General features: G+C 68.4%; 109 protein-coding genes, 1 tRNA gene and 2 pseudogenes (2 of these 112 running past the window's edge). 65 read left to right on the forward strand and 47 right to left on the reverse strand.

Annotated features, from left to right (window positions below; genetic code table 11):
- The 5 genes in view from ACTWPV_RS14380 to ACTWPV_RS14400 are tightly spaced (at most 25 nt apart) and all read left to right on the forward strand, a layout consistent with a single transcriptional unit that may run on beyond the window.
- Positions 1 to 352: the 3' portion of a S1C family serine protease gene (locus tag ACTWPV_RS14380; RefSeq protein ID WP_443152119.1), read on the forward strand. Its footprint begins 458 nt before the window's first position; the window shows 352 of its 810 coding nt (coding positions 459-810); the start codon falls outside the window, past its left edge; the stop codon is at positions 350 to 352.
- 25 nt (positions 353 to 377) lie between these two features.
- A complete protein-coding gene (locus ACTWPV_RS14385) occupies positions 378 to 1,367 on the forward strand; it encodes an AAA family ATPase (protein ID WP_443152120.1) in 990 nt (329 codons plus the stop codon).
- Positions 1,368 to 1,370: 3 nt separating this feature from the next.
- A complete protein-coding gene (locus ACTWPV_RS14390; RefSeq protein ID WP_443152121.1) occupies positions 1,371 to 2,255 on the forward strand; it encodes a DUF58 domain-containing protein in 885 nt (294 codons plus the stop codon).
- Positions 2,252 to 3,202, forward strand: coding sequence for a VWA domain-containing protein (locus tag ACTWPV_RS14395; RefSeq protein WP_443152122.1), 951 nt, complete (start codon positions 2,252 to 2,254; stop codon positions 3,200 to 3,202). Before ACTWPV_RS14390 ends, ACTWPV_RS14395 begins: the two co-directional genes overlap by 4 nt.
- The gene (locus tag ACTWPV_RS14400; protein WP_347645745.1) at positions 3,202 to 4,257 is read left to right on the forward strand and encodes a vWA domain-containing protein; all 1,056 of its coding nucleotides are present in this window, start codon (positions 3,202 to 3,204) and stop codon (positions 4,255 to 4,257) included. The genes ACTWPV_RS14395 and ACTWPV_RS14400 overlap by 1 nt, the downstream gene beginning before the upstream one ends.
- Before the next feature lie 7 nt (positions 4,258 to 4,264).
- Here ACTWPV_RS14400 and ACTWPV_RS14405 read toward each other — a convergent pair whose 3' ends face one another.
- Positions 4,265 to 4,645, reverse strand: a complete 381-nt coding sequence (locus ACTWPV_RS14405) for an RNA-binding S4 domain-containing protein (RefSeq protein WP_443152123.1) — start codon at positions 4,643 to 4,645, stop codon at positions 4,265 to 4,267.
- A 28-nt stretch (positions 4,646 to 4,673) separates the two neighbouring features.
- Positions 4,674 to 5,357 (reverse strand): DUF899 domain-containing protein, encoded by a 684-nt coding sequence (locus ACTWPV_RS14410; RefSeq protein WP_443152124.1) that lies wholly within the window; start codon positions 5,355 to 5,357, stop codon positions 4,674 to 4,676.
- A gap of 202 nt (positions 5,358 to 5,559) precedes the next feature.
- Here ACTWPV_RS14410 and ACTWPV_RS14415 point away from each other — a divergent pair, with 202 nt between their 5' ends.
- Both ACTWPV_RS14415 and ACTWPV_RS14420 read left to right on the forward strand, forming a co-directional pair.
- Entirely contained in the window at positions 5,560 to 6,978 is a 1,419-nt protein-coding gene (locus ACTWPV_RS14415; protein WP_443152125.1) for an FAD-dependent oxidoreductase, read from the forward strand.
- The gene (locus tag ACTWPV_RS14420; protein ID WP_443152126.1) at positions 6,975 to 8,306 is read left to right on the forward strand and encodes an MFS transporter; all 1,332 of its coding nucleotides are present in this window, start codon (positions 6,975 to 6,977) and stop codon (positions 8,304 to 8,306) included. Before ACTWPV_RS14415 ends, ACTWPV_RS14420 begins: the two co-directional genes overlap by 4 nt.
- On the opposite strand, the gene ACTWPV_RS14425 is transcribed toward ACTWPV_RS14420, so the two are convergent.
- Entirely contained in the window at positions 8,272 to 9,255 is a 984-nt protein-coding gene (locus ACTWPV_RS14425; protein ID WP_443152127.1) for a sugar-binding transcriptional regulator, read from the reverse strand. The genes ACTWPV_RS14420 and ACTWPV_RS14425 overlap by 35 nt on opposite strands.
- 112 nt (positions 9,256 to 9,367) lie before the next feature.
- On the opposite strand from ACTWPV_RS14425, the gene ACTWPV_RS14430 reads away from it, so the two are divergent.
- On the forward strand, positions 9,368 to 10,078 hold the full coding sequence (locus ACTWPV_RS14430; RefSeq protein ID WP_443152128.1) for a TetR/AcrR family transcriptional regulator: 711 nt from the start codon (positions 9,368 to 9,370) through the stop codon (positions 10,076 to 10,078).
- Positions 10,079 to 10,091: 13 nt separating this feature from the next.
- On the opposite strand, the gene ACTWPV_RS14435 is transcribed toward ACTWPV_RS14430, so the two are convergent.
- Both ACTWPV_RS14435 and ACTWPV_RS14440 read right to left on the reverse strand, forming a co-directional pair.
- The gene (locus ACTWPV_RS14435; protein WP_443152129.1) at positions 10,092 to 10,955 is read right to left on the reverse strand and encodes an NmrA family NAD(P)-binding protein; all 864 of its coding nucleotides are present in this window, start codon (positions 10,953 to 10,955) and stop codon (positions 10,092 to 10,094) included.
- 65 nt (positions 10,956 to 11,020) lie between these two features.
- On the reverse strand, positions 11,021 to 11,881 hold the full coding sequence (locus tag ACTWPV_RS14440) for a helix-turn-helix transcriptional regulator (protein WP_443152130.1): 861 nt from the start codon (positions 11,879 to 11,881) through the stop codon (positions 11,021 to 11,023).
- 178 nt (positions 11,882 to 12,059) lie between these two features.
- Here ACTWPV_RS14440 and ACTWPV_RS14445 point away from each other — a divergent pair, with 178 nt between their 5' ends.
- On the forward strand, positions 12,060 to 13,103 hold the full coding sequence (locus ACTWPV_RS14445; RefSeq protein WP_443152131.1) for an alcohol dehydrogenase: 1,044 nt from the start codon (positions 12,060 to 12,062) through the stop codon (positions 13,101 to 13,103).
- Positions 13,104 to 13,112: 9 nt separating this feature from the next.
- On the forward strand, positions 13,113 to 13,292 hold the full coding sequence (locus ACTWPV_RS14450) for a hypothetical protein (RefSeq protein ID WP_443152132.1): 180 nt from the start codon (positions 13,113 to 13,115) through the stop codon (positions 13,290 to 13,292).
- 106 nt (positions 13,293 to 13,398) lie between these two features.
- On the opposite strand, the gene ACTWPV_RS14455 is transcribed toward ACTWPV_RS14450, so the two are convergent.
- The 3 genes from ACTWPV_RS14455 to ACTWPV_RS14465 are packed head-to-tail and all read right to left on the reverse strand — an operon-like array spanning position 13,399 to position 15,355.
- Positions 13,399 to 14,160, reverse strand: a complete 762-nt coding sequence (locus ACTWPV_RS14455; RefSeq protein WP_443152133.1) for a dienelactone hydrolase family protein — start codon at positions 14,158 to 14,160, stop codon at positions 13,399 to 13,401.
- Between the two features lie 47 nt (positions 14,161 to 14,207).
- On the reverse strand, positions 14,208 to 14,981 hold the full coding sequence (locus ACTWPV_RS14460) for a hypothetical protein (RefSeq protein ID WP_443152134.1): 774 nt from the start codon (positions 14,979 to 14,981) through the stop codon (positions 14,208 to 14,210).
- Entirely contained in the window at positions 14,981 to 15,355 is a 375-nt protein-coding gene (locus tag ACTWPV_RS14465) for a peptidase inhibitor family I36 protein (RefSeq protein WP_443152135.1), read from the reverse strand. The genes ACTWPV_RS14460 and ACTWPV_RS14465 overlap by 1 nt, the downstream gene beginning before the upstream one ends.
- A gap of 302 nt (positions 15,356 to 15,657) precedes the next feature.
- Here ACTWPV_RS14465 and ACTWPV_RS14470 point away from each other — a divergent pair, with 302 nt between their 5' ends.
- Positions 15,658 to 16,491, forward strand: coding sequence for a helix-turn-helix transcriptional regulator (locus ACTWPV_RS14470; protein ID WP_443152136.1), 834 nt, complete (start codon positions 15,658 to 15,660; stop codon positions 16,489 to 16,491).
- Positions 16,492 to 16,511: 20 nt separating this feature from the next.
- Here the strand turns inward: ACTWPV_RS14470 and ACTWPV_RS14475 are convergent, their stop codons facing one another.
- From ACTWPV_RS14475 to ACTWPV_RS14485, 3 genes are all read right to left on the reverse strand, one after another.
- A complete protein-coding gene (locus ACTWPV_RS14475) occupies positions 16,512 to 17,474 on the reverse strand; it encodes a quinone oxidoreductase family protein (RefSeq protein WP_443152137.1) in 963 nt (320 codons plus the stop codon).
- A gap of 155 nt (positions 17,475 to 17,629) precedes the next feature.
- Positions 17,630 to 17,887 carry a hypothetical protein gene (locus ACTWPV_RS14480; RefSeq protein WP_443152138.1) on the reverse strand — a complete coding sequence of 86 codons (258 nt, stop codon included), beginning with the start codon at positions 17,885 to 17,887 and terminating at the stop codon, positions 17,630 to 17,632.
- A gap of 115 nt (positions 17,888 to 18,002) precedes the next feature.
- Complete coding sequence (locus tag ACTWPV_RS14485; protein ID WP_443152139.1) at positions 18,003 to 18,494, reverse strand: hypothetical protein; 492 nt, start codon at positions 18,492 to 18,494, stop codon at positions 18,003 to 18,005.
- Between the two features lie 219 nt (positions 18,495 to 18,713).
- Here ACTWPV_RS14485 and ACTWPV_RS14490 point away from each other — a divergent pair, with 219 nt between their 5' ends.
- A complete protein-coding gene (locus tag ACTWPV_RS14490) occupies positions 18,714 to 19,430 on the forward strand; it encodes a YqjF family protein (RefSeq protein WP_443152140.1) in 717 nt (238 codons plus the stop codon).
- On the opposite strand, the gene ACTWPV_RS14495 is transcribed toward ACTWPV_RS14490, so the two are convergent.
- Entirely contained in the window at positions 19,405 to 20,388 is a 984-nt protein-coding gene (locus tag ACTWPV_RS14495; RefSeq protein WP_443152141.1) for a helix-turn-helix domain-containing protein, read from the reverse strand. The genes ACTWPV_RS14490 and ACTWPV_RS14495 overlap by 26 nt on opposite strands.
- Before the next feature lie 101 nt (positions 20,389 to 20,489).
- Here ACTWPV_RS14495 and ACTWPV_RS14500 point away from each other — a divergent pair, with 101 nt between their 5' ends.
- Both ACTWPV_RS14500 and ACTWPV_RS14505 read left to right on the forward strand, forming a co-directional pair.
- Positions 20,490 to 21,524, forward strand: coding sequence for a saccharopine dehydrogenase family protein (locus ACTWPV_RS14500; RefSeq protein WP_443152142.1), 1,035 nt, complete (start codon positions 20,490 to 20,492; stop codon positions 21,522 to 21,524).
- Positions 21,525 to 21,657: 133 nt separating this feature from the next.
- The gene (locus ACTWPV_RS14505) at positions 21,658 to 22,083 is read left to right on the forward strand and encodes a hypothetical protein (protein WP_443152143.1); all 426 of its coding nucleotides are present in this window, start codon (positions 21,658 to 21,660) and stop codon (positions 22,081 to 22,083) included.
- A 61-nt stretch (positions 22,084 to 22,144) separates the two neighbouring features.
- Here the strand turns inward: ACTWPV_RS14505 and ACTWPV_RS14510 are convergent, their stop codons facing one another.
- The 3 genes from ACTWPV_RS14510 to ACTWPV_RS14520 all read right to left on the reverse strand — a co-directional run bounded on the left by ACTWPV_RS14510 (position 22,145) and on the right by ACTWPV_RS14520 (position 24,176).
- Complete coding sequence (locus tag ACTWPV_RS14510) at positions 22,145 to 22,774, reverse strand: hypothetical protein (RefSeq protein WP_443152144.1); 630 nt, start codon at positions 22,772 to 22,774, stop codon at positions 22,145 to 22,147.
- 52 nt (positions 22,775 to 22,826) lie between these two features.
- The gene (locus ACTWPV_RS14515) at positions 22,827 to 23,669 is read right to left on the reverse strand and encodes an NAD(P)H-binding protein (protein ID WP_443152145.1); all 843 of its coding nucleotides are present in this window, start codon (positions 23,667 to 23,669) and stop codon (positions 22,827 to 22,829) included.
- Positions 23,670 to 23,741: 72 nt separating this feature from the next.
- Positions 23,742 to 24,176, reverse strand: a complete 435-nt coding sequence (locus tag ACTWPV_RS14520) for a TIGR03618 family F420-dependent PPOX class oxidoreductase (RefSeq protein ID WP_443152146.1) — start codon at positions 24,174 to 24,176, stop codon at positions 23,742 to 23,744.
- 50 nt (positions 24,177 to 24,226) lie between these two features.
- Here ACTWPV_RS14520 and ACTWPV_RS14525 point away from each other — a divergent pair, with 50 nt between their 5' ends.
- Positions 24,227 to 24,583 carry a winged helix-turn-helix transcriptional regulator gene (locus ACTWPV_RS14525; RefSeq protein WP_347645775.1) on the forward strand — a complete coding sequence of 119 codons (357 nt, stop codon included), beginning with the start codon at positions 24,227 to 24,229 and terminating at the stop codon, positions 24,581 to 24,583.
- A 12-nt stretch (positions 24,584 to 24,595) separates the two neighbouring features.
- On the opposite strand, the gene ACTWPV_RS14530 is transcribed toward ACTWPV_RS14525, so the two are convergent.
- From ACTWPV_RS14530 to ACTWPV_RS14540, 3 genes are read right to left on the reverse strand one after another with little or no spacing between them, the layout of a single operon-like run.
- Entirely contained in the window at positions 24,596 to 25,051 is a 456-nt protein-coding gene (locus tag ACTWPV_RS14530) for a MarR family winged helix-turn-helix transcriptional regulator (RefSeq protein ID WP_347645776.1), read from the reverse strand.
- Positions 25,038 to 25,790, reverse strand: coding sequence for an alpha/beta fold hydrolase (locus ACTWPV_RS14535; RefSeq protein WP_443152147.1), 753 nt, complete (start codon positions 25,788 to 25,790; stop codon positions 25,038 to 25,040). Before ACTWPV_RS14535 ends, ACTWPV_RS14530 begins: the two co-directional genes overlap by 14 nt.
- A 57-nt stretch (positions 25,791 to 25,847) precedes the next feature.
- Complete coding sequence (locus tag ACTWPV_RS14540) at positions 25,848 to 28,679, reverse strand: BTAD domain-containing putative transcriptional regulator (RefSeq protein ID WP_443152447.1); 2,832 nt, start codon at positions 28,677 to 28,679, stop codon at positions 25,848 to 25,850.
- Between the two features lie 179 nt (positions 28,680 to 28,858).
- On the opposite strand from ACTWPV_RS14540, the gene ACTWPV_RS14545 reads away from it, so the two are divergent.
- The 5 genes from ACTWPV_RS14545 to ACTWPV_RS14565 all read left to right on the forward strand — a co-directional run bounded on the left by ACTWPV_RS14545 (position 28,859) and on the right by ACTWPV_RS14565 (position 32,441).
- Positions 28,859 to 29,008 carry a hypothetical protein gene (locus ACTWPV_RS14545; RefSeq protein ID WP_443152148.1) on the forward strand — a complete coding sequence of 50 codons (150 nt, stop codon included), beginning with the start codon at positions 28,859 to 28,861 and terminating at the stop codon, positions 29,006 to 29,008.
- A 69-nt stretch (positions 29,009 to 29,077) separates the two neighbouring features.
- Positions 29,078 to 30,934, forward strand: coding sequence for a RiPP maturation radical SAM C-methyltransferase (locus ACTWPV_RS14550; RefSeq protein ID WP_443152149.1), 1,857 nt, complete (start codon positions 29,078 to 29,080; stop codon positions 30,932 to 30,934).
- Positions 30,931 to 31,485, forward strand: coding sequence for a DUF5825 family protein (locus tag ACTWPV_RS14555; protein WP_347645780.1), 555 nt, complete (start codon positions 30,931 to 30,933; stop codon positions 31,483 to 31,485). Before ACTWPV_RS14550 ends, ACTWPV_RS14555 begins: the two co-directional genes overlap by 4 nt.
- A gap of 87 nt (positions 31,486 to 31,572) precedes the next feature.
- The gene (locus ACTWPV_RS14560) at positions 31,573 to 32,013 is read left to right on the forward strand and encodes a hypothetical protein (protein ID WP_443152150.1); all 441 of its coding nucleotides are present in this window, start codon (positions 31,573 to 31,575) and stop codon (positions 32,011 to 32,013) included.
- A gap of 104 nt (positions 32,014 to 32,117) precedes the next feature.
- Positions 32,118 to 32,441: a hypothetical protein gene (locus ACTWPV_RS14565; RefSeq protein ID WP_443152151.1), complete on the forward strand. Its 324-nt coding sequence runs from the start codon at positions 32,118 to 32,120 to the stop codon at positions 32,439 to 32,441.
- A 27-nt stretch (positions 32,442 to 32,468) separates the two neighbouring features.
- Here ACTWPV_RS14565 and ACTWPV_RS14570 read toward each other — a convergent pair whose 3' ends face one another.
- Together ACTWPV_RS14570 and ACTWPV_RS14575 are read right to left on the reverse strand one after the other, a co-directional pair.
- On the reverse strand, positions 32,469 to 33,530 hold the full coding sequence (locus tag ACTWPV_RS14570) for a Glu/Leu/Phe/Val dehydrogenase dimerization domain-containing protein (RefSeq protein ID WP_443152152.1): 1,062 nt from the start codon (positions 33,528 to 33,530) through the stop codon (positions 32,469 to 32,471).
- Between the two features lie 93 nt (positions 33,531 to 33,623).
- Positions 33,624 to 35,045: a protein kinase domain-containing protein gene (locus ACTWPV_RS14575; protein WP_443152153.1), complete on the reverse strand. Its 1,422-nt coding sequence runs from the start codon at positions 35,043 to 35,045 to the stop codon at positions 33,624 to 33,626.
- Between the two features lie 162 nt (positions 35,046 to 35,207).
- On the opposite strand from ACTWPV_RS14575, the gene ACTWPV_RS14580 reads away from it, so the two are divergent.
- The 4 genes from ACTWPV_RS14580 to ACTWPV_RS14595 all read left to right on the forward strand — a co-directional run bounded on the left by ACTWPV_RS14580 (position 35,208) and on the right by ACTWPV_RS14595 (position 37,895).
- Positions 35,208 to 35,597 (forward strand): hypothetical protein, encoded by a 390-nt coding sequence (locus ACTWPV_RS14580; protein ID WP_347645785.1) that lies wholly within the window; start codon positions 35,208 to 35,210, stop codon positions 35,595 to 35,597.
- A gap of 135 nt (positions 35,598 to 35,732) precedes the next feature.
- On the forward strand, positions 35,733 to 36,131 hold the full coding sequence (locus ACTWPV_RS14585) for a VOC family protein (protein WP_347645786.1): 399 nt from the start codon (positions 35,733 to 35,735) through the stop codon (positions 36,129 to 36,131).
- Positions 36,132 to 36,317: 186 nt separating this feature from the next.
- A complete protein-coding gene (locus ACTWPV_RS14590) occupies positions 36,318 to 37,112 on the forward strand; it encodes an oxidoreductase (RefSeq protein ID WP_443152154.1) in 795 nt (264 codons plus the stop codon).
- 60 nt (positions 37,113 to 37,172) lie between these two features.
- Entirely contained in the window at positions 37,173 to 37,895 is a 723-nt protein-coding gene (locus ACTWPV_RS14595; protein WP_443152155.1) for an SDR family NAD(P)-dependent oxidoreductase, read from the forward strand.
- 8 nt (positions 37,896 to 37,903) lie between these two features.
- Here ACTWPV_RS14595 and ACTWPV_RS14600 read toward each other — a convergent pair whose 3' ends face one another.
- Complete coding sequence (locus tag ACTWPV_RS14600) at positions 37,904 to 38,254, reverse strand: LysR family transcriptional regulator substrate-binding protein (RefSeq protein WP_443152448.1); 351 nt, start codon at positions 38,252 to 38,254, stop codon at positions 37,904 to 37,906.
- A complete protein-coding gene (locus tag ACTWPV_RS14605; protein WP_443152156.1) occupies positions 38,191 to 38,367 on the reverse strand; it encodes a hypothetical protein in 177 nt (58 codons plus the stop codon). Before ACTWPV_RS14605 ends, ACTWPV_RS14600 begins: the two co-directional genes overlap by 64 nt.
- A 159-nt stretch (positions 38,368 to 38,526) precedes the next feature.
- Here ACTWPV_RS14605 and ACTWPV_RS14610 point away from each other — a divergent pair, with 159 nt between their 5' ends.
- Positions 38,527 to 39,174, forward strand: a complete 648-nt coding sequence (locus ACTWPV_RS14610) for a hypothetical protein (RefSeq protein WP_443152157.1) — start codon at positions 38,527 to 38,529, stop codon at positions 39,172 to 39,174.
- A 140-nt stretch (positions 39,175 to 39,314) separates the two neighbouring features.
- Here the strand turns inward: ACTWPV_RS14610 and ACTWPV_RS14615 are convergent, their stop codons facing one another.
- From ACTWPV_RS14615 to ACTWPV_RS14640, 6 genes are all read right to left on the reverse strand, one after another.
- On the reverse strand, positions 39,315 to 40,088 hold the full coding sequence (locus tag ACTWPV_RS14615; protein WP_347645792.1) for a ZIP family metal transporter: 774 nt from the start codon (positions 40,086 to 40,088) through the stop codon (positions 39,315 to 39,317).
- A 100-nt stretch (positions 40,089 to 40,188) separates the two neighbouring features.
- The gene (locus tag ACTWPV_RS14620; protein ID WP_443152158.1) at positions 40,189 to 40,743 is read right to left on the reverse strand and encodes a dihydrofolate reductase family protein; all 555 of its coding nucleotides are present in this window, start codon (positions 40,741 to 40,743) and stop codon (positions 40,189 to 40,191) included.
- A 116-nt stretch (positions 40,744 to 40,859) separates the two neighbouring features.
- On the reverse strand, positions 40,860 to 41,483 hold the full coding sequence (gene prfH / locus ACTWPV_RS14625) for a peptide chain release factor H (RefSeq protein WP_443152159.1): 624 nt from the start codon (positions 41,481 to 41,483) through the stop codon (positions 40,860 to 40,862).
- A complete protein-coding gene (locus ACTWPV_RS14630) occupies positions 41,480 to 42,649 on the reverse strand; it encodes an RNA ligase RtcB family protein (RefSeq protein WP_347645795.1) in 1,170 nt (389 codons plus the stop codon). The genes prfH and ACTWPV_RS14630 overlap by 4 nt, the downstream gene beginning before the upstream one ends.
- 163 nt (positions 42,650 to 42,812) lie before the next feature.
- A complete protein-coding gene (locus tag ACTWPV_RS14635; protein WP_443152160.1) occupies positions 42,813 to 43,322 on the reverse strand; it encodes a GNAT family N-acetyltransferase in 510 nt (169 codons plus the stop codon).
- 704 nt (positions 43,323 to 44,026) lie between these two features.
- Positions 44,027 to 45,103 (reverse strand): Kelch repeat-containing protein, encoded by a 1,077-nt coding sequence (locus ACTWPV_RS14640; protein ID WP_443152161.1) that lies wholly within the window; start codon positions 45,101 to 45,103, stop codon positions 44,027 to 44,029.
- A gap of 286 nt (positions 45,104 to 45,389) precedes the next feature.
- Between ACTWPV_RS14640 and ACTWPV_RS14645 the strand changes: the two genes are divergently transcribed.
- From ACTWPV_RS14645 to ACTWPV_RS14655, 3 genes are all read left to right on the forward strand, one after another.
- On the forward strand, positions 45,390 to 46,286 hold the full coding sequence (locus ACTWPV_RS14645) for an MmyB family transcriptional regulator (protein WP_443152162.1): 897 nt from the start codon (positions 45,390 to 45,392) through the stop codon (positions 46,284 to 46,286).
- Positions 46,287 to 47,275: 989 nt separating this feature from the next.
- The gene (locus tag ACTWPV_RS14650; protein WP_443152163.1) at positions 47,276 to 47,767 is read left to right on the forward strand and encodes a hypothetical protein; all 492 of its coding nucleotides are present in this window, start codon (positions 47,276 to 47,278) and stop codon (positions 47,765 to 47,767) included.
- Positions 47,768 to 47,840: 73 nt separating this feature from the next.
- A complete protein-coding gene (locus ACTWPV_RS14655; RefSeq protein WP_443152164.1) occupies positions 47,841 to 51,314 on the forward strand; it encodes a WD40 repeat domain-containing serine/threonine protein kinase in 3,474 nt (1,157 codons plus the stop codon).
- 56 nt (positions 51,315 to 51,370) lie between these two features.
- Here ACTWPV_RS14655 and ACTWPV_RS14660 read toward each other — a convergent pair whose 3' ends face one another.
- Entirely contained in the window at positions 51,371 to 51,652 is a 282-nt protein-coding gene (locus ACTWPV_RS14660; protein ID WP_443152165.1) for a hypothetical protein, read from the reverse strand.
- Between the two features lie 263 nt (positions 51,653 to 51,915).
- Between ACTWPV_RS14660 and ACTWPV_RS14665 the strand changes: the two genes are divergently transcribed.
- Positions 51,916 to 52,377, forward strand: coding sequence for a hypothetical protein (locus ACTWPV_RS14665; RefSeq protein ID WP_443152166.1), 462 nt, complete (start codon positions 51,916 to 51,918; stop codon positions 52,375 to 52,377).
- 177 nt (positions 52,378 to 52,554) lie between these two features.
- Here the strand turns inward: ACTWPV_RS14665 and ACTWPV_RS14670 are convergent, their stop codons facing one another.
- Entirely contained in the window at positions 52,555 to 53,325 is a 771-nt protein-coding gene (locus ACTWPV_RS14670; RefSeq protein WP_443152167.1) for a FadR/GntR family transcriptional regulator, read from the reverse strand.
- Between the two features lie 167 nt (positions 53,326 to 53,492).
- Between ACTWPV_RS14670 and ACTWPV_RS14675 the strand changes: the two genes are divergently transcribed.
- Genes ACTWPV_RS14675 through ACTWPV_RS14720 form a run of 10 tightly spaced genes read left to right on the forward strand, consistent with a single transcriptional unit; the run spans position 53,493 to position 68,381 of the window.
- On the forward strand, positions 53,493 to 55,652 hold the full coding sequence (locus ACTWPV_RS14675; protein WP_443152168.1) for a dipeptide ABC transporter ATP-binding protein: 2,160 nt from the start codon (positions 53,493 to 53,495) through the stop codon (positions 55,650 to 55,652).
- Entirely contained in the window at positions 55,649 to 56,563 is a 915-nt protein-coding gene (locus ACTWPV_RS14680; protein ID WP_443152169.1) for an ABC transporter permease, read from the forward strand. Before ACTWPV_RS14675 ends, ACTWPV_RS14680 begins: the two co-directional genes overlap by 4 nt.
- Positions 56,564 to 57,511 (forward strand): ABC transporter permease, encoded by a 948-nt coding sequence (locus tag ACTWPV_RS14685; protein WP_443152170.1) that lies wholly within the window; start codon positions 56,564 to 56,566, stop codon positions 57,509 to 57,511.
- 35 nt (positions 57,512 to 57,546) lie between these two features.
- Positions 57,547 to 59,103 (forward strand): ABC transporter substrate-binding protein, encoded by a 1,557-nt coding sequence (locus tag ACTWPV_RS14690; RefSeq protein ID WP_443152171.1) that lies wholly within the window; start codon positions 57,547 to 57,549, stop codon positions 59,101 to 59,103.
- A gap of 30 nt (positions 59,104 to 59,133) precedes the next feature.
- Positions 59,134 to 60,066 carry a dihydrodipicolinate synthase family protein gene (locus ACTWPV_RS14695; RefSeq protein ID WP_347645808.1) on the forward strand — a complete coding sequence of 311 codons (933 nt, stop codon included), beginning with the start codon at positions 59,134 to 59,136 and terminating at the stop codon, positions 60,064 to 60,066.
- A complete protein-coding gene (locus ACTWPV_RS14700; RefSeq protein ID WP_347645809.1) occupies positions 60,066 to 61,517 on the forward strand; it encodes a sulfatase-like hydrolase/transferase in 1,452 nt (483 codons plus the stop codon). The genes ACTWPV_RS14695 and ACTWPV_RS14700 overlap by 1 nt, the downstream gene beginning before the upstream one ends.
- A gap of 49 nt (positions 61,518 to 61,566) precedes the next feature.
- Positions 61,567 to 63,588: a LamG-like jellyroll fold domain-containing protein gene (locus ACTWPV_RS14705; protein ID WP_443152172.1), complete on the forward strand. Its 2,022-nt coding sequence runs from the start codon at positions 61,567 to 61,569 to the stop codon at positions 63,586 to 63,588.
- The gene (locus ACTWPV_RS14710) at positions 63,585 to 63,998 is read left to right on the forward strand and encodes a discoidin domain-containing protein (RefSeq protein WP_443152173.1); all 414 of its coding nucleotides are present in this window, start codon (positions 63,585 to 63,587) and stop codon (positions 63,996 to 63,998) included. Before ACTWPV_RS14705 ends, ACTWPV_RS14710 begins: the two co-directional genes overlap by 4 nt.
- A 13-nt stretch (positions 63,999 to 64,011) precedes the next feature.
- Positions 64,012 to 66,204 carry a DUF6351 family protein gene (locus ACTWPV_RS14715; protein WP_443152174.1) on the forward strand — a complete coding sequence of 731 codons (2,193 nt, stop codon included), beginning with the start codon at positions 64,012 to 64,014 and terminating at the stop codon, positions 66,202 to 66,204.
- 41 nt (positions 66,205 to 66,245) lie between these two features.
- The gene (locus tag ACTWPV_RS14720) at positions 66,246 to 68,381 is read left to right on the forward strand and encodes a sialate O-acetylesterase (protein ID WP_443152175.1); all 2,136 of its coding nucleotides are present in this window, start codon (positions 66,246 to 66,248) and stop codon (positions 68,379 to 68,381) included.
- A 297-nt stretch (positions 68,382 to 68,678) separates the two neighbouring features.
- Here the strand turns inward: ACTWPV_RS14720 and ACTWPV_RS14725 are convergent, their stop codons facing one another.
- Complete coding sequence (locus tag ACTWPV_RS14725) at positions 68,679 to 69,428, reverse strand: SDR family NAD(P)-dependent oxidoreductase (protein WP_347645814.1); 750 nt, start codon at positions 69,426 to 69,428, stop codon at positions 68,679 to 68,681.
- Between the two features lie 126 nt (positions 69,429 to 69,554).
- Here ACTWPV_RS14725 and ACTWPV_RS14730 point away from each other — a divergent pair, with 126 nt between their 5' ends.
- The 10 genes and pseudogenes from ACTWPV_RS14730 to ACTWPV_RS14775 all read left to right on the forward strand — a co-directional run bounded on the left by ACTWPV_RS14730 (position 69,555) and on the right by ACTWPV_RS14775 (position 86,034).
- Positions 69,555 to 69,989, forward strand: coding sequence for an Rrf2 family transcriptional regulator (locus ACTWPV_RS14730; protein WP_443152176.1), 435 nt, complete (start codon positions 69,555 to 69,557; stop codon positions 69,987 to 69,989).
- Between the two features lie 277 nt (positions 69,990 to 70,266).
- A pseudogene (locus tag ACTWPV_RS14735) lies at positions 70,267 to 70,500 on the forward strand (transposase); the annotation flags it as partial.
- A 449-nt stretch (positions 70,501 to 70,949) separates the two neighbouring features.
- On the forward strand, positions 70,950 to 71,747 hold the full coding sequence (locus tag ACTWPV_RS14740; RefSeq protein ID WP_443152177.1) for an ISL3 family transposase: 798 nt from the start codon (positions 70,950 to 70,952) through the stop codon (positions 71,745 to 71,747).
- A 50-nt stretch (positions 71,748 to 71,797) separates the two neighbouring features.
- Positions 71,798 to 72,478 carry a transposase gene (locus ACTWPV_RS14745; protein WP_443152178.1) on the forward strand — a complete coding sequence of 227 codons (681 nt, stop codon included), beginning with the start codon at positions 71,798 to 71,800 and terminating at the stop codon, positions 72,476 to 72,478.
- Positions 72,479 to 72,814: 336 nt separating this feature from the next.
- Positions 72,815 to 78,568, forward strand: coding sequence for a DNRLRE domain-containing protein (locus tag ACTWPV_RS14750; protein ID WP_443152179.1), 5,754 nt, complete (start codon positions 72,815 to 72,817; stop codon positions 78,566 to 78,568).
- Positions 78,569 to 79,385: 817 nt separating this feature from the next.
- Positions 79,386 to 79,706 (forward strand): hypothetical protein, encoded by a 321-nt coding sequence (locus ACTWPV_RS14755; protein ID WP_443152180.1) that lies wholly within the window; start codon positions 79,386 to 79,388, stop codon positions 79,704 to 79,706.
- Between the two features lie 1,156 nt (positions 79,707 to 80,862).
- Positions 80,863 to 82,093 (forward strand): annotated as a pseudogene (locus ACTWPV_RS14760) (IS701 family transposase).
- 469 nt (positions 82,094 to 82,562) lie between these two features.
- On the forward strand, positions 82,563 to 83,414 hold the full coding sequence (locus ACTWPV_RS14765; protein WP_443152181.1) for a hypothetical protein: 852 nt from the start codon (positions 82,563 to 82,565) through the stop codon (positions 83,412 to 83,414).
- A gap of 130 nt (positions 83,415 to 83,544) precedes the next feature.
- A complete protein-coding gene (locus ACTWPV_RS14770) occupies positions 83,545 to 83,931 on the forward strand; it encodes a hypothetical protein (protein WP_443152182.1) in 387 nt (128 codons plus the stop codon).
- 240 nt (positions 83,932 to 84,171) lie between these two features.
- Positions 84,172 to 86,034 carry an Eco57I restriction-modification methylase domain-containing protein gene (locus ACTWPV_RS14775; RefSeq protein WP_443152183.1) on the forward strand — a complete coding sequence of 621 codons (1,863 nt, stop codon included), beginning with the start codon at positions 84,172 to 84,174 and terminating at the stop codon, positions 86,032 to 86,034.
- A 9-nt stretch (positions 86,035 to 86,043) separates the two neighbouring features.
- Here ACTWPV_RS14775 and ACTWPV_RS14780 read toward each other — a convergent pair whose 3' ends face one another.
- From ACTWPV_RS14780 to ACTWPV_RS14795, 4 genes are all read right to left on the reverse strand, one after another.
- The gene (locus tag ACTWPV_RS14780; protein WP_443152184.1) at positions 86,044 to 86,847 is read right to left on the reverse strand and encodes a protein NO VEIN domain-containing protein; all 804 of its coding nucleotides are present in this window, start codon (positions 86,845 to 86,847) and stop codon (positions 86,044 to 86,046) included.
- Positions 86,840 to 88,747, reverse strand: a complete 1,908-nt coding sequence (locus ACTWPV_RS14785; protein WP_443152185.1) for a DEAD/DEAH box helicase — start codon at positions 88,745 to 88,747, stop codon at positions 86,840 to 86,842. The genes ACTWPV_RS14780 and ACTWPV_RS14785 overlap by 8 nt, the downstream gene beginning before the upstream one ends.
- Before the next feature lie 11 nt (positions 88,748 to 88,758).
- The gene (locus ACTWPV_RS14790; protein ID WP_443152186.1) at positions 88,759 to 90,099 is read right to left on the reverse strand and encodes a hypothetical protein; all 1,341 of its coding nucleotides are present in this window, start codon (positions 90,097 to 90,099) and stop codon (positions 88,759 to 88,761) included.
- Positions 90,100 to 90,841: 742 nt separating this feature from the next.
- Positions 90,842 to 91,114: a GntR family transcriptional regulator gene (locus tag ACTWPV_RS14795; protein ID WP_443152187.1), complete on the reverse strand. Its 273-nt coding sequence runs from the start codon at positions 91,112 to 91,114 to the stop codon at positions 90,842 to 90,844.
- Positions 91,115 to 91,210: 96 nt separating this feature from the next.
- Between ACTWPV_RS14795 and ACTWPV_RS14800 the strand changes: the two genes are divergently transcribed.
- Positions 91,211 to 91,429, forward strand: coding sequence for a hypothetical protein (locus tag ACTWPV_RS14800; protein ID WP_138201842.1), 219 nt, complete (start codon positions 91,211 to 91,213; stop codon positions 91,427 to 91,429).
- Between the two features lie 41 nt (positions 91,430 to 91,470).
- Positions 91,471 to 91,722 carry a hypothetical protein gene (locus tag ACTWPV_RS14805; RefSeq protein ID WP_443152188.1) on the forward strand — a complete coding sequence of 84 codons (252 nt, stop codon included), beginning with the start codon at positions 91,471 to 91,473 and terminating at the stop codon, positions 91,720 to 91,722.
- Here the strand turns inward: ACTWPV_RS14805 and ACTWPV_RS14810 are convergent.
- From ACTWPV_RS14810 to ACTWPV_RS14820, 3 genes are all read right to left on the reverse strand, one after another.
- On the reverse strand, positions 91,703 to 92,275 hold the full coding sequence (locus ACTWPV_RS14810) for a guanylate kinase (protein WP_443152189.1): 573 nt from the start codon (positions 92,273 to 92,275) through the stop codon (positions 91,703 to 91,705). The genes ACTWPV_RS14805 and ACTWPV_RS14810 overlap by 20 nt on opposite strands.
- Positions 92,272 to 93,003, reverse strand: a complete 732-nt coding sequence (locus tag ACTWPV_RS14815; protein ID WP_443152190.1) for an AAA family ATPase — start codon at positions 93,001 to 93,003, stop codon at positions 92,272 to 92,274. Before ACTWPV_RS14815 ends, ACTWPV_RS14810 begins: the two co-directional genes overlap by 4 nt.
- Before the next feature lie 544 nt (positions 93,004 to 93,547).
- Entirely contained in the window at positions 93,548 to 93,913 is a 366-nt protein-coding gene (locus ACTWPV_RS14820) for a winged helix-turn-helix domain-containing protein (RefSeq protein ID WP_443152191.1), read from the reverse strand.
- A gap of 150 nt (positions 93,914 to 94,063) precedes the next feature.
- On the opposite strand from ACTWPV_RS14820, the gene ACTWPV_RS14825 reads away from it, so the two are divergent.
- From ACTWPV_RS14825 to ACTWPV_RS14870, 10 genes are all read left to right on the forward strand, one after another.
- Positions 94,064 to 94,393, forward strand: a complete 330-nt coding sequence (locus tag ACTWPV_RS14825) for an SCO3933 family regulatory protein (protein WP_443152192.1) — start codon at positions 94,064 to 94,066, stop codon at positions 94,391 to 94,393.
- Complete coding sequence (locus ACTWPV_RS14830; protein WP_443152193.1) at positions 94,386 to 95,720, forward strand: FtsK/SpoIIIE domain-containing protein; 1,335 nt, start codon at positions 94,386 to 94,388, stop codon at positions 95,718 to 95,720. Before ACTWPV_RS14825 ends, ACTWPV_RS14830 begins: the two co-directional genes overlap by 8 nt.
- A 21-nt stretch (positions 95,721 to 95,741) precedes the next feature.
- The gene (locus tag ACTWPV_RS14835) at positions 95,742 to 96,440 is read left to right on the forward strand and encodes a DUF2637 domain-containing protein (protein WP_443152194.1); all 699 of its coding nucleotides are present in this window, start codon (positions 95,742 to 95,744) and stop codon (positions 96,438 to 96,440) included.
- 11 nt (positions 96,441 to 96,451) lie between these two features.
- A complete protein-coding gene (locus ACTWPV_RS14840) occupies positions 96,452 to 96,778 on the forward strand; it encodes a hypothetical protein (protein ID WP_443152195.1) in 327 nt (108 codons plus the stop codon).
- Positions 96,779 to 96,791: 13 nt separating this feature from the next.
- The gene (locus ACTWPV_RS14845; protein WP_443152196.1) at positions 96,792 to 96,953 is read left to right on the forward strand and encodes a hypothetical protein; all 162 of its coding nucleotides are present in this window, start codon (positions 96,792 to 96,794) and stop codon (positions 96,951 to 96,953) included.
- 249 nt (positions 96,954 to 97,202) lie between these two features.
- Positions 97,203 to 98,534, forward strand: a complete 1,332-nt coding sequence (locus ACTWPV_RS14850; RefSeq protein ID WP_443152449.1) for a replication initiator — start codon at positions 97,203 to 97,205, stop codon at positions 98,532 to 98,534.
- The gene (locus ACTWPV_RS14855) at positions 98,531 to 98,722 is read left to right on the forward strand and encodes a helix-turn-helix transcriptional regulator (protein WP_132634771.1); all 192 of its coding nucleotides are present in this window, start codon (positions 98,531 to 98,533) and stop codon (positions 98,720 to 98,722) included. The genes ACTWPV_RS14850 and ACTWPV_RS14855 overlap by 4 nt, the downstream gene beginning before the upstream one ends.
- Positions 98,719 to 100,080, forward strand: a complete 1,362-nt coding sequence (locus tag ACTWPV_RS14860; RefSeq protein WP_443152197.1) for a tyrosine-type recombinase/integrase — start codon at positions 98,719 to 98,721, stop codon at positions 100,078 to 100,080. The genes ACTWPV_RS14855 and ACTWPV_RS14860 overlap by 4 nt, the downstream gene beginning before the upstream one ends.
- Positions 100,081 to 101,031: 951 nt before the next feature.
- Positions 101,032 to 102,792, forward strand: a complete 1,761-nt coding sequence (locus ACTWPV_RS14865; protein WP_443152198.1) for a hypothetical protein — start codon at positions 101,032 to 101,034, stop codon at positions 102,790 to 102,792.
- 2 nt (positions 102,793 to 102,794) lie between these two features.
- Complete coding sequence (locus tag ACTWPV_RS14870; protein ID WP_443152199.1) at positions 102,795 to 103,088, forward strand: hypothetical protein; 294 nt, start codon at positions 102,795 to 102,797, stop codon at positions 103,086 to 103,088.
- Positions 103,089 to 103,098: 10 nt separating this feature from the next.
- Here ACTWPV_RS14870 and ACTWPV_RS14875 read toward each other — a convergent pair whose 3' ends face one another.
- Positions 103,099 to 103,503 carry a hypothetical protein gene (locus tag ACTWPV_RS14875; RefSeq protein WP_443152200.1) on the reverse strand — a complete coding sequence of 135 codons (405 nt, stop codon included), beginning with the start codon at positions 103,501 to 103,503 and terminating at the stop codon, positions 103,099 to 103,101.
- A gap of 1,041 nt (positions 103,504 to 104,544) precedes the next feature.
- On the opposite strand from ACTWPV_RS14875, the gene ACTWPV_RS14880 reads away from it, so the two are divergent.
- Positions 104,545 to 105,000: a hypothetical protein gene (locus ACTWPV_RS14880; protein WP_443152201.1), complete on the forward strand. Its 456-nt coding sequence runs from the start codon at positions 104,545 to 104,547 to the stop codon at positions 104,998 to 105,000.
- Here the strand turns inward: ACTWPV_RS14880 and ACTWPV_RS14885 are convergent.
- Positions 104,969 to 105,673 carry an HAD family hydrolase gene (locus ACTWPV_RS14885; protein WP_443152202.1) on the reverse strand — a complete coding sequence of 235 codons (705 nt, stop codon included), beginning with the start codon at positions 105,671 to 105,673 and terminating at the stop codon, positions 104,969 to 104,971. The two genes, ACTWPV_RS14880 and ACTWPV_RS14885, sit on opposite strands and share 32 nt — an antisense overlap.
- Before the next feature lie 168 nt (positions 105,674 to 105,841).
- A tRNA-Arg gene (locus ACTWPV_RS14890) sits at positions 105,842 to 105,914 on the reverse strand.
- 150 nt (positions 105,915 to 106,064) lie between these two features.
- Between ACTWPV_RS14890 and ACTWPV_RS14895 the strand changes: the two genes are divergently transcribed.
- Together ACTWPV_RS14895 and ACTWPV_RS14900 are read left to right on the forward strand one after the other, a co-directional pair.
- The gene (locus ACTWPV_RS14895) at positions 106,065 to 106,544 is read left to right on the forward strand and encodes a hypothetical protein (RefSeq protein ID WP_443152203.1); all 480 of its coding nucleotides are present in this window, start codon (positions 106,065 to 106,067) and stop codon (positions 106,542 to 106,544) included.
- A 216-nt stretch (positions 106,545 to 106,760) separates the two neighbouring features.
- On the forward strand, positions 106,761 to 107,828 hold the full coding sequence (locus ACTWPV_RS14900; RefSeq protein WP_443152204.1) for a D-alanyl-D-alanine carboxypeptidase family protein: 1,068 nt from the start codon (positions 106,761 to 106,763) through the stop codon (positions 107,826 to 107,828).
- Here ACTWPV_RS14900 and mscL read toward each other — a convergent pair.
- The 6 genes from mscL to ACTWPV_RS14930 all read right to left on the reverse strand — a co-directional run bounded on the left by mscL (position 107,825) and on the right by ACTWPV_RS14930 (position 112,397).
- Positions 107,825 to 108,223, reverse strand: coding sequence for a large conductance mechanosensitive channel protein MscL (gene mscL, locus ACTWPV_RS14905; protein ID WP_443152205.1), 399 nt, complete (start codon positions 108,221 to 108,223; stop codon positions 107,825 to 107,827). The two genes, ACTWPV_RS14900 and mscL, sit on opposite strands and share 4 nt — an antisense overlap.
- A gap of 23 nt (positions 108,224 to 108,246) precedes the next feature.
- On the reverse strand, positions 108,247 to 108,837 hold the full coding sequence (locus tag ACTWPV_RS14910; RefSeq protein ID WP_443152206.1) for an RcpC/CpaB family pilus assembly protein: 591 nt from the start codon (positions 108,835 to 108,837) through the stop codon (positions 108,247 to 108,249).
- On the reverse strand, positions 108,834 to 109,640 hold the full coding sequence (locus ACTWPV_RS14915; RefSeq protein ID WP_347645846.1) for an S-methyl-5'-thioadenosine phosphorylase: 807 nt from the start codon (positions 109,638 to 109,640) through the stop codon (positions 108,834 to 108,836). Before ACTWPV_RS14915 ends, ACTWPV_RS14910 begins: the two co-directional genes overlap by 4 nt.
- A gap of 267 nt (positions 109,641 to 109,907) precedes the next feature.
- The gene (locus ACTWPV_RS14920) at positions 109,908 to 110,231 is read right to left on the reverse strand and encodes an FmdB family zinc ribbon protein (protein WP_347645847.1); all 324 of its coding nucleotides are present in this window, start codon (positions 110,229 to 110,231) and stop codon (positions 109,908 to 109,910) included.
- 67 nt (positions 110,232 to 110,298) lie between these two features.
- A complete protein-coding gene (locus ACTWPV_RS14925) occupies positions 110,299 to 111,804 on the reverse strand; it encodes a potassium/proton antiporter (protein ID WP_443152207.1) in 1,506 nt (501 codons plus the stop codon).
- A 23-nt stretch (positions 111,805 to 111,827) separates the two neighbouring features.
- Entirely contained in the window at positions 111,828 to 112,397 is a 570-nt protein-coding gene (locus tag ACTWPV_RS14930; protein WP_443152208.1) for a 5-formyltetrahydrofolate cyclo-ligase, read from the reverse strand.
- Positions 112,398 to 112,421: 24 nt separating this feature from the next.
- On the opposite strand from ACTWPV_RS14930, the gene galU reads away from it, so the two are divergent.
- Positions 112,422 to 112,555, forward strand: the 5' portion of a protein-coding gene (gene galU / locus ACTWPV_RS14935; RefSeq protein WP_347645850.1) for a UTP--glucose-1-phosphate uridylyltransferase GalU. 769 nt of this gene lie beyond the right edge of the window; 134 of the gene's 903 nt are visible here — the first part of the coding sequence; the start codon lies at positions 112,422 to 112,424; its stop codon lies beyond the right edge, outside the window.

Genomic DNA, 112,555 nt, shown 5'->3' on the forward strand with positions numbered 1-112,555 from the left:
GACGCTCGGCGGGGGCGTGGCCGTGGGCGCGCCCGTCGTGGCGATCGGCAACCCGCTGGGCCTCACGTACAGCGTCTCCACCGGCGTCGTGTCGGGCCTCAACCGCAGCGCCACCCGGAACGCGGAGGAGGGCGACCTGAGCGGGCTCATCCAGTTCGACGCAGCCGTCAACCCGGGCAGCTCCGGCGGCCCGCTCCTCGACGCGCGCGGCCTGGTCATCGGGATCGTCGTCTCGATCGCCGACCCGGGAGGCGACGAGGCGTTCGCCGGCATCGCGTTCGCGGTGCCGATCGGCGTGGCCCTGGGCGGCACCGAAGGCGACGGCCCGCCGGGCGACGGGCCCCAGATCTGACCGAAGCCTCATGACAAGGAAGCCCATGACCTCGACCAAGCCCTCCTCGTCGGCCCACCCGCTCGAACACGTGCTGTTCGAGGTCAAACGGACGATCGTCGGGCAGGACGTCCTGCTGGAGCGCATGGCCGTCGCGCTGGTCGCCGACGGTCACCTGCTCGTCGAGGGCGTGCCGGGCCTGGCCAAGACGCTCGCGGTGCGGTCGCTGGCCGCGGCGATCGCCGGGAGTTTCCAGCGCGTCCAGTTCACCCCCGACCTGGTGCCCGCCGACCTCGTGGGCACGCGGGTCTACCACCAGCACTCAGGGGAGTTCAAGACCGAACTCGGCCCGGTGTTCGCCAACCTGCTGCTGGCCGACGAGATCAACCGCGCCCCCGCCAAGGTGCAGAGCGCCCTGCTGGAGGTGATGCAGGAACACCAGGTCACGATCGGCCGCGAGACCTTCCGGGTGCCCGAGCCGTTCCTCGTCATGGCGACGGAGAACCCGATCGAGTCGGAGGGCACGTACCCGCTGCCCGAAGCGCAGGTCGACCGGTTCATGATGAAGGTGGTCGTCGACTATCCGACGCAGGCCGAAGAGCAGGCGATCGTCGACCGGGCGCTGCGCCCGCCGGAGCCGCCGCAGGCGACGGTGACGGCCGACGACCTGGTCGCGATGCGGGCCCGCGCCCAGGAGGTGTACGTCGATCCGTCCATCGTCGACTACGCGGTCCGGCTGGTCTCCGTGACCCGTTCCCCCGCGACCGCCGGGCTCGGCGAGCTGGAACGGTACGTCACCTACGGGGCCAGCCCGCGGGCGTCCATCGCCCTCGTCACGGGCGCCCGGGCGCTGGCGTTCCTGCGCGGCCGCGACTACGTCCTGCCGCACGACCTGGCAGAGCTCGCGCTCGACGTGCTGCGCCACCGCCTCGTCCTGTCGTACGAGGCCCTCGCGGACGACGTGGACGCCGACACGATCATCACCAGGGTGCTCGGCGCCGTCCGGACCCCCGACGTCGTCCTGCAGAACCGCTGAGCCATGGCCACCGCCCCCGACAGGCTCCTGCTCCGCCTGGAGTGGAAGGTCGTCCGCAGGCTCGACGGCCGGCTCCAGGGCGCCCACCGCACCACGTACCGCGGCTCCGGGATCGACTTCACCGGGCTGCGCGCCTACGCCGACGGCGACGACGCCCGGCACATCGACTGGAACGTGACCGCGCGGCTGGACGAGCCACACGTACGCGTGTTCACCGAGGACCGCGAGCTGACGGTGTGGCTCGTGCTCGACCGGTCGGCGTCGATGGCGGCGGGCCGGCCGGGACGCGGCAAGCACGACGTGCTCGCCGAGCTCGCGCTCGTCCTGACCCGGCTGTTCGGCCGGGGCGGCAACCGCGTCGGCGCCCTGCTGTTCGACACCGGGATGGTGCGCGTCGTGCCGCCGGGCACCTCCCGGCGGCACGCGCTGCGGATCGGTGCCGAGCTGGAACGCACCTCAGGGACCCGCGGCGGCAGCACCACCGACCTGGCCGAGATGCTCGACGCGGCCGGACGGCTCGCCCGCCGCCGCGCCCTCGTCGTCGTGCTGTCGGACTTCATCGGCGACGGCGACTGGGAACGCTCGCTCCAGCGCCTGGCCCGCCGGCACGAGGTGGTCGCCCTGCGGATCGTCGACACCGCCGACGACGTGCTGCCAGAAGCCGGGCTGATCGTGGTCGAGGACGCCGAGACGGGCGAGCAGCTCGTCGTCGACTCCGCCGACCCGCTGCTGCGCGTACGGTTCCGCGAGGCCGTGGACGACCGCGACGCCCGGCTCGCGGCGGGCATGCGCCGGGCCGGGGTGCCCGTGCACCGTGTCGACACCGACCGCGATCTGGCCGAGGCGCTCGTCGAGGTCGTCGCCCGGACCCGGGAGCGGTCGACATGACCCTGTCCTCCCCGCTGCTGCTGGTCACCGGGCTGCTCGTGACGGCGGCGCTCGCCTGGGCCGCCGTCGTCTCGGCGCGCCGGCGTGCGGCGGCCCTCGCCGCGGCAGGGGTCGCCGTGACGGGCGGCCGGCGGGCGTACCTCGGAGCCGGGTTGACGATCGCCGGCGTCGGCGTGCTCGCGATCGCCACCGCAGGACCGGCGGCCATGGTGCCGGTGCCGCGGACCGCGGGCACCGTCGTCCTCGCCATCGACGTCTCCAACAGCATGGGCGCCGGCGACGTCGCGCCCAACCGGCTGGCGGCCGCGCAGCGGGCGGCCCGCGCGTTCGTGGCGGCGCAGCCCGACAGCGTCGACATCGGCGTCGTCGCGTTCGAACGGGGCGCGCTCACCACCGCACGGCCCGACGCCGACCACTCCGTCGCGCTCAAGGCCATCGACCGGCTGAGACTCACCGGCGGCACCTCGCTGGGCACGGCCATCACGGCGGCGCTGTCGGCGATCACCGGCAGGCAGGTGGCCGTCGGCCGCGACGGCGAGACGCCCGACATCGGCTACTGGCCGTCGGCGACGATCGTGATGTTCTCCGACGGCCAGAACCAGGGCGGCGACGTCGAACGGGCCGCCGAAGTGGCCCAGCGGGCGGGCGTGCACATCCACACCGTCGGGGTCGGGACCGCGGCCGGGGCGACGGTGAAGGTCGACGGTTACCACCTGCAGACCTCGCTGGAGGAGGAACCCCTCACCGTGATCGCGCATACCACCGGCGGCGCCTACCATCCCGCCTCCGACACAGCGCGGCTCGACGGGATCGCCGACACGATCGATCTTCGGCTCACCGTCTCCGACGAGCCGCTGCCCCTCGCCGGCGGGCTGATCGGGCTCGCCCTCGTGCTGCTCACCGCGGGAGCGGCGCTCACGGTGCTCCGGTCAGGACGGGTGATCTGATGATGTTCTCGTGGCCGTGGGCGCTGCTGTCCGTACTGATCATCCCGCTGATCTTCGCCATTCGCTGGTGGGCGCGGCGACGCCGGCGGCGGGCCGCCGTGCGGGTCACCTCGATCGCGCTCGTCCGCAGCGCCCTGCCCGGCCGTACCCGCTGGACGCGGAAGATTCCGGCGGCGCTGTTCGTCGCCGGGCTCGTGCTGCTCGTGGTCGGCGCCGCGCGGCCGCAGGCGTCGGTGCCGGTGCCGCAGACGTCGGCGACGATCCTGCTCGCGCTCGACACCTCAGGGTCCATGTGCTCCACGGACGTCGACCCCAACCGCATCACCGCCGCGAAGAAGGCCGCCGCGGAGTTCATCGAGTCGCAGCGGGGCGGGCCGCGCATCGGCCTGGTCACCTTCGCCGGCAGCGCGGGCCTGCTCGTGCCGCCGACCGACGACACGGAATCGCTGGTGGAGGCGCTCGACGGCCTCACCGTGGGCCGCGGCACCGCGATCGGGCAGGCCATGCTGACCTCGATCGACGCGATCGCGGAGGTCGACCCGTCGGTCGCCCCCACCGGAGCGAGCCCGCCCGGCGGCGGGTCCGGCTACGCCGGCGCCGCGATCGTCGTGCTCACCGACGGCGCCAACACCCAGGGCGTCGACCCGCAGACCGCCGCCCAGGAGGCGGCGCTGCGCCGCGTCCGCGTCTTCCCCATCGGCTTCGGCAGCACCGACCCGGCCCCGATGGTCTGCGAGAACTCGCAGTTCGACGGCCGCGGCTGGGGCAGCTGGGGTGGCTTCGGCGGGCGCGGCGGATTCGACAGGGGCCGCAACATCCGCATGATCGACGAACCCGCGCTCAGGCGGATCGCCGAGACCACCGGCGGCACCTACCACCGCGCCGAGAACGCCGACCAGCTCCAGGACGCCCTCGACGCCCTGCCCGGCACCTTCACCGTCGTCACCCAGCGGGTCGACACGGCCGCCGCCTTCGCCGCCGGCGGCGCCGTGCTCGTCACCGCGGCCCTGTCCCTCTCCCTCTGGTGGAACCGCCCCCGCCCCCTGACCCGCTGACCCGGTTTCACTCCCGGCGGCCGAGGAGCTTCTCGATGCTGCGGCGCTCGCGTTTGGTGGGGCGGCCCGCGCCACGAGCGCGTACGGCCACCGTCACGGTCTCCTCGCGGGGAGGCGGCGGAGGGCTCTTGTCGACGTAGCACTCGGCTGCCACGGGGGCGCCGACGCGCTTGGTGATGATCCGGGAGACGACCACGATGCGTTCGCGCCCCTCGTGCCGCAGCCGGATCTCGTCACCGACCCGCACGGCGTGCGCGGGCTTGACCCGCACCCCGTTGACCCGGACGTGACCGCCCCGGCAGGCGTCGGACGCGATCGAGCGCGTCCTGGTCAGCCGCACGGACCAGATCCAGCTGTCCACCCGGGCACTCACCTGCTCGCCTGCCATCCCGACACTCTACTGAGTGCGCGCGGTCTCAGGCGGGGCCGTAGCGGGCGGCGATGTCCTGGGAGCTGGGCCAGCCGCTGTAGGTGGGCGACTGGGGCCAGCCGTCGGGCGAGTCCTGCCACTCCTCCTGCCGCCCGTACGGCAGCACGTCGATCAGCGCGAACGTGTGGGTGAGCTGCTCGATGCCCCGGCCGCTGGTGTGCCAGGTGCGGTAGACGGTGTCGCCGTCGCGCAGGAACACGTTGAGGGCGAAGCCTTCGCCTGGCCCCGCTCCGACGTCGGCGCCGAACGGGCTGTTGGCGGTGGAGTACCAGGGCATCGCGTTGCCGACCCGCCGCTTGTAGGCGAGGGCTTCGTCGATGGGGCCCTGGGTGACGACGACGAACCGGGCATCGTAGCTGTCCAGGAACTCCGTACGGGTGAACTGCGAGGAGAAGCCCGTGCAGCCGGCGCACTGCCATTCCTCGCCCGGGAACCACATGTGGTTGTAGACGATCAGCTGCCGCTTGCCGTCGAAGACGTCCGCCAGCCGGAGCGGTCCGTCCTCTCCTTCGAGGACGTAGCCGGGCATCTCCACCATGGGCAGGCGGCGGCGCTGGGCGGCGATGGCGTCGAGTTCCCTGGTCGCGGCCTTCTCCCGGGCACGCAGCGCGTCGAGCTCTCGCTGCCAGGTGCCGGCGTCGACGACGGGTGGGAGCGCGTTGGTTTTCATGGTCCCTCACTTCGTGGGCATGGTTGTCCGTTTCAGGGATAGACCTGCCCCGGGCGCGGAACTCATCGCCGGACGGGGGCAATCAGCTGTGCAGCATGCGTGCAAAACGTGCGTTGTGCACGTTCGTGCAGATCCGTTGACCATCCGTTCAAGCGCAGGTCACAGTGGCGCGACACCCCGAGCACCGGAACAAGGAGTGCCTGTGACCACCCTCCACTACACGCGCCACATCCCGATCAGCGATCCCACCGACGTCCTCGTCGTGGGTGGCGGGCCCGCGGGCCTCGCGGCCGCGATCGCGGCCGCGCGGGCCGGAGCGTCCGTACGGATCGTCGAACGGTTCGGCTTCCTCGGCGGCAACCTGACCGCCGGGCTGGTCGGCCCGTGCATGACGTCGTTCTCGCTGGACGGGAGCACGCAGCTGATCCGCGGCGTCTTCGACGAGTTCGTCCGCAGGATGGAGGCCGCCGGTGGAGCGGTCCACCCCTCGCGCACCAGGGCGGGCAGCCAGTATTCCGGGTTCATGGTGTTCGGGCACGAAGCCGTCACGCCGTTCGACCCCGAGGTCGCCAAGCAGGTGGCGATGGAGATGTGCCTGGAGGCCGGGGTCGAGCTGCTGCTGCACAGCTTCGTCGCCGACACCGTGGTGGCGGACGGGCGGGTCACCGGCGTCGTCGTCGCGAACAAGAGCGGCCTGGCCGTGGTGCCCGCCACGGTCACCGTGGACTGCTCGGGCGACGGCGACGTCGCGGCACGCGGGGGCGCCGCCTACGCGTACGGGCGGGAGGGGGACGGCGAGGTGCAGCCGATGACGGTGTTCTTCCGGGTGTCGAACGTCGACGACGCCAAGGTCCAGGCCTACCAGGACGCGCACCCTGACGAGCTGTTCCCCTTCCAGGGCGTCGTCGAACGCGCCCGGCGGGAGGGCCGGTTCCCGATCCCGCGCCGCGGGGTCCAGATGTTCAAGACGCTGGAGCCGGGCGTCTGGCGGGTCAACACGACGAGGGTGCTCGGCATGAACGGCACCGACGTCGGCGACCTGACCCGCGCCGAGGTGCTCGGCCGGCGGCAGGTGAGGCAGCTGATGGCGTTCTTCCACGAGAACCTGCCAGGCCTGGAGCAGGCCAAGCTGCTCGACACCGCCGCCACGGTCGGCGTGCGCGAGAGCAGACGTATCGTGGGGGAATACGTCCTGACTTTGGAGGATCTCGTCGACGGGAGGCATTTCGACGACGTCATCGCCGTGGCCGGCTACCCGGTCGACATCCACAGCCCGGTCAGCGGCGACGGGCCGTTCGAGGACGGCATCCCGCCGACCGCCAACATCTACGAGATCCCGTTCCGCAGCCTGCTCCCGGCGGAGCTCGACGGCGTGCTCGTGGCCGGCCGGTGCATCTCCGCGACCCACGAGGCGCTGGCCGCGGTGCGCGTGATGCCGCCGTCGTTCGCGATGGGCGAGGCCGCCGGGCTCGGCGCGGCGATGGCGGTCGCCGCCGGCGTCGCGCCGCGGCGGGTCGACGTGCCGGAGCTCCAGCAGCGGCTGCTCGACCAGGGCGCCTACCTCGGCCCGCGCGCCGAGCGGCTCCCGGCCGCGAGCGGCCGGTCGGGAGGCGGGCGATGATCCGCCGGGTGGTCTCCGCGAGCACGATCGGGACCGCGCTCGAATGGTACGACTTCATGTTGTACGGCACCGCCGCCGCGCTCGTGTTCGGCAAGGTGTTCTTCCCCGAAGGCGACCCGCTCGCGGCGACGCTGGCCTCGCTCGGCACGTTCGCGGTCGGCTTCTTCGCCCGTCCCATCGGCGGCCTGCTCTTCGGCCACCTCGGCGACCGTCACGGACGCCGGTTCGTGCTCGTCGTGACGTTGACGGTGATGGCCGTCTCCTCGACGGCGATCGGCCTGATCCCCGACTACGGTTCGATCGGCGTCGCCGCCCCGGTGCTGCTGGTCCTGCTGCGGGTGACGCAGGGGCTCGGCGCCGGCGCCGAGTACGCGGGCGGCGCGCTGATGGCCGCCGAGCACGCGCCTCCGGGCCGTCGCGGGCTGTTCGCCGCGATCCCGCCCACGGGCAACGCGCTCGGCGTCATCCTCGCCGCCCTGGTGTTCACCCCGTTCACGTGGCTGCCCGAGGACGCGTTCCTCAGCTGGGGCTGGCGCGTGCCGTTCCTCGTCAGCATCCTGATCCTGCCCGTCGGCCTCTACATCAGGTCACGGGTCGACGAGACGCCGGCGTTCACGGAGACCGTCGAGGCCGGCGACCGGAGCAGAGCGCCCCTCGTCGCGGTGTTGCGGGAGGCGCCGGGCTCGCTGCTGAAGAGCTTCCTGGTCAGCGTCGGGCCGAACGTCGCGACGTACATACCGAGCGTCTACGCGCTGTCGTACGTGACCGAGAACGTCGGCCTGGCGGCGGCGGTCGCCACCGGCGGCCTGCTCGTGGCCAACACGATCAAGCTCGTCACCCTGCCGCTGTCCGGCGCGCTGTCCGACCGGTTCGGGCGCAAGCCGGTGTTCATCGCCGGGGCCACGCTGTGCTCTGTCGCCGCGTTCCCGTTCTTCTGGTTGCTCGACACCGGGAACACGATGCTGGTCTGGCTCGCCATGGTCGTCGTGCTGACGTTCGCGAACGACCTGATGCTGGGCTCGCAGGCGTCGATGTTGCCGGAGCAGTTCCCGACCAGGATGCGGTTCACCGGAGTGGCGGCGGGCCGGGAGCTGGCCGCCGCCGCGGCGGGCGGCACCCTGCCGTTCATCGCGGCCTTCCTGACCGCGCGCACGCAGGGCACGTGGGCGATCTCAGCGCTGATGGTCGTCATGTGCGCCATCGCGATCGCCGGCGCGCTCGGGGTCAGGGACGGCCGCAGCATGCCCTTCCACGGCAGGGACGAGGAGGCGGGCGACGGCACGCCGGCCGCCGTCAGGCATACCGCTCCAACAGAACGTGGGCGGTGATCTCGTCGACGACGAGCTCGGTGACGTAACCGCCGGTGAGGGCCGCGTGCAGGGCGTCGACCTTGTGGTCGCCCGACACCGCGCAGATGCGGTGCTTCACCTGGCGGAACTGGTCGAGGTCGGGTCCGCTCGTCCTGGCGTTGAACCTGACGTCGTCGTGTGACCCGTCAGGCCGGTAGAACGAGGTGGCGATGTCGCCCACGGCGCCGTCCTCCGCGAGCGAGGCGAAGTCGGCCTCGTCGAGGAAATAGCCGCTCAGGTAGGGGCTGCTGGGCATCCCGCCGGTCACGGTGCCCAGGCTGAACAGCGCCGCGTCGGCGCTCTGCTGCAGCTCGACGACCCAGCGCACGCTCCGCTCGCGCAGCAGCAGCTCCTTGGTGTGCGGCGAGTCGAAGAACAGCGGCACGGGAAACTGCTGGACGTAGGCGCCGAACGCCGCCCCGAACGCGGACAACATGGCGCCCGCGTAGTGAGTGCCCGTCGTCCGGGCGTTGCCGAGACCGTTCAGCTGCACGATCTGGCAGTTGGTGGTCTCCTTGGGCACCAGGCAGCGGCTGATCGCGTTGACCATCGTGCCCCACGAAACGGCGATGATCATGTCGGAGTCGAAGACCGAGGTGAGCAGCCGGGCCGTGTGGACGGCGCACCGTTCGAGCCGCTCCACCGTCGACGCGGTCGTGGGCACCGGCACCACGTGCGCCTGCACGTCATAGCGGCCGGTGAGCTCCGCCTCGCTCCGCGTCGACCGGGTGCGGGGCGGCATCACGCGGATCTCGACCAGGCCCACGTCGCGCGCGTAGGCGAGCAACCTGGACACGGTCGAGCGTGACGCGCCGAGCTCCCTGGCGATCGTGTCCATCGTCACGCCGTGCAGGTAGTACTTTCGCGCCGCCCACAGCGCGTCCTCCACGCGGTGGTCGACCGACGGGCGTTCACCTTCGACGGACATACGGCCTTCCTACAGGGGCAGGCCGCCGGTCGGCAAACGTCGCTCCAGGTGGGAGGGCGCACGCCGAGCAGCGCTGAACCATCGATACTTTCCGAGCGGTATCGTTGCCCCCATGTCGAGGAGCTCCCCGCCGGAGGGGCGAGAGCTGACCCGCCAGCGGGTGGTCGAGGCGGCGGCCGGCCTCCTGGCCCGCGAGGGGCGCGAGGCGGTCACCACCCGCGCGGTCGCGGCGGCGGCCGGCGTGCAGCCCCCCGCGATCTACCGCCACTTCGCCGACATGGACGGCCTGCTCGACGCGGTGGCCGAGCACGGCTACGCCAGGTTCGTCGAGGACAAGCGGGCCATCCCCGCCCCCGACGACCCGGTCGAGGACCTGCGGGCGGGCTGGGACCTCGCCGTCGAGTTCGGGCTCACCAACCCGGCGCTCTACGCCATGATGTACGGCGAACCCCGGCGCGGCAGCGACTCGCCCGCGCACAGGGCCGGCATGGAGCTGCTCCTCGGGCGCATCCGCCGCATCGCCGCCGCGGGCAGGCTCCGCGTCGACGAGGCGCTGGCCGCCGCCGTCATCCACGCCACCGCCCGCGGGGCCGTGCTCACCTGGCTGTCGCTGCCCGAGGACCGGCGCGACCGGGCCCTGCTGACCGCCATGCGCGAGTCCATGGTCACCGCCGTCACCACGGAGAAGCCGGCCGTACGCGACCCGGGCCCCGCAGGCGCGGCCCGGGCGCTGCGCGCCGCGCTGCCGCAGCAGAGCACGCTCAGCGAGGCGGAGCAGCACCTCCTCTGCGAGTGGCTCGACCGCCTGGCGGCCGGCGGGTAGGTCCCCGTGCCGCTCAGGCGCCCGGCAGGTGCTTGCGCACGACGGAGCTCAGCGGGGTGGGTTCGTGGCCCAGCAGGCCGGCCAGGGCCGGGTCGACGGTGGCGAACTCGCCGGCGCGGGCGGCGACGAAGATGTCGATCAGATGGCCCGCGTACTCGTCGGGCACGCCGTGCTCCGTCAGCTGCCGCCGGAACGCGTCGTCGGGTGCGACGGCCCTGGTGACGGCGCGGCCGGACACGTCCCCGGCGATGCCGGCGATGTCGTCGAAGGTGAGCGCCCGCGCCGCGGTGAGCGGGGGAGTGGGGCCGTCGATGCGGCCCTCGTCGGCCAGCACGGCGGCGGCCGCGTCGGCGAGGTCCTCGTGGGCGGTCCAGCTGACCGGCCCGTCGGCGGGGAGCACGATCTGGTCGGAGCGCATGGCCTGGCTGAGGAACCGCACCGCGCTGGCGGCGTAGAAGCCGTTGCGCAGCGAGGTGAACGGCACGCCGCACGCGCGCAGTGCCTCCTCGGTCGCGGCGTGGTCGCGGCAGGCCTGGAAGCGCGAGGAGGCGCCGGCGGCCATGTGGCTGGTGTAGAGGACGCGGCGGGCGCCCGCCGCGACGGCCGCGCCGATTGCGGCGCGGTGCCCTCGTACGGCCTCGTCGCCCAACGCGTCGATCGAGACGATCAGCACCTGGGTGGCGCCCTCGAAGGCGTGGGCGAGGCTGCCAGGGTCGGCGAAGTCGCCGTGCCGCACGCGTACGCCCTGGTCGGCGAAGGCTCGGGCCTTGCCGGGGTCGCGGACGCTGACACCGACCTGGGCGGCGGGGACGCGGGTGAGCAGCCGCTCGACGATCTGGCGCCCGAGCAGTCCGGTGGCGCCGGTCACGATGATCATGTCGCACTCCAGTGATCCGTTCCGATGGAAACGGATAAAGCTTATCACTGGTAATATCGATGGAATCAATAGTTCGTATCGCTGATATCGGCAGGGGTGGACAAGCTGCTCAGCAGGCGAAGCGCGTCGGCGGTGGCGGAGCCGGGCTCGACGTTGTAGACGCACAACGTCTGGTCGGGATCACCGGGAGGCTGGAAGGACTCGTACGAGAAGCAGAGCTCCCCGACCGTTGGGTGGTAGTAGCGCTTGGTGCCGTAGGTGCGGCGCAGGACACGGTGGTCGTTCCACCAGGTGGTGAACTCGGGGCAGCGCAGGGTGAGCTCGCCCACGAGATCGGCCAGCCGCCGGTCGTTCGGATAGCGGCCCGCCTCGAAACGCAGCATGGCGACGGTCTCGGCGGCGATCTGCGCCCAGTCACCCACGCGGTCGCGGGCGACCGGATCGAGCAGGTAGTAGCGGGCGAGATTGCGCTGCGTGGCCGGCAGAGCCTCGAAGTCGGTCAGCACCTCGCGCGCCAGCCGGTTCGCGGCCAGGATGTCGGTACGCCGCCCGGCCACGAACGCGGGCACGTGCTCCAGCGTCTGCAGCATGAGATACAGGCCCGGCCGCACCCGCTGCGGAGCCGACGGCGCGCGGCGCGCGGACGCGGGCCGCGCCAGCAGGTCGACGAGGTGCTCGCGTTCGGCCGGGTCCAGCCGCAGGGCGCGCGCGAGAGCCTCGACGACCTCCGGGGACGGCGTACCGGCTCGGCCCTGTTCGAGCCGGGTGTAATACTCGGTGCTCATCCCGGCGAGGCGGGCGACCTCGTCGCGGCGCAGCCCCGGCACCCGCCGGGCACGACCGTCCTCCGGCAACCCCGCCCGCTCGGGGCTGATCCCGGCGCGCCGGGAGCGCAGGAAGCCGGCCAGTTCGCTCCTTCTGTCCATAGCACCATTGTCCTTTCGCGGCCCGGAGAACATCCGCGCCCGGGTGGCCCTGTCCGTACCTGCCTCCCGGGTACCAGCCCGCTCAGGGCCTGGTCAGAGCCGTCTCCGAGGGCTGCCGCGTGGTGTGCTGGGTATGGGCCCGATGGGGTCCGGTCCAGCCTTTCCGAAGGGGTTCATCATGTCCACGGAGACTTACGCCAAGCCGCTGACCGTACGAGCCGCCCAGGTCACCGAACCCGGCGGCGGGTTCAGCGTGGTCGAGCGCGAGCTGCCCGAGCCGCAGCCGGGCCACGTACGGCTCACGGTCGAGGCCTGCGGCGTCTGCCGGTCCGACGCGGGGTTCGTCAACGCGGGCTTCCCCAACGTGACCTTCCCGCTGGTGACCGGGCACGAGATCGCCGGACGCGTCGAAGCGCTCGGCGACGGCGTCGACAACTGGAACGTCGGCGACCGGGTGGCCGTCGGCTGGTTCGGCGGCAACTGCGGCACCTGCCCGGCCTGCCGCCGGGGCGACTTCATCCACTGCGTCCGCATGCAGGTCCCCGGCTGGGCGTACCCGGGCGGCTACGCCGAGGCCGTGGTCGTACCCGTGTCCGCGCTGGCCCGCATTCCCGACGAGCTGGGCGCCGCCGAAGCCGCCCCCATGGGCTGCGCAGGCGTGACCACGTTCAACGCGCTGCGCCACAGCGCGGCAGGGCCAGGCGACCTCGTCGCCGTACTCGGCCTGGGCGGGCTCGGCCACCTCGGCGTGCAGTTCGCCAGCAAGCTCGGATTCGAGACCGTGGCCGTCGCGCGGGGCGCCTCCAAGGCCGAGGCGGCCAAGAACTTCGGCGCCCACCACTACATCGACAGCAACGCCGGCGATGTCGCCGGGCAACTGCAGGCCCTGGGCGGGGCGAAGGTCGTGCTCGCCACCGCGGCCAGCTCCGAGGCCATGAGCGCCGTCATCGACGGGCTCGGCGACAACGGCGAACTCATCGTGCTCGGCGCCACCCCCGAACCCATCCAGGTCAGCCCGTTCCAGCTCATCTCATCCAGCAGAACCATCCACGGCCACCCGTCCGGCACGGCCCGCGACGTCGAGGAAACCCTGCACTTCGCCGCCCTGACCGGCGTCCGCGCCATGATCGAAACCCGCCCTCTGGACGACGTCGCGGCCGCCTACGACCGCATGATGTCCGGCGAGGCCCGCTACCGCATGGTCCTCACCACCGGCAAGTAACCCGGTCCTGTGGGGGAGCGGCAAGCCGACTACGAGGACCTGTTGCGCGCCCGCCGGGAACTCGAAGCCGGCCGCCTGGGTGAGGCGATCACCAGCCGCAACCGCGGCGAACGCGAGATGATGACGTACGACAGCAAGGAAGCCCTGTACGCCGACCTTGACCTCCCAGCCCCCGGCGAGCGGCTCTGATCACGTCTCGATCCGGGTGCTGGAGATCAACACCTGAAAGGCAGCGGGAACGTCCTGAGGGACGTGCGAGCCGGATGGCCGGTACGGGCGGAGCGCTGCGTCAGCCTTACCTGGTGAACGGGTAGCGGCGAGGGTACTGGCGATCGGCGACGTGCCGGTCGAAGAAGGACAGGGTTCGCTGCCAGGCGTCGTCCGCCGCCGGGCGTACGAGACCGTGACGGAGCGGGAACAGCGCGAGGCTCGCGATCGGGTGGTGGCCGTCGGTCATGAAAGAGTGACCGGCCTCGGGGTAGATCGTGACATCGTGGTCGACGCCGAGTGCCCGCAGGTGCTCTCGCAACCGTTCGCCGTGTGAGCGGAAGCCCCTGTCACGGCCGCCGTAGGAGGCCACGACCGGGCAGATCGAGGCCAGTTCCTCCTTGCGGCGTGGCACCGCGCCGTAGTTCACCGCCGCCGCCCGCACGCCGGGTGGCGCGCCGGCTGCGTAGGCCAGGGCGAAGCCCGCGCCCATGCAGAACCCGATCACGCCGAGCCTGCCGCCGTCGACCTCTTCGCGGCCCGCCAGCCATCGCCGGGCCGCGTCGATGTCGGCGGTGGGCCCGTCGAGCCGTCCCGTCGCGAGCTGGTGCATGACCCGGGCCAGGCACCTGACTGTGGAGCCGTGGCTGTAGAGGTCGGGCAGGACCGCCACGTACCCGTGTTCGCCGAACCGTTCTGCCACCTCCAGCATGTCCGGTTCGACGCCGTAGATCTCGTGCACGACCACGACTCCTGGCCATCCTTGCGCGGGTGCGGCCCCTTCCGGCATCGCCACCGCCGCTGCCAGTGAACTGCCGTCCGCCAGCGGGATGCGCACGTTCTGCGTCATGGGACTCCTGTGATCGAATGAGGCTTCGGACGAGGTGACGTTCCCGCTCACGTTCGTACCTTCTCGCTCCTGCGGGCCGTGAGCTGCTCGGCGTTGCGCAACAGGCGGTCCCGGGCCTGCTTCAACGCGGTGAGCTTCGCCGGAAAGCGGTCGACCAGCTCCTTCTGGAACCGGGTCTCGGCCGCGGACCTGACGGTGACGTAGCCGGTGGTCCGCTTGCACCGGACGTCGCTGACCGCGGCCGCGCGTTCCCTGGGGGAACTCGCGGCGGAGTCGAGCCGCCACGCCGGATCCTGCAAGGCCGCGAGCGGGTCGGGGTAGGTGAATCCATGCGTTCTCATGCACCTGCTCCACGCCCGGGTCACCGTCACGACGGCCGGGTCGCTCTCGGAACGCACGACCGACTGGGCGTTCAGCGCCGACAGCCACGCGAAATCCGCTTCCGGGACCCCGCCCCACAGCCGCTCTTCTGCCTCGTGCGCGCACGCATGGTCGGCTGCGGGGGTCGACGACGGGCGCACGAGCGGGCCGGGCACGTGGTAGCCGTGGCGTTCGGCATCGCCGACGTCCGTGATGCCGTACCGGCGCATGTTCCGCTCCAGCCGCACGCCGTGAGCCGGTGTCGAGCGTCGGCCCGCGGCCTCCGCGTCCTGCGCGGCTTCCGCACAGGAGTCTCGTGCGGCCTGTATCGCCACCGCGTCAGACGGGGTCAGCAGGTAGCCGTCGAAGGGCAGGGCGAAGCCCGGCGTTGGGGCGCTGCGCGAGAGAACCATCAAGGCGAGCGCGCCCAGAACGACGCCGGGCCACCGCTTGACCGCCACTAGCAATTGAACCTGACCGAGCTGGCCCGGTTGTCGCCGATCCCTTCGCGGCTGAGATTCGGCCGCTCCTGCCCCTTGAGGATGAACGTCGTGGCCGCGCCCGAATAGCCGGGATGCTGGTAGAGGGTGACCACGCAGTTGGTGTAGTTCTTGACCGAGCTGGCCTCGTTGTCCATTCCGTCGCTGGTGGCCCTGCCCTCGCGGTCGAGCCAGACGTTGTTCCGGAAATCCTGGTCGGAGGCGTAGAAGTTTCTCCAGTGATCGGTGTTCCCGGTGTTGTAGTTCGTGTTCTCATACAGGCAGAACGCCGTGTTCGCGCAGCTTCCGCCGGGACCGGCGCTGGCCGGCGCCGGGCCCGTCACAGCGAGGGTCACCGTCGCGGCGGCGGCTCCCAGGATTACCCTGCTCCAGTTCCGAAGTGACACGTTTCCCCCAAGGTTGGCATGCGTAGGTGCTTCGCGATCGTCAATGCGGCGGCTGGCTCGATGCGTCGAGGGCGGCGGCCTGGACGGTCCCACCGGACAGCGTGCCGACGGTGATCAGCCCTCATTCTCTGAGGAGGATCGGGAGAAGTCGTTGACTCTGGGTCCACGCGCATTGGCGTTCGGTCGCGGGTCCGCCCGAATGGGGTTCGCGTGCGCGGATCGGCACCGGCCCGGTCGATTATGGTGAGGCCGTGGTTTCCCTCCAGCATCGCCGTGAGCAGCTCAAAGAGTTCCTGCGTGCCAAGCGGGAGGCGCTCTCGCCGGCCGCGGTCGGCTTTCCCGAGGGTGGGCGCCGCCGTACTCCCGGGCTGCGCAGGGAAGAGGTGGCCGTGCTCGCCGGGGTCGGGGTGTCCTGGTACACCTGGCTGGAGCAGGGGCGTGACATCAAGGTCTCGGACGCCGTGCTGGACGCGGTCGCTCGGGCGTTGCAGCTCGAGGAAGCCGAGCGGCGCCACCTTTACGTTCTGGCCGGGTTGAACCCGCCGGAGCCTGGCGGGCGGCCGGGCGCGCCGGCGAGCGGGCAACTGCGCGCGGTGCTGGATGCCTGGATGCCCAATCCGGCACACGTGCTCGACCGGCACTACAACCTGGTGGCGGCGAACGACGCGTCCAGGTGGATCTTCGGATTCGACGACGACGTGGAGAACTGCATGGTCGCCTTCTTCACGCACGCCACCTACCGCAGCCGGTTCGCCGAATGGCACGAGTTCGCGCCGGACATGGTGGCCGACTTCCGCGCCGCCGCGGCACGTTATCCGGACGATCCGGCGTTCGGGCGGATTGCCGGGGAGCTGTCGGCGGCGAGCCCGGAGTTCGCCGAGCTCTGGGCACGTGCGGATGTCGGCTCCAGATCCCAGGGGATCAAGGCGATCAGCCACCCCGAGGCCGGTGACCTCACCTTCGAGTACAGCCTGTTCCGGCTGCCGGATCGCGCGGACCTCAACGTGGTGCTGCACACCCCTCACCCGGACACCGGCACCAAGGAGAAGGTGGAGCGCCTGTCGCTGTCAGCCAGGACCAGCTGACGCGGCCGCGACGGGAAGGCTCAGCCGCGCTCGACCTCGAGGACAAGCTTTCCTGTGGTGCCGCCGGACTCGATTCGCCGGTGCGCCTCCGCAGCCTGCTCCAGCGGCAGCGACTCGGTCCGTACCCTCAGTTCCCCGTTCGCGCCCGCGGTCACCGCCCGGTGCAACGCCCGACCCGCCTCCTCGGGGAAGGCGGCGGAGAAGGCGGCGAGGTTGAACCCGGCGACCGTCTTGTTGGCGAACCACAGTTCGTTGGCCGAGACCCCGTCGTCCTCGGCACCGGACGCGTTGCCCATCACCACCAGCCGGCCCATGGGCGCCAGCAGGTCCAATCCGGTACGGCGTGCCGTGCCGCCGATCATGTCGACGACGACGTCGAACCGGCCTGCCCCGGCCACCTCCTCGCGCAGGACGACCTCGTCGTACCCGAACTCCTTGGCCAGCCGGATCTTGGCGGGGGTGCCGACGGCGCCCACCACGCGGCCCGCGCCGAGCAGCCGCGCGGCCTGGCCGAGCTGGCTGCCCACACCTCCGGCTGCGGCGTGGACGAGTACGCTCTCGCCCGGTTCGAGGCGGGCGACCCGGTCGAGTACGAGAAACGCCGTGGTGCTGTTGGACGGCAGCGCGGCCGCGAGCTCGAGCCCGAGGTCGCATCCGTCCAGTGGGACCACCAGGTCGGCGGAGGTGGTCACCACCTCGGCGTAGCCGCCGCCGTCGACGATCGTCAGCGCCGCGACCGGCTGTCCCGGACGCAACCCTCGGATGCCGGGGCCGAGGGCTCGGATGTGGCCGGACACCTCGATGCCAGGGACGAACGGGAGCGGGACATCCACCACACCCCGCCGGTAGAGGATCTCGGCGAAGTTGGCACCGGCGTAGGCCACGTCGATGGAGACCTGCCCCGGCCCGGGCTCGGGGACCTCGATCTCGTCGAGACGGAGGACGTCGGCGGCGCCGAATTCGGGAATCGTGATTGCCTTCATGCCGTCCATCGTGCGGGGACGACTGCGAACCGGGCAGTGTCAGCTCATCCTGGGTGTGTCACCACCAGCATGGGTCAACGTCCGCGCTGCCCGGCGAGGGGGTCCTCGTCCCGTGCCCATTCGGCCTCACCCGCATCACTCAACCGGGCTGTCGGTCATGCGATGCTGCTGCGACACGCGTCCGGCGCGCGACGGCACAGGAGGGGAAGCCTGCTTGTCGCGTCCAGCACCACGCGATCCCCTAGTGGCTCGTCGAGTCTGATGACGTCGCGGCCTGACTGGCCGGTGCCCGCGCACAGACCGGTGCCGTGATCGGGAACGTCGAGCCCCAGAACCACCACATCGGGCGCTTCACTGACTCGCAGTCTGACCTCGAGCGGCTTGCGGGTGCAGGACCCGTACTCGTAGTTCACCAGCAGCGTGCGTTCGTCGAGAACTTCGAAGTCTGAGACATCCTGGTCGCCTGAACGGTGGTTGCCGACTGCGCTTTCGACGGTGCCGGCTGCGTCCCGGTCGACCGCGACGTAGTCAATCGGGGCCGGGCAGGTCCGAAAAGTACAGTCGCCACGCGGGCACGGTTGCCATCCCTCGGACGGTGTTGAGCCGCATGGTGGTGAAGGTCGCTCCAGTCAGGTGGTACGCCTCGTCGTCAGGGAAGGAGTACGCCTCAGGCCAGGGGGATAGAGCCATCAGCGCTTCCCGCGGCCCGATCACGGGGGCCCGCATCACGGACCCGTCGTCCCAGCGGATCTGCGCTTCGGCCGGAGGAGCGGGGAGCTGGCGGGCCACAACCCAGCCGTACTCTTCGTCGTGCTGGATCTTCCTGAGCACCTGCGGCGGGATCACGCTCAGTTCGTCGATCGGGACGAAACCCTTGTGCCAGATCTCGTCGGCACCGCTGGTCCGCCAGGTCCAGACGGCTTGTGCGGCGTGGTCTTCGAACGCGCGCGGTCCGATCAGAAGACGGCCGCCGCTGAGGAGCAGCACCACCGCCAGGAGAGTCGTGATCAAGCGCAGCATGTGGCGATCTTGACAGGAGGTCGCCTCCGATGCCTACGGCTTCGGACGACCAAGAGCAACAACCCAAGGTTTCGCCAGGTCATCAACCATATCGAGGATGCTCTGGACCGGAGCAAGGATGTCAACACCTTCCCGCCGTTCCGCATCGGAGACACGACTGCCGGCGCGGGCCTGATCCTGTGCCGGATTGCCGGTACGGGCGGAGGGCAGGGGGGCGAGATGCGTGCTCCACCCTCGCCCCGCGTCAGCCGGCCCGTGATGTACCACCGCTGGTCCCGGATGACGTTCATCCACTGGCGCTACCGGCCGGAGCAGGTGCAGGCGCTCCTGTCGGCGCAGCTCGAGGTCGAGACGTTCGACGGGGCGGCGTGGGTGGGGCTCACGCCGTTCCTCATGCGCGGGGTCCGGGTGCCGGGTGTTCCCGCGTTGCCGTGGTTGTCCACGTTTCCGGAGACGAACGTGCGGACCTATGTGCGTGACGCGCGGGGACGTACGGGCGTCTGGTTCTTCTCGCTGGACGCCGGACGCCTGTCGGCCGCGCTCGGCGGGCGGATCGGCTACTGGCTGCCCTACTTCTGGTCTGACATGTCGGTGGACGTCAAGAACGGGCACACGCGTTACCTGTGCCGCCGGCGCTACCCCGGGCCGGCGGGCGCGCGGTGTGACGCGGAGGTGGAGACCGGTCTGCCTCTGGCGGAGCGGGAGCGCGACGAGCTCGCGTACTTTCTGACCGCCCGCTTCCGGCTGTTCAGCCTCGTGGGCGGCCGGTTGGCGGCGGCACGGGTGGAGCACCCGCCGTGGCCGCTGCACCACGCCTCCCTGCACGGCCTGGATCAGGACCTGGTGCAGGCCGCCGGGCTGCCCGCCCCTGAAGGGCGGCCCGCTCTCCACGCCTCTCCGGGGGTGCCGGTCAGGGTGGGGATGTGGAGCTGGTGAGCGCGGGGGCCGGCGCGCGGAACGTGCGGCGGTAGGCGTCGGGCGGTACGCCGAGCGCGCGCTGGAAGTGGCGGCGCAGGGTCGTCGAGGTGCCCATGCCAGCGGCCGAGGCGATGGTTTCGACGCTGTCGTCCGTGGTCTCCAGCAGTTCCTGCGCGCGGCGGATGCGCTGCATCAGCAGCCACTGCAGCGGGGTGGTGCCGGTCGCCGAGCGGAAGTGGCGGGTCAGGTGGCGCGAGCTCATGTTCGCCTGGCGGGCCAGGTCTCCCACGGTGAGGGGCTGGTCGAGCCGCCGCAGCACCCAGGGGAACAGCGCGGCCAGGGGGTGGCCGTCCTGGTCGGGCACCGGCGTGGTGACGAACTGGGCCTGGCCGCCGGCCCGGTGGGGCGGCACGACGAGGCGGCGGGCGACCACGTTGGCGATCGCCGAGCCGTGGTCGCGGCGGACCAGGTGCAGGCACAGGTCCATCGCGGCGGCCTTGCCGGCGGAGGTGAGCACGCTGCCGTTGTCGACGTAGAGCACGTCCGGGTCGACCTCCACCCGGGGATGGCGCGCGGCCAGCTGCTCGGCGTGGGCCCAGTGCGTGGTCGCGCGCAGCCCGTCCAGCAGGCCGGCGGCGGCGAGCACGAACGCCCCCGTGCACAGGGAGACCACCCGCGCGCCCGCCTCGTGGGCCGCGCGCACCGCTTCGACCAGGTCGGCCGGCGGGTCCTCGCCGGCGTCCGCCAGGGCGGGAACGATCACCGTGGCGGAGCGGGCCAGCTCGTCGAGCCCGCTGTCCGGCTCCAGCAGGAACCGGCCGGCCCGTACGGCGTGCCTGCCGCACACCCTGAGGTCGTACCAGGGACCGGGGAGGGCGGCCGGGGCGGAGCCGAACACCTCGCAGGCCAGGGCCAGCTCGAAGTGGAGCATCCCGTCGGTGGCGGCGACCGCGACGGAGCGCGGGTCAGAGGTCATGTCGGGAATTGTACGGGTCATGTCGTTCCGGACACTGGTCCCCGACTGGCCGGCAGGGCCAGGATTCGGAGGCGGATCACTTCGAGCACGTGGGAGCGGGCATGGGATCGGGTCGGAACGTGGCGGTGTACGGCGCCTACGGGCACACCGGGCGGTTCGTCGTCGCGGAGTTGCGCGAGCGCGGGCACGTACCGCTGCTCCTCGGCCGCGACCGGGACAAGCTGCTGGCGATGGGTCAGCCGTCCCTGACGCGGCAGGCGCCGGTCGGCGACCCGGGCTCGCTCGACCGCGCGCTGGGCGGCGCGGACATCGTGATCAACTGCGCCGGACCCTTCGCCTCGACCGCCGCCCCGCTGGTCGAGGCGGCGTTGCGGGCCGGCATCCCCTATGTCGACGTCGCGGCCGAGATCGAGGCGAACGCCGACACGTTCGCGCACTTCGCGCAGCCCGCCCGCGACGCCGGCACCATGGTGGTCCCGGCGATGGCCTTCTACGGCGGCCTCGGCGACCTGCTGGTCACAACCGCGATGGGCGACTGGACGGCGGCGGACGAGGTGCACGTCGCCTACGGCCTGAGCAGCTGGCACCCCACCGCGGGAACGCTCGCCGCCGGCGTGGTCTCGGCGGAACGGCGGGGTGGCCGCCGGGTCCGCTACACGGGCGGGCGGCTGGAGCACCACGACGACGCGCTGCCGACCCTGGAATGGCGGTTCCCGGCTCCGCTCGGCCCCCAGAACGTCATCGGGGACTTCACCATGGCCGACGTCGTCACCGTCCCCAGCCACCTGGCCGTCCCGGACGTCCGTACCTACATGACCGCCAGGGCGGCCGCGGACCTGTTCGCTCCCGACGCCTCGCCGCCGGCCGCCGTCGACGAGCGCGGCCGCTCCGCGCAGACCTTCCTCGTCGACGTCGTCGTCCGCTCCGGCGGCGCGGAACGCCGCGCGGCCGCCGCCGGTCAGGACATCTACGCCATCACCGCGCCGCTCGCGGTGGAGGCCGCCGACCGCATCCTCACCGGCCGGACCAGGACCACCGGCGTCGCCTCCGCGGGGGCGGCCTTCGACGCCCCCGACTTCCTGCGCGCCCTGACCCCGCACCTGTCGCTGCAGGTGCCGCAAGGCTCACCCGCCTGACCGGGCGGTGCATGCCCGGGATCCGGACCGTTCCCGGTGGTCCATTCCGCTCGTGACGTGGCTGCATCTGTGATGCGCGTCAGCGGCATTCGTGGTCTCATATCGTGAGCATTGATCGATTGAAGGGATTTCCGTGCGCACACGCAAGCTGGCGACCCTCCTGACCGGCGCGACCATCGCCGCCTCCGCGACGATGGTGGCGGCCGCCGCCCCGGCAGGCGCGGCCGGACCCTGCGGTAGCAGCTACACCCGGGTCGGCGTCTACGCCATTCACCACAAGGTAGACGGCAGCCGCACGGGCACGCTGGAGGTGCACTACAGCTCCAGCACGGGCAAGAACTGCGCCCTGACCTACGGCTACGGCAAGTACGCCAACACCAAGAGCTGGAAGGGCGTCATCATCTCGCGGGGCGACGGCAGCGGGAAGGACTCGGACGCCGGCGAGTTCACGCACTATGCGGGCCCGGTGTACGTCTCCGCGCCCAACCAGTGCATTGACGTCGAGGGGATCGTCCCGGACTGGAACTCGCGCAAGCTCAACAACGTGCACTGCGGCTGAACCCATCGCGACGGACGTGCGGGCGGACCTGCCACGTTCGTACGTGGCAGGTCCGCCGGCCTTACCGGTGACCGCCCGGGGCGAGCGAGCCGAGTTCGGCTGCCCGCCGCAGATCCTTCGGGCGGCCGATGGCGCGGCGCATCCGGATCAGATCGTCCAGGCAGGCGTAGCGGACGACCAGGCCGTCCGGGCCGGTCGCGGTGATCGCGCGGTCGAGGAAGTCCCGGACGCGAAGGCCGCCCCAGGGGAGCGCCGGGGTGCAGCAGTCGCCGCCGGCTCCAGGCGAGGTGAACTGCACCTTGGGGTGGAGGAAGGACTCCGGCCGCGTCGGTACGGGGCCGCCCGCTTCGTCGGAAAGCCGGGCCCCGACAGAGATGAAGGCGGCCGCCAAGGCGGGGGCGTGAGCCGGGACGCCGTCCCAGAGCAGGTCCAGATCGCCGGTCAGTTCGGTGGATCCGTGCATGATGCCGGCGACCTGCCCGATCACCACGACGTGGACGCCGTGGTGGTGGAGGGCTTCGAGCAGCGGGAAGGGGTCGAACCCGAGGGCGCCGTCCGTGCCGATCGTGCCGACGTCGTCGTCGGCGTCCTGGTGGCCGAGGCCGGTGCCCGCCCGGCCCAGGGCCAGCTCGCGGGTGCGGTGGGCGGCGGTGCGGAGTCGTTCCAGCGGTTCGTCGATCACCTGGCTCATGCAACACCCGGCCGCGCTCACGGCGCACGTGGATTTTCGCCGTGCCGCTCGTTCACGACCACACGCCGGTTCGTGCGGTGCCGCGCGCCCAGTCGGTGAAGTCGCGCGGTCTCCGGCCGAGCACCTCCCGCACGCCGTCGGAGAGGTACTCGGAGCGGTGGTTGCGGATCACCGCGAACAGGTCGCGCAGGGCCTCGGCCTCGGCCCGGGACGCGCCGTACCCGACCAGCTCGGCGACGTGCTCCGCGGGTTCGAGAGCGACGTACCGGATCTGCCGGCCGGTCGCGGCGGAGAGCTCGGCCGCGACCTCGGCCAGGGTGAGGGTACGCGGACCCGACAGCGAGTACGTCTGGCCCGCGTGCTTCTCGTCCAGCAGCGCGGTCACCGTCACGTCGGCGATGTCCTCGGTGTCGATCCACGGCTCGGCGCCGTCGCCGGCCGGCAACCGGAGCTCGCCGGCCACCACCTGCCCGTGCATGAAGTCCTCGCTGAGGTTCTGCATGAACCAGGCGGGCCGGACGATGGTCCAGGCGGCGCCGCTGTCCTTGACGGCGCTCTCCAGGTCGAGCTGGGCGTCGTAGACCGCGAAGTCGCGGCCGGGCCCGCCGACGCCGCGGCCGGACAGCACCACCACCCGGCGCAGGCCGTTCGCCGCCGCCTGCTGGACGAACCGTCCGGCCTGCGCGAGACCCGGCGGATCGACCGGCGGGGCCAGGTAGGCCGTGTCCATGCCGGCCGCCGCCGGGGTCCAGGTGCTCTCGTCGTACCAGTCGAACCGCTGCTCGCTCGATCGCGAGGCGAGCCGGATCGGGACGCCGCGCGCCCGCAGCCGCTTGGCGACGTGGCGGCCGGTCTTGCCCGCGCCGCCCAGGATGAGGATCGGTGTCGTTGTCATGATTCGAGTTCACCGCGAAAGGATGAGACGAACCATGGTCGAGAAGCGCATTTCCATGTGCGAGCGTCTCAGCTATGGCGCCCAGGGGCCGACGCCGGACACGAGTTCCACCTGGATCCGGCCGATGAGCGCCGTCGTGGACTCGCGGTTCGCGAAGGGGTAGCCGGTGCCGAGGTAGCGCCGGGCCTGCCGGTCCATGAAGGCAGCGAAGCGCTCGGGGATGCCGGGGCCTTCGAAGGTCACGGTGCCGCGGACGATCAGGTGCTGCCGCAGGCCGTGCTCCGAATCCCGGTCGTCCTCGATCAGCACCGTGACGCGCGGGTCGCGCCGCAGGTTGCGGACCTTGACACGATGTTGCTCGACGCCGAACACCAGGTGATCGCCGTCCTTGGAGATCCACATGAGGCTGACCTGGGGCGATCCGTCAGCATTTATGGTGACAAATGTGGCACACCGGTCGGCTTCGAGAAGTCGATCCGCGGCGGGCGAGAGCTTGTGCGTCGTCATGAAGCGCACGATAGCCAGCCCAACGGGAACCAACGAGTACCTTAGGAACCGTGGGTGACTTTGACGGGCCGGGGGATGTGTTCCTGGCCGACTGCCCGGCCCGCCTGGCGGTGGAGGTGATCGCCGACAAGTGGTCGGTCGTCGTGCTGTACGCGCTCAGCCGCGGGCCGCGCCGGCACGGTGAGCTGGTCGAGCTGATCGGCGGCATCTCCAGGAAGATGCTGACCCAGACCCTGCGCCGGCTGCAGAACTACGGGCTGGTCGGCCGGCGGGCCTACGCGGAGGTGCCGCCGCGGGTCGAGTACGAGCTGACCGAGCTCGGCGAGACGTTGATCGACCCGATAGCGATCCTGACGCGGTGGGCCGAGCATCACGGGGACGCGATCCTGGCCGCTCAGCCCGAGTGACCGTGACGCGGGTCAGCGGTGGGCGCGGCGGGCCAGGGCCTGGCCGGCGGGCAGGTCGCCGACGAAGGCCCTGAGGAAGGCGAAGACCTGTTCGAGATCGCGGCCTCCGGCTGCGGCGTCGATCGACTGGTAGAGCCTCTCCTCGATCTCGGCGACCTGCCGTACGAGCTCGGCCCCCTCTTCGGTGAGCGACAGGTCGATGTGGCGGCGGTCGTGGGCCGCCACGTCACGCCTGACCAGGCCGAGCGTGACCAGGCGATCCACGAGCCTGCTCGGGCTGTTGCCGCTCTCGCAGACCAGGAGCTCGCCGAGGCCGTTGAGCGTCAGCGGGCCGTGCTCCCGCAGGACGCGGATCACCTCGGCCTGGGAGGGGGTGATGCCGAGCGGCCGCAGGGCCTGGCCGAGCATCCGGTTGCCCTCGCGCTGCGCGGCCAGGATCAGGTATCTGAGCTCCTCAGCGGGCCGCACGGGTCAGCTCGCGGTCGCGGGTCGTCTCGGTCAGGAACGTCTCGACGGCCCGGGCGTAGGTTTCGGGATGCGTGAAGCGGAACATGTGCCCGGTCCGGTCCAGCACGATCTCGCGGGAGCCGGCGATTCCGGTGCGCAGGGTCTGCGCCGCCTGCTCGCCGATCAGCTTGTCGTGCGACGGCGTGATGATCAGGGTGGGGACGCCTACCCTGTCGAGACGGTCGGTGTAGTCGGCGGTGAGTGCCGCGCTGACGCGGGCTCCGAACGACGCGGCCGGGGTGTTGTCCAGGAACAACCGGCGGCTGTCGGCCTGGCTCCAGGGGATCTGGCCCGCACGGTCGTGGGGTGAGGCCAGCCGGTGGGCGTGCGCGCGCAGCGCCAGCTGCCGGTAGGGGCCGCCGCGCAGCCTGCCCATGCCCCGCATGGCGCTCCTCCAGATCGGGGAGGAGACGGGGTTGGCCGCGAAGCCGCCCGACATCACCAGGGCGCGCAGCCCGGTCGGCCGGCGGACGGCCAGCGCCAGCGCGATGTTGGCTCCGAAGGAGTCTCCGACCAGCACGTAGTCGTCCAGGTCCGCGACGTGGGCCGCGGCGGCGTCGGCATAGGCCTCCATGTCGGCCACGCCTTCGGGGAGCCTGAAGGTGCGCTGCGGGCGATGGGCCAGCGGGGTGAGCTGCGCGAGATCCCATGGAGCGCCGGAGAAGCAGGGGATGAAGACCAGGGTTGGTTCGTTTGCCATGCCAATAGATTACACGACATATATGTCGTGTCAACTAATCTGGGCCGCGCCCGGATGTCAGCGTTGCCGCACGATCACCCGCGGCGTCGGGGGCGGCTCCTCCTGCTCCGCGCTGAGCCGTTCGTCGCGGGTGATGAGCCCCAGCCTGCCCAGCAGGGTGACCGACCGCCGCCACGCCTGCCGCGCCTCGTCGGCGCGGCCGAGCTCGTGAAGGACCAGGCCGAGCCCCCAGGAGATCTCGGCCTCCCCGAAGTCGCCGGAGCCGCCCAGCCCTTCGTGGGTCTCCATGGCCTGCCGGTAGTGCTCGACGGCCTCTTCGTACCGGCCCGCCCGCCGGTACGCCTCGGCGCGGTGGATGAAGGCGCGCAGCCGTTCGCCCGGCATGCGGAGCTCTCCCAGCAGCTCGATCGACCGGGTGTGCAGCTCGACGGCCTCGTCGTAATGGCCGGCCGCCTGGCGGACCAGCCCGAGGTGGGTGAGGTTGACGGCCTCGCCCCTGCGGTCGCCGAGCTCGCGGTTGAGCCGCAGCGCCAGCGTGTGGTGCTCGGCCGCGCGCTCCGGCTGCCCCGCCGTGCGGTAGGCGACGCCGAGGTTGTCGAGCAACGACGCCTCCATCGTCGCCTCACCCGCCCGCCGGTAGGCGTCGAGCGAGCGGTGCAGGTGGGCGATGCCGTCCTCGCTCGCCCCCATGCACACCTGCACCCAGCCCAGGTCGCCGAGGATGCGCGCTTCGTACCGGATGTCGCCGGTGCCGGCCGCCGCGGGCAGGGCCGACTGGGCGAGGCCGAGCTGCTTGAGCCAGTGGCCGCGCTCGTACAGCAGGACGGTGAACGTCGCTGCGAGCGAAACCACCAGGGCGCCCATGGAAGGGCCCGCGGAGGTGCGGACCAGCGCCAGCACGTTGTCGGCCTCCGCGTCCGTCCACGCGTGCACGTCCTCGCCGCTCGCCAGCCGGGCGCCGGGGTGATCGAGCGTGCGCGGGCCGATGCCGGCGCGCCGGCCGGAGTTCGCGCCGATCACCTTGATCGCCGTGCGGGCGGTCGCCAGCTGGCAGTGCAGGACCCGCCGCACGAGTTCGGTACGGCAGCCGGCGGGGTCCTCCGCCTCGGCCCGCTCGCGGGCGTAGAGCCGCAGCAGGTCGTGCAGGCGGTAACGGTCGGGGGCGTGGCTCTCCACCAGCTGGGCGTCGACCAGCGCGTCCAGCAGGTCACGCGCGCGGTCCTCGGGCAGCCCGGTCATCGCCGCGACGACGACGGGCCCGACATCCGGCCCGTCGAGCATCCCCACGTACCGGAACACGCGGGCGGCCTCGGCTCCCGACGGGCTCGCGCGCAGGTCCTCGTAGCTCTCCTGGAAGACGGCGCGTACGGCCCGGTCGTCGGCGCGCAGCTCGTCCAGCCGGTGCCGGGCGGTGGACAGCCGCTCGGCCAGGACCGACACCGGCCAGAAGGGACGGCCGTTCAGCCGCGCGGCGGCCAGGCAGAGCGCGAGAGGCAGCCCTCCGCACAGGCGGACCACCGCCGCCGCGGCGTCCGGCTCCCTGGCGATGCGGTCGTCGTGGACCATGCCGCCGAGCAGGTCGGTGCCCCGCCCGACGTCGAGCACGTCGAGCGGGACGTGGACGGCGTCGTGCAGCGAGGTGAACATCCGGCGGCTGGTCACCAGGACGGCGCAGGTGGCGCTCCCCGGGAGCAGGGGCCGCACCTGCGCGGCGTCCCTGGCGTTGTCGAGCACGATCAGGATGCGCTTGCCGGCGGTCAGGGACCGGAACCGGCCCGCGGCCTCCTCCAGGTCGGCGGGCACGGCCGAGTCGGCGGTGCCGAGCGAGCGCAGGAAGCGGCCCAGCACGATGTGCGGGTCGACCGGGCCTGCCTGCGGGATGGCCCCGTGCAGGTTGACGTAGAGCTGCCCGTCGGGGAAGCGCTCGACGAGCCCGCGGGCGACGTGGACGGCCAGCGCGGACTTCCCGATGCCGCCGATGCCGCTGATGTGACACACCCGCGGGCCCGCGGTGAGGGCGGCGCGTACGCGGGCGATCTCGGCGGCCCGCCCGGCGAAGACGGCCGGGGGCGCGGGGAGCTCGGCGGGAACCGGCGGCGCGTCCGGCGCGTCGGCGGAGCCCTCAGCGGTGGCCTGCGCGGAGTAGGGCCACACCTCGACGGCCGGTTCGGCCGACAGGGCCCGCCGGTGCAACTCCTGCAGCTCGATCCCGGGCTCGACGCCCAGCTCGTCCACCAGCCGCCGGCGGGTCTGCCGGAACGCCTCCAGCGCGGCGGCCCGCCTGCCGTCACGCAGCAACGACAACATCCACAGGTACGTCAGCCGCTCCCGCAGCGGGTGCTCGCTGATCAGCATCGGCAGGTCGGCCAGCGACTCGATGGGCGCGCCGAGGCTCAGGCCGGCGGCCACGTGCTCCTCGACCACGCTCAGGCGTTCCTCCGCCAGCGCCTGGCCGAACATCGCCGGCAGCCAGTCGCCCGAGACGTCTGCCAGCGGCGGCCCCTGCCACAGGCGCAGCGCCTGCCCGAAGAGGGCGCCGGCCTCGCGGGGGACGCTCTTCCTCGCCTGGTCGACCAGCTCGCGGAAGCGGTGGAGGTCGACGTCGGCCGGCTCGGCGTCGAGGCGGTAGCCGGGCGGCGCGGTGACGAGCGCGGCCCGGGGGACCGGGACGAGGACCCGCCGCAGGCGCGAGATGTACTGGTGGATGGCGTTGCGCGCGGTGATCGGCGGCTCGTCGCCCCAGACCGCCCGCATCAGCCGCTCGGTGGTGACCACCTGGCGCACGTTCAGTAACAACATGGCCAGCACCGACCGCTGTTGTGGAGTGGACGGGCCGACGAACCGGCCCTCCGCCCAGACCCCGACCGGCCCGAGTATCCGGAACCCCACCTGGCGCAAGCGCCGCCCCTTTCCGACGACCGGATGCGCAGGAAGCCTATCGTGTCCCCAGGTCACCAAGCCGCCGGGCCGTTCCGGGAAAGCCATTTCATCGGCATTTAAGCCGGCAATAACGGGACGCCCATAAAGTCTCCCCGACCATTTCTGCGCGGTCGAAAGGAGACATGCTCATGCCTGTTGAGACACGCGGTTCGGCGGCGGCGCCCGCCCCTGGCGCGGAGGCGGCGGAGGAGCGGACCGCCGCCAGGCCGGCCATCAAGAAGACGCCGATCCATTCGCAGCTCGTCTACACGGAGAACCTCTGGGCCAAGGCGGCGTAGGCGGCCCGGACGGAAACCACGTAACGGGGACGCCGGCGCCACGGCGTCCCCACCCGGGAAGGGAGGGACATGCGCGTCGCGCTCGCCGCCATGCCCTGGCAGCCGGTCAACCGGCCCTCGCTGCCCATCGGCATCCTGCACGAACTGCTGCGCACGCGGCGTCCGGACGTTGAGGTGACCGAGTTCCACGGCGGCATCCGGTGGGTCGAGTTCCTGATCAAGGACAGCGGCGGCGACCTGGGGCCCAGGGCGGTCATGGACATCGCCGAGTACGGCGTGCTGCACGGCCTGGGCGACTGGGTCTTCGCCGGCTGCCTCCACGACGACCCGGCGTGGAAGGACGCCGAGTTCCGCGCGTACGCCGAGGCCCGAGGGCTCGACGTCGACGCGGTGGTGCGGATGCGCCCCCACGCCGCGGCCTTCATCGACGTCGCCGTCGACGAGGTGCTGGCCGGCGAGCCGCACGTCGTCGGCTTCACCTCCACGTTCATGCAGAACGCCGCCAGCCTGGCACTCGCCCGGCGGCTCAAGCGCCTGCGCCCCGAGCTCCGGGTCGTCTTCGGCGGGGCCAACTGCGACGGCGTCATGGGCCACGCGCTGCACCGCAACCACCCGTTCGTCGACTACGTCGTGCGCGGCGAGGGCGAAGAGGTGTTCCCCCTCCTCCTCGACCGCGTCCTGGCGGCCGAGGACCCGGCCGACCTGCCCGGGGTGTGCTGGTGGAACGGCGCCGAGTCGATCGCCAACCCGCCCACGAGCCGTCCCGTGCCGCCCGCCGCCATCCCGCTGCCCGACTTCCGCGGGTGGCAGGAGGTGTTCGAGGCGTCGCCCGTACGCGAGCACGTCTCCCCGCAACTCGTCATGGAAGGGTCGCGCGGCTGCTGGTGGGGCGAGAAACACCAGTGCACGTTCTGCGGGCTCAACGGCTCGATGATCGGATTCAGGTCCAAGCCCGCCGACCGGTTCCTGGACGAGCTGTCCACGCTGGTCAGGCGGCACCAGATCCTGGACGTGCTGCCCGTCGACAACATCCTCGACATGAACTATTTCCGTACGGTCCTGCCCGCCATGGCGGACCTGGAATGGGACCTGCGCGTCCACTACGAGATCAAGTCCAACATCCGCACCGACCAGGTCCGCGCCCTGGCCGGCGCCGGCATGGCCACGGTCCAGCCGGGCATCGAGAGCCTCAACGGCCGGGTGCTGAAACTCATGGACAAGGGCGTGGACGGCACGACCAACATCCGGCTGCTGCGCGACTGCGAGACGCACCACCTGACCGTGGAGTGGAACTACCTGTACGGCTTCCCCGGCGAAAGCGCGGCCGACTACCGGCCCGTCATCGAGCAGATCCCGGCGCTCGTCCACCTGCAACCGCCGGACACCACGGTCCGCATCGTCCTCGAACGTTTCAGCCCCTACCACGAACGGCCCGAGCTCGGCTTCGCGCGCCGCGCGCCGGCGGCGTTCTACCGGCACGTCTACGACCTGCCCGACAGCGAGCTGTCCGACCTGGCGTACTTCTTCGACAGCGATCCCGCCGGCATCGACGAGGAGACCGCCAGGGCACTGGAGGCGGCGCTGGAGAGCTGGAAGGACGCCTACCCGTCCTCCTACCTGATCGCCGAGGACCACGGCGACCTGATCGTCATCGACGACGCCCGCCACGGCCGGCCGCGGACCCGGCACCGCCTGCCGGGCTGGCGGGCCGCCGCGTACCGCGCGCTGGGCGACCGCCGCACCGAGGCGGGGCTGCACCGGCACCTGAGCAGGCACGGGCAGGCGCCGCCGGAGGCGGAACTGGGTGCCTGGCTCGGCGAGGCCCAGGCAGACGGGCTGGTGTTCCGCGACGGCGACTTCTGGATCGGCCTCGCCACCGGCTCCGCTCCGCACCGGGCGCCGGTCCTGACCGGGACGCGGGCATGAGCAGCTCCCCGCTTTCCTCGGGCCCGCCTCCTCCCGGTACGGTGATCACCGCTGGGCGGCCGATCACGCTGGGCGAGCGGCCCGAGGAGACGGTCGCGTTCATCGCCGTGCTGCGCGACAACCTCGAACGGGGCACCGTCGTCGACTGGACGGGCGGGGTGCGGCCCGGCTTCGACACGGCGCCGCTGCTCCACCTGCCGCCACCGCGGCGGCCCGTACCGGCAGCGGGCCAGGAAGGGAGCGCCGGGCTGGACGTCTGGCGCTCGCGGTTCCGGATCGGCCTGTGCTACTACCGCAGAGGGCCCGGCTTCCTGCAGGTCAAGGACATGCGCGACCCGGCGGCCGCGGCCCGGATGATCATCGACGACGGGGCGCTGGGCTCCGCGTTCACCCGCTGCCTGCGCCCGCGGCGGCTGCCCGGCCTCGGGACGGACGAACGCGACGCCGTCGACGTGCTGATCGACGAGCGGCTGGTGCTCAGGTGCGGCGACCTCGTGGTCACCCTCCCGCACCGGATGCGCCGCTGGCCGGTCCCCGCCATGGCGGTCTGAGATCGTGGGTCCGCCACGTTCACGAGCCACTGCGAGGCGGCCGGAAACCGGATTGATCGGGTTAGCCGGCGATGCCACCATCCTCGAATGGAGGAAGACGAGCTGCGGCTGATCCAGGAGAATGTCACCCTGGCCATCGACCGGCTGGGGCCGCTGAGCGACGTGGACTTCGGCCTCAACCGGGAGTCGGTCGAGTGGGTCGACGGCTTCATCGAGCGCCAGCGTTCCCGGCCCGGCTTCGACCCGGAGCAGATCGACGGGCTGGTCGGCGTGCTCGGCTCGTTTCTCGGCGCCTGCGTCGCCGCCGCCACGGGCGGTCACTGGCGCAGGACGGACGATGGCGCGTGGGGCGTGCTCCTTCCCGACGGCAGCATGGCCTTCCCCTTCACGAAGGTGCGCAAGCAGTTCCGTGGCGGGGCGGAAGAGGGCGAATCGATCGCCGGCTTCTACCGGATCGCGGTCGGCTTCGTCGCCACGGGAAAGTTGCGGGGGGCACGCGAGCGAGAGGCCGGCCCGGACGCGAGGTGATCCCTTCGGGTTTAGGAATCTTTGACCCGGTTACGGTTCGGGGTTTACGGGAGCGGCGCGGCCCACCGCCGCGCCGGCCGCGACCGGAAGGAGAGGAACACACCATGCGTGCCGCGATCTTCGGGGGCGCCTTCGTGCTGGCAGGCGCCCTCGCCGGAGCCGGCGTCATGAATGCCGCTCACGCCGGCGCGGACGTCGCCACAGCCCCGGCCACGACCGACGCCAGGATCCCCTGCTACGACATCCGGAGCAGCGACGTCGGCTTCTACCGCAGCGTCACGATCAAGAGCAAGTGCGGGCAGACGAACACGGTGAGGGCGAGGATCGCCTCGTGGCCCGACGGACCGTGCTGGACCATCAGACCCGATGAGCACCGGACCCACTACTACAGGTCGCCCGGCACCTTCTACAACCTCACGAAGTGCTGACCGGCCATCACCCGCGCAAGAGGGCGGTCACCGGCCAGGTTCGGGGGCGAGGGGAGGTCCGGCGGCGAGGTCGGGTGCGTCGCGCCAGGTGGCGAGGAACTCCTCCGCCACGGCGCACGAGCCCGCGTACGGGCCGCCGGGGTGCTCCAGAGCTCTGCCGGTGAGCCGGCCGACCCGCTCTTCCACCAGCTCCCGCGCCGAGGCGGCGCCGGAGACCCGGCCGGCGCGTTCGGCGAGGTAGCCGATCGTGGCCCCGGCCCCGCAGACGAAGTCCGCCAGCGTCACCACGTCCCGCTCCGCGAGGGTGCGCAGCCCGGCCTCGGTGTAGGGGACGTTCGCCGCCGGAGCGACCAGGCGGGCGCGTACCCCGGCCGCCCGTTCGGCCGTCAGGGTTCCGGTCCGCGCGCCGGGCACCAGCACGTCCGCAGCCACCCCGTACAGGGCCTCGGCGGGCCGCACCGGCAGGCCGAGCAGGCGCACACAGGCGTCGCCGTGCTCGGCGCGCGACTCCTCGAGCGCGGACACGTCCAGCCCGGCGGGGTCGGTGACGCATCCGTGAAGGGTCGAGAGGGCGACGAGGCGTGCCCCCCGCCGCGCGGCCTCCCGGACGACGGCGCCACCCACCTTGCCGAACCCCTCCACCGCGAGCGTGCGCCCGGCCAGCCCGCCGAGCGCCGTCTCCGCGGCGACGACCACGCCCAAGCCCGTCACCATGGTGTCCACCAGCTCGCCGCCGACCTCCTGGTGCATCACCGAGCCGGTACGGTAGCCGGGCAACGAGGCGAAATCCTCCGTACGCGTGCCCAGATCCGAGGCCGTGAGGAAGCCGCCCTTCTCGACCATCGGGGTGATCTCCTGGCAGTAACGGGCCAGGGTGGCCGTCCGGTGTTCGGGCTCGGCGCGCAGCACCGCCTTGGCGCCGCCGATCCGCTCGCCGAGCACGGCCAGCTTGTACGTCATCGCCCGCGCCAGCAGCCCCGCCTCGCCGCGGGTGACGTCAGGGGCGAGCCGGGTGCCGCCCGCGCTCGTCGGGCAGTCCAGGTCGAAGGCGATGCATCCGTCCACCGAGGCCAGTTCCACGATCCTCATGCGCACTCCTCACGTCGTCCGAGCCGCGTCCGATCCGCGCCTGACGACCAATCTCGACGCGAACCGGCCCCGTGTCCACCAGAGCTCGCTTCGTCACTGGAAGCCGTCAGGACAGAGGAAGGTCCGGATTCTCGCGGGCGCGCTCGCGAGGAGCGCCGGCCGGGACTCCCGCGAGCAGAAGTTGCTGCCGATCTCCCCGTCGAGGAACCGGGTCGCGTTCCGCCTGGCGATGAGGTCGATGCCGCCGACCGAGGGGGAGTCGAGTTCGGCCGCGACCCAGGGGCCCGAGCACCGCTTGCGCGCGACCACGGCATCCCCCGGCAGGCTGCCGCCGTTCAGCGCGGCGACCTGCCGGATGATCGAGGCGTCGGACGCGCAGGGAACGGCGGCGTCGGTGCGGCGCTTGCTCGCCCTCCTCGTCGGGCTGGAGGTCTTCCTCCTGGGCGGTTCGGTCGTGCTGGGGGCGTCCTCGGGGGACTCACTCGCCGTCGACGCCTCGGCCGAGGGTTCGGGGCTCTCCTCGTACGTGGACGTGGGGGTGGTGCTCGGGCTCCGCAGCGCCTCGGGTGTGCCCCGCGAGCTGGTGGCGAACACCGCTCCCGCGGCCGCGACCGCCGCGACGGCGACGGCGGCCGACCACAGCGGCACCGCGGGGCGCCTGCGCCGCGGTGGCGGCGGCATGGGCTTGGTGCCCGACGCGAGCGCGGTGACCCGGTCGAGCAGTTCGTACGCGCTGGGCCGGGCCGTGCGCTCCTTGGCGAGCGCGCCGCGTACGAGGTCGTGGAGCGGGGCGGGCACCTCGGACAGATCCGGTTCGACGCTCATGACCCGGTAGGCGAGGACGTCGGGAGCTCCGGTGCCGAACGGCGGGCGGCCGGTCGCTGCGTAGACCATCAGCGCGCCCCAGGCGAAGACGTCGGCGGCGGTGTCCGCCTCGTCGCCGCGGTACTGCTCGGGGCTGATCCAGCCGGGAGTCCCGATCAGCGCGCCGGTGCCCGTGAGCCCGCTCTCGTCGAGGGCCCGCGCGATGCCGAAGTCCAGGACCTTCGCGCCGGAGGCGGAGAGGATCACGTTCCCCGGTTTGAGGTCGCGGTGCACGATGCCGGCCCGGTGGATGTCGGTGAGCGCCTCGGCGATGTCCAGGCCGAACGGGAGGAGCTCGTCCGGGCGCAGCTGGGCGTTCTCCTGGACGTAGGTGCTGAGCGTCGGGCCGGGGACGAACTCGGTGGCCAGCCAGGGAGGCATCGCTGTGGTGTCGGCGGCCAGCACGGCGACCGTGCAACGCCCGCGTACTCGGGACAGCAGGTCGACCTCGCGGACGAAACGGGCAAGGAATTGTGGATCGGCGGCTAATCCCGGATGGATGACCTTGACCGCGGCCCGGGTGCCGTCGGCCGCGATCCCGGCGTAGACGACCCCCATGCCACCGGCGCCCATCCGGCCTGCGATCCGGTAGGGGCCGATCGGCTCGCGGTCGTCCATCGCCAGGGAGCCGAAGCCGCCGGGGTCGCTCATCGTGCTCCGCTCGCCGGACCAACGCAACAGCAGCGATCCTATTAAGCCGGGCCGCCTGTGGCGCTGATCACATCCGGTGTGTGGATTCGTCCACAGTTGATCGCTGCGGGTCTCCGTAATGTCCCAGTCACCGGATCACACCGACACGGGGAGGAACCCGAAATGCGTAAGACCTTTGCGATCGCCGCTCTTGCCGGTTCGATGGCCGTCACCGGCCTGGCCCTGGTCCCGGCCGCCGCCCAGGCGACCACGCACTCCACGACGAGCTGGGGGAAGGTCTTCTCCAGCGACGGCAAGGCGTACACGTTCGGCAGGACGTGGGAGAGCCACGGGAAGGTCTTCACGAAGTGGTACGGCGTGGACAAGGTCGGCGGCAAGAAGGGCTGGGTCTGGTTCGAGGTGTACCAGGGCGGTCAGTGGAAGAGGTTCAACAAGGCGTGGGACGGCAAGGTCACGGGCGCCTGGCAGGGGCACGGGATCAAGAAGGTGTACACGTTCACCTGCTGGGCCGGCAAGTTCGACAACTGCGGCAAGAAGTACCGCATCTACTGAGCAGGACGAGGTGCCTGTGCCGCCGTACGGAAACGTGAGAGCCGTGTCGTGTCACACGCTCAGCCGATCGTCTTGGAGATGAGGGGCCGCCGGTGACTCCCCTGAAAGGCCCCACCCATCTGCAAGGAGCGCATCATGCATCCCGCACTGAACACCATCGACATCATCGTGTCCGACCTGGAGGCCTCGATCGCGTTCTACGCGCGGCTGGGGCTGGAGTTCAAGGTCGATGAGCACTCGCCCGAGCACGCCGGCTGCGACCTGCCGAACGGGCTGCACGTGATGCTGGACACCGAGGGCTTCCGCACCCCGTTCCTGCCGGGCTGGAGCGCGCCGACCGGCGGCCCGCGCACCCTGCTGTGCTTCGAGTTCGACACCCCGGCCGCGGTGGACGCCACATACGCTGATCTGCTCGAAGCGGGCTGTCGCGGGATCGCCGAGCCGTTCGACGCGTTCTGGGGCATGCGCTATGCCACGGTGGCCGACCCCGACGGGAACGGCGTGGATCTGTACGCCGCGCTCCCGGCAGGCTGACCCGGGGGACCCGCAGGCGGTGCCATAGGAATCGCCTATGGCGCCTGCTGACATTTCGTCTTTGCCTCTCGTTCTTTTCCGGACGTAGCGTGAAACAGCTCGACGACGGGCTCTCCGCGATCATTCCCGAGAATCGCGATTTCTTTCCGTCGGGCGGACTGACACGTGAACGAGAGGATTGTTGACATGACCGTGGTCGAAAACAGGTCGGGAACGCAGGAACTCGTGGGAAAACGAGCACTGGTCACGGGTGGCACGCGGGGGATCGGCGCGGCCGTCGTACGCCATCTCCTTGACGCGGGCGCCGAGGTGCTCACGACCGCCAGGTCGGCGTCGAGCACGGTGCCGGAGGGCGCCGCCTTCGTGGCGGCCGACGTGCGGACACGCGCCGGAGCGCAGGCGCTCGCCGAGGCCGCGCAGGAGGTGCTCGGCGGGGTGGACGTCGTGGTGCACAACGCGGGCGGGGCGCAGCCGTACGAGGGCAGCTCGGCCATCCCCGACGAGGAGTGGCAGGACGCGCTGGACCTGAACTACCTGGCGTCGGTACGGCTGGACGCGCTGCTGGTGCCGGGGATGCGGGAACGGCGTTTCGGGAGGATCGTGCACATCTCCACGGCCGCGGTCCTCACGCCGGAGGCGACGCTGTTCCTGCACTACGCGGCGGCGAAGGCGGCGCTGGTGACCTACAGCCGGGGACTGGCCCTGGAGCTGGCCCCGCACGGGATCCGGGTCAACACCGTGTCTCCCGGCAGGGTCGCCACCCCCGGCGGCGAAGAGACGCGCCGGCGGTGGGCGGAGGTGACCGCGCGCATGGGCGTGGCGCCGGACCGGAACGACGCCGACGGCCCCACCGTGCCGCTGGGCCGCGACGGCCGGCCCGACGACATCGCCGACGCCGTGCTTTTCCTCGTTTCCGACCGGGCCGGCTGGCTGACCGGAAGGAATCTCATCGTGGACGGCGGGGAATTCCCCATGGGCTGACGTCGATCGCATTTCTGGACGCCACTCAAAAAGTTTCATGAAAGGCCTTGGGGAATGGAATTGCAGGGTAAAACCGCACTCGTCACGGGCGGCACTTCCGGCATCGGCCTGGCAACCGCCCGCCTGCTGGCCCGCGCGGGCGCCGAGGTCGTCATCACCGGACGCGATGTCCAGCGCGGCGAGAACGCCGTCCACGCCGCGCGGGAGGACGGCGCTGTCCGGTTCGTCGCGGCGGACATGGCCGACCTGGACGCGGTCGCCGCACTGGGCCGCCAGAGCGGTCCGGTCGACATCCTCGTCAACAACGCCGCCGCCTTCCCTTCCTCGCTCACCGTCGAACAGAGCGTGTCGGGGTACGAGCGGATCTTCGACACCAACGTGCGCGGTGCCTACTTCCTGGTCGCCGCGCTCGTACCGGCCATGATGGAGAAGGGGGAGGGCAGCATCGTCAACGTCACCTCACTCGCGGCGACCAGGGCCTTCGCCGGCGCCTCGGTCTACAGCGCGTCCAAGGCCGCGCTGGCCGCGCTGACCCGTACGTGGGCGTTGGAGTTCGCGGGCGGCGGCGTACGCGTCAACAGCGTCTCTCCCGGCCCGACCCGCACGGAAGGCGTGCTGGCCGAATACGGCCCGGAGGGCAACGAGGGCCTGGCCAAGAGCATGGGGATCAGGACGGCCAGCTCGCAGGAGATCGCCGAGGCGATCTATTTCCTGGCCTCTCCTCGCGCCAGCTACATCACCGGCACCACGCTCCACGTCGACGCCGGCGGCGCCGTCATCTAGCGGGCTCGTCAGGGCACCGGTGAGACGGAAGCGGACCTGTGCCAGGTCTCCTGGCGCAGCAGGTCGAGCAGGGCCAGCTCCGCGGGGCCCGCGGCGTGCCGGAGCCCGGCGATGACGGGTTGCGACACGGCCGGGGACACCGGGCGCGTGAGGTGCACGTAATCGTGGGGCACCGCGGAGGCCGGGACGAGCGTCACCCCCAGCCCGTGGGCGGCGCAGCGGATCGCCGTGCCCGTCTGGGACACGCGGGCAACCGTGGCCGGGGCCAGCTCGTTGTCGCGCAGCGCGTCCTGCATCACGCAGTCGAGCGTGCTGTCGCGGTCGAACCGCACCCACGGATCCCCCGCCAGCTCGCGCAGGTCGACCCGGTCGCGGGCGAGCAGCCGGTGCCCGGGGGTTCCAGGCGGAACTGTGGGGTGACCAGGTTGACGGGGACGACGAAGTCGCCGGGGACGAAGGCGCGGTTGTTCATGAGGCCGAGGCTACGAGGCCGAGCTGGTGTTCGTCGCCGGAGGGTCTGCGGGAAACCGCGGCGCGGTGCCGAACCAATGGGCGCGGAGCGGCATCCAACAAAGATCACAGTACAAGAGGGGGCATAGGTGATGATCTGGTTGAACGGCCTGCCCGAGGCATGGTGATCCGCAAACGCGCCTCACGCTCCACGCAGCGCATCGACGTGACCCGCCTTCCCGACGACGTCGTGGCGCTCATCGACGCCCTCGAGCCCGGTGAGAACCTGGTCCTCACGCGTGACGGCGAGTCGATCGCGACGATCTCCAGCACCATCGACGTGATCCACGGCGCCGTCATCGATCGCGACACGCCGGACGAGAGCGACGACCAAGTGCCGATCGACCACGCGGGCGTGACCGTCGTGGCCACCGCGATGGAGCTGTCGACCGCGGCGAGGGTTGCGCTGTCCACCCAGCTCGGGGCGGACTACGTGGTGCTCGACATGCACGCGGCTCCCGCGACCACCGACGTGCTGCTGGTGCCCCCGGGAAGCCCGCAGCTGATCGCAGCGCTTCGATCGATGTTCCCGAAAGCTCGCGTCATCGTCGCCGAGATCGAGGACCACGAACTCGGAGTGCAGTACCACGGCCCGGTCCGGCGACTGCTCGACGCGGGCGCTGACGGATACCTCCCTCCGGCGACCCTCCCACACCTGGCCAGGCAGCTTGACCACACCCTGAGTCAAGGGCGCGAGCTCGCCGGCGGGGCCGCGACACCCCTGCAGATCGCACCGCCCGCGGAGCCGGCGGATCAGGACGACGAGTGACCAGGCGCGGGCCCGCGTGCCGTGCGCATTGCACAGGGTCTGCGGCGGCCGTGATCAGGCGATGTCCACGCGCTCGGCAGCGTGAGCGGCAAACAGGCCGGGAGCGTTTCCCGCGCGCCAGGCGAGCGATACCGCTGCGCTCAACCGCCGGCCTTCGACACGGCGAACGCGACCAGGAAACCGGCCAGCGTGATGAGACCGGTCAGCAGGTGCGAGGACTCGAACGCCTCGGGGATCATGGTGTCAGCGATCATGGTGAGGATCGCTCCGCCGGCCAGCGCGATGATGCCCGCCAGCACGGCCGCGGGCGCCTGCCCCAGGAGCGCGTACCCGGCCAGCGACGACAGGCCGCTGACCCCGGCGATCCCGATCCACAACCCGAACACGTACGTCCTGGATCGCCCGGCCCGGCGCATGCCGGCCGCGCTGGACAGGCCCTCGGGCACGTTGCTGATGAACACGGCCGCCACGGTCACCATGCTCACCGCACCCCCGCCGAGCAGGCTCGCGCCGATGACCAGCGACTCCGGCACCCCGTCGAGCACCGCGCCCAGCGCGATCGCCGTCCCCGACCCCTCCTGCTGCGACGGATGCCGGTCACCGGAGCGCTTGCGATGCCTGGCTCCACGCCGCGCCAGCAGGACGTTGCAGACGGTGTAGAGGACCGCGCCGGACACGGCACCCACCACCGCGGGAGCCAGTCCCGCGCGGCGGTGCGCCTCCTCGATCAGCTCGTACGACACCGCCGAGATCAGCACCCCGGCGCCGAACGCCATCACCGACGCGATCAGCCGTTGTGGCAGCCGGACCGTGTACCCGGCCAGCGCTCCTAGCACGAGCGCGAACCCGGCCAGCAGCCCCCACCCGCCCGCCTGCAACCACTCCGGCATGATCAGCGCTTGCCCTCCCGCCACCCCCTCCAAACGGGTGAGGCCCTCGTTGCGCCGCCAGTGCCGCCGAGCCGGGCCACAGGCGCCCCTCGCCCCGGCTCGCGCGGGTCCGCTCCCGGGCCGGTCAAGACCGTACGTAGCGGCGGAACATGATTCCCGAGGCGAAGGAACGGTGCTCGACCAGGCGCAGCCGCAGTACTTCCCCCACGGGCAGGTACGGCTTGCCGCCCCCGACGATCACGGGGAACGCGTACACCCAGAACTCGTCGATCAGGTCCAGCAGGGAGGCGGCCAGCTCGGGGCCGCCGAGTTGGAGGGTGCCGTCGATCTCCCGCTTGAGGCGCGTCACCTCGGACACGGCATTCTCGCGACGGACGATCGTGACCCCTTCGGGGACGGTCCGGAGGGTGTCGGAGAAGACGTACCGCGGCGTCTCCTTGTACAACCGGGCGAACTCCCGCTCGACGGCCGGGGCGCCTTCCTTGCCGAGGTCCTGCGTCCAGGGCTTCTCCATCGCCTCGTACAGCCGCCGCCCGAACAGGAACGCCGAGATCCGGCGAACGTGGTCGTTCGCCGCCTGGTGAAAGTCCTCGCCCGGGTCTTGGAAGTCCATGCCGCCCTCGGCATCCTCGATGTAGCCGTCGATCGAGGTGTTCATCCAGTAGATGACCTTGCCCACGAAACCTCTCCTTGGTCGTAGAAATCGTCGGGAGTGGAGACCCGGCGGAGCGCCGGAACTCATCGCAGGCAGGACCCGTGGTCACGCACCCACGCCCACCTGGCCGGATTCTCGGGTCAGCGTGAAGACCGTACCGGGCGTTCGACGCGGGTGGGGTCGCCGCGTACGAGCTCGTCGTGGATGCGCCAGCGGGCTGTGGTGACGGCGCGCTCCGCTGCCTCGTCGCCGTGCTCGATGCGCTGCCGCAGCAGCCGCATGGCGATGCGGCGGTTGAGGCTGAACCGCCGCTCGGTGTCGACCACGATGACGATCCCGGTGGGCCGATGGGTGGCCCGTACGGCCGTGCTGGCCTTGTTGCGATGTTGCCCGCCGGGGCCGCCGGTGCGGCAGGCGACGATGTCGACGTCCGCTTCGTCGAACGTCGTGCGCGGGGTGTCGACCTGGCACGGTCGGGCGATGACGTACCAGTTCTTCCGGCCGGTCCTGGCCCGGTAAGGGCTGGGGGCCTGCCAGCACAGGGTTCCGCTCCATGAGGCGGCGAACGTCTCGGCGCCGTCGCCTGCGATCCGGATGAGGGCCGATCGGTAGGTGCCCGGCCGGTCACCGGGGACGGTGTGGGCCCGATGGGTCTCCAGACCCTGCCTGGTGGCGTCGGTTTCCAGGCGGCGCAGCAGCCGGGCCAGTGCCCAGGCGCACTCCTGCGGGCCGCGCCCGGCCGACAGGAGCAGGTGGACGCTCACGGCCGCCCCCGCTTGCGGCGCTGGTCCCGGCGGTCCCTTCCGGGCGTGGACGCGAGGTCGGGCGTCTTGTACGTGACCAGGGGGATCGTGGTGGCGATGGGCGTGGCCAGGTCATGCTCGACGAGGTCGGCGATGACCTGCTCGATGCGCTTGTAGGCCGTCGGCGCCTCCTCGAAGAGCAGCTGGCGGTCGCCGCACACCACCAGCGACCCCACGGGCGTACGGCGCAGCTCCTCGACCGTGTGCTTGGCCCGGCCGCGGCGCAGGGCGTCGGCCCGCGACATCTTGCGGCCCGCGCCGTGTGCCACGGAGTGGCCGGCGTCCGGCCCGGCGTGGCCGGCCACGAGGTAGGAAGGGGTGCCTCGCGTGCCGGCGATGAGCACGTCGCGGCCGTCACCCGGTGCCGCACCCTTGCGGTGCAGGTAGATCCCGTCGCGGATCTCGACCAGATTGTGGCACTGGTCGACGATCGGCTCGGCGGGCTCCGCGCCCAGCGCGCGGGCGACCCGGGCGGCCAGCAGCCGCCGGTTGAGCGACCCCCAGCGTACGGCGTCGTCATGCATCGCCAGATAGGCATCGGGATCGGGGGCGGGGCCCGCGCCGTGGGCCTCGGTGTGCGCACGCAGGATCCGTTCGCCGAGCCCTCGGGAACCGCTGTGGACGATGAGGACCAGGTCGCCGGCGGCGAGTCCGAGCCGGCTCGCGTGGCCGGGCTCGAAGACGGCCCCGATGCGGGCCAGCTCGACGAAGTGGTTGCCCCGGCCGACCGTCCCGAGGCCTTCGACGTGGCCCGCGGGGATGTCGCCCTTCACCACGTCCCAGGCCGGGTCGTCGGCATCCTGCTCGGGGTCAAGCGCGCGGTCGAGATCGGGGAACCGGGCGGCGAGCTTCTCAGGTACGGCTCGCCTGAGCTTGACGGGGAACACGGCGATGCCGCACCCGATGTCGGAGCCCACCAGGAACGGGTACAGGACGGTCGACGCCATGGCGGCGCCGATGGGGGCGCCCTTGCCGGGGTGCAGGTCCGGCATGGCGGCGACATGGGTCATGCCGTCGAGGGCGGCCACCTGGTGGCACTGCGCGACGGCGTCGGACTCGATCCAGCTGGTGGGGGAGGCGAACACGGTGACGGTGGCTGGTCCGACGGCGGGGGATTGCTGGGACAAAGACGCTCTCTTCACTGAACTGGGTGCGGGCAGGCGGCATCACGGCGCGAGCCGGCGCCGTGGCATCTCGGAGCAGGGGGTGGTGTCCGTCAAAGCCTCATGAACACCACGTTTCCTGAGCCCGCCAAGCGGAGCAAACGATTTTCGCCGTAGGGGCCTGAAGTCACAGGCTCTTGCGCATGAGAACGCACGTGGTCTCATGGCGGCGGATCGAGCCGTCGGGTCCTTCCTCGTCCCAGGCATCCGGCCTCCGGTCGTAGGCGACGTAGCCCAGACGCTCGTACAGAGCGCGAGCCCGGGGGTTGTCCTCCTCGACGGCGAGTTCCGCCCTGCGCAGGCCGCGCTCGCCGATCCGCTGTTCGGCGGCCCGGATGAGCAGCGTTCCCAGGCCACGGGACCGGAGCGCAGGAAGCACGGCGAGCTGCCACAACGTCCCGGCGCCCGCACAGACCTGGTAGTCGACGCCGCCGATTGCCACTGGCAGGTCCACAGGAGTGCATACCGCCAGATAGTCCACCTCGCCCTTCGGGACGCGTGCCAGCTCCCGCTCCACGTGGCGCAGGTGGGTGGCGGAACCTGACCAGGTGCACGCGGGCAGGTCGCCGGGCAGGAGATCGCGCACGCTGACGGGGACGGCGACGGTGGGCTCGACGGGGCGATGGGCATCGATCACGGGCGCGAGCATGTCAAGCGACCCGGTGTCCGGGCAAGCGTCGCCGTACGGCTCGTTCCGGAAGGAAGTCACCTGCATGTCGTACGGCTGCACCCGCGATACTCAAGGGGAGGTACGCATGGGCTGGATGCCCTCAGGCGCCCGCCGAGCCGGCGGAGAAGGCGATGGCCAGGTATGAGCAGTCGTTGGACGATGAGGTCATCTGGATCGGGTCCCACGCGCCCGGCTGGACCCACATCCTCTGGCTCAGCGGCTTTCACACGGCTGCGGAGGCCAAGGCGCTCAGCGCGGGAGGACGGCGGCTTCTCACCATGTTCCACAACGGAGGACTGGGCGAGCTCGACCACCTGTATCTGTACCAGGACGGCGCGCTGGTCGATGAGATCGATCCGCCCTATGTCGACGGCGCGCCGGTGAGCGTACCCGAGTACGCGGTGCATGCGGAAGGGCTTGAGCTGGAGCTCGGCATGTCCGGCACGCAGGAGCTTCACCTCCTGCTCTGCATGGTCGGGCGGATCACCGGGCGTTTCCTCGATCGGGACTGGTCGCCTCGACTCGCGTTCTTCACCCCGTACCCCGAGCAGCCTGGGCCACATGAGCGGGGCACCATATCCCCGGATCATGGTCCTGCGGCCGCCTGTCAAGGTCCGCGAAGCGGAAGACCTGCGGCTGAGAAGCCGCAGGTCAGAGGCCGTCATTCTCGGTTACGGGGCGGCCTTCGGCCGGTAGGCGTCGTTGACGTCCACGGGAGCCGCCCCGCCCGCGGTGCCGCCACCGGGGATGTAGATCGTGCCGCCCACCGCGACGGCGGCGGTCCCGTGCCGGGGCACCGGCATCGGCGCCAGGCGCACCCAGCGGTCGCGCGCCGCGTCGTACGCCTCGGTCTCGGAGAAGACCGTGTTCGGGTTCGTCCCGTCGTGCCGGCCCTCGCCGCCGAACGTGTAGATCGTGCCGCCCACGGCCGCGGCGGCGATCCCGCCCCGGGCCGTCGGCATCGGCGCCCGCTTCGACCAGCGGCGGGAGCGCAGGTCGAGCGCGTACACGGTGTCGCGCACGTTGACCTGTCCCCGGTCGCGGCCGCCGAGCACGTAGAAGGTCGAGCCGATGATGGCGCCGCCGACGTGGTCGCGCGCCTGCGGCAGGCTCGGCAGGCTCTCCCACCGGCCGGTCACGACGTCGTACGACGACACGAGGGCCACCGTGTCCTGCAGGCCGCCGGGGCCGGGCGTCAGGGTGCGCATGCCGCCCGCGAGATAGATCTTCGTCCCGTGCACGCCCATCGCGGCGCTTCCCCGCTCCATGCCGGCCGGAATCGGCGGCAACGGCGTCCACCGGTCGGTACGCGGGTCGTACACGAAGCTGTCACGCAGGGCCTGCCACGACGCGCCGCCGGACAGCCCGCCGAGCACGTAGATCCGGCCACCGACCGTCGCCACGTTGGGGTGGTTCATCGCGACGGGCAGCGGGGCCGCCTCCGACCAGGTGTCGCGCCGGGTGTCGTAGACCTCCACCCGGCCGGTGGTGACGACGCCGCCGGCCGGGTCGGGGACGATGCCGCCGAGGACGTAGACCCGGTGGCCGAGCGCGGCGACGCTGTGCTCCTGTCGGGGCCCGCCGCCGATCGCCGCCCGCGCCTGCCACCCTTTCCCGTAGGTCGGGTCGGCCGCCGCGGGCGTCGCGGCGGGTGTCGTGGGCGTCGGGTGGCCGGGGTGCGCGTGCGCGGGCAGGCTGGGGCCCGCCGCGATGACCGCGCCGAGAAGTAGGGCGATACCGCGTCTCATGATTCTCCTTGCCTTCCTTGGTACGGGGTCTTCGGTGGTTCAGGGAGCAGGGGTGCGGCCGCCGTCAGGGCACGAGCACGAGCTTGCCGGGCCCGCCGAGGGCGCGCTGGGTGATGACACGCATGAAGAGATCTCCTGGGGTGGGTAGCGGGTTCCCGTCCACTGGCCCGTGGAGGCGGGGTGACGTCCACGCTCGCCCGCGACCCGCCCGCCGGCCAGGGCTGTGTTTCACCCAGGGGTTGTCATCCCCTGGCTACGACCGGCCGCCAGGGGTCACGATGGAGAGGTGAACCTCCGCGAACTCGCCGCGTTCCTGAAGACTCGCCGTGCCCGGGTCCGGCCGGCCGACGTCGGCCTGCCCGCCGGCCCCCGGCGCCGGGTGCCAGGGCTGCGCCGGGAGGAGGTCGCGCAGCTCGCGGGCTTGTCGGCGGACTACTACACCGAGCTGGAGCGCGGGCGCGGCGCCCAGCCGTCGGCCCAGACGCTGGCCGCGCTCGCCCGCGCGCTGCGGTTGGAGGGTGACGAGCGCGATTACCTGTTCCATCTCGCGGGCCGGCCTGTCTCGGCGGCGCACGGCCCGGCCGCGCACGTCCAGCCCGCCATGCTGGCCATGCTGGACCGGCTGGCCACGACGCCAGCGATGATCATCACTGACCTGCACGAGACCCTCGTACAGAACGACCTGGCCGCCGCGCTGATCGGCCGGCACCCGATGAGGCGCGGCCCGGAGGCCAGCTACGTCTACCGCTGGTTCACCGACCCCGCCGCCCGCGCGCTCTACCCGCCGGACGAGCACCCGCACCATTCCCGGGTCTTCGTGTCCGACCTGCGGGCGGTCGCTGCCCGGCGCGGCCGCGACGCCCACGTGGTCCGGATGGTGGCCGCGCTGCGGCGGCGCAGCGCCGAGTTCGCCGCCCTGTGGGACGCCCACGACGTGGCGCTGCGCCGGGCGGACCACAAGTGCCTGGTCCACCCGGCGCTGGGGATCATCGAGGTGGACTGCCACAGCCTGTTCAGCGAGGATGGTCGCCAGCGCCTGCTGTGGTTCACCGCGCCGCCCGGCAGCCAGGGTGCGGCCCAGCTGGAGTTGCTGTCCGTCATAGGCACCCAGGACATGAGCCCCGACGCGACGGAAGCGAGCCTCAGCGGTCCGGACGTGGGCGCGGACGCGCCGACCGGATGATCGGCGGCCGCGTCCCCGGCGGATGGCGTCGCTGCGATAGGACGTCCTGCCAACTGTATGGCGAGCATTCAGAGAAGCTCTGGCGTTTGTGACTGACCGGCTGGGATCCCCCTTCGACGTCTCTGTGACGGGCTAAGCTTGCTCCTGCGCTGCCCTTTGACGACCGAAGTGCTGCTGGATTGAGCATCTTGCGGTGGTCTGGCGTGCGTGGTTTGTGGGCGTCTGCCCCAGGAGGATGCGCCGTCCCACCGGCAATCTGTCGAACTGGGTGGACTCAGCCTCATGGCTCCATTGAGACATGGGCATGTGCCCCAAATGGCCCGTCGAGTCGAAAGGGAGGCAGAGATGAAACGATCTCTTCGGCCTCGCCCCGCCGCGTAATCAGCCGTGGGGGCTCTGATCACTGCGGTGGTCAGCAGTCCCTGGATTTTGCTTCTTCCGCTTGGGCTTAGGTTCGCATCGTACGTGGGGGTCCTCGCCGTAATGGTGGTGGGCAGATACGTCAGAGCTGAGTCGGTGGACTGGAGCAACATCTTCATCGGTAAGTTGACGCTGGTCTTCCGCGACACTGACCAAACATCGGAATCGAATGCGGGGGTGGTGGATGAAGCGAAGCCTCAGCCCGCGTGGCGATACTTATGGCGCAAGCTCGGACAACGCGAGTGAGTAGGTGAAGGAAACGGCCTCCACTCGTGAGAGAGGAGGCCGGCACTCCGAAAGCCGACATGCACCGCCGGGCCATCGCGTCACTCCGGCCCTGGAGCGCTCGGGCGAGCCGGGCCTCGCTGAACGCCTGGGAGTCGCGCACACGCGAATCGTTCCGTAGCGTGCGATCTGGTTCACGAACTCCCGGGCATCCGTGCTCCATAAAGGACTGTTATGTTTTGTCATTAAATGGTGGGAACCCGCTTGGCTTGCTCAGAGCGTACGGGTTCGGTGACTATTTTCGAGGACTATGGGTCTCGGAGAGCGATGAGCGCGAGATTGCCATGCGGCTTCGCGTCGACTCGTCGTCCGAACTGCTGTGTGACCGCCAGACTGCGATGCAATGGTTCTCTGACGTCTCGGAACACGGAGAAATCGTTTGGCTGGGGGCGCATGCTCCCGGTTGGACGCAGATCATCAGTCTCAGCGGGCATGTCTGCGGGCGAGTGAGTCTGCAGAAAGCTCTGTGTGAAGCCGGCCGTCGCGTGCTGGGGCTCGGATGGACGGACATCGATGGTCCGACCGAGCTGTTCTATCTGGAGAACGGAGAGTTGATCGATAACATCACTCCGTATCACCCCGATCCCGCAAGCCTCGGATACGTTCTGAGCCCGTATCTACGAGACGTGCCCTTCTCGGAGACGGCGGACAGCGAGGTGACGCTCAACTCCTTCTTGAAGGTGGTCGAGAAGGCGACTGAGGGCGCCATCAGCAGCGAGTGGTTCGAGACGGTCCATCATCTCTACCGCATACCTCGAGAATCTTGGTCACGTTGAGGTGCCGTGGCGGAACAGCACATCGGGATGCTCGCTTGACAACCTTCGCCAGAAAGACGACATCTAACCCGCCATGGAAGCGCTGAGCGCGCGGGACCCCCAGCGCATCGGGAACTACTGGCTCGCAGGACGGCTCGGGTCGGGCGGGCAGGGCGTCGTGTACGACGCATACGACGCCGACGGCAACCGGGTCGCGGTCAAGGTGCTGCACGCGGCCGACGATCGTGCGGTCCGCGGCAGGTTCGCGAAGGAGACGACGGCCGCGCGGCGGGTGTCGTCGTTCTGCACGGCGCGCGTGCTGGCCGCCGACCTGGACGGGCGCAGGCCGTATCTCGTCTCGGAGTACGTGCCGGGGCCGAGCCTGGGTGCGGCCGTTCGGGACGGGCGCCGGTTCACCGGTGACGACCTGCATCGGCTGGCCACCGCGGTGGCCACCGCGCTCACGGCGATCCATGACGCGGGAGTCGTGCACCGTGACCTCAAACCGGACAACGTGCTGCTCGGGCCCGACGGCCCACGGGTCATCGACTTCGGCATCGCCCGCACGTCCGACATGTCGCTCACCAGGACCGGCGAGGTGTCGGGCACGCCGGCGTACATGGCGCCCGAGGTGTTCATCGGGGAGCGGGCGGGCGCACCGGCCGACGTGTTCGCGTGGGGCGCGATCATGGTGTTCGCCGCCACGGGGCGTGAGCCGTTCGCCGCCGACAACCTGGGCGCCGTCATGCATCGGGTGCTGTCGCACCGGCCCGATCTGAGCGCCTTGCCGCCACGCCTGGCCTCGCTGGTCGAGGCGGCCATGGCAAAAGACCCGGCCGCCCGTCCCACTGCCCGTGACCTGCTGCTGGCGCTGGTCAGCGGGAACGACGCCGGGACAGAGAGGTTGCTGGCGGCGGGCAGCAGGACCGCGCGGGGCGTGCACGGGTCGGCGCCGCAGGGCGATCCCGCTCTGGGAACGATCGCTGAGGACGCCTACGAGTCGCTGAACCCCGAGGAGCGGGAGGTGGCGGCCGAGGTGTTCCTGAGGCTGGTGACCGTCGGGGAGGACGGGCACGAGGCCGGACGCTCGGCCGGGCATGACGAGCTGTTCGAGGGACGTCCCGAGGGGGAGTCGGCTGCGGTCAGGCGGGTGCTGGACGCGTTCTCGTACGTGATCGTCAGCAACGACGGCACGGTGGCCCTGTCGCGACCCGGGCTGCTGCGCGCCTGGCCGAGACTGCGCAGGTGGGTGGAGGCCGAACGCGACGGGCTTGCCATGCTGAACAGCGTCAACGTCGCCGCCCGCGACTGGGCCGAGAACGGCAGGCGCGACGCGGACGTGCTCCAGGGCAGCCGCCTGGAGCAGGCTCTGAGCTGGGCCGCGACCGGTCGCCGGCACGTCACGCTGACCCCGTTCGAACAGGACTTCCTGCGCGCCGGCACCCACCTCACCAGACGGCGGGCCAGGCGCCGGACGCTCACCACGGTCGCGCTGGCCGGGCTGCTGGTGGTGTCACTCGTGGCCGGCGGGCTGGCCGTCTGGCAGCGCCAGGAGACGGCACGGCAACGCGACGTCCTGGCCGCCAGGCAGGCGGCGGCCGAGGCGGATCGGCAGCGTACCATCGACCCGTCCCTGGCGATGCTGCTGAGCGTGGCGGCCTGGCGGATCTCGCCGGCGCAGCCGGAGGCCCGCTCCAGCCTGACGGCCTCACTCCAGCAGCAGGAGACGGCCGTCTTCCGCGACCCGCCGGTCAAGGGCGTGGCGCGGCGGCTGCTCAGCCGCGACGGCCGCACGCTGGTCAGCGCCAGCGAAGGCGGAGTGAACGTGTACGACGTGCGCACCGGCAGGCGTACGGCGAGCTGGCCCCGGATGACGCTGAGCGGGACCATCATCTATCCACCGGCGCTGAGCCGCAGCGGGCGACTGCTGGCCCAGACCACGACCGAGAAGCTCGGTGTCTGGGACCTGAAGACCGGCAGGAAGCTGCTCGAACGACCGCTTCCCGCACGAGCCGGGTTCAGCTACAGCGCCGTGTTCGGCGAGCACGAGACCACGCTCACGCTGCTGTACAGCCTGCACGACGTCCACTACCTGCTCGACGTCTCGACCGGCGAGCAGTTCGGCAGGCCCGTCTTCCGGCAGCGCGGCGGGAAGGCGGTGAGACATCCGCTCGTGGACCGCACGGGCAGGCGCCTGCTGCTGCCGGGGGACCGCCTCGACCAGATCGCGCTGCCGGGGTGGCGGATGGAACGGCCGTTCCCCGCCTGCGCGGAACGGCCCAAGGCGGTGGCCTTCAGCCGCGACGGCGGGACGCTGGCCTGCGGCGGGACAGATATCGTCCTGGTCGACGCCGCCTCGGGCCGCGCCCTCGGCGACACGATCTCCTGCGACGCCTGCGGGTCCGACGGCCAGTTACGCTTCAGCCAGGACGGCCGGCGCCTCGCCGCCTTCCGTGGAAGAGATGTGCAGGTCTGGGATCTGCGCACCCGGAAGACTGTGCTCGATCACCGCGCCGAGGGCGATCTGGCCGACGTCGCGTTCGATCCCGACGGCAGCACGCTCCGGTACGTCATGGACGACGCCGTCGTCAGCATGGACCTGCGGCCGCGCACCCGCGCGACGGCCGTGCCGGGGATGGCCTACCTCAGCGGGGACGGCAGGCTGGCCGCGATCGCAACCGGCAAGCAGCTTCGGATCTGGGACGTGGGCGCCGGCAAGGAGAGCGCCCGCCTTCCGGTCGCCACGGACGGAGGGCCGCTGATCGCCGACTTCTTCGGAACAAAGCTGGCGGTCAGGGACGCCGGCGGCACGGTCATGCTCTGGGACCTGCGTACCCAGGCCATGCTCTGGTCGGTGCCGATGCCCGGGAAGGGCGGTATGCCGATCAACATGCGCTTCAGCCCGGACGGGCGGCGGCTCGCGACGACCGTCGCGTACGGGCAGAGCACGGTGTTCAAGGAAGTGGTGCTCGACGCCGCCGACGGGCGCGTGCTGAGCTCGTTCGACACGACATCCCGGGGCGGGCCGTTCCTGCCGGGCGGCACGGCGTACGTGTCGCCGGAAAGCGGCAGGTTCGTCGACGTCGGCACGGGCGAGCCGGTGGGCGCCGGGTTCCTGCCCACGGATGCGCTCGCGATCAGCAGGGGAGGGCTCCTCGCCGTGTACGAAGGCACCACCGGGCGGGTCGGGCTGTGGAACGCCGACGGGCCGGCGGCACTGCGCCCCGCCCTTCCCCGTGCCGCTGACGAAGTGGACTTCCTGGCCTTCTCACCCGACGGCAAGACGCTCGCCACCGCCTCGCTGAACGGCGTGCTGCAACTGTGGGACGTCGAGGCCAGGCGTCGGCTCGGCGGCGCCTACCGGCTGCGGGAGGGCCAGCCGTGGTCGCTCGCGTTCAGCGCCGACGGGGCGGCCGTGCACGTCGGGATGGAGAGGGCCGTCCGCGCGGTTTCCGTCGACGGGGAACGGGTCGCGCGGGAGGTGTGCGCGCGGGTCGGGCGCCCGCTGTCGCACGCCGAATGGGAGCGGTACCTGGGCGGAGCGCCGTACCAGAACATCTGCCCTTAGGCCGATCACCCGGGGAGATCACCCGTCTGCTTCCCCGGCTCCGGTTCAGAAACCTCCTAGTCTGCCCAGGCCCATGACCGCGGTGTGGGCAGCCCGTGCTGCTCGATCTGGGTGAAGACGCTGTCGTCGTTGCGCAGCAGGGTGGGAATCGGGGCGCCGATCCGTGGGGGAACGTCCGTTCGCGGGATCGTTATCGCCTCTTCCGCACCGACGAGGAAGAAGTCGTCGCCGGGGCCGCTGTGGAACACCGTCTGCAGCGAATCCATCCAGATACGGAAGCCGAGGCGGCCTGCGGCCGGCTTCGTGGCGGGGACGATGCCCTCGGGCGCCGCGGTCACCCAGCGCAGGTTGCGGACGAGGGCGTAGGGCCGGTTGTCCGCGGCGAGCCAGGAGTCGGCCCATCCACATCGCCGAGTAATCGGTGACGTACTCGCGGGCGTTGCATCGCTCGCGAACCATCCGGCACAACCGCAACCCGAACTCCGCGCTGCCTGCCCGGTGGGCGGGCGGTTGATCGCGACGTCCTGCCGCGACGGGCGTCCAGCCGACCCATTCGCAGTGCGGTGGCCAAGAACCTCCGCCGGGTCCCTAACCTTGCCGCATGACCTTGGAAGATCGACTCGCCACCATCGACAGCCTGCTGGCTCGCCCTTTTCCGCGGGAGGAGGAACGAGTGCAGCCGGCCGGCAAGGCGTGGGAGGGGTATCGCTCCAGCGGACGGCGCAGCCACCTGTGCTTCTTGCAGGCCAGCCAGGACTTCTGGGACGGCCGCGGCGAGGATGTCGTCGAGGCGGCGGAGGAAGAGATCGCCACCGCCTTCGAGGCGCTGGTGACCGCACTGACGTCCCGCTGGGGCCGGCCCCAAGTAGTGGATCTGTGGCCTGACCTGGAGGGTGAGAGCTCGCCGGTGCCTGAGCCGATGAACGAGCTCAGCCTGTACAGCGGTGAGATGTCCGTCTGGCATCCGGGCGCCGGCCGATGGGTCGCACTCGCGGTCGGTCAGGCTGATCCGGAGTTCCCGATCCTGTTACTCGCCGCCATCGGTGAAACGCCGCTTCTCTAGATCGTCGTGCTTCCCCGAACAGGGCCGCGTTCGCGTGCCACCATCCTCGATCAACGTGCTCACCCGCCCTCTCCACGTGAAGTCCCCGCGCTGCTGGAGGCTGGCGATCCTGGCAGGGTGCCCGCTCTGACGTGGACTTCGGCGGTGGCGACAATCCGATTCCGACGCCCACGCATGTCAGCCTGCCTCCGTGGTCGTCTCGCCCGATGGCGTTCCGGGTGGCGTATCGGGCGGCGGGGTCTCGGTGAGTTTGGATTCGATGCCGATGTAGTGGTCCTGGATCGCCGCCCGCGCCCGATCCGGATCGCCGCTGAGGATCGCTTCGAAGATGGTGACGTGGCCTTGGTAGGCATTCATCGGCGTGCGGCCGCGCGGTGGTGGCGCCGCGGCGTGGAAGGCGAGCCAGAACTGGTCGAACAGCCTCAGCAGCATCGCGTTGTCGAGATCGCGGAACAGGAGCTGGTGGAACTGGCGATCCTGCTCGGGGAAGCCTTTGCCCTGTTCGGCGAGCCTGCGCATCGTGTCCAGGTTCTCTCGTAGAGCGTCGATGCTCGTGGGCGTCATGGCCTGCATCGCGTCGGCGACCAGGCTGGCTTCGAGGGTCTTCCGCAGCGCGACCAGCTCTCGCAGCGCTCGATGGTCCTGCATGAGCCCGTAGGGGAGGTGGTCGAGCAGCGGGGTGAAGGAGAAGTGGCATACGTAGACGCCGCTGCCGCGGCGCGTCTCCAGGACGCCGGTGGACTCCAGCGCCTTGACCGCCTCGCGGACCGAGTTGCGGCTGACCCCGAACAGCCGGGCCAGTTCGGACTCCGGTTTGAGTGGGTCACCGGGTCGCAGTCCCTGTTTGAGTATGTAGTTTCTGATCTCCTGCTGCACGATCTTGTGCAGCGGAGGTGCGTTGTCGAGCCGGCGGAACTCCGGCTGCACGTCGTCCTCTTGAGTGGCCACGTTCGGAATCGACCTCCCCCTTCGTATCAACTTGTAGGATATCTTGCCAGTCTTGACACTGTGATGGGCGCCGCTTACGGTGGCGAAATCTGTAGGACATCTTGCAGCAACGCACTCGTCTTCGGTGCGGAGGAGGTCGCCCGGTGTCAGGTGGAGGCCTGGATGGTGTGGTCCGAGACGACATCGTCCACAGTGGCACCACGCCCGTCGTGCCGGATGGCGGTGCCGACCAGCCGGTGCTGCGCGTGCGGGACCTGGTCGTCGAGTTCGCGACGCCGGCGGGCGTGGTGCGCGCGGTCGATGGGATGTCCTACGACGTCTACGGTGGCGAGACGCTCGGCGTGGTGGGGGAGACCGGGTCGGGCAAAAGCGTTTCGGTGCTCGCAGCGCTGGGCCTGCTCCAGACGGCGAACCTGCGGCGGGTCTCCGGCGAGGTGATGCTCGGCGGCGTGGATCTGCTGACCCTGCCGGAGGTGGAGCTGCGGCGGCGGCTCGGGCGCGACGTGGCAATGATCTTTCAGGACGCCATCTCCGCACTCAACCCGGTTCGGCGGGTCGGCGACCAGATCGCCGAGGGGCTGCGGGTGCACGACCGGGCACTGACGGCCGGCGCGGCACGGGAGCGTGTCGTGGAGCTGCTCGAGATGGTGGGCGTGCCCCACCCGCGGGCCCGCTACGACCAGTACCCCCACCAGTTCTCCGGGGGGATGTGCCAGCGGGTGATGATCGCCATGGCGATCGCCAACCGCCCGAAGGTCCTGATCGCGGATGAGCCCACCACGGCGCTGGACGTGAGCGTCCAGGCGCAGATCCTCGACGTGCTCCGGCTGGCGCGGGAGGAGACCGGCGCCGGCGTCGTGCTGATCACCCACGACCTCGGCGTGGTCGCCGAGACCGCCGACCGGGTCGCCGTGACCTACGGCGGCCGGATCGTGGAGACCGGCGACGTCACTTCGATCTTCACCCGGCCGCGACACCCCTATACGGCCGCCCTGCTGCGCTCGCTGCCACGGCTCGACGGTACGGCGGAACGGCTGCTGCCGATCCCTGGACAGCCGCCCGACCTCACCGAGATGCCGCCGGGGTGCGCGTTCGCGCCGCGCTGCCCGACCTCTCGCGCCCGCAGCGTCTGCGTGCAGACCCGGCCGGAGCTGCCGGCCGACGAGGCCGGTACCGGCGCGAGCGCCTGCCACTTCCCGGACGAGGCGGCGGCGCGGCCAGGGACGGAAACCGGTGCGCAGCCGCTGAGCAGCGAACCGGCGGATCCGGTGGCCACGCCGGCCGGTGCGGGCGAGGCGGAGGCGACAGCGGAAGAAGCGGCGGAGCCGGCCGTGCCGGTTCTGGAGGTGCGGGATGCGGTGAGCCGGTTCCCGGTGCGATCCGGGGTCTTCGCGCGGGCGACCTCCTGGGTGCACGCGGTGGACGGGGTCTCGCTGCGCATCCCGCCTGGCGGAACACTGGGCCTGGTCGGCGAGTCCGGCTGCGGGAAGACCACGCTCGCGCGGCTCGTCCTGCGACTGGTGGACGCGGTCGGCGGGCAGATCCTCGTGGAGGGCGACGAGGTCGGGCGGGCGGGCCGGGCCGGTCTGCGGCGAATCCGGCGGCGCGCGCAAATGGTCTTCCAGGATCCGTACGCCTCGCTGAATCCGCGCCTGACCGTCGGCGACAACGTGGCCGAGCCGCTACGGCTGCAGCGCCTTCCTCGCGCGCGGCGGCGGGAGGACGTGCTCGAGCTGTTCAGCCGCGTGGGCCTGCGGCCGGAGCACGCCGACCGGTTCCCGGCGGAGTTCTCCGGCGGTCAGCGCCAGCGGGTGGCGATCGCGCGGGCCCTGGCCTCCCGGCCCCGGCTGCTGATCCTTGACGAGCCGGTGTCCGCCCTGGACGTGTCGGTGCAGGCCCAGGTGCTGAACCTGCTGGCGGACCTGCAGCGGGAGTCCGGGATGGCGTACCTGTTCGTCAGCCACGACCTTTCGGTGATCCGCCAGGTCGCCGACCACGTCGCTGTTATGTACCTCGGGAACATCGTGGAGTCCGGGCCGGTGACCCGAGTGTACGACGACCCGCGCCACCCCTACACCCGTTCGCTGCTGGCGTCGGTGCCGATACCGGACCCGGTCGGCCGCGAGACCCGGCGCCGTGTGCCGCTGGGCGGTGATGTCCCCAGTCCGGTGAATCCGCCGTCGGGATGCCGCTTCCGTACGCGGTGCCCGATCGCGGTGGCCCGCTGCGCCGAGGAGGAACCCTTGCTCAGTCCCGTCGCCGGCGGGCACACGGCTTGCCACTTCGCCGACGAAGGTCCCCATCCGCTCCCGGAGCTGAGCGCATGAGCGCGTCACCCGTGGGCGACCCGGCGGTCGCGCCCCGACGGCGACGGCGACGGCTGGCGGCGGTACGCCGGTTCGCCCGGTCCCGGTCCGCCGTCGTCGGTGCGGTCGGGCTGGCCACGCTCGCGGTGCTGGCGCTGCTCGCGCCGGTTGTCGCGCCGTTCGACCCGGCCGTGCAGGGCGGCGAGCCCTTGCTGGGCCCGTCCGGGCCCCACTGGCTCGGCACCGACCAGCTCGGCAGGGACCTCCTCTCCCGGATGATCCACGGTGCTCGCGGCTCGCTGCTCGTCGCGGCCGGTGCCGCCGCGGTCGGCGCGGGAATCGGGGTCCCGCTGGGTCTGGCCGCCGGATACCTGGGGCGGTGGGCCGACGCGGTCGCGATGCGGGTGGTCGACCTGCTGCTGGCGGTGCCCGGGATCCTACTCGCACTGGTCATCATCGCGGTGCTGGGGCCGGGCCTGCTCAACCTGATCCTGGCGATCGGAATCGGTGCGATACCGGAGTTCGCCCGGCTGACCCGGGTGGCGACGATGGAGGTGCGCGAGCGCGACTTCGTGCTGGCGGCCCGCGGGATGGGCGCGAGCACGCCGGACACGATGACCCGCACCGTACTGCCGAACGTGCTCGGTCCTGTCATGGTCCAGTTCGTCATCACCGCGTCGATGGCGGTCGTGATCGAAGCGGGACTGAGCTTCCTCGGGCTCGGCACTCCGCCGCCGGCGCCGTCGTGGGGCGGCATGCTGCAGGACGCCCGATCGTACCTGTACCAGAGCCCGACCTACGGACTGTTCCCGGGGATCTGCCTGGCCGCCACCGTGTTCCTCCTGGAACGGATCGGGCGTGGCCTGCAGCTCGCGGTGGGTGGCGGCGGGCCGCGCGCGGCGGCCCGCGGCCTCGGCAGAGGAGCGGTGTAGATGTACGGCTATCTGGTACGCCGGCTGATGCAGTTCGCGGTGGTGCTGCTGCTCGGCTCGGTGGCGGTGTGGGCGTTCATACTCCTGCTGCCCGGCGACCCGGCCACGGTGCTGCTCGGCCCGGACGCGAGCGCCGCCGAGCTGGCCGCGACCCGCGCCCGGATGGGGCTGGACCAGCCCTTCCTGGCGCAGTACGGGATCTGGCTCGGTCACGCGGTCACCGGTGACCTCGGCGCGTCGTACTACTCGGGCCAGCCGGTGCTCACCGAGCTGATGGACCGGATCCCGGCGACGGTGCAGCTGGCCGGGCTGACGCTGGTGCTGACGCTGGTCATCGCGGTGCCGGTCGGCATCGTGGTGGGGCTGCGGCCGTACTCGGCCGTCGGCCGGGTGCTGCAGGGTTACCTCACGGCGGGCCTGGCGGTGCCGGCGTTCTGGCTCGGTCTGCTGCTCATCATCGTGCTCGCCGTCCAGCTGCGGTGGCTGCCCGCCTCCAGCGATTTCGTGCCCCTGTGGCAGGATCCCGGTGCCGCGCTGGCCAGCATGATCCTGCCGGCGACCGCCATCGCCGTGCACACCTCCAGCGTCACCGCCCGGTTCCTCGCGAACTCGCTGGGCGAGGTGATGGGCAAGGACTACATCCGTACCGCCCGCGCCAAGGGCGTACCGGAACGGGACGTGATCCGCCGGCACGCCGTGCGGAACGCCGCACTGCCGACCGTCACCGTCGTCGGGCTCCAGCTCGGCGGCTTTCTCGGCGGCACCGTCGTCATCGAGGCCGTCTTCAACTATCCCGGGCTCGGGCGGCTGCTCTACACCGCCATCGGGGAACGCGACTACGCCCTGGTGCAGGGCGGGGTGCTCTTCGTCGTCGCCACGTTCCTGCTGCTGAATCTCCTGGTGGACGTGGCCTACGGCGTCCTAGATCCGCGTATCCGGCTCACCTGACCTCCACCCCCTTCTCACCTCAGAGGGCAATGACCATGAGCATTTCTCCGCGAGATTCCCGCCTTGTCTCCCGCCGCGCGCTCCTACGGACCGGCCTGGCGGTGACCGGCGCGCTGGCCACCGCGCCGCTCCTGAGCGCCTGCGGTTCCGGCACGGGCGCAGGCAGCGGCGGCGACGCCGGCAGGGGCAAGCTCACGCTCGGTACGACCAAGATCATGCAGTTCGACCCGTACCTCACCAACACCGACATCCACATCCATGCCTTCTACACGTACCTGGTCGACTATCCGACCGACGGCACGTACGAGGCGATCCCCGCCGGCGCCGAGAGGTGGGAGCTCGCCGCCGACCACAAGTCGGTCACCCTCACCCTGCGGGAGGCGAAATACCACTCCGGTACGGCGGTCAGCGCGGCGGATGTCGTCGCCGGTATCAAGCGGGCGCAGAACCCCGATACCGCGTTCACCCTCGCGCAGCCGTCGGCGTTCATCGACACGGCGACCGCGGTCGACGACCGCACCGTACGCGTCGACTTCAAGGCGCCCACCCCGGAGGGGCTCGTCATGGACTGGATGTTCGCGTTCCCGCTCGTTCCGGCGGACAAGAACACCCCGGAGCAGCTCGAACACGAGCCGGCCGGTTCCGGGCCGTTCCGGCTCGGGGAGTTCCGGCGCAACCAGCGCCTGACGCTGAAGAAGAATCCCGACTTCCACGATGCGGGCAAGCCGTACCTCGACGAGGTCGAGTACCGGTTCTTCACCGACGAGGACGCGTTGGTGGCCGCGCTCGAGTCGGGATCCGTCGACGGTGCCGCCTACATCGGGTTCCGGCACTCCGAGCGGCTGAAGGACCGGTTCACCCTGGTGCGGGGCAGCGGCCGGATGATCCTCTTCTTCATGAACGCCACCATCCCGCCCTTCGACAACAAGCTGCTGCGGCAGGCCCTGGCGCGGGCCATCGACCGCGATCGGATCATCAAGCAGGTCAACTTCGGCATCGGCGAGCCCATCTACACGGCGTTCATGCCGCGGTCGCCCGCGTTCGACCCGGCGTACCTCGACTCACACGGGTTCGATCCGGACGCCGCGGCCGCACTGCTGGCGCAGTCCGGTGGCGCGCGCAAGGCGGTCGCGGGCGTGGCCGCGGGAACTCCAGAGGTGGAGGTGCTGCAGATCATCCAGGCGGACCTGAAGAAGATCGGGTTCGAGCTGGAGATCGCCCCGCAGGAAGAGGCCGCGTACCTTGAGGCGCTGTTCGCCAGCAAACTGCAGTGCACCGTCGCCGCGCAGCCCAACAACATGCAGAGCCCGTCGCTGATCGCCCGGGGCCGGCAGATGCTGCCGGGCAAGGAGAACACGACGTTCCGCGACAAGGTGCCGCCCGCCTACGTCGACGCGGTGGCCGCGGCCGGCTCCGCGCTCACACCGGAGGACCAGAAGGCCGCGTACGCGGAGCTGAACAGGGTGCTGGCCGACGAGTCCTGGGCGATCGGGATCTCCACCCAGCCATCGCTGTTCGCACTGGACAAGCGCGTCACCGGCCTGGCCACCGATCCCCGCAACTTCGTCACCCTCGTCGACACGAAGGCATGACCTGCTCACCGGCCAACTGGAAGGAACTTCATGACAGGGTTGCGCTACTCCACCGACGGCACGGACATGGCGCTGCTGACCGCGGTGTTCACACCGTTCGACGAGGCCGGCGAGCTGGCCCTCGACACCGTCGCGAAGCAGGCGGACGCGCTGCTCGCGTGGGGGTCGCCCGCGGCGTTCGTCGGGGGCACCGCGGGAGAGGGCGCGGCGCTGTCCACGGCCGAGCGGATGGCGCTGGTCGAGCGGTGGTGCGAGGTCGCGGCCGGCCGGCTGGACGTCATCGTCCACGTCGGGCACGCGAGCCTCACCGAGGCGCGCGCGCTCGCCCGCCACGCCGAGGAGGCGGGGGCGAAGGCGATCTCGGCGGTCGCCCCGTACTTCCACCGGCCCGAGACGGTGGCCTCGCTGGTGGACGGCTGCGCGGCCATCGCCGACGCGGCGCCGACGCTGCCGTTCACCTACTACCACATCCCCTCGATCACCGGCGTGAACCTGCGGGCCAGCGACGTGCTCACGGCGGCGCGGGAGAAAATCCCGTCGTTCGCCGGCGTCAAGTTCGCCGCCAACGACATGGTGGACCTGCAGCGCTGCCTGCACCTGGCCGGCGAGCAGGAGGTCTTCGTCGGTGTCGCCAAGCTGGTACTCGCCGCCTGGCAGTGGGGGGCGCGGGCGGCGATCGGGTCGGTGTACAACTTCGCCGCTCCGCTGTTCCGGCGGATGCTCGACCACGCGGCCCGAGGGGAGCTGGCCCAGGCACAGGAGTGTCAGCTCCTGGCGCAGCAGGTCATCGACGCGGCCGGCCGGCCGGCCGGCGAGTTGGCCGGCTTCAAGGCCCTGGGCTCGGTGTTCGGCGTCGACTGCGGGCCTTGCCGGGCGCCGCTCGCCTCACTCGGCCCGGAGCGACTGGCCGCGCTGCGCGCCGAGGTCGCCCGGCTCGGGTTCGGTGTCGACGGTGGCCGCTGATGGCGCCGAATGTGCTGCTCATCCAGGCCGACCAGTTCCGGGCGGACTGCCTCGGCGCGGCCGGCAACCCGGACGTCCGTACGCCCCACCTGGACCGGCTGGCCGGTGACGGGGTCCGCTACCGCAACGCGTACTGCCCGTTCCCGGTCTGCACCCCGTCCCGGTACTCGCTGCTGTCGGGCCTGCACGTCCGCCAGCACGCCGGCTGGACGAACCGGTCCACGCTCGCGCCCGGCATCGACACCTTTCCCCGGGCGTTACGCCGGGCCGGATACCGGACGGCGGCGGTCGGCAAGATGCACTTCACGCCGACGTACCTCGACGTCGGCTACGACCGTCTCGAACTGGCGGAGCAGGACGGGCCCGGCCGGTACGACGACGACTACCACCGGGAGCTGGCGGCGGCCGGGCTGGCTCCGGTGACCGATCTCGTGGACCAGGAGCAGGAGTTCCGCGCGAAGGCGCCACAGTCGTACTGGGCGACGTACGGCAGCGGCCGGTCGGACCTGCCGGAGGAATGGCACACCACCACCTGGATCGGCGAGCGGGCACGGAAGGTCGTGGCCGACTGGTCCGGCGGCGGTGGGGACCTGCTGCACGTGTCGTTCGTCAAGCCACATCATCCGTTCGACCCGCCCGACGGCTGGGACACGATGTACGACCCGGCAGCGCTGACGACGCTGCCAGGATGGACGGACACGATCCCGCCCGCCGACGAACGGTACCGGCGCAGGTACTTCGACTACGAGCCGCTGACCGTGCCGCTGCTGCGTCGGGTGATGGCGCACTACTACGCCACCATCTCGCACCTGGACCACCAGGTCGGACTCTTGCTCGACACGTTGCGGCAACGCGGGCTCTACGACGACACACTGATCATCTTCACCGCGGATCACGGCGAGTACCTCGGGTTCCACCACCTGCTGCTCAAGGACGGGCCGATGTACGACCCGGTGGTGAAGGTGCCGCTGCTGGTCAAGTTCCCGGAGGGCCGGCGCGCCGGCGAGGCCGCCGACCGGCTCGCCTCACTGATCGACGTCGCCCCGACGGTCCTCGCGACCTGCGGAGTGTCGCCGGCGGCGCCGTTGCCGGGCCAGGACCTGACCGACCCGGCCGCGGGGCACGACTGCGTCTTCGCCGAGGACCGCAGGCATGAGATCGCGGGCATGGCCCGCGCCGGCCGGTACAAGCTGCTGTGGTCGGACGCCGCCGGGGAAGCCCTGTTCGACCTGATCGCCGACCCCTACGAGATGACCGACCTCGCCGGCGACCCGTCCCACGCCGACGTGCTCCGGCGGGTGCGCGACACCGTGGCGCGGTGGGCGCTGCACGAGGCGACCCCACCCACCTACGCGGATCTTGCCGCTCCGTCCCGCGTCCAGGCCACCGACGACGACCGCGCCGCGCGGCGGGAGCTGTTCGCCACCGCGGTCGCACGACACCGTTCCTGACGCTCGGTCCGCCCGAGCACCCCCCGCCCTCACGAGGAGAGCGACGATCGTGACGATCCATCGCAGGCCCGTTTCTCGCCTGCCCAGACACCTGGCGGCGCTGCTCGCCGTCGGGATGACCACGGCGACGGCGCTGTTACCGGCCCGGACCGCAGCGGCCGAGGCCACCGCGCCGTCGGCGGGGCCGCTGGAGGCGAGGACCACCGTGCTGTTCTCCACCCCGTACGTGCCGTCCGGGTGCTACCGGATCCCGGCCATCGTGCGGGCGGTGGACGGCTCGTTGCTGGCCTTCGCCGAGCGCCGGATTCACACCTGTGCCGACAAATCCCACATGGACCTGGTGGTACGGCGGCTGCCGCCCAGGGCCTCGCAGTGGTTACCGGAGGAGACCGTGCAGGGCTCCACCCTGGAGGCACCGGCGACCTGGGGCAACCCGGGGCCGGTGGTGTACCGGAAGTTACCCGGCGCTCCGGCGACCGACGCGCCGGACGGCCGGATCGTGCTGATGAGTACGCACAATCCCGTGGATCCGGCCACTCCCGGCAGCAACCACAGGACCGCGCCGCGTACCCCGTACGTGCTGCACAGCGATGACAACGGGGTGACCTGGAGCCCGGCGCGCAGCCTGTACGAGGAGCTGGACGACCCTTCCTGGGGCCACATGCAGACCGCCCCGGTGCACGGCATCCAGCTCACCCGCGGCGCGCACGCCGGCCGGCTGGCGGTAGGCGTCAACTACCGGGCCGGCTCGAAGTTCGGCCTCATGATCGCCTACAGTGACGACGGCGGCACCACCTGGCGCAAGGGCGCCCAGGTCGAGTACCCGCCCGTCGCCCGGCAGAACGTCGGGGAGCTGAGCCTGGTGGAACTCGCCAACGGCGACATCCTCGTGTGGGGCCGGCAGAACACCAACACGGGAACCCCGGAGGAACTTGCCGATCCTCACAGGGTGCCGCACCGGTCGATCGCCATCAGCAAGGACGGCGGCGAGACCTACCACAGCGGCTACACCAACCTGCCCGGGTTCGAGGCGCCTCCGATCCAGTCGGCGTCGTTGCGGACGGACGCGACCGACGAGGGCGATGCGTACAACCGGATCCTCGCCTCCGCGCCCTCGGTGAACCAGGAGCCGCGGATCCGGCCGATGGTCCGGGCGTCGTTCGACGAGGGCCGGACCTGGCAGGGCGTGGACACGCCGCTGGACTCCACCGATGAAGGTGTGCAGGTGTACGGCACCAACGATCGGAGCGTCACGGTGCAGGAGTGCGCCTGTTACGGCGGCTACTCCGACATGGTGGAGCTGCCTCATGGTGACGTCGCGTTGCTCTACGAGCGCGGTGCCACCGACTACCGTTCGGAGATCGCCTTCGTGACGCTCGACGATCGTGACCTGCACACCCCGTCGGCCACTCCGGACGCGCGAGGCCGCTCGGCGCTGGTCTTCGACGGTGTCACGACCACCCGCGGCATGTACGGCCGGGCGCTGGCGTTCGACGGGCAGCGGGGCCGGGTGCAGTTGCCGTACCGGACCACGCCGGTGCTGGGTCCGGGCGATTTCACCGTGTCGACCTGGATCAGGTACGACGACGGCACCAGGGACCAGGCCATCGTCTCGGCGTACGGCCAGGACGGCGAGCGGGGGGTGTCGCTGCGGGCCGAACCGGGCGGCGACCGTGTCCGTGGCGTGGTGACCGCCGCTACGGGGGTGGCCGCCGTCGCCTCCGCCGGCGCATACGCCGATGGCGCCTGGCACCACGTCGTGCTGCGCCGCCGAGCGGACACCGTCGAGTTGTTCGTGGACGGTGTCCGGGCCGGCGCCGCGTCCGGTGCCGCCGGGGCGGTCAGCGGCGATGATCCAACGCCCGTCTACCTCGGGCAGCGGCTGGACGGGGCGGACCGGTTCCACGGCAGCATGGACGAGTTCCGGATCTACGACCGCGCACTGAGCCCCGCCGAACTGGCCCGGCTGCGTACCAGCAACACCAACCGCATTCCCGGCCTCACCGCTCACCTGCCGATGAACGCCATCGTGCCTCCCGGCGAGCGATCGGAGACCGGTGATGACCGGTGAGCGTCTGGTCGCCGTTCCGCCCCTCGCGGCGGCGCTCGCCGGTGTCCCTCTCGTCGTCGCACCGGCCGCTCGACGCGGTCGCGGCGAACGGGGCGAGCGGGCAGACGCGGGTCACGCTCCGGCACTGCGCCAACCTGGCGGTCAACGTGACGGGTAGCCCCTGTCCGCGCGTCCGGGCGTCGAGTAGCTGGGCTCCACAGTCGTACGACGTGCAGACGTCTCTGGTCGGCGAGCGGTGGACCACCGTGCGATCGGTCACCGACGACGCCCCGAACGCCCCGGCCACCACCTCGGTCACGCCGCCGCAGGCCCGTTACGTGCGGCTACGCATCGCCGAAGGCCGGTACCCCACCCAGCCGGGCCACAACACGCAACTGGCGGAGTTCGCCGTCCACTCCGCAGGCGGATGAGGAGAGGCTCACGATGCGCTCTGCCACCGGACACCGTTCCGTGACCGGACACCGTTCTCCACGATCCGTCCTCGCCGCGGTCTCGGCCGTGGTCGCTGTCACCGCGTCCACGCTTGTCGCGCCCCAGCCCGCACCGGCATCGGCGGCCGGCGACGGCCGTCTGCGGCTGGTGGCGTTGTCGGCTCGGCCCGAACTGGTGACGGCGGACGACGTGCTCGTCACCGCGGAGGTGCCGCGCGACCAGCCGCTGGAGGCCGTAAGGATCACGCTCAACGGCGCGGACATCACCGGCTCCTTCCTGGCCGACACGTCCGCGCACGCCCTCACCGGCCTGGCCGACCGGCTACGCCCCGGACACAACCGCCTCGTCGCGACCGCCGGGCCGCTGCGCGACCACCTCGTCATGACCAACCATCCGGCCTCCGGGCCGGTGATCAGCGGTCCGCAGGAAACACCGTACGCCTGCACCACTGACCTGTTCCGGATGGTCGACGGCGGCACGCTCGGCGATCCGCTCGACGCCGACTGCTCGGTGGCCACCCAGGTCGACTACGCGTACCGATCGACCGCCGGCCGGATCAGGCGGCTGCCGGATCCGGCGGTCAGACCCGGTGACCTCGCGTACACGACGACCGTCTCCGGCGAGACGGTCCCGTTCCTCATCAGGATCGAGACCGGCACGCTCAACCGGTCGATCTACCAGATCTCCATGTTGCACGACCCGGCAACGGAGGAGCCCACGTTCTACCGGCACAGCCCCGGCTGGAACGACCGGCTCATCTACACCTTCGGCGGAGGCTGCCGGCGTGGCTGGTACACCCAGGGCACGGACACCGGCGGCGTACTGGACCAGCAGATGCTCTCTCGCGGCTACGCGGTCGCCTCGGCGTCGCTGAACGTCTTCGGCAACAACTGCAACGATCTGCTCGCGGCCGAGACCATGATGATGGTCAAGGAACGGTTCGTCGAGCACTACGGCGACCCGCTGTTCACCATCGGGTGGGGCTCGTCGGGAGGCTCCTACCAGAGCCACCAGATCGCGGACAACTACCCGGGCCTGCTGGACGGCATCGTGGTCGGGCGGTCGTTTCCCGACGTCGCGTCCGCGACGAACATCACGCTGTTCGACGCCCGGTTGCTCGAGCACTACTTCACCGAGGTCGCCCCGGGCACGTTCAGCCGGGAGGAGCAGCGCCAGGTCGCCGGCTTCCTTCGGTGGGAGAGCATCCGCAATCTCAGCAACGGGGCGAAACGGCTGGACCCGGTCGCCGAGTTCCCCGCCGAGTTGCCCGCGGAACTGCGTTATCACCCGCGGACCAACCCCGGTGGAGCGCGCGCGGACGTCTACGACCACACTGTGAACGTCTACGGACGTGACCCGGCCACCGGGTTCGCCCGGCGGCCGCTGGACAACGTGGGGGTGCAGTACGGACTGGCCGCGCTGAACTCGGGTGCGATCAGCACACAGCAGTTCCTCGACCTCAACCAGGGCATCGGGGGCCTGGACCTCGACGCCAGGCCGACGCCCCGGCGCACCGCGGCGGACCCGATCGCGCGCAACGCCGCCTACCGCACCGGACGTATCCTCTCCGGCGGCGCGGGCCTCGCCGGCACCCCCATCATCGACTACCGGACCTACTCCGAGGATGCCGCGAACGGCGACATCCACATGATGACGCACGGTTACGCCACCAGGGCCCGGTTGGAGGCGGCGAACGGCGACGCCGACAACCACGTCATCCTCGTGGAGGACGGCCGTTATGGCGGGTTCAGCCTGACCAGCCCCACCCTGCGGTACGCCCTGACGAGCATGGACGCGTGGCTGACCGCGATCGCGGGCGACGGCTCCCGGCTGGCCGCACACCAGAAGGTGGTGCGCCACAAGCCGGGCGATCTCACCGACGCCTGCTGGAGCCGCGACGCCGAGCCTCGCAAGATCGTGCAACGGCTCACCGCGGACAACACTGGAGAGTGCGGACAGCTGTTCCCCGCCTACTCCACCCCACGGCTGACAGCCGGCGCCCCGCTCACCGACGACGTGGTGACCTGCCACCGCAAGGCCGTCGACTGGAGCGACTACTCGGTCACCTTCAGCCCGGCCGAGCGCCGCCGGCTGCTGGAGGTCTTCCCCTCGGGCGTGTGCGACTGGACGAAGCCCGGAGTCGGGCAGCGGCCGCTGCGCGATACCTGGCTGTCGTTCGGCTGACCGGCTCACTCCCCTTGACCCCAGCCCATGGAGGAGTGCCCATGCCGCGCCATCGGCTCAACACCCGCATGTCAGCCATCGGATGCGCTGCCCTGGTATTCGCCGCGGCGACCGTCTCCATCCCCGGCGTCGCCGCCGCCGGACCGGCCACCACCGGCGCCCCGCCGACCTCCTGCGACGCCGAGGCCGCGGGCTACCGGCTGGTGCGAGTGCTCGACCTGCCAACCGTCGCCAACTGGCGGGACACGACCCCGCCGTACACGTTCGACGACACCGCCGGCCTGGTCGGCGGCTTCGACCGGGTCGGCTACTGCCTGGAGCTCACCGCCGAGGCGGGCACGGCCTGGGTGTGGACCTCGATGGAGGCGCTGAGCGCGAACCCCGACGACCTGGGCCTGCCGACTCGCATGGAGCAGTCGCGGCACCAGTTCGTCGACGACCTGACGGTCGCCTCCAACGTGCCCGGCGTGCGGGAGGTCGACGGAGGCTCCGGCTGGGTCGAGATGTGGCCCAACCAGTACGACGCAACGGGTTCGGGACAAGTACCGGGAGCGTCCGAGACCGCCCGCGACGCCGACGACGCGGTCCTGTGGGCGAACGGGTACGGCTCGTTCCAGGTACACGCGTTCGCCGACGCCGGCGACGCCCGTGGCCCACGGGCCGCGGACGCCGCCACCGCGACTCCGGTGCTGGCCGTCAACGCCTTCACCGCCGGCTCTCAGGCGATGGACGTCGGCATCGGCGCCGCCCCGGGTGAGAACCCCGACTGGACGTCCGCCAGGAATGCCGGCGACTACACCGCCCGGCGGCTCACCTTCTACGCCCGGCCCTCGCTTGCCCGGGTGGAAACCGCCCCGATCTCGCGGCAGGTGGTGCCCCGCCCGGGCCGGATCGCCACCAGCGTGCCGGTGCCGGTCCGCGGGGTGGCACTCGACCCGGACGTCACCGAGGTCGAACTGCGGACCACCCGCGGTGGCCGCCGGACGACCCGACGGGCCACCGTGTCGCCGGCGGCACCGCGGTTCTCCTTCACCGTCTCGCTGCCTGTGGCGTTGGCGTCGACCGACCTGGAACTCGTCGCGCTCACGGTCGACGGCGACAGCCGCCGCATCGCCCGCGCGGTCGACGTCGTCGCGGGTGACGTCATCGTCGTGCAGGGCCAGTCGAACGCGCAGGCCGGCCGACAGCCGAACTCGACCTCGTCGGAGGCGGACCGGTCCCGGTGGGTTCGCACCTACGGCACCTCCAACAACAACAACCCGCGACTGGCCGCCGCCATCGGTGGCTGGACCTATGCCACGGGCGACAACATCCAGCGGGTCGCGGCGATCGGCCAGTGGGCGGTCCGGACGGGACAGCTGATGTCGGCCCGGCTCGGCATCCCGATCGCCATCATCAACGGTGCCCGTGGTGGCCGGCCGATCAGCTACTTCGCCCGCAACGACAGCGCTCCCACCGATGGCGCGACCAATTACGGGATGTTGCTGCAACGCCTCACCCGGGCCGGCCTGACCGGGCCGGACGCCATCGACGTCATGCTGTGGTACCAGGGTGAGGCCGACCGAGACGACGCCGAGGCACACGTCTCCGGGTTCACCGAGCTGGTCGCGGACTGGCGCCAGGACTACGGCGCCGAGCTGCCGGTCCACGTCCACCAGGTCCGGAACTCCCCATGCGACCAGGCGACCCCGGTGGCGCTGCGGGACGCCCAGCGGCAGCTGCCGGACACCGTCGGCAACCTGCGGGTGCTGTCGACGACCGGCCTCAACGGCCACGATGGCTGCCACTTCGCCTACATCGACGGCTACCGCACCCTGGGTGAGCACAACGCGGCCATGCTGCTCGACGACCTGTACCGCCCAGGCACCCCCAAGGTCGCACCGCCGAACCCTCGATCGGCCCACCGGATCGACACGAACCCGCACCGACTGGTGGTGCGACTCCGCTCACCCGCCCACCCGCTGACCGTCGAGGACGGCGCCGCAGCGGACTTCCGGGTACCGGACGCCGTCGTGGAATCCGTGGTCTGGGAACGTGGTCGCGGCCTGGTGCTGACACTGGACCGGCCGGCACCCGCCCGCGCCACTGTGGCGTACGTCGCCCACCGTCGCGCCGGCCCGCGCGTCATCGACAGCCTAGGCATGGGCCTGCTCGCCTTCCAGATCCCCATCGAATAAGGGCTCGGTCACCTGCCGGCTCCGGGGGCGCGGGCGCCACGTCGGCCGGAGGCTACCAGCAGGTGTGCCAGTGCCACCGCGACCGCGGCCTCCCGGGGGCGCTCCAGCGATCACGCGGGTCGGCGGGTGGCGTGCTGGCAGTTCGTCCCAGCTCATCACCTGCTGGACGGGCCCGGCGACGGCGACGGGGCGTACGGCGTCCGGGTCCAGCCACACCACTCTCTTCGCCTACTGTGAACCGGGGATACACCACCACCCCCTACGTTCCAGCATGGGGCGCGCCGACGGCGCTGCGGCTCAGGCGTTGTAGCCGCCGTGGGCGTCCAGCACGGCGCCCGTGACGTACGACGCAGCGGGGCTCGCCAGGAAGGCGATCGCCGCGGCGATCTCGTCGGGGTGTCCCATGCGCTGCAGGGACAGCGAGCTGAGCAGGGCCTTGAGGGTTTCGGGGTCGGGCGGCTCCATGCCGCCCGTCATCAGCCCGGCTTCCACGACGTTGGCGGTGATGGCCCGGGGGCCGAGGTCGCGGGCGACGCCCATGGTGTACCGCTCGACCCCCGCCTTGGTCGCCGCGTAGTCGGCCACGCCCGGGACGCCGACTCGAGTGCCGAACCCGGAACTCACCGTGATGACGCGGCCGCCCTCGCGCAACACTCGGGAAGCGGCCCGGATGACGGCGATCACCCCGAGGTAGTTGGTGGCGTGCATCCGATCCAGCGCGGCGGTGTCGGCATCCGGGTCGTCCACCGTGCCGTTCACCCCGATCGCCGCGTTGTTGACGAGGATGTCCAGGCCACCGAAGTGCGCCACCACGTCGTCGATCAGCGCCGGCGCCTGGCTCGTGTCCGCCTGGTCGGACTTGAACGCGGCGACCTTCGCTCCCCTGTCGCGTACCTCGTCGACGACGGCCTGCGCCAGCTTCTCGGAGTTGACATAGGTGAACGCGACGTCGGCGCCCTGCTCGGCAAGCAGTCGTACGGTCGCGGCTCCCAGCCCGCGGGACCCTCCGGTGACCAAGGCGACCTTGCCCGTCAGCGGCTTGTTCATTCTTCTCACCTCACGGTTGACCATCTTCCGACTGTCGCAACCATAATGGTTACGACAGCTTGTTGCAACATTAGTTGTTACGACAGGAGCCGTAAGATCGAGGTTGCGATCGAGGGGAACGAGTTCATGAGCGCCAACAGCAGGTTGACCATCGCCGCCCACGCGCTGGCCTGGGTCGGCCTTTACCAGCGCCAGGGCCATGAGGTCGCCACCTCCGAGCAGATCGCGACCAGCGCGAGCACCAATCCCGTGGTGATCCGGCGGCTGCTCGGCGACCTGCGCAGGGCGGGGCTCGTGGAGTCCCGGCGCGGGGTGGGTGCGGGCTGGTCGCTGGCGCGCGACCTGGAGTCGATGACGCTGCTCGACGTGTACGAGGCGGTGGAACCCGGCCCGCTGTTCGCGCTGCACCGCGCCGCCCCGGACCCGGGATGCGCGGTGGGTTACGGCATCCAGCCGGCGATGCAGCGCATCTACGACGGCATCGAGGAGACCCTCCGGCGCGAGTTGGCCCGCGTCACGCTGGAGGATGTACTCCGGGACGTCCTCGCAGCACCTCGCTGAGCGGTCCTGCCCGTAAGTCCTTCGGGGTCAGCGACTGAGCTAGAGATCGCAGGCACGATCGAGGGCTTCTTGAGGCGTGCCGGCAGACATGCCAGAAGGCAGGATCCCTCCATCGAACTCAGCGCATGCCAGAGACTCCACCAATCCCCAGGGCACATCATTCCGGGATGGCTGTTCCTCGGGTGTTCGGCCTACGTGCGCACGAACACCTCGTCGAGGTGCCACTCGAGAGTCTCGGGATGCCGACCTCGACACCGCCGACAGCCGGCGGGGTCTGTTCGGCATCACCGTCGTGGCCGCTGACCTGCCCGAGGCCTGGCGACAGTGGGAGACCATCAACGACTGGTGGGACGAGATCGAGACCTTCGTCGAAACCCGGGTCACCAACGCCCGTACCGAGGCCGCGAACACCGCGGTCGGGCACATCAAGCGCACCGGACGCGGCTACCGCAACCACCGCCACTACCAGGCCCGTATCCTGCTACGCAGCCACCGGCAGACACGCCGTCGGCGCACACGCTTGGATCAGCAGGATCTGGTGAGCTGCTTCCGGTCGGTTCGAAGACATCTGGCGCCTGGAGGACGGTTCGTCTTCGATGTGTTCAACCCGAGCGTGCGCCTGCTTGCCGAAGCCGACGGCGTGCGGCGCACCCGGGAGTCGTTCATGGATCCTGACCGTGGCAACGTCAGCGTCGATGTCGCTGAGATCTACGATGCGCCCGCGCAAGTAACACGCGGGACGTGGTACCTCTCGGCTGACTCCGAGCCCGACTTCGTCGTCGCACCGCTCGACATCAGGAGCATCTTCCCGCAGGAACTGCCGCTGCTCGTCTCGCTCGGCGGCCTTCGGCGAGCTTGTCACTTCAGGGGCTCTGCCAAGATTCCTGTGGTGACGGAATGTGCGATTCCATCAACACTCCGCTGTTCTGGATGAGACCGTGAACGGTGTGCAACCGTGACATGGTGAACGTGCTCTTCCCGCACCTGGCCGCGGTGGAGATCGAGCAGATAGACCGCCAGGACGGCCAGGTCCGGGTGACTGCTCGCACGCGAGGCGACCTGGTGTGCTGCCCCTCGTGCGGGACGGTCACGGGCAAGGTGCACGGCTATCACCGGCGGCGCCTGGCCGATCGCCCGGTGGACGGGCTGCCCGTGGTGATCGAGCTGAGGTTACGCCGCCTGGTGTGCATCAACCTGGACTGCGCGCGACAGACTTTTAACGAGCAGGTGCCGGGCCTGGCCGGACGCTACGGGCGTCGCACGCCGGGCGCGACGGCGCTGGTGATCGCGTGCGCGCTGGCGCTGGCCGGGCGAGGCGGAGCCGCCTTGCTGGCCACGATCGGGCTCCTGCTCAGCCGTACCAGCGTGCTGAATACCCTGATGGCGTTGCCGGAGCCGCCGCCGGCCGTCCCGGCGGCGATCGGGGTCGACGACTTCGCGATCAAACGAGGCCAGCGCTATGCCACGATCATCATCGACGCCGTCACCCATCGCTGCCTGGACGTGCTGCCCGATCGGCTCGGCGTCACCTTCGCCCACTGGCTGCAACAACATCCCGGAGTCCAGCTCATCTGCCGGGACCGCTCGACCGCGTACGCGGCCGGCGCCCGCGACGGCGCGCCGCAGGCGGTGCAGTGCGCCGATCGCTGGCACCTGCTCAAGAACCTCAGCGAGGCCATCGAGAAACTCGCCCTGGCCCACCGTGGCTGCTTCCGCGACATCGCCACAGGCCAGGGCCGCGACGAAGGCCCACTGTAAGGCGCACCCGCAGCCGGTATGCGGCCATCCACGCCCTGCTGGGCCAGGGCGTGGCGAACAACGAGATCGCCCGCCGGCTCAACCTCGCCCTGAACACCGTCAAGAAGTACGCCCGCGCCCCGCAGGTCGAGCAGTTGATCGGCGGCACGAAACGTAGCGTCACGCTGGTCGACCCGTTCCGCGAATACCTGCGCAAACGCCGAGCCGCCGAACCCGGCGTGACCGTGCAAACCCTGCTGCAGGAGATCAAGTCGATGGGGTATCAGGGCGGCTCCACTCTGCTGTACCGCTACCTGGGCCAAGGACGCGCGGAAGACTCCCAGCCGCCGCCTGCACCCCGCCGCGTCGCCATTTGGATCATGACCGACCCGGCTCTCCTCAGCCCCGGCCACACCGCCCGGTTACAGGAAGTGCTGAACTGCTGCCTGGAGCTGAAACAGGCCACCGAGCACGTACGCGCCTTCGCCACCCTGCTCACCGAGCGCCAGGGACACCGGCTGAACGACTGGATCAACGAAGCCCGCGCCAGCAATCTCCAACCCCTGCGCTCCTTCGCCGAAGGGCTGCTCACCGACCACGACGCCATCGTCGCCGGACTCACCCTGCCCTACAGCAACGGCCCCACCGAAGGCGTCATCACAAAGATCAAACTGCTGAAACGGCAAATGTACAGGCGAGCCGGTCTCGCCCTGCTCCGAAAACGGATCCTTCTCACCATCGCCAGAAACTGAGCGTCACCACGGGAATCTTGGCAGAGCCCCTGAAGTGACAACCTCTCCCGCTCTTCAGGTGCGGGTGCTTGATGGTGGTCAGAGTCGGTGTCCCTCGCGCCGGCCCGGTGTTGGTTCGGTGTGGCGGCTGGCCATGCGGAAGTCGTGTCGGGAGTCCTCTGGCGCAAATCTTGCGGACCTGGGTTGTGGGGCTGGGTGCCCGTAGGCGCCCCTGCCTGTCTCGACATGGCCGGTGTTAACGGAGCCACGCTTTCCCGTTACAGAAAAGGATCTTTACTATAGTCGGCGGACATGTGATGATCACTTGGTTTTGCCACATCTGTTCGAAAGGATCGAGTGAACACATCACGAACAGCGTCTGGCTTATCCGGCCGGACGCGCCGCCGCGCTGCCCTGATCGCGGTCCTGACACTGCCGCTCTCGCTGATGAGCGCACCCGCGATCGCTCAGAACCCCACGCCACCCCCCACCCCAGCCTCCGCGACATCACCGCCCAGCACCCCCACCACGCCCACCAGCAAGGCGCTGGCGCAGGCCAAGAAGGACAACCGGCGCATCGAGATCGAGTCGATGCGCTCCGAAAGCGCCACCTTCTACGCCAACCCGGACGGCAAGACGGTCCGGATGGAAATGCACACGCAGCCGATCCGCGTCAAGAACGCCGACGGCAAAGGCTTCACACCGATCGACACCACCCTCATCGAGGCGGACGGCGCCATCAAGCCCAAGGCGGCACACGGCGATCTTGTCCTGTCCGCCGGCCAGGACAAGACCCTCCTCAAGAGCCGGGCGGCCGATGCCACGGCGCAACTCGGCACGCCGTCGGTGTTGCCCGAGCCGCGCTTGAAGGGCAACACCGCCACCTACCCCGACGCCTACGGCAAGGGCCGCGACATGGTGGTGACCGCGAACGCCACCGGCTTCCGGCAGCGGATCGTCATCGCCGAACGGCCCACCGGCCCGGTCTCCTTCCAGGTGCCGGTCGACCTGCCGGAGGGGTTGTCGTTCAAGGCGAACGCCGCAGGTCGGCCCATCATCGTGGGCAAGGACGGTAAGACGCTCACCGAAGTGCGGCCGACCCTGCTGCAGGACGTCACGGCCGCCGACGCCGGCGCCCCGATCGACGCGGGCAAGGTCGGCAAGGCCGCTGTCACGCTGAGTGAGGACGGCACGAGCCTGGTGTTCACGCCGGACGCCGCGTTCCTGGCCGATCCGGCGGTCACCTACCCGGTGACGATGGCCGCCGCTGCGGACGACTGGTGGGAGACCGACACCAGCGAATGGCACCTCGGCGGCCAGGACACCTTCGTCAACGACGCCGACTACCCCGACAGCTGGGACAACTTCACCCTCGATCGGATCCTGGTCGGCAAGTCCAACGACGGCGCGGTGCGCTGGCGCAGCTATCTCCAGTTCCCCGACGTGCCGGCCGAGTTCGCGGGCGCAACGGTGGAGAACGCCGATCTGATCTTGTGGAACTACTATTCCAACGCCTGCGGGGAGAGCGTGGGCTCTGGCATCACGGCGCGGCGGATCACCTCCGATTGGGAGGAGGCGACGCTGCACTGGAACAGCCAGCCGTCCGTCACCAACACAGGGGCCGACACCGAGTACGGCGCCTACAGTGACTACGACTGCACCGGCTCGATGGCCTACGCCTGGGACCTGATCCACTCGGTCGACGAGATCGTCCAGGCATGGGTCAACGGCGCCCCCAACTATGGCATCCAACTCGCAGCCGGCAGCGAATCGGACATCACCAACTGGCGCCGCTACCGCACCGACGAAGCCGGCGGCTGCACCACCGCCCCGCGCGAACAATGCCAGGGCACCCTCCACCCGCCCATCCTCACCGTGGACTTTGAGCTACCCCAGCCGCCTTTGACGCGGAAGACCATCTACGATGGCATGCCTGAATTTCCTGCGGGCGATGTCACCCCAGAACTGCTGGAAGAGTACAGGGGCGACGAGATCACCGATGAGCGGACCCCGCCCGCTGAGGTTACCCGCCAGCAGGCCCTCGCTGACGCCCGCAGTATGGGAGACATTACCGAGTCCGACCCGGCCACGATGCCGCCCCCGCCTGAGGGTCTTACGGACGAGCAGATAGCAAATGATCTGAGTCCTGATCGTACGCCCGTGGAAACTCCCACTGAAGAGACCGTGCAGGGGCATTGGAATCTTGACGAAGGCACAGGCAACGTTGCCGCTGACTCCTCGGGACAAGGAAACAACGCAACGCTGGGGAGCACTGCCGCGTGGACTGAAGGCAAGAACGGTACGGCCTTGTCCAACGTCGAGAGTCCAAGTGCTACCGGCATGCCGCTTGCACGAGCACGGGCCATCGCATCCGCGGAGGCGCTGAGGTCAGGCCAGCCCGTGGAAGTGGCCGACGAAACTTCCGAGACGAGCATTACCACAGCTCAACCGGATGGAAAGACGTTCAAGACAGAGATCGCCGCCGGGCCCGCGCGGACGAGGCAGGGCGACGTGTGGGTGCCGATCAACACGACTCTGGCCGAACAGGCCGGCATGCTGAAGCCCAAGATCCTCGCTGCTGGTACCACAGTGGAGATTTCCGCCGGTGGCACACAACCGTTCGTGACGATGTCCGCCGATGGGAAGTCGTACGCGCTGCGTTGGCCAGCGCCGCTGCCCAAGCCGACCGTCAAGGGCAGCGTGGCCACCTACACTGACGCTGCCGGTACGGGGGCCGACCTGGTGGTAAGGGCGTTGCCGACGGGGTTCCAGCATGAGGTAGTACTGCGCCAGCGGCCCGCTGGACCGGTGGAGCTGCGGATTGGCGTCGAGGACGAGGGCCTGACCCTGTCGGAGGGCAAAGGCGGCCGTCTGCTGCTGAAGGGCAAGGACAACAAGCTGGTCGCCGCAGGAACACGACCGATCGTGACGGACGGCAGCGGCAAGAACCGCCCTGCGTCGGTCAAGCGCGGGACGGCTGACACGGAACTGGTCGTCAAGGACGGTCGTACGGAGCTGGTGGTCACGCCAGACCAGGCGTTCCTGGCGGATACCGACACCACCTACCCGGTGCGCATGACTGCGGCGGTCACGTTGCCACTCGGCGCCGACGTGCAAGTCACCACCGATGACACCATTGATTGGCCTGCCTACCCGAGCAGCGGAAACGTCATGGCCGGCACCATGACCGGCGGGCTCAAGTCGCGTGTGCACCTGCAGTTCGACACCACGAGCCTGCAGGGCAGCACGGTAACTGACGCCAGGCTGTCAATGAACACCATCCACAGCCACAACTGCGGCCCCTCGCTCGCCAACGGCATCCAAGTCGCCCGGCTGACCAACGACTGGGACCCGGACAACATGTACTGGGACGGCAAACCAACCCACACCACCGAGGACGCCTCCACCAACTTCAAGGGCGTCAACCAGGACTGCGCTACCTACCCGGACAGCATGGATTGGAACGTCACCGGCATCGCCCAGGACTGGGCCGCCGGCGCAACCAACTACGGCTTGGTGCTCAAGTCGCCCGGCGAGGCGAACATCAACAACTACCGGGTCTTCACATCCTCGGAAGACACCGAGTACAACGTGCCGCCCAAGCTGACCATCACCACCAGCGGACCCGCGTCGGCGCCAGCGATCGCCGGAATGCTGATCACGCCCTCGGAAGTAGTATCTGGCACCACTGTTACAACCTCCCTCACGCCGCAATTGGCAGCCACTGTTTCTGACGCGGTCAGCGGTGACCTGACCGGTCAGTTCGAAGTCGAGCACGACCCTGCCGCCACAGAGCAGGGCAGCGGTCAGATCTGGGCCGGTACCTCTGCGGCTGTGACTTCGGGTGGACAGGCCGTGGCGTCCGTACCCGCGGGGAAACTCGCCACAGGGTGGAAGATTCGGTGGCGTGGCCGCGCGGCCAACACCGGCGCCGGAACCGTATCGGCATGGTCCGCATGGCAAGCTGCCACCGTGAACCTGCCACCGCAGGAACCCGGACCACAAGTCGGTACCCTGCAAGTCAACCCGTCTCAGCTGGTTGACGGCACGATCGTGACGTCGACTCTCACACCTGCACTGCTCGCTCAAGTTACCGACCCCGCTGGCGGCACCCTCCGCGCGGAATACCAGGTAGAGCATGATCCTGCCGCGGCAGAGCAGGGAAGCGGCCAAATCTGGACGGCAGCGGTGGACGGGGTCCTTCCCGGGTCTCAAGCCAGTGCGACGGTCCCGGCAGGGAAGCTAGCCGACGGGTGGAAGGTACGTTGGCGCGTCCGCGCAGTCGCCGGGAGCACGAGTTCTCCCTGGTCCGACTGGCAGCTGTTCACTGTGCAGGTCGCACAGTCCGGTGATGAGCCACTGGCTCGAACCGCGGGACCGGTCATTCGTACTGACAGCAGTTTCACCGTTGCAGCTTGGCTGCGATGGGCGGACAAGGACGGCGCCTACAAGGTAGTCGAACAGAAGGGAACCCATAAGGCCCCTTTCCTCTTGGGCAACACACCAGAGAGGGGCCTGGTCTTCGCTTTCACAAGCGCTGATGCCGAGGACGCAACAACCGAAACGCTGTTCTCCGATGTGGAGCCTCCTGTCGACGAGTGGTTCCACTTGGCTGGCGTATACGACGCAATCAGTAAGACGGCCACGCTGTATCTGAACGGAACTGCGATCAAAACAGCGTCGATAGGCTTCCCAACGTGGAACGCTGAAAGCGCTCTCTCGCTCGGCACCAATATGAGCGGTGTTCTCGACGATGTCTGGGTTTATGCCAAGGCCTTGGATGCGGACGAGATCGTGGTGCTCTCTGGTGAGGTGGCTGCGAAAAGTGATGCGCCGTCGATGAAGGCGACTGTCCGGACTTCGGTGGCAAGCAATAACTTCGTGTACGATCGCGTCAATTACAATGAGTGCGTCAACACGAAGGCCTCCCGCAGTGCTTATGTGGCTGCCAGCGCCACCAAGCCCGCCATTAATCCTCGAGGTTACACCAAGAATCACTTCTCTTGGTGTACCAAGCAGATCCCGATGCTCGCTGTTGAGGTCTACAACTACACCAAGAAGAAGTGGGAGACTACGGACCTCGCTGCAGCCGAGTTAGTGACCATCGGGCGTACGTTCCAGGGCAGTCGAGAGATCGAGTTCGATGTGTATATGCCGCGTCTGAACGACGCCGTGGAGGGAGCTGCGTTCAAGAATACGAACTTCACGGTCGGACTAAACGTGACAGGCGATCCCAGTTCGGCCGCATGTAAGCAGGTCGTGAACAGTCAGTATCCCGTAACATTCTCTGGACCTGCGGAATACTGGGCGGGCCGAATGGTGACCTTCAAAGTCGAGTCCCCCGCATCCGGGTGGGTACCGGGACCGAACAACAGAGAACTCATTGCCACTTGCGCAACGCAGCTTACATTGACCGCCCCGCGTGTCGTCGGCGTCCAATATAACAATAAAACGGCCCAACAGGTGATCCGGTGTGACTCTGCTGAATATATTACCTGGTATAGATCGGGCTGCATATTCGCTCACCTCGTGCCGTCTATAAAGCTTCGGCAAAACCAGTTCCCGAATGCTTATGCCCACGTCTCCAAGGCTTTCACGGCTCCAAACGCCACTGTTCCAGAAACAACTACGACGGATGAGAGGTTGTGGCCGCCGAAGACTCGAGTTCCCCTGGGAACGGCGAAAAAATTCCCAGGCTTCAGTAAGAGTAACGGGATCCACCGACTCTACTGGGATGAAAACCGTATAGACAGAAACAGGTGGCGATCGCAGCGGATCTGCGGCTACCGATGGCACCCGTGGTGGCAGGGCAGAGATCCTGTGCCGTGGAACTCCGCAGTCCAACAGTGCGACGAGTTTCCCTTCGCCAGCACGTACGAAGGCTCGTGGGCGGTGTGGCAGAAGACACCGCCGGACGACCAGTGCTGTACATATCCGAACCAGGCGAACGTTACGGTAGACCTGATCCCCGCCCAGGAGAACATGGCCTGGGGAGCCAATTGGGATACCGGGGGCCTCGGCCGATTCTACATGGTAGATCGTGTCCTGGACGAGGATGACTTCTTCATTCGCCTCTATGACTCACAGGATAAGCTGGTTAATATCAACTGATTCGCCAGATAGGGTGGAGTCTGCCTGCCGAAAGCCAATAGGCCTGGCAGGCAGGCTCTCGCTTCACATCTCTGCGACACCTCTAAAAACGGTCAAGCCAGAACTGTAGGCGATAGGATTCCAATCCCGATGGAGGGCCGTCTTCGACGTATCGCTCACCTTTTCCGAGCCCTAGACTGCATCGAATCGCCCATGTCTGAGCGGGGGCTCCAAGGTTCAGGGATCTCCGTGACGGGCGGCCGAGGGTCTGGACCAGTCGTACGGACCCTGAGCTGCAGTACATCCGGGCGGTGATGTCCCTAGTCCAATTTTCCTGATCAGCTGGTGGCTGCCCATCCCACAGTTCCAGTATGACATCGGCGACGTGCCAGTCTGCGGCCCTGCTCTTTACTAGAGCTATGTTGGCTGTCGCAACGAACCAAACGTTCGTGTTCTGGAGCTGCAATCCTAGCTCTTCTATTGTCAGCGCGTCGGTAGGCCTGTTGGCGGCGCCGTCGTCATCGAGGAGCGAAAATTGATAGGCGTCGACCTTTATCGTGTCCTCCACGCGCTGCACGAGGTGAGTCATATCACTTCCATGTCTGTAGTGTGAACTTTTGACGGCGGTACGCGGGAATAGTATCGAAGCTTTCCCGACTGGTTGTGGAGTGTCATTTTAATGCACGAGCTGAGGAAAGTCTCTTGCTGAACTGGCGGTCCATATCACTTGCTAATCGCAGCAAGATAGTACTGTCGAGTCTGGTCGTCGGCGAGCTATCACTTTCCGTCACTAGTGGGTCAGGGGCTGAAGGCCGTACAGTCCCGTCGGCCGGACACGATGGAGCGGAACGTCACGGGCATCGCCCAGCAACGGGGCCGCCGGGCCACCGACAACGGCCTGGTGCTCAAGTCGCCCGGTGAGGCGAACGTCAACAAGTGCCGGATGCTCGTCTCCTCGGAATACCTTGACGAAGACGGCACCCAGCCCACGCTGACCATCACCACCAGCGGACCCTCCTCCGAGCTCACCGTCACCGCCCCGGCCATCACACCGGCAAAGACGGTGGACGGCACCACCGAGAACAGTTCGCGCACCCCGCAACTCGCTCTGTCCGGACGGCTTACGATAGTCACTACGACCTGCGCGGAAGGGTGCTGAAGCCGTTCTGCGTCATTACCGGCTGTTTTATATGACCCGAATAACACTTCCACAAAGACCAGTGACAGCCCGTTCTGGGTGAAGATCGTGGGCTGACGACCTGGTCAACGCCGTTGCGTTTAGCGTCGCGGGCGGGAGGCAAGGCCACTGGCCGCCGCCTAAGTCGCCGCGGACCACTCAGCCGAGGCGGCGCCGGCCGTGCCGGCGATGGATGAGCCCGCGACGATGCCGGAGCCCAGCGCGGCCGAGGTCCGTGCCTGGGCTCGCGAGAACGGTCTGGAGGTGCCGCCCTAAGGGGCGGCTTCGTCCGCAGGTTTGGGAAGCGTACCGGCGCGCCCACACGTGAATCGCCAGGAAGGTCTGGCGCTGGGGGAGGGGGCGAGCGGCATCGACATGCCGGGCGACGTCAGTCTTACCGGCGACTGGTGAGGACGGTCTTCGCAGGGAGGGATGACGCTCAGTTTTAGGCATGTATCGGACATGATCAACGGCTATGTGCGTCGCGTGCCGAGCCGTCGTAGCGGGTTACGAGAGGCCTTGGTCGCCTAGAATCGGGGTCTGACCTCGGGATACGTCGCCAAGATCATCCCGACTATGTCCCCGGATCATGGTCCTACGGCTGCGTTTGGGCGCTCTCGGCTGCCTATCAAGGTCAGCAAAGCAGAAGACCTGCGGCCGTAAAACCGCAGGTCAGTGGCCAAAACGCCTGGTCGAGATGCGTGCCCCCGGCAGGATTCGAACCTGCGGCACCCGCTTTAGGAGAGCGGAGATGATCCCGTCCACTCAGCTGACTTGAACTGGGAAAATAGCCAACGCAACGTGATGGCTACGCAAGATCGTCCCCCACATCTCCCCGGCGCCGATCAGGAGCGGAACCACGTCATCCGGTGGCAAGTCGACCCGGAGCGCAGGGCCGCCAGGCCCGAGCACCGGAAGCGACGCGGCAGAACCTCGATCAAGGGAAGGGGACGACTATGGCTATGGCGTTGAACATGGCCTAGTACTCCAGTGACACTTCGCGATCTTGGGCCTGGAGGTGGCATGAAGACGGCCACCACGTGATCATTCGAAGTTTGTGAAGACATCTGACGATCGCGTGATGGCCGTGGCCGACACTGTAGACCTTGACGGCTGGATGGTCACCTTCAACGACCTGATGAGCCGGATCGCGGGCCGGTTCGGCCGCATCGAGCCGCGCCGCGCCGCCACCGCTTACGTGCGCGGGCTGTTGTCCGACCTTGACCGCAAGAACTGCTGGAACCTGGCCGAGCACGCCGGGCTGACCGGCCCGCAGACGATGCAACGCCTGCTGCGCACCGCGCGCTGGGACGCCGACGCCGTCCGCGATGACCTGCGCGACTACGTCATCGAGCAGCTCGGCGAGGGCGGAGTACTGATCGTGGATGAGACCGGCTTCCTCAAGAAGGGCGCCCGTTCGGCGGGGGTGCAGCGGCAATACACCGGTACGGCGGGCAGGATCGAGAACAGCCAGGTCGGCGTGTTCCTCGCCTACGCCACCCCTCGCGGGCGCACGCTGCTGGACCGGCGGCTCTACCTGCCCCAGCACTCCTGGCTGGCCGACCCCGGCCGATGCGCCGAGGCCGGAGTGCCCGAGCAGACCACCTTCGCCACCAAGCCCGCCCTGGCCGCCGAAATGATCGCCGCCGCGCTGGATGCCGGACTGGCCGCACGCTGGGTCAGCGGTGATGAGGTCTACGGCCAAGACCCGCGCCTGCGGGCCCTGCTGGAGCGGCGCCACGTCGGCTACGTGCTGGCGATCGCGGGCAACCGGCGGGTGAACCTGGACGGGGCCGAGCGCAGCGCCGCCGACATCGCCGCCGGCGTGGCCGATCGGCACTGGCACCGCTACCGCGCCGGACAAGGCGCCAAGGGCCCGCGCTGGTATGCCTGGGCATGGGCGCGCATCGACGAAGCCGAACCGCAGGGATACCGGTGGCTGCTGATCCGCCGCAACCTGACCACCGGCGAGCTCGCCTTCTACCGCTGTGGCGCGCCCACACCGATGCCGCTGATGGCCCTGGTGAAGATCGCGGGTGTCCGGTGGGCGGTGGAGGAGTCCTTCCAAGCCGGCCAAAGGCCAGGTCGGGCTGGACCGCTACCAGGTACGCGGCTGGACGGCCTGGCATCGGCACATCACGCTGGCGATGCTCGCCCTGGCCTTCCTGTCCGCCATCGCCGCCGCCCAGCCGGCCAACACCGACACCGACCGCATTCCGTTGACACTGCCCGAGATCCGCCGGCTGCTGAGCGAACTCGCGCTGACCCGGAGCCGTCCCATCGCGCACGTTCTGCGCTGGTCGGACTGGCGCCGCCGTCACCAGGCGACAGCCCGGCGCTGCCACTACCGGCGCAGATCGAAACCATGATCGCGAAGTGTCACTGGAGTACTAGATGCCCCAGCAAGCGCTCCATACCGCGAGGGGCGACCTTTAGCAGTCTTAGGATGCGCGACAAATAACCTCTAGCGCACCATTGCTCCCCTGGCGAGAACGAGTCTCTGGTCTCCGGCGTGGCCAGACGCGTTCCGCCGACGACTGCGACAGGCTTGACCAACAGGATAAGTAGGATGTTCATAACTATCAAGGACCAAACTTGCTGCTTATGCCTCAATTCGGACATCTCAGAGAATGGCTTCCATGCTCAACTTGGACATTTCGCACCAAAATGGGTTGAGGCGTGTCGGCACACCACTTCTAGTGGCATTCTAGACCTATGAGCCCTCACTCTCGTCGGACCACCGCACGAAGCCACAGCCCTGCGACCGTCGAGCGCAATATCTATTTCTACCGGATTGATGCGGGAGCTGATGAGTCTGGAGTTCCAAGAAACGTCGACATGGAACTAGCTGCCGCATTCAAAGCAATCGAGGACCTGTCATTTGAGTCTGACAGCGCCCGGTACATGACACAGGTGGACGGAAACGCCCTTTGCGCATGGGTAGATGAGGTGTCGGAAGTCACCAGGATACGCCTGGGATCCATTCGAAAGAATGGGTTACCTCAATCTGAATTCGGTGGCAGGCTGCGCAATCTTTCACTCGAGGACAATGAAGGTATATGCGAGATGTCGCATATATGCGTCTTTTCAAGCGGCATCGTAGGTGTAGAACACAACTACTACGGGCCCCGGGCAACACGGCTGCCATCGTACGTCCAGTATGCCCTATCTGGATCTGTAACGCCCTTCACGTTGGAAGCGCTTCTTCGCCATAATGTGGCCAGTCAGCTGCAAGGAAGGAAGTCTATTCGCAAACTTACGATGCGAGTGCGTCGGTCCTACATCGCCGCCATATCCGAGGCAAATGAATCCCTAGGAAAGGCCCTCGAAGCTGCAGCCACGGGCAGTGGCGCGGCGACTGTGGGCATAGTGTTGCAGCCCGAGCCTTACAAAAGAACAAACCTCAAGCCAGAGCTGACCGAATTCCTGCGTAAGATCATAAGTCGGGAAGACCTGCATGAACAAACGGAAGAACTAAGAGCTGCAATCGTCGATGATGCTACTGGGAAAGTTGATGAAATAAACCTCCTAGCGGATCACTTGATCAGTAAAAGATCAATACTGCGATTGACCGCAAGATCAAGGGTTCTCGATAGTAGGGATGCGTACCGGACGATCGTGGAGGCCTACCGCGACATTTATGAAGATCTTTTGTCGGCTTCGTCGGCTAGTCTGTCCTCTGAGGGCTGAGCTCATCTCCTGAAAGGCAAAGACAGTGCGACGAGGGCGAGTTCCGCTGTTCCTTAAAGAGCTTCTAGGATTTATCATTGCGTCCACTGCCACATACAAGCTGTCGTTCTTTCCGGTCTTCGATAGCTTTATGCAGGAAATGCTGGCAGGGCGCCGCAAGGAATTGTATGCGGCAATCTTGGGTTTACATGGCACACTGCTCGGATTTATAATCGCAGCAATTACGATAGCGATTACCTACGTGAGCTCACCACGTTTTGAGATATTGCGTCAGACCAAGCATTGGCCTCACCTATTTGGATCCTATACCAGAAGCATGCGCTGGGTGGCCTGTACAACTCTCTTCTCCCTTCTCGCTCTGCTTGTAGACTATGAAACGGCACAGAATCGCCTGCTGGCTATCCTTTGCTTCGATGCAGTATTTTACGGAGGAGCAATGATTGTACATACGCTATGGGTAACCGAAAAGGCGGTAAAGGTTGCAATCTCAGCCAAACCGAGACTTCCCGGCGAATGACCCTTGTGAGGGAGGGTTACGTCGTACCGAATGAATGACATGTTTACCAAGAACTATTGCCTCAAAGTGCTGATCGAGCTCCAAAAATATATTCTGGGCCACAGCGGAACTCATTATTTGTGTGATCCAGGTCTCAACTCGTGATTGAGTTGCCCTCCTACTTGCGCCCGGTAGAGTCCCTAATGCCGTGTAACACATGTTATAATGACGATCCGCGCACGTTTGGCCTCACCGTGTTTGGTGCAGGCTCTCAAGATAAGGCTCCCCTTGCCGCCGCAGAAGCCTCAGAGGCCAACCAAGTCCAAGTTCGACGATGCAGTTGCACAGACAGTCACTTGGTGTGAAGAACATTCTTCTATCTTGGAGCCGTTGCCGGAAGAGGCCGTACTCGGGGCCAAGGAAAATGAGCGAAAGCTTCTCAGGGCTTTGGGGGGCGTTGCGAAAGCCCTCGCCGCTGAGACCAACATACGGACAGAAACCTGGCCAGCCGATGTAATGAGCTGGATTCGCACGTCACCAGATGTGAAGAGCTCCATAATAGACTTGGTTATGGAGCAAAGCCTAGCCGGTGAAGACGTTCTAGGTAAAGTATATGAACGTCTCGTGGCAGGGGCGCAACGTCGACGCCTGGGAACATTCTTCACGCCGAAAGACGCGATGTCCTACATAGAGGACATCGTGAAAAGACATGAAGAAAAGCCGGCTGCTATTGCGGACCCGGGAGCTGGAGTCGGCGCTTTTAGCGCATCCGCACTGAAGCTATGGCCTGAGGCAAACGTTCATGCAGTTGACATCAACCTTGTAACCCTGGGACTTCTGGCGGCTTCTCCAGCTTTGGCTGGCGCAGGTCTAACAGAGAGACTGACGCTGTGGCGTCAAGACTTCCTCAGTTGGCTCATGAAGGAATGGAAGGAGATAGGAGGGCGCCGATTGATCTACGGCAATCCTCCTTATACAAGGCACCAACTACTCAGCATGGATGAGAAGCGCGCAGCTGCAAAAGCGTCGGGGGTGCTTGCTCCGGCCGGAAGAGCGGGGTTGTCCACTTATTTTTTGACAGCTTCACTTCGCGCGCTCAGGGCGGAGGATAGCCTTTGCCTACTTCTCCCAATAAATTGGCTCGAGGCAGATTACGCGCGTTCCGTCCGCCGATATTTGTGGTTGGATTCAACAAGGCCTACTGAGATACACCTTTTCCCTGACGACGAAGAGGTATTCCCGACAGCCCAGGTCTCGGCTATGGTCCTTTTTGTAGGGCCACAAGCCGCTAACCCGTCTCCGCTTTCCCTATTTGAGGTGAAGCGAACTGGTGAGAGCGGATTTGAGGGATCTCTCCTCGTATCGAGGGCTCGTGAGGGGTCAGTGCCCAGGACCTTTATGCCCAGCGGGCTTGAGGTGCCAGAGGTGGTGGGCGAAGGTTCTCAAGATTCAATTTTGTTGGGCGATATCCTGAAGGTCAGGAGGGGCGTCGCTACCGGCAGTAATACGTTCTTCTTGCGGACGGACAAAGAAGTACAGGACCTACCGCCAGAGACCTATCGTCCTGCACTAGCCCGGCTTCGTGAGGTAGAAGAGGACGATCTTACTGAGGAATTGCACAATGAGATGCGCAAGAAAGGCGAGCGTTGCTGGATTCTAAACCTTACCAAAAAGGACAGGGATCAAGCGGTTATCAACGAGCTACTAATCCAGGCAGAGAGCGAAGGCATTCAGAATGCATATCTGTGTCGTACGCGGCGACCTGTTTGGTATGAGCTTGAGCGTATTCCTACTCCCCACATAATGATAAGTCCTATGAGCAAGAGCGTTTTCAGGGTCATTATCAATACCTTCGGGGTTACGCCGACTAACACGCTGTACGGATTGTATCTGGAAGAGGCGTTTGATAGTCTCGAAAATAGACGCCGGCTCGCCGAATGGTTAAGGGGCGTGCAAGGACAGTCGGCACTGAAGGCCGTCGCGCGTCGGCATGGAGATCGCCTCCTAAAATTGGAGCCGCGGGCCCTCCTTAGTATCCGCATGCCCATGTCCGTGCTTCGGATCGAAGCCCACCCCACTATTGAGCAGGCTCAGGTTGTTGAGCAGCAAGCTCTCACTTTCTAGCCTTTGCGCTTAAAGGAATCTAGGCAGACCTGCGTTTAGGTTAGAGGTAGGTAGATGCACGAGCGCCTCAGTCCAACGTCCAGCTGCATCGGCTGGCAAGTACGGTAATAATGCGGCAGCTCGGCACCATCCAAGGACTTGAGCGCTACCGTCAGGGCCTTCTGGCGTAACACATGCCATCAATGCCCAGCTACTGTTCCTCCTTCCTACCTCAAACTCATTTCTCGTAAGAAAGAGCCGGAAGGATGATGTGGCTGGCCCAGATTGTGTCTTTACCTCAAGTAGCCTAGCGTTGCCATGCCTGGATGGAGCTACTACATCGAAGCCGAGTGATGGCGAGATAAGACTGACACGCTGGACTCTCGGCGCGAGGTCTTCTCGGCCAAGACTCACCAACTCCTGAATGCATTCGTTGACTACGAGCAACTCACCCTTTTCTCCCAGTAAATGTTGAGACTGCAGATCGAATGGCGAGTTGGCGCTGAACGCATCAAAGGGCGCTGGATCAGCATAATAATCTGGCGTCGATTCTAGGAGCGAAACGAGGATCAGCGAGGCTACTTGTTCGTTAACAGCGTTGAGGACTATCAGAGCTGCTGTAGGAACAAGCATGTCTCTCTCGCGCTTGAGCAGGCCAGTCTTGACGAGTAGGCATTCCCCGCTCTGTAGATCGTCTATTGAGTAAATACCTTGAGTGATAGCATCAGTATAAGCACGTCGTGCATCGTCGAGAACTGTTCCGTTTTGGTCGATAAGGTTAGCGACTACGAGAGCAGCACGGATTTTATGACGGGTAAACCTCTGCTTAGCCATTGGCAGATGATGTGGGGGCGCTGCCGAGATGTGCGAGTATGGCTTCAATGTCGCCTAGATCCTCAAGAGGCTCGCCGTATTCTTCATCATCCGGTAGTGCCATTTGCACCAGGGCGGGATCTTCCAGCATCCGAGCAAGCCGTCGGGTCTTTTCCGCCACGCGATTGTCTACACTGACGTCGATTGTTCCTGCCGACACTAGAATTGTAATGTTTGTTGTGATGCCATCCTCCAGTCCGAGACGGTGGATGCGATCTAGAGATTGGAGATATTGGCCCGCATTGAAGGTGCGGTCTATATATATGGCATCATGGCAAACGTAATGCAAGCTGACGCCTTCAGACATCGCCTGTGGATTTGCCAATAGAACCATGCAGTCTGGGTCATACCTGAAGCGCCGTATTTCTCGTTCACGGGTACGCACACCATCTGGTGCATCTTCAGCGCTCGGTATTGATCCATAAACCAATGCTGGCTGTAGTCTTCCGACATGCATCTCAAGATGAATCAGGTTGTGCGGAAAGTTAGACCAGACTAGGGTCTTCTTGCCAGCTTCCGCGTTTTGGGAAATTATCTGAATCGCCCGTTGAAACTTGGCCGGAATTTCGTGGTCAGGATAATCCTCAAGAAGCTTGGCGAGCCTACTGCCGGGAGGAATAGCCAGCGAAGGATACCGGTAAGCCCGGGCAGGGTCAGCAGTATTCGACAAAAGGCGTGGACTAGATGCGCCTTGGAGGAGATACATAGTGACTTCGCCCATCTGAGCGAACATTGCACCGTCACGCCGGTCCAGCGAGAACTTGCCTGAGTACAGATCGAGCATCGCATCATAAATGCCCTGCTGTATAGGACGAAGGGCAACTGGCTCGACCTTAAAAGAGACATCGGGCAGGCCGAGCTCTTCTTTAGTGGTCCGCACATAGAGTGGTCGGATCACATCATTAACCGCTGCGATAGCTTCAGCGGGTGGGTCCGTAAGTAACGCCCGTCGTGGGAGCTCAATTGCTCTCTCGCCATTGGGCCACAAGATTTGAAAAAGGGCTGCCAGATCTTTTGGGTGGTTTGGTGCTGGTGTCCCAGTGAGAATGTCACGGCGTGCGGCAAGGGGCGCGAGCGCGAGAAGGGCGCGGCCCCACTGTCCTGTTGCGCCACGCTTGGCCCGGTGGGCTTCGTCGACGACCAAGTGGACGGAACGTCGGGACATCCATGCCGAAAGCGGGTTAACGGCTCCAGTGAGTTTCTGATAGTTGATGAGTACCACATCTGCGTCTGGGGCCGCGCCGCCTCTCCAACGAGCGATGGTCAGATGCGGTTCGAAGATCGAATGGGCCTCCTCTTCCCATGCATCGAAGGCCGAAAGGGGGGCGACTACGAGCAACCGATTAACCCGGCCACGCCGACGCTCCTGATCATGCAGAGCGTAGGTTACGGTTGTCTTGCCCGCGCCAGGAACCGAGAAATTGGCCCCGTGCCGAAGTTGTGTAAGGCGGTTGAGGTCACGCAGTTGGAAAGGGCGGAGATCTCGTGTTAGTTTCGGGCTCGTATTGTTATGATCAGAATCATCGGTGATTGGTGGACTATTTGTGACTTGTGACAGATTCAAGGACGCGCGAATGGCACGGTCATCTTCGATGGAACGTATAAGCAGATCGCGAACCCTAGCGTCAGGACGTAAGCCGATCGTATATCGTGCCAGAATGCTTTGTAGTGTCTTGCGATTTCTTATTAGTACTTCCGTGAGTATAAGCAACGGGAGGCCGGGCGCCGGTAGTTCATTGCCTATAGCTAATGCGATCTCATCCCAAGCATCGCTGTCAATGCCATTTTGCTCGATACGAATGCAGGGATTATTGTCATCGGCGCTTACTCTAATGGCAGGCGCAAATTCTGGGTATGTCATTTGCTGAGTCCCTAGCCCTCTTCTGTGTCAATCAATTCCTGTTCAAGCGCGGTACGGGCTTGATCGGCCAGATCCTCGATCTCAGTCAGCATGGCGTTGAGGGTTGCTCTTTGGTGGGCGTGGAATGCCGGGTCCGGCCTTGCTTCATATATTGCTTTAATGGCGTCGTTGAGAGATGAGCGTGCACTGTCCAGATAGCCCTGGGGTCGTGTCAGTCTTGTGCCCGCCCTATTGCGTCGCTTCTCTGCCGCTATCGCCTTATTGACAGTATTGCCGACCTTTTCAAGGACTTCCGGTGCAGATACTGATGTTCCGTTGGGCAAGGTAACATGGTGATTGGTTCCTGCCTGATGGGCTTGTGCCACAATGTTGGCGAGGGTTTGCACTTGAGGCACGACTGATTCAGCCGGCAATGTCTCTTCGAGAGAACCCAGCAGGTCGAGACCGGGGATTTGATCGACCTTGTCGGGACGGCTTGAAGGTGTTGCCTCTCCTTGTTGCTTGCCGGCGATGGCGTCATGTAGCGCCTGGTGGTGTTGTCCGAGCTGGTCGATGACGCCACGTTCGACCCAGTCACCGTTGGCAAGGCGGAGCTTGTGAACGGAATCGATCCCCGTGAGATATGCGATGAGCCAGCCAAGAATGTGTGCATCTGCTGCTTCGCGACCTTGGGTGCTATCGAGGCGCTTCACTTCCCGCAACAGCTCTCGCCAGTTCTGTTCCTTGTCGCGGTCTGAAGCAAAGGTAGTAATAGACAGTCTTGGCTCTGTGAGTCGTCTCGTTCTTTCCATTAGGAAAAGGACTTCCCGGAGTTCGCGCACACGGGCTCCGGCGCTCATGCTTCTAGCACTTCGTATTCTGAGCTTCCTTGCAATCGCGTCGTCGCTCACACCGGCGTCATGAAATTTCTTGATCATCGTGAGCTGATTTACGAGGCGATACTCATCCTTGAGTTCTACCTGCTGCTGAAGCAGCATCTCAAGTTCCAGAACCTCTTGATCGGTTACATCGGCAGGGAGAACGGCTACACGTAGAGTTGTTACTTTTGTTCTGCCCTCACGGGCAAGCTCGCGAAGGAGTACGCATCGGGTGTTAGCATTGATCAACTTACCTGTGCGAGTTATGACGCCTGGCTGGCTCTGGCCCTCCTCGCCAAGGTTTTCCTTGAGATCCTGGGAATGTCTGTGCACGCTCTTAACCAGGTCACTTACGAGCTGCTGGGCAGCTGGAGAGTATGGGTCAGAACGCACCAGTTCTCGCTGGGGATGCTCGTCGAGCTGAGGCGCAATCCGGAAGCTGTCCGCGTTGAGTACGGGAATGGAGAGAGGGACGTCGATGACCTCGAGAGTCATGTGGCCTCGGAGGGGGACACGGTAGGTCTCTTTTGGCCCTTGGCTATCCCAATACTGCTTGAGAGCTTGTGATATGTGGAGCCGCCTACTGTTCTCGGTCATTATGCACCCTGTCATGCCTGCATGCGTAGTTTGGTACAGCTTTTCGGAATGCTGCCGACTGGTTCGCGGCTCACTGCAGTCCTGGTATGGAGGTCCCTAGCTGGCTCCGGGCAGAAGGGCGCGACGTATTGCGGGAGAAGTGCGTCCGAGCTGCCCGGTGCATCCTGGTTCACCTTTCATGGACCAGACCATACAACTTGTTGGCGTCAATATGGGTTATCTTGCTGGAGGCGTATGTGTTACCTGTGCGCGCCTGGTGCGGCCTGGACGGTCTAGGCAAGCGTGCGGGATGGTCGCAGGTGTTCTTTAAGCGTGCAGGGCGTCCCTGGCCGCGACCGGCCGGAGAGCCGCAGCGCGGCCAGGAGGAGCCCAGCACGTGCGTGGGCCGCCGCCGGCGGCGCACGCCTTGAAGACGTAAAGAAAGTTCTCACCCGGTCGATCGATCATCGATCGGTCATGCCTCTGAGCTGCGATTATATGGACTCGATGGTCGTGACTGTAGTCCGGTTGATGCTTGACGTCATGGCTGTGGCGCTCAGCCAATGTCGGGGCCTTGCCTTCGCGGTGGGGGTCCGACGGTCACGCGGATGGGCGGCCTGAGGTATCTGGACTCGCCGCCCCCTGCCGGCTGACTTGCCTGTCAGGGCTGGTCGCTAGAGGGCTTGTCGCCAGGGACCTTGGGCTCGGCGGGTTGGCCGACGAAGCTGCCCAGGTTGGGGATCGTGTAGATGAGCTTCTCATCGCGTAGCCGCTGCATAGCCTTGCGGAGGGTGCCCCGGGCGACGCCGAACTCCTGCATGAGCTGCACCTCGGACAGTAGGTGCTTGGGCCGGTAGGTGCCATCGCTGATGCGCTGCCGGAGGATGTCGGCGATCTGCTCCCACCTGAAGCGATCGGGCTCGAACTCAATCACTCTCTAACCATAGAAAGACCTGCACATACAGCTCGTTTCGACCCATGTCTTGGCATGGCATGGACAGGCTTGTACAGGGCTGGTTACAGTGACGTCATGGCGATGCCCAGCTATGACCTCGACGTTCTCCGTGCGGCGTTCCCGGCCTGGTCGCTGTTTTGTAGTGATGCGGGCGTGTTCTACGCGACCCGGCGTGGTGTCCACCTCCGGAATGCCGACATCGACAAGGGTCTGCGGCAGACCGTAAGTGCCAACGATGCCGAGACCTTCGTGTCGCTGCTCCGGGACCAGACGCGGATGGCGGTGAGATCGTGAGTGTCGGCCCGCCTCCGCACTTCGACTATCACGGTCCTCACGTGGCGCCTCCACAAGTGGGGTCCGTACGCGTGGAGTGGACCCCGAGCCTGAAGCGGGCGGACCGGCTGCGGATCCGCGATCACACGTGCGGGTGCACGTATCCGATGTTCGAGTTCTGCACGGCCGGCGGGTTGTGGTTCGTCCGGCACCATCCGATCAGGAACCCCGCAACGGTCCTTGAGAGTGCGTGGATGCCCGCCCGCGCTGCGCAGGTGCTGTGGCTGCAGATTCTCAGTGGTCAGGCGCAGTGACGACGTGGTGCCCGTGCTGCGTGTAGAAGGCGTCGGCGGTTTGCTTGGCGATCTCGTGTGGCGTGGCCTCGTCTGTGCGGAAACGGCACCGGAACAGGCCGTCATCGTTGGCGTGCAGGTCGGCCAGTGTCTCGTCCCATGCCTGGAGGCGCTGCTTTGTGTCGCTGTCGCCGCGTTGGCGCGAGCGTTGTTCGCAGACCTGACGCGGGATCCAGAGGAGTACGACGAGCCAAGACGCGTGCTGGACCAGGCGGCGGATGTCGGCGATGTTGCCCAGATGGACGATCGGCACCTGCCCGGCCGCGGTGAGCTGGTCGATGTGGTGGCGGTCGATGGCGTAGGTGTTGCCGTAGCGGTGAGATTCGACCAGCAACCGGCCGGCGGCTCGATACCGCGCGAGTTGTTGAGGGCTGACGAACTCGTACTCGGTGCCGCGCCGGTTCCCGGCCTTGAGCTTGCGCACCAGCGTGAACCTCGGGTCGACTTCGCCGAGGGCCACGGTGATGGAGGTCTTACCGCTGGCGGGCGGGCCGTACAGCACGATGCCCATCATGCGAGGATCCGTTTGAGCGTCTCGCGGGTCTGGTCGGCGAGGCTGATCGCGGCGCCGAGCCGGTTGTCCACGGTGATGTGCGCGGTGGTCGGGCTGGTCTCGGTGTTGAGGCCGCTGACGTACGTCTGCCAGTTGTCGAGCTTCCAGACGTCGCGGGGAGCTCCCCGGAACTCGATGTACTCGCGCATGGATTCGGGATCGCAGCGCACCCACACCACCGCCACGTCGATGCCCCTGGCCGCGCACCGGTTGGTCAGGCGGCACACCCAGTCAGGATCGGCCAGCTCGGCGATGAACGGGGCGGACAGGATCGCCGAGGTGCCGACCTTGAGGTTGTCGAACGCGGTTTCCATCAGGCACCGGTACTCCAGCGGGCGGACCTCGCTCAGGTACAGCTCGGTGTGCCGGTCGTGAGGGTCGCCGCCGAGGGAGACGAGTAGGCGTTCGACCATGGCGCGGGTCAGTGAGTCCTTGTCCAGGAAGGCCCAGCCGGTGATGTCGGACAGGAAGCGGGAGAACTCGGTCTTTCCCGATCCGGCGTAGCCGCCGACGAGCGTGAGGATGGGCTTGGGGCTGCCCTGTCCGTGGCGTCGTCGCCAGGCGTCCACGACGCGGTTGAGGAGTGCGTTCTGCTCGGCGTTGGACGGGGCGCCAGAGACTTTGAGCAGCGTTTGTTCGATGACCTGCGCGGCGGCGTTGTCGGTGGCGGGGTCGGTGGGTTGAGGCAAATCCGAGATGGAATTTTCCACTTCGGTTATTTCACCGGGGAGCGGCAGGCGGAAACCCAGAGTAGGTTCATTTGCCTGATATAGGAGACAGTACGCTCTTCGGTAGTGAGGTCCGGGATATACCGATCCCTGTTCGTGTGCCCAGAGTGTCTGGAAGTTGGCGGCTGGCGCGGTCAGACCGTGCCGGCTGGCGACCTGGCGGAGCTGGTCACCTGCGGCTTCGAGGGTGAGCCCGTGTGCTTCGCGGTGCTGCCGCAGGATCAGAGGTTGCCATCCGGGGCGGTGAATTGTCTTCATCGCATCCTTTTTGCGCGCTTTGAGGAGCGCGCATGTGTAAGCGCATGTGTAACCGCCGTGCAGGCAGCAATGAAGAAGCTTAGCTAACGCTCCGTGATACTCACCAGCGCCGATACGCGATGAACTAACGGCATCCCCGCCGGGATAACGACCGACCAGAAAAGGGGTGCCGGAGTGACCGCAAACCAGCGAATAATCGACGAGCTTCAGGCCATTCGGTCTGAAATGGAGGAGTTGGCCTGCCGGGTCAGCGAGATCGCTTCGGCCCTTGGAACACGGCCTTCTCGAGATCCGCGATCCGGTCGCCGAGAGCCGCCAGAGTGCTCCTCATCTGAGCGAGCTGCTCCATGACCTCAGACGAGGCCGGCCCTTCGGCCGGCGTCGCGGTGTCCTCGCGTACGAACACGCCCTTGCCTTGCTGGCCGACGATCAGACCCTCGGTGCGAAGCACGCTGATTGCTGCTTTGACCACGCTGGCGGACACGTCGTAGCGCTGGCAGAGCTGGGCGGTCGATGGCAGCGCAGCACCGGGCGCGAGTGAGCCCGTCCTGATCTGCGTGCGAAGGTCGTCGGCTATCTGGAGGTAGCCGGGGCGACCGGTCTTCTCGACCATCCGATGCCTTTCGCGAGGTTGCGTGCCCCCTCCAGTTCAGCACAGCCGACGCGACATGCCAACCAAGTCTTCGTGGAAGCCCTTGACAACTTAGAATTCTAAGCGTTCTATGTATTCCAAGAGTCCGAACACGAACGAAGGAACCACACCATGCGCACCGTCCCCATCCCTGTGGACACCAGCAAGCTCACCATCACCTGCGTCAAGGCCCCGCGCCCTCGGGTGCTCAACCGCGACACCGGCGAGATCAAGACCGACAAGAACGGCAACACCGTCTACGAGGTCACCGTCTCCGTCGAGGACGAGTTCGGCCGGATCGAGCTCGTCAAGATCGGCATCAGCGGAGAGCCGCCCATCACCGCAGGAGACGCCGTCAACGCGGTCGGTCTCCTCGGCTACGTCTGGGAGATCGCCGGCAAGTGGGGCATCAGCTACCGCGCCACCGCCCTGCTCCCACAGCAGGAGGCCGCGAGTGTCTGACCAATACCTCACGATGCTCGGAGCCCTGGCCGCTGTCGCGGCCGGGCTCTGGGCCCGGCGCCGCTGGCACTACCGCTCCTTCTGGCTCACCATCGGCTTCCCGCTGACCGCGATCAGCGTGCGTGCCTCCTGGCGCAAGGTCGCCCTCGGCTGCGGTCTGACCAAGAAGCGGCAGCGCTTCTGGTTCACCACCGTCCCGGGCATGGTGGCCTCTACCGGCGTCGTCCGGGTCAGGCGCCGCTTCCAGCGCATCGCCGTGGACACCGCACCGTTCATGTGGCTGCCCATGCCGACCCGCCACGGCTGGCGCGTCACCCTCCACACGCTGGAGGGGCAGATCCCGGCCGACTACGCCGACGTCGCCGAACGGCTGGCGCACTCCTGGGGCGTACACGCCGTGCGTGTCTCGTCCGACAAGCCGGGACGGGTACGACTGGCCGCCACCATGCGGGACCCGCTCGTCAAGGTCGACGAACTCCCGCCCTCCACCGAGCTCCTCAAGGTCACCGTGGGACGCCTGGAGACAGGCGGGCCCTGGGTCGTCGACTTCAAGACCGTCCCGCACTGGATCAACGCCGGAGCCACGCAGTCCGGCAAGTCCAACCTGGCCAACGCGCTCATCGTCGGCCTGGCACCACAGCCCGTGGCGATGGTCGGCTTCGACCTCAAGGGCGGGGTGGAGTTCACGCCGTACGCCTCGCGGCTGTCCGCGCTGGCCACGAGCAGGGCTGAATGCGGTGGCTTGCTCGACGACCTGGTGGCGCTGATGACCGATCGCATGGGCGTGTGCCGGATGGCCTCGGCGCGCAACATCTGGCAGCTTCCGCCTGGGGTGCGTCCGGTGCCGGTCGTGGTCCTGGTGGACGAACTGGCCGAGCTGTATCTGATGGCCGACAAGTCGGAGAAGGAGGAGGTCGCCAAGACCTCGACCGCGCTGCTACGGGTGGCGCAGCTCGGGCGGGCGTTCGGCATCTACCTGTTCTGCTGCGGTCAGCGCATCGGCTCCGACCTCGGGCCCGGCGTGACAGCCCTCCGTTCCCAGTGCTCCGGCCGGATCTGCCACCGGGTCAACGATCCCGAGACCGCGACCATGACGCTCGGTGACCTCGACCCCGCCGCGCTCGATTCCGCTCGCGCCATCGCCGCCGAGACTCCCGGCGTCGCCATCGTCGCCTCGCAGGACGGTCAGTGGTACCGGGCCCGCTCCTTCTATGTCAGCGAGCAGGCCGCCGAACATGCCGCCCGCCTCTACGCCGGCCTCGCGCCGTCCTGGGACGAGGTCATGGCGGTCCACCCTCACCAGACGCCCGACTCGCAGACCGCCTGACGGACCGAGAGGAGGAACGAGATGCGCCGCTTCGCCGCCTGGCTGCTCGACACCGGGCCCGTGCTCGTCCTGGCCGCCATCGCAGGTGCCGGTTCCTTCACCCACATCCGCGACACCGCCACCGAGAACGGTCAGCAGGGCTGGATGGCCTGGGCCGTCGCCATCTGTATCGACCTGACCTGCGTCATGGCCGCTCGCGAACGCCAGCGTGACAGGAAGACCGGAAAAGTACGGCGCGGCCCGGTCTCCTGGCCGGTCCTCGTCCTGACCGGCGGCATTGTCCTGTCGCTGGCCGCGAACCTGCAACAGGCCGCCCCGACCGTCTGGGGCTGGATCACCGCAGCCACACCCGCCGGCGCCTTCCTCGTCGCGATCTCCATGCTCGAACGCCGCGCCACCGTAAGCCGTACCGAACCGTCCCCGGACGTCCCGCGGACGTCCTCGACCTGGGCGACGGCGTCCCCGCCCGTCCCGGAGGGAACGCAAGCCGTCCCGCCCGCGGACCGTCCCGCGCTCGTCCCGGCCGACGAGGACAGCCAGAACGACGGACCCTCGCCCGACCCACAACTCGTTCACTACGCCCGCCGCGTCGCCGCCGAACACCACACCAAGCACGGCAAGCCCATCACCCGCGACCTTCTCCGGTCCCGGCTGGGCGTGTCCGACCAACTCGCCTCAGACCTGCTCCGCACCCTGCTGGCCACAGCAGACGCCTCATGAAAGGACCCGCCATGCGAGATCACCGCAGAGCTCTCATCGACGGCCTGCTCAACCTGGCCATCTTTCTGGAGACCCACCCAGACGTGCCGACCTCGTCCGGCCTCACCCTTCGTCACATTCCGGAGCGAGCCTCAGACGAGGACCTACGCGCCGAGATCGACCGGATCGCCGCCATCCTCGGCTCCCGCGTCGATGCCGGGAACTCCCCGTACGACCACTACGCCACCTCTATCCACTTCGGACCCGTCGAATACCGCGCCGTGGCGATCCCCGCCGCAGCACGTGCCCTCTATGACGCCGAGAGCAGCTACCGGGGCTGCATCGAGCCCAACGCCTAAGGAGAACGACAACATGCGTATCCGCCTCGAAGGAAACCGCGCTGAGATCGCGCTCGGCCTGACCCACCTGCGTGAGGTCTTCACCGTCACCGCGATGTCCACGGCATTCCCCGACCGGACCCACCCGCGTAAGTACCGCGTCTACGTCCGCGTCGCTCCGCGCGACAACCGGTGACCGCCATGGACGCCACGCTCGCGCACTACCGCTGCTGCACCTGCAACGGCACCGGACTCACCGACGACCAGACCTGCGCCGACTGCCACGGCACCGGCATCGACAACCACGGCGCATAGCCGTAGCGCCCCCCGCCTGGCCACACATCCGCCAAGATCCGCGCCAGGCCGGGGGCCATCCACACCAGCGTCACTGGATAGGACGGAACCCATCTTGCCCCACCTTGCCCACTCTCACGCTGTGGCCGGGATGATCCACCGGCTCAACCAGCCCGACTACGACCGCTGGGCCTGCCAGATCAAGCGCACCGGCGGCTGCCGCCAGCCCATCCACCTGCACGGCAAGGTCGACCACTACGACCGCGCCACCGGTCGACTCCTGCACCGCTACACCACCCGAACCGAACCGAACGGCGTCCTTCGCGTGCCGTGCAAAACCCGGCGGGTCTCCCGCTGCCCGGCCTGCGCCGAGGTCTACCGGGCCGACACGTACCAACTCGTCCGGGCCGGGCTGGTCGGCGGCAAGGGCGTGCCGGAAACGGTCAGCGCTCACCCATGCCTCTTCGTGACTCTCACCGCGCCCTCGTTTGGAGCGGTCCACACGCGGCGGGAGAGGAACGGCAAGGTTTCGCCGTGCCATGCTCGCCGCGACGCTGAGACCTGTCCACACGGGCGGGTCATGTCCTGCACCGACCGGCACGGCGCCGACGATCAGCGGCTCGGCGAGCCGCTGTGCCCGGACTGCTACGACTACGAGGGCTCGGTGCTGTTCAACGCCATCAGCCCTGAGCTGTGGCGACGCTTCACGCTGGCCCTGCGCCGTCGCTTCGCGCGGCTCAACGGGCTGACGGTCAAGGCGCTGCGCGAGCAGGCGACGATCTCCTTCGCCAAGGTCGCCGAGTACCAGCGCCGCGGCGTCGTCCACTTCCACGCCGTCATCCGCCTCGACGGTCCTGACGGCCCGTCCTCGCCGCCACCTGCCTGGGCGACCGCCGACGCTCTGACGTTGGCTGCCCAGCATGCGGCGGCGGTCGTCACGGCGGAGGTCAAGCCGCTGAGCCGCAGCTTCCGCTGGGGCACCCAACTCGACGTCCGCCGCATCACCATGGACGGCGATCTCACAGAACAGGCCGTCGCCGCCTACATCGCCAAATACGCCACCAAGGCCGCCGAATGCGTCGGCACGCTGGATCGGCGGATCCAGCCTCTCGACAACCTCGACGCCTTGCCCGTCCGCGAGCACGCCCGCCGGCTGATCGCCGCCTGCATGAACCTGGGCACTCACCCCGAACTGGCCGACCTCAGGCTCGTCCACTGGGCTCACATGCTCGGCTTCCGCGGCCACTTCTCCACCAAGAGTCGCCGCTACTCGACCACACTCGGGGAGCTCCGAGCCGCGCGTGAGGAACACATGCGCGCCGAGGAGATCACCACGGGACGGCTACCGCTCTTCGACGAGGACACCGTGCTCGTTGTCGCCCGCTGGGAGTACGCCGGTCAGGGCCTCTCCATCGGCGAACAGGTCCTCGCGGCGGCTCTCACCGGCACCCGCCTTCCGAGCAGTGGCGGTGATCGCCTATGAGCAGGAGTGACGAGCTGCTGACCGTTCCTCAAGTCCTCGCCGAACTGGGCGGGGTCTCCCGCCGCACCTTCTACCGCTGGCGCGAGCTCGGCCGTGCGCCGGTCTGCGTGCAGCTGCCCAACCTCGAACTCCGCGTCTGGCGGAGCGACCTCATCACCTGGCTGGACTCGCGACGGGAGGCGGCATGAACACCACGTACGACGTCAAGCTCGGCGAAATCCAGCACCGAACGGACCGCGAGACCCCCACGTTCATCGCCCGCTGGCGCGTCGCGGGCAAGCCCAGGTCCAGAAGCTTCCGTACGAAGGGCCTGGCCAACGCCTTCCTGTCCGACCTGCGGCAGGCGGCGAAGGCGGGAGAGGAGTTCGACGTCGCCACCGGCCTGCCGGTGTCGACGCTCGCGCGGTCCTCCGGGCCGACGTTCTTCGAGTTCGCTCAGGCGTACGTCCTGCGTCGCTGGAACGCCTCGGCGGCCCGCACCCGGGAGACGGACGCCTACGCGCTTCTGTCGCTGGTCCCGGCTCTGGTGACCGACGCGCCGCGCCATCCTGCACCCGAAGAACTGAGAGAGGTCCTGCGCGTCTACGCACTCATCCCGGAGAAGAGGCGGCCCAGCCTGACGGCGGCTCAAACCGCGGCTCTGGGCTGGTTGGAGCGGGCATCCGTTCCGCTGTCCGCGCTGAAGGAGCCGCACGTTCTGCGTACGGCGCTCGACGCCATCTCGGTCACCTTCGCCGGTGCTCCGGCGGGGGCGAACACAGTACGGCGTAAGCGTGCCGTGCTCCATCACCTCCTGGAGCACGCGGTGGAGCAGAAGGCGTTCGCCAGCAACCCGCTGGACGAGATCAAATGGACGGCGCCGAGGGCGGTCACGGTCATCGATCCGCGCACGGTTGTCAACCCGGCCCAGGCGCGGCAACTCCTCGACGCCGTGCCCAAGGTGGGGCGCAACCGCGGTCCCCGGCTCAAGGCGCTGTTCGGCTGCATCTACTACGCGGCGCTGCGGCCGGAGGAGGCGGCGGACCTGCGGCTGAGGAACTGCGCGCTGCCTGAGACGGGCTGGGGCCTGATCGTCCTGGAGCGGGCGCGACCTCAGGCAACGAAGCGCTGGACCAACTCCGGGCAGACCCACGAGTCGCGCAGCCTGAAGCACCGCGCCGACAAGGAGACACGAGAGATCCCGATCCCACCTGCCCTGGTCGCCATGCTCCGCGAGCACATCGCCGAGTTCGGCACGGCCAAGGACGGCAGGATCTTCAGTACAAGAACCGGCGGCACCTACTCCAGTTCGGCGCACTCCTACGTCTGGCAGGAAGCCCGCAAGCTTGCTCTCACCCCGGCGCAGGTCGCCTCGTCGCTGGCCGCCCGGCCGTACGACCTGCGCCACGCGGCCGTGTCGCTCTGGTTGAACGCGGGCGTCCCGGCTCCGGAGGTCGCCAAGCGGGCCGGGCACAGCGTTGACGTCCTGCTGCGTGTCTACGCGAAGTGCATGGACGGCCAGCAGGAGCAGATCAACGGCAAGATCAACAACGCCCTGGACATGTAGCCCACAACCGTCCATCTCCGGCCCGGTCGTCCGGGCCGGTTGTCTGCACCGCTGCCTTTACCGAGTCGTTCCCGCTGGACATAGCCGCTCTGCGGGACGCTGACAGATAGGGCAGTGAGTAGGGAGGATCATGAACGAAGATCAAGACCATCCCACCCCTTCGACTGAAGAGTCCCGTCCGCAGCGGCGCCCGCCGTACGGTTTGCCACTCCGGCAGCGCCCCCGACTCATCGCCGCGTCCGACTCCTTGCGCTGGCGAAAGTACTCGAACCCCACCCCACCGCAGCGATCGCTTCTGGGAGATCGGGACCGGCTGGTCCGGCCGGCGCTTGTCGCTGGTCTTGTGGCCTGCGTGGGCTTCGGCATCTGGTTGACAGGGTGGGGCACAGACACCGCCTCTTCACGAACGAGCGCCGCTTCACTGCCGACCCCCGGTCCGAGCGTCACCGGGCCCTCGGTCTCGGTCACCTCGTCGCCGACACCCACGCCCCGGGCACTGCCCTCGACAACGCCCAGCACATCGAAGAAGAAGGCGAAACCGGCAAGGCCGCAACGTCGATCGGTACTCTTGGCGGTGCCACGGCAGAGCTATCGGAACGCTCCACAGGCCCGGCCCACGAAGACCGCGATCCCTGCTGACCGTCCGAGAAACACCCGAGACAAGAAACCACGAGCAACAGGCAGAAATCGCTGGGCCCCGCTGATCGCTGCGAAGTGCGACGAACTGTTCCCGCCTTCCCGTCCCGACTTCCGTATCCGCAACCGGGTCTGTCACTCCCTCTACTGATAGTGCCGCGCAGCTACCTTGCTGCGACGTCCGCCCTGCAATCCGCTGATTGATGCCGTGATGGGTGTAATTCCGGTTGCTTATAGGGAAGTGTGGAGGCATTTACCGGGATTGGCTGTTGTGCTTGACTCCTCCCTTGTAGGCGCACCCTCTGGGAGGGGTCCATGGGGGAGTTCGTCGGGATCGACCCCCGCGGGGCGGATCAGCTGATCCAGCAGATGGCTACCGGCAAGAACGTCCTGGCAAGCACGCGGCATGGGCTTGAGACGGCCATCGCCGAAGCAGATGAGGCGTGGACCGGCCAGCAGGGAGTGACTCCCATGCACCGGTCCTGGGCGTTCTTCGACGAGACGCAGCGTGACCTCAAGTGGCGGATGGACACGCTCAAACAGATGGTCCCCACCTCGGGCAACGGCCTGATGAGCGTGATCTTCACGTTCGGCAGCGAGAACGAGGCCGCTCGGCAGGGGAAAGCAGACGCAGCACCCATCGCCGAGGCGCTCAGAAAGCACGAAATCGAGAACTCGGTGGAGAGCTGGCGCAAGGTGACAGCGGCCACGGCGGCGATGAAAGGCAAGCTGAACGACCCCGCCTACGCCGCCGCCGTTCTTTCCGCCCTCGGGCCGGAGAAATTCCGCGCGCTGTTCATGCACTGGATGAAGAACCGCGGCCCGGCCATGGACAAAGGGCTGTCGCCCAACGCGATCAAGGAAGGCCGCGAGACGCTCGGGCCGCTGGCTGAGGCTTACGCCAACGCCGAACGCGCCGGCAGGCTGGGCGAGGAGTGGCAGGGCCCGTTCATGAAGGCCACGCAGCCCGGGGTGCTGACGGCGATCGTCGCGATGTCGAAACCGTCGACCAAGCTGCTGAACCAGGTGGCCCTGAAGGTGCTGGGCCGTCCGCTCACCGCCGATCTCCCGACCAGCGAGAACTGGAACCTGAACGTGCTGGTGGAGGCCTACGACGCCGATCCGCAGGCGTTGCAGACGCTACTGGCCCAGAACAAAGAGGTTGCGGGCTGGTTGCTGCACCCGCAGCGCGTACGGATGAGCGGCATCTCCGGGTTCGAGGGGAAAGTGGCTGGGGTGCTGGACAAGGCGTTGAAGCTGGGCGCCGGGGTGGACAGCGTGCGGGAGCAGGCGTGGGTCAACATCATCCGGGGGATGGGGGCGAAGGACAGCCCGTGGATCGGCGGCGGGTGGGGGACGTTCCATGATTCGCCGATCAGCGAGACCTTGGCCAAGAACGTGGGCCCGTACCTCGATCAGCTTGCCCGCGGCCAAGTCAAACGCGACTCGCCGGATCTGACCGCAGTGCACCCGACATCGTCGCTGTGGGACAGCGTCCACCCGGACGAGGCCTCCCGGTTCATGGGTGGCCTGATGCAGGACAAGGACGCGGCGCAGGCGCTGATGAAGGCGTCGCACGATTACGCGCAGAGCTTGGACATCGGCCGGTTCCGGCCGTTCGGTGATGAAGCCGTCCAGGCCGAGTACACCAATCGCGCGTCCCTCGCGGGCGGGGCGGCGAACCTGATGTTGAGCGGCTCGACCTACGCGGAGTGGAGCGACGACGAGTACGCGGACTGGCTTGCCACCGTCGCGCTGCTGCCCATCTCCTGGCTGTCCAACAAGTACTGGCCCATCCAGGACGCCACCGTCGCCACCGCGCGGGATGCCGGGCTGGACGAAGCCAAGGACGGTTTGAAAGGCATGATCACCGATTACCTCGACAAGCAGACTCCTGGCACAGCGGGTGGTGTTGCGGACCAAATGGCCAATCGGCTGGGTGACTGGGTGAATGAGTCGCTTGACGCGCACGGTGAGAAGCCACTGACGAGGGAGCAGCGTGAAGAGGTGCGGATGTCCTTCCGCGGACGGCTTTCCAACGCATTGAAGAAGGCGCTGGAGCAACGAGGAGGGTGAGCATGACCATCCCCAGTCAGGGTCAGCTGTACCGGCAGGCGACCGACAAGGAGGCGCTCGCAACAACGCTCACGCGGTACGCCGAAGAACTGGACCGGGTGTTTGCCGGCACGCTGGCGAGGCCTCAGGACGCTCACGCGTTTTGGAAGGGGCCGGCGGCTGACCGTTTCGCCACGCAAGCGGCGCAGTTACGGCGCGAGGTCGGCGGTCTGATAGAGAATTGCAGGTCCACGGCCCAGCGACTTCGCAACCAGGCACAGCTCCTGCGCAATGAGGCAGCTCAACTGCCTGGGTGAATGCGTCGGATCAGGTGCTGCGCTCGTAGCAACTGGTCTTTCCGACGATCAAAATGTTCGGCTGCTGACTGTTGCGTACGGTCACCATGAAGGTAACTTCCGTCTCTGGGTTGCGCAGTACGGTCACTCCCAGGTTCTCGTCCTTGAGGTCCAGATCGTCAACGATCACCTCGTAGCCCTCGGACACCAGCAGTCCACGAAGCAAGCCGGCGGCTGTGCCTGGCGAGTGCTTGTTGGGTGGCCCGGTGAGATCGCCCTGTGCTCTGAAGAATCGTTGTACCTGGCCTTGCAAACACCCCGCTTCGTTGTCCTTGTCCGCCTTTTCGGTCGCGGTCGCCGATCCGGTAGCGGATAAGGATGGTGAGGCAAGCAGTTTGTCGCCATCGGAGACGAGCTGCTTGGCGGCTTCGTCCAAGGTGGGCTTTCCAGGGTCCTGGGTGCAACCCGTTGCGACTACGAGCGAGACGAGCAACGCGGCGACAACAGGCAGTCGGCGAGTACTTGGGCGCACGCCCTGGACACTACCTAACCTCTACTCCCACGTACACCTCGTATGCTTTTCGGGCACTGAATACGTTCATGGAACTAGAGAACTCGACACTGGGCGAGGCTTGCTGACACGGTGTAGAGCTCGCCGCCTGCCTCACCAGCCCCTACTCGCACGTACGACTGCCGCCGCTGCGGTGGGTCGATACTGCATAACCGCATGCCGCCAGGCGGAATGTTAGACGCGATGCAGGTACGGTCTGTGAGCATCCAGGGTCCGCATGCGTCACACACCTAGATGGAGATTGCCCTTAGTAAGGATCATGGCAACGTCGTCCAGTAAACACTAGCCAGTCATCTACATCACACTCTCCTTCAAGTGGTGAAAATTTGATGGCTTCATTATGTGGTGGGCGACTTTCTGGATCTCATGGGGCAGCTCTTCACTATCTTCGCCAAATGGCTAGATTCGGTCAGTCCGATACCTTGGCCACTTATCTTAGCGCTCCTCTTCTTGCCTTTCGTGGTCGTGCTTCGGGTGACGCTCTGGGTGTTGAGGGGCAGGGTATGGCCAGTGGCTTGCAAGTACTACCATACCCAGCAATCGCGCGCCGATAAGCCGTGTAGAACTCCGGTCGCAGGTGAATGGAAATATTGTAGGCATCACAAGAAGCCGGGCCGTAGGATGTCGGACGGGCATGTGATCCTTGACATTCCTCGCTGGCAGGCAAAAGCAAGGAATGGTAACTTCGTGGATCGGGCTGACATTAGAGGGGTGGGCTTCGTTTCTCTCCTCTCCAACCGTGAGACCTTCCTCTTCTACAAGGGCATCGCCAAACGCCCTCGGTTGGTGTGCAGGCGGCGGCGCGAGCTTCTGACAAGTTGGCGGGACGGCCTAAGACGGTTCCGTACGATGCGCCCAAGAGATCTCATCGCAAAGCGGACACCAGCGGAGCAAGGTCCGAGTGGTGTGGCTGACCGCATGCCGCGGGTCGTGCGCGCCACTCGGCTCACGCTAGTCTCGTTCGCCGTCGGCCTGGCCTTGGTTGCAGCCTCGGTCATTGCTGGGGGCAACTGGGGGGCGGGTTATCAGTACGCTGCAGCGGCCGCCTTCGTGCTCGCTTGGGAAGCCATCCGTTTCGGAGTCTGGAAGAGCCCAGACGAGGAGAAACGGTGGTTGCGTGCCGCACTTATCGACACCGGAAAGGTAATGGGCCTGCTCTTGAGCGTCGCGCTCGCCGGTGCCTTCATTACGCAGCTCAACGACGCGGTCGAGCAGAGCGCCCGTACCGCATCCACAGCCGAGGATGGATCAAACCACGACCGGATACACGTCCGCGCCAACCTGGAACTAAGTTGCACCACCACTTCTGCGGGCGTCCGGAACGAGCTCATCAGTAATCTCGGTGATTGTGAGTGCGCATGAGGGCGATGGCCTCTGCCGCGTCGGAAACCACGTGATCGGCATGGTGCTCGTGCCCTGGCCACGTTCCCCGATTGATCCAGATCGTACGCAGGCCGGCTGACTGTGCTCCTTGGATGTCGGCGACGATGTTGTCGCCGACCATCCAGCCGCCTTCAGCGAGGCTGGACCCGCATCGCTGGGCGGCGATCTCGAAGAGTCCGCTCTCGGGTTTCCGGATGCCCTCGACCCCTGACACGGCGTAGCCGTCGACTGCGTTCGCCAGGCCGGTCTGCTGGAGCTTGCCGAGTTGGTTGTCGGCCATGCCGTTGGTGACGATGCCCACGCGCCATCCGGCGGCGCGTAGATCGGCTAATCCCGGCAGGACGCCCGGGTAGCACTGCACGAGGTGGGGCATGCGTCGGCGGTAGCCGGCCCATAGCTGCTCGACACTTTCTGCCAGCCCGAAGTGCTCGCGCACCCTACTGAAGAAGGCTTCTCGATGTGGGCGCGTATCGTGTTCGGGGCGGGCGAGCCAGGCAAAAGCCTCAGGATCGAGGTGGTGTTCACTGATGAACTCCTCGGCCCACCGGAGGAACGCGGCGTCGAGGTCGATAAGCGTCCGGTCGAGGTCAAAGAGGGCAAGGCGCTGCACGATCCCGATCTTAGAGACGAGCGCCGCCGTCGTCGTCACCACCTGCGCTGACCTCGGGAAACGTCATCAAGATCATCCCCCATATGTCCCCAGAACTCTGTCCTACGGCTGCATATGGGTGCCTCCAGCGGCGTACCGGGGGCCTGACAAGCAAAAGACCTGCGGCTGAGAAGCTGCAGGTCAGAGGCCGAAAAGCCTGGTTGAGATGCGTGCCCCCGGCAGGATTCGAACCTGCGGCACCCGCTTTAGGAGAGCGGTGCTCTATCCCCTGAGCTACGGAGGCGGACCCTGGTAAGCCTAGCGAAAGTCTGGCGCTGCGTGTGACATGGAGCCGGGGTGAGTTTGGTCGGGTTGGTTATGGGCGTCCTGAGCTGCGGTAAAGGCATGGCAAGTGATCGGATTGTGCCTCGGCAAGCGTGGATAGCGTCTGCCTGTGACCAGGAGGAGATGCGCGCGCGCCCGCCGGCGGCCCGTTGTGTTGTTCGGGGCGTTGCTGGCGCCGGGGATCCTTGCCGGTGGGTTGCTGGCGGGGGAGATGAAGGGCCTCGAGCGGGACGTACGGGCGGCCGGGGTCGAGCGCGGGGGCGGGATGGTGGTGCTGGAGCCGGTGCGCTTGCCTGCTCCGGCGCATCCGGATCGTGTGTACGAGGGCGTGGTGCCGGTGCCGGTTCGGGAGGCGCCTGAGCCGGTTCGGCCGGTTCCGGCTGTCGCCACGTCTGGGTCTGAGGGTGGGCCGGAGCCCGGGTCCGAGCGGGTGGTGGTTGAGGAGCCGGTGACGCCTGCGCCGGTGCGGACGGAGACGTCCTCGTGTCCGGGGGAGTGGGCGGACACCTGGTTGTGGGAGTTGTGCCGGGCGCGGCAGCAGGCTGCGGATTCGGACGCGGACGGCGGGGATCTGCTGCCGGGGATCTGAACCGTGGCCCGGTGGGCGGCGTACCCGTTGGTAGGGCGTGTTGAGGGCTCCTGTGTGTTGGGGGCGTTCGTGATGTGGCGTGTTGTGGGGGTTGACCGTACAAAGTGGGTCTTTTGTCTCATAACAGCTCTTCGGAGTTCGCTCCGGACTCTCTGAGGGCTGTAGTAACGTGCGTGCCTGACCCCGGTAACGAGTTTGCAAACGGAGGAGTCGAACGTGCCAGCCCCTCGGTCAGCGGGTCTGATCGCGGTCGTCATGGCCATGGCTTCTCTTGTTACGCCGTCCGCGCAGGCTCAAGCTCTGGAACGGGAGCCGCGTGATCCCGCCGGCCTGACCGCGCTGCGCAAAGAAGCCGAGAAGTCGGCCAAGGAACTCGAGGACGCCACCAAGGCGCTCGAGAAACGCCGGTCGCAGATCGCCGCCTCCGAGAAGGAGCTGAAGACCAAGCTCACCGCCCTGCAGGAGATGGAAGGGCGGCTCGCGGTGATGCGCAGGCCCGTGGCCGAGATGGTCGAGTTGATGTACGAGCAGCCGGTCGCGGCGGATGGGGTGCTTCCGTTCCTGTCCGGTGGGTCGGACCAGCGGAAGCTGCGGGCACTGACGGACGCGACCCACATGGTGAGCATGCGGCAGCAGGCGGTCGAGCAGACCAGCGTGCTCTACAAGGAGGCCGAGCGGCTGGCCGCCGAGGCGCAGGAACTGCGGGCCGGCAACCTGCTGGCCGAGGCGCAGATAGCGGCCGAGGTGGACACGTTGCGGAAGCGGTCGGACAAGATCGTGAAGTCGCTGACGGCGGCGCTGGTCAAGCTGGGCATCAAGATTGACAAGGTGGGGCGGGACGCGCTGGGGTGCAATCCGCTGCGGGCGGCGACGGCCGATGACTATCCCAACGGGCTGATCCCCAAGGGCATGTTGTGCCCGTTGCAGCAGAAGGGGCACAGTCTGAGGGCCGACGCCACCATCGCGTTCGTGAGCCTGAACGAGGCCTATCGCAAGCAGTTCGGTAAGTCGATGTGCGTGACCGATGCCTATCGCAGCCTCGGCGAGCAGCAGTCCGTCTATTACCGGCGGCCGGGGTTCGCCGCCGTGCCGGGGCGGAGCAACCACGGGCTCGGGCTGGCCGTCGACCTGTGTGGCGGGGTGGAGCGGTCGGGGTCGGCGGAGTTTGTCTGGATGGAGAAGAACTCCAAGAGGTATGGGTGGTTCCACCCATCCTGGGCCTACAGCAATCCGTTCGAGCCGTGGCACTGGGAATATGATCCCGACATCGACTCGGCACTCTAGACGGTGACCACCTGCGCGCTGCAGAAGGCGCAGCGGGACGCGGCCTTGGGGATCTCTGACAGGCATTCGGGGCAGTCGCGGGTCGTCGCCTCGACCCTGGCGGTCAGACGGTCCTTGACGTGGGCGTAGGGCTTGACGACGAGGAAGTAGACCACGCCGGCGACGATCAGGAACGACACCACCGCGTTGATGAAGTTGCCGTACATGAAGTCGGACCGTCCGACCGTGACCCTCAGCGACGAGAAGTCGGGCAGGCCGCCGAACGCCGAGATCAGCGGTGTGAGCAGGTCTTTCACGAACGACTGCACGATCGAGTTGAAGGCCGCCCCGATGACGACGGCCACCGCCAGGTCGATGACGTTCCCCTGCATGAGGAACTTCTTGAATCCACTCATGCAGAGGGATGGTAGTCGCACGCTCACGGGCCGCCGCCCGGATTGATGATGATCGAAAGACGGCCGCCGGCCTGGGCGGCGGCCAGCTCTGCCGCCTGGGTGGGGGTGGTCGCGAGCACGATCAGGGCGCCGTTGTCGTCGCCGGAGTCTCTCGGGGCCGCCGGGATGGTCAGGACCGTCAGCTCCGACGCGATCTGGCTGGCCGGCCGGCCTTCCTGCCAGGACGCCAGCACGCCGATGGTGGAGCCGGGGGAGATGAGCTCGACCGCCGCGGCGTCGGCTATGCGCACGGGGGCGGCGACCATGCCGGGCGGCAGGCGGAACGAGTGGAGGAGGCGGACGTCGGTCAGCGGCTCGCCCTTGCGCATGGGGGTCGCGAGGATCTGGCCCGTCTGTGCGGTGCGCACCGCTCCTGACGGAGGGTGGGCGAGCGGGACGGGGTCGAAGTCGTCGGGGTCGAGCGGGCCTGGGGACAGGTCGCGGGCCGCCACCAGGACCGCGGGGCCGGAGGCGGGGCGAGTGGCGAGGTAGGCGGACAGGACCGCGACGGCGGCCAGCGCCGCCGCGATGAGACGGCGGCGACGGCCGTAGCGGCTCAGCCAGGCCCGGATCACGGCAGCTCGAAGGGGTGGTCGATGCCGTCGAGGGCGGTGGGGCACGGGCAGGTGCGCTCTTCGGGAAGCGCCTGGACGGTCTCGGTCACGAGGGTGCGCATGCGGGCGACGTTTTGGGCGAAGAACTTGAGCACCTCGTCGTGGGTGACGCCCTGGCCGGTCTCCACCCCGGCGTCGTGGTCGGTGACCAGGGACAGCGAGGTGTAGCAGAGGGCCAGCTCGCGGGCCAGGATCGCCTCGGGGTGGCCGGTCATGCCGACGATCGACCAGCCGTTGGACGCGAACCACCGCGACTCGGCCCGTGTGGAGAACCGCGGGCCCTCGATCACCACCAGCGTGCCGCCGTCGACGGTCTCCCAGGCGCCGGCTCTGGCGGACCGCACGGCCACGGCCCGGCCGGACGGGCAGTAGGGGTCGGCGAAGGAGACGTGGACGGCGCCGTCGGTGTCGTAATAGGTCTGGACGCGGCCTGAGGTGCGGTCGACGAGCTGGTCGGGGACGACCAGGGTGCCAGGGCCGTATTCGGCTTTCAGCGAGCCCACGGCGCTGGGCGCGAGCACCTGCCGGACGCCGAGCGAACGCAGCGCCCAGAGGTTGGCGCGGTAGGGGATGCGGTGTGGCGGGAAACGGTGGTTGCGGCCGTGCCGGGGGATGAACGCCACGGAACGCGCGCCGATGCGCCCGACCGTGACGACATCGCTGGGCGATCCGTAGGGGGTGGAGAGCTCGATCTCCTCCGCGTCGTCGAGGAGGGAGTAGAAGCCCGAACCGCCGATGACGCCGATGTCTGCGCGAGTGACCATGGCGCAGAGAGTATCCGGAGCGGGGAAGGGCGGTGGGGAGCAGAATGCGGTTCTGTGGATAACGGGGGGACGCCCCGCACAGGCACGCGGACGGGCCGCTGCGCGCGCAACGCACGGGCCAGAACGGCGCGCGGGACGGACTCTGTCGGCTGGTCGCCGGCAGAGGGCCCGACCCGCGACTCGTACGGCCGCCGCACGGGTTGGAACCGCGGGCGCGGCCGGAGCATGCCGAGGGCCCGGGCGGACCCGTCCAGGAGAACGGCGCGGTCAGTTGGAGGCGGCGGCCGGCGCGGGAGCCGGGGCTGAGGAGCCGGAGTCGCCCGACTTGCTCTCCGAGGACTTCGACGAGGAGTCGGCCGGCTTCGTCGACGACGACGAGGACGCTGCGGAGGAGGTCGAGGCGCCAGAGGTCGACGAGCGGCTGTCGGTCTTGTAGAACCCCGAGCCCTTGAACACGATGCCGACGGCGGAGAAGACCTTGCGCAGGTTTCCTTCGCAGCTCGGGCAGACCGTCAAGGCGTCGTCGGTGAACTTCTGGACGACCTCGAGCTGCTCACCGCAGTCGTTGCAGGCGTACTGGTAGGTCGGCACGCGCTTCTCCTTCAGGTTTGGCACTCGAGGGATGCGACTGCTAATGCTAACCGATGCCGTCAATCACCTATTCCAGCCCCCGCTCGCCGTACCAGCCCGCCAGCTTCCCGCTGCGGCTCACGGCGCGGATGCGGCGTTCGACCTGGTCGCGGCAGGAGGCGGTGGCGACGACCAGGAGCTGGTCGTTCACCCTGATCCTGGTGGTGGTGGCGGGCACGAACGACTTGCCGTCACGCACGATCAGCGTCACGGCGGCTCCGGCGGGCAGGCGCAGCTCGAAGATCTCCACACCGTGCAGTCGCGAGCCCGGTGGCACGGTGATCTGCAGCAGGTCGGCCTGGAGCTCCTCCAGCGGCGCCGACTCCACCGACAGGTCGTGCGCCTCGGCCGGTGCGGTCACCTTGAGCCGCCGGGCGACGAACGGCAGAGTCGGCCCCTGGAGCAGGGTGAACACGATGACGATCACGAAGACCTGGTTGAAGATCTCTTTGGAGCCCTCGACACCTGAGGCCCAGGGGATGGTCGCGAGCACGATCGGGATCGCGCCGCGCAGCCCCGCCCACGACAGGAACGCCTGGTCGCGCCAGCTCACCCAGCCCATCCGCAGCACCCATGCGACCACCGAGCTCGCCATGACGCACAGCGGACGCACGAGGAGCACCATGACGGTGCCGGTGATCAGGCCGGGGATGATCGCCGACGGCATCTCCTTCGGGCTGGCCAGCAGCCCCAGCATCACGAACAACCCGATCTGCGCCAGCCACGCCGCCCCCTCGGCGAACCCCCTGGTCGCCGCCCTGTGGGGCAGCCGTGAGTTGCCCAGGATCAGCCCGGTGAGGTAGACGGCCAGGAATCCCGAGCCGTGCAGCAGCACCGCGCCGCCGTACGAGACGAAGGTGAGCGCGAGCACGGCGATCGGGTAGAGGCCCGAGGCGGGCAGGGCGACGCGGCGCAGCGCGTACGCGCCCGCGGGCCCGACGGCGAGGCCGACCGCCGCGCCGATGAGCAGCTCGATCGTGGTGTCGAGCAGGAACGTTCCCAGGCTGGGAGACGAGTGCGCCGCCCCGCTGAGCAGCACCACGGCGATCACGGTGGGCGCGTCGTTGAAGCCGGACTCCGCCTCCAGCACGCCCGCCAGGCGGGGCGGCAGCGGCAGCCTGCGCAGCACCGAGAAGACGGCCGCCGCGTCGGTGGAGGCCAGCACCGCGCCGAGGATCAGCGCGGTGTTCTGGTCGATGCCGAGCAGGCCCTGGACGATCAGCGCGAGCACCACGATGCTGACCGCCACGCCCACGGTCGCCAGCACCACGGCTATGGGGACGGACCGCCGCACATGGGACCAGTTGGTGGTGAGCCCGCCCTCGGCCAGGATCACCGCCAGCGCGGTCAGGCCGATCTGCTGGGCCGCCTGAGGGCTGTCGAAAGGGATGCCGAATCCGGAGTCGCCCAGGAGGATGCCGAAGCCTAGGAACACCAGCAGGCTGGGCAGGCCGGTGCGATGGGCGAGGCGTACGGATGCGATGGCGGCGATGACGATCGCGGCTCCGAGAAGGAGCCAGACATTGAGCGTCATTCAGCCCCCTCTCATCCCTGTGGTCACATAAGCCTAGTAAGGCCTGACGGTGTCATGGCATAGCGGACGTGGCGGTCGTGTGGTTCGGACGGGACATCGTCGATCAACTCCCCGTCGTGGAGAAGAGCGACCGTGGGGACATTGGGACCGACTCTGGCCAGGGCTCGATCGTACGAGCCGCCGCCGCGGCCGAGGCGTACGCCCGTCTTCCTGTCCACCGCCAGGGCGGGCACGATCACGAGGGCGGCGGTGCGGACGGCGTCGACGCCGCGGCGGGTGTCGACGGGCTCCATGATGCCGAAGCGGCCGGGGGCGAGCGTGCCGGGCCCGTCATAGACCGCCCAATCGAGGTCGTCGTCCTCACGAAGCACCGGGAGGATCACGGTGGCGCCGTGTTTCCACAGGGCGAACACCAGCCCGTGCGTATCCGGCTCCGACCCCGTTGACCAGTAGCAGGCCACCAGACCGGCCATCTGGACCCACGGTTGTTCGAGCAGGGTTTCACGGACCTTGACGGCGTTTGCCCGTAGTTGCTCTGGGGAGAGTGCACTACGCGCCGCGTTAAGCTCGCGGCGCAGGTTGAACTTGTCCACAGGTGCCTCCACTAGGGTCTACTCATGGCTGACTTCGACCCTGTGACGAAAGCCGTCGTGCCCGCCGCGGGTCTGGGCACCCGGTTTCTCCCGGCGACCAAGGCGACACCGAAAGAGATGTTGCCCATCGTCGACAAGCCCGCGATCCAGTATGTCGT

This window comes from Nonomuraea sp. KM88 (genome assembly GCF_052245635.1).
Lineage (GTDB): Bacteria > Actinomycetota > Actinomycetes > Streptosporangiales > Streptosporangiaceae > Nonomuraea.

Bases quoted from the DNA above. Each gene is read 5' to 3' on its own strand.
- ACTWPV_RS14725 (WP_347645814.1), bottom strand. From the start codon at position 69,428: ATGAACAAGCCGCTGACGGGCAAGGTCGCCTTGGTCACCGGAGGGTCC.
- ACTWPV_RS14385 (WP_443152120.1), top strand. From the start codon at position 378: ATGACCTCGACCAAGCCCTCCTCGTCGGCCCACCCGCTCGAACACGTG.
- ACTWPV_RS14590 (WP_443152154.1), top strand. From the start codon at position 36,318: ATGACCGTGGTCGAAAACAGGTCGGGAACGCAGGAACTCGTGGGAAAA.
- ACTWPV_RS14610 (WP_443152157.1), top strand. From the start codon at position 38,527: ATGGTGATCCGCAAACGCGCCTCACGCTCCACGCAGCGCATCGACGTG.
- ACTWPV_RS14800 (WP_138201842.1), top strand. From the start codon at position 91,211: ATGGCGATGCCCAGCTATGACCTCGACGTTCTCCGTGCGGCGTTCCCG.
- ACTWPV_RS14545 (WP_443152148.1), top strand. From the start codon at position 28,859: ATGCCTGTTGAGACACGCGGTTCGGCGGCGGCGCCCGCCCCTGGCGCG.
- ACTWPV_RS14500 (WP_443152142.1), top strand. From the start codon at position 20,490: ATGGGATCGGGTCGGAACGTGGCGGTGTACGGCGCCTACGGGCACACC.
- ACTWPV_RS14780 (WP_443152184.1), bottom strand. From the start codon at position 86,847: ATGGCTAAGCAGAGGTTTACCCGTCATAAAATCCGTGCTGCTCTCGTA.
- ACTWPV_RS14850 (WP_443152449.1), top strand. From the start codon at position 97,203: ATGATCCACCGGCTCAACCAGCCCGACTACGACCGCTGGGCCTGCCAG.
- ACTWPV_RS14810 (WP_443152189.1), bottom strand. From the start codon at position 92,275: ATGATGGGCATCGTGCTGTACGGCCCGCCCGCCAGCGGTAAGACCTCC.
- ACTWPV_RS14870 (WP_443152199.1), top strand. From the start codon at position 102,795: ATGACCATCCCCAGTCAGGGTCAGCTGTACCGGCAGGCGACCGACAAG.
- ACTWPV_RS14405 (WP_443152123.1), bottom strand. From the start codon at position 4,645: ATGGCAGGCGAGCAGGTGAGTGCCCGGGTGGACAGCTGGATCTGGTCC.
- ACTWPV_RS14860 (WP_443152197.1), top strand. From the start codon at position 98,719: ATGAACACCACGTACGACGTCAAGCTCGGCGAAATCCAGCACCGAACG.
- ACTWPV_RS14485 (WP_443152139.1), bottom strand. From the start codon at position 18,494: ATGCTGCGCTTGATCACGACTCTCCTGGCGGTGGTGCTGCTCCTCAGC.
- ACTWPV_RS14755 (WP_443152180.1), top strand. From the start codon at position 79,386: ATGGAGCGGAACGTCACGGGCATCGCCCAGCAACGGGGCCGCCGGGCC.
- ACTWPV_RS14640 (WP_443152161.1), bottom strand. From the start codon at position 45,103: ATGAGACGCGGTATCGCCCTACTTCTCGGCGCGGTCATCGCGGCGGGC.
- ACTWPV_RS14845 (WP_443152196.1), top strand. From the start codon at position 96,792: ATGCGTATCCGCCTCGAAGGAAACCGCGCTGAGATCGCGCTCGGCCTG.
- mscL (WP_443152205.1), bottom strand. From the start codon at position 108,223: ATGAGTGGATTCAAGAAGTTCCTCATGCAGGGGAACGTCATCGACCTG.
- ACTWPV_RS14700 (WP_347645809.1), top strand. From the start codon at position 60,066: ATGGCGCCGAATGTGCTGCTCATCCAGGCCGACCAGTTCCGGGCGGAC.
- ACTWPV_RS14665 (WP_443152166.1), top strand. From the start codon at position 51,916: ATGACCTTGGAAGATCGACTCGCCACCATCGACAGCCTGCTGGCTCGC.
- ACTWPV_RS14570 (WP_443152152.1), bottom strand. From the start codon at position 33,530: ATGAGGATCGTGGAACTGGCCTCGGTGGACGGATGCATCGCCTTCGAC.
- ACTWPV_RS14445 (WP_443152131.1), top strand. From the start codon at position 12,060: ATGTCCACGGAGACTTACGCCAAGCCGCTGACCGTACGAGCCGCCCAG.
- ACTWPV_RS14820 (WP_443152191.1), bottom strand. From the start codon at position 93,913: ATGGTCGAGAAGACCGGTCGCCCCGGCTACCTCCAGATAGCCGACGAC.
- ACTWPV_RS14430 (WP_443152128.1), top strand. From the start codon at position 9,368: ATGTCGAGGAGCTCCCCGCCGGAGGGGCGAGAGCTGACCCGCCAGCGG.
- ACTWPV_RS14495 (WP_443152141.1), bottom strand. From the start codon at position 20,388: ATGACCTCTGACCCGCGCTCCGTCGCGGTCGCCGCCACCGACGGGATG.
- ACTWPV_RS14490 (WP_443152140.1), top strand. From the start codon at position 18,714: ATGCGTGCTCCACCCTCGCCCCGCGTCAGCCGGCCCGTGATGTACCAC.
- ACTWPV_RS14535 (WP_443152147.1), bottom strand. From the start codon at position 25,790: ATGGCAAACGAACCAACCCTGGTCTTCATCCCCTGCTTCTCCGGCGCT.
- ACTWPV_RS14565 (WP_443152151.1), top strand. From the start codon at position 32,118: ATGCGTGCCGCGATCTTCGGGGGCGCCTTCGTGCTGGCAGGCGCCCTC.
- ACTWPV_RS14685 (WP_443152170.1), top strand. From the start codon at position 56,564: ATGTACGGCTATCTGGTACGCCGGCTGATGCAGTTCGCGGTGGTGCTG.
- ACTWPV_RS14560 (WP_443152150.1), top strand. From the start codon at position 31,573: ATGGAGGAAGACGAGCTGCGGCTGATCCAGGAGAATGTCACCCTGGCC.
- ACTWPV_RS14770 (WP_443152182.1), top strand. From the start codon at position 83,545: ATGCAGGAAATGCTGGCAGGGCGCCGCAAGGAATTGTATGCGGCAATC.
- ACTWPV_RS14585 (WP_347645786.1), top strand. From the start codon at position 35,733: ATGCATCCCGCACTGAACACCATCGACATCATCGTGTCCGACCTGGAG.
- ACTWPV_RS14925 (WP_443152207.1), bottom strand. From the start codon at position 111,804: ATGACGCTCAATGTCTGGCTCCTTCTCGGAGCCGCGATCGTCATCGCC.
- ACTWPV_RS14740 (WP_443152177.1), top strand. From the start codon at position 70,950: ATGGTGAACGTGCTCTTCCCGCACCTGGCCGCGGTGGAGATCGAGCAG.
- ACTWPV_RS14765 (WP_443152181.1), top strand. From the start codon at position 82,563: ATGGAACTAGCTGCCGCATTCAAAGCAATCGAGGACCTGTCATTTGAG.
- ACTWPV_RS14785 (WP_443152185.1), bottom strand. From the start codon at position 88,747: ATGACATACCCAGAATTTGCGCCTGCCATTAGAGTAAGCGCCGATGAC.
- ACTWPV_RS14475 (WP_443152137.1), bottom strand. From the start codon at position 17,474: ATGAAGGCAATCACGATTCCCGAATTCGGCGCCGCCGACGTCCTCCGT.
- ACTWPV_RS14680 (WP_443152169.1), top strand. From the start codon at position 55,649: ATGAGCGCGTCACCCGTGGGCGACCCGGCGGTCGCGCCCCGACGGCGA.
- ACTWPV_RS14440 (WP_443152130.1), bottom strand. From the start codon at position 11,881: ATGGACAGAAGGAGCGAACTGGCCGGCTTCCTGCGCTCCCGGCGCGCC.
- ACTWPV_RS14515 (WP_443152145.1), bottom strand. From the start codon at position 23,669: ATGACAACGACACCGATCCTCATCCTGGGCGGCGCGGGCAAGACCGGC.
- ACTWPV_RS14840 (WP_443152195.1), top strand. From the start codon at position 96,452: ATGCGAGATCACCGCAGAGCTCTCATCGACGGCCTGCTCAACCTGGCC.
- ACTWPV_RS14720 (WP_443152175.1), top strand. From the start codon at position 66,246: ATGCCGCGCCATCGGCTCAACACCCGCATGTCAGCCATCGGATGCGCT.
- ACTWPV_RS14550 (WP_443152149.1), top strand. From the start codon at position 29,078: ATGCGCGTCGCGCTCGCCGCCATGCCCTGGCAGCCGGTCAACCGGCCC.
- ACTWPV_RS14420 (WP_443152126.1), top strand. From the start codon at position 6,975: ATGATCCGCCGGGTGGTCTCCGCGAGCACGATCGGGACCGCGCTCGAA.
- ACTWPV_RS14520 (WP_443152146.1), bottom strand. From the start codon at position 24,176: ATGACGACGCACAAGCTCTCGCCCGCCGCGGATCGACTTCTCGAAGCC.
- ACTWPV_RS14390 (WP_443152121.1), top strand. From the start codon at position 1,371: ATGGCCACCGCCCCCGACAGGCTCCTGCTCCGCCTGGAGTGGAAGGTC.
- ACTWPV_RS14410 (WP_443152124.1), bottom strand. From the start codon at position 5,357: ATGAAAACCAACGCGCTCCCACCCGTCGTCGACGCCGGCACCTGGCAG.
- ACTWPV_RS14395 (WP_443152122.1), top strand. From the start codon at position 2,252: ATGACCCTGTCCTCCCCGCTGCTGCTGGTCACCGGGCTGCTCGTGACG.
- ACTWPV_RS14835 (WP_443152194.1), top strand. From the start codon at position 95,742: ATGCGCCGCTTCGCCGCCTGGCTGCTCGACACCGGGCCCGTGCTCGTC.
- ACTWPV_RS14555 (WP_347645780.1), top strand. From the start codon at position 30,931: ATGAGCAGCTCCCCGCTTTCCTCGGGCCCGCCTCCTCCCGGTACGGTG.
- ACTWPV_RS14915 (WP_347645846.1), bottom strand. From the start codon at position 109,640: ATGGTCACTCGCGCAGACATCGGCGTCATCGGCGGTTCGGGCTTCTAC.
- ACTWPV_RS14400 (WP_347645745.1), top strand. From the start codon at position 3,202: ATGATGTTCTCGTGGCCGTGGGCGCTGCTGTCCGTACTGATCATCCCG.
- ACTWPV_RS14695 (WP_347645808.1), top strand. From the start codon at position 59,134: ATGACAGGGTTGCGCTACTCCACCGACGGCACGGACATGGCGCTGCTG.
- ACTWPV_RS14510 (WP_443152144.1), bottom strand. From the start codon at position 22,774: ATGAGCCAGGTGATCGACGAACCGCTGGAACGACTCCGCACCGCCGCC.
- ACTWPV_RS14690 (WP_443152171.1), top strand. From the start codon at position 57,547: ATGAGCATTTCTCCGCGAGATTCCCGCCTTGTCTCCCGCCGCGCGCTC.
- ACTWPV_RS14655 (WP_443152164.1), top strand. From the start codon at position 47,841: ATGGAAGCGCTGAGCGCGCGGGACCCCCAGCGCATCGGGAACTACTGG.
- ACTWPV_RS14730 (WP_443152176.1), top strand. From the start codon at position 69,555: ATGAGCGCCAACAGCAGGTTGACCATCGCCGCCCACGCGCTGGCCTGG.
- ACTWPV_RS14650 (WP_443152163.1), top strand. From the start codon at position 47,276: ATGCGGCTTCGCGTCGACTCGTCGTCCGAACTGCTGTGTGACCGCCAG.
- ACTWPV_RS14455 (WP_443152133.1), bottom strand. From the start codon at position 14,160: ATGACGCAGAACGTGCGCATCCCGCTGGCGGACGGCAGTTCACTGGCA.
- ACTWPV_RS14425 (WP_443152127.1), bottom strand. From the start codon at position 9,255: ATGTCCGTCGAAGGTGAACGCCCGTCGGTCGACCACCGCGTGGAGGAC.
- ACTWPV_RS14715 (WP_443152174.1), top strand. From the start codon at position 64,012: ATGCGCTCTGCCACCGGACACCGTTCCGTGACCGGACACCGTTCTCCA.
- ACTWPV_RS14435 (WP_443152129.1), bottom strand. From the start codon at position 10,955: ATGATCATCGTGACCGGCGCCACCGGACTGCTCGGGCGCCAGATCGTC.
- ACTWPV_RS14865 (WP_443152198.1), top strand. From the start codon at position 101,032: ATGGGGGAGTTCGTCGGGATCGACCCCCGCGGGGCGGATCAGCTGATC.
- ACTWPV_RS14825 (WP_443152192.1), top strand. From the start codon at position 94,064: ATGCGCACCGTCCCCATCCCTGTGGACACCAGCAAGCTCACCATCACC.
- ACTWPV_RS14855 (WP_132634771.1), top strand. From the start codon at position 98,531: ATGAGCAGGAGTGACGAGCTGCTGACCGTTCCTCAAGTCCTCGCCGAA.
- ACTWPV_RS14790 (WP_443152186.1), bottom strand. From the start codon at position 90,099: ATGACTCTCGAGGTCATCGACGTCCCTCTCTCCATTCCCGTACTCAAC.
- ACTWPV_RS14605 (WP_443152156.1), bottom strand. From the start codon at position 38,367: ATGAACAACCGCGCCTTCGTCCCCGGCGACTTCGTCGTCCCCGTCAAC.
- ACTWPV_RS14575 (WP_443152153.1), bottom strand. From the start codon at position 35,045: ATGAGCGACCCCGGCGGCTTCGGCTCCCTGGCGATGGACGACCGCGAG.
- ACTWPV_RS14580 (WP_347645785.1), top strand. From the start codon at position 35,208: ATGCGTAAGACCTTTGCGATCGCCGCTCTTGCCGGTTCGATGGCCGTC.